Genomic DNA, 115,343 nt, shown 5'->3' on the forward strand with positions numbered 1-115,343 from the left:
CGTATCGGCGTTCCTTCGAATCCAAAGGCATCCCGAATACGATTTTCTAAAAATCTCTCATATGAGAAATGCATTAACTCTGGATCATTAACGAATACAACGAAAGTAGGCGGCTTGATTGCCACTTGTGTCGCATAGTAAATTTTCAAACGGTTACCATTATGTGTAGGTGTTGGATTCATGGCCACTGCATCCATAACCACTTCATTCAGGATATTTGTTTGAACGCGTATAGCATGGTTTTCGCTAGCTCGATCAATGACCGGCAACAATGTATGCGTGCGTTTCTTAGTTAGGGCAGATAGATAAATAATCGGAGCGTAATCAAGGAATTGGAAATTATCCCGGATTTTTTCTTCAAATTCCTTCATCGTCTTTTCGTCTTTCTCGATGGCATCCCATTTATTGACCACGATGATAACCGCTCTACCCGCTTCATCAGCATATCCAGCAATTTTCTTGTCCTGTTCGCGGATGCCTTCCTCCGCATTCAGAACGACCAGAACAACATCAGAGCGTTCAATTGCTCTTAAAGCACGAAGAACACTATATTTCTCTGTGCTTTCATACACTTTCCCTTTTTTCCTCATACCTGCCGTATCAATGATGACATACTCTTTGCCATTGAATTTGTACGGTGAATCAATTGCATCACGTGTCGTACCTTCGATATCACTTACGATAACACGTTCTTCCCCCAATAAAGCATTCACTAGGGATGATTTACCGACATTTGGGCGTCCAATCAGACTGAATTTGATTACGTCGTCAGCATAATCCTGGCCACCGTATTTAGGGAAATGTTTAGCGGCTTCATCCAACAGATCACCAAGCCCCAGTCCATGTGAACCTGAAATTGGGAATGGATCGCCAAAACCTAGAGCATAGAAATCATAAATTTGATCTCTCATTTCTGGGTTGTCCACTTTATTGACAGCAAGAACGACTGGCTTTTTCGATCTATAGAGGATTTTAGCAACCTCTTCATCTGCTGGAGTTACACCTTCACGTCCATTCGTCATGAAGATGATAACATCTGCTTCATCAATGGCGATTTCAGCCTGCGAACGAATTTGTTCCAGGAATGGCTCATCACCGATGTCGATTCCACCTGTATCAATGATATTAAAGTCATGAGTTAACCATTCACCTGAACTATAAATCCTGTCTCTTGTTACTCCTGGAACGTCCTCAACGATTGAAACACGTTCTCCCACTATTCTATTAAAGATTGTTGATTTACCAACGTTTGGCCGACCAACTATCGCAATTACCGGTTTTGGCATTGCTATTCACCCTTTCTGCTACTATATCTCTGTCAAAGTCACGAAATTCATGAATGCATTCTTTTAATATTTCATCTGCACTGTGATTTTCATTAATTCCTTTTTAAGGAAAAGGCTGTATGGATCATCATATAAAGGAAACTTCCATCAGTACAAGAAAATACCTATACTGTTGGCAAGTTAAACGTATCAAGTATATACAGGCATGAGTCCGCCTATCCCCTTGTTCCTAAGAGAACATATGGCAAATCCGCTGCTTGCTAAACATGATTAAAAACAGCCACGAAAAAATGAAGACAGCCAAAAAACACCTTCGGCAACAGCTTCCATTTAATATAATTAGAGCACTTTACGATTTATCTACAGACCTCTAACTATCCTATAGTACCAAATTTCTCACTAATCAACAATGATTGTATGCATAAAAGCCCATTCTCCTACAATATTCCCCGCAAAAACTCCTTATGAAAAGTATTATATTAAACAAATTTTCATCCTATCTATTGGGTAAAGTTCTCCTTCCTTTCCTCCGACAATACCCTTGCTTGTGATGATGCAAAAATATATCCACATAAGACCTCGAGCAATCGCCAAAGAGCATTGGTCGTCAATACCATGACTACATTATCATGCCATGCATAAGATAGCGCCACGTAAGTCATCGAATGGAAATGAAGGAGGCCTGAATACACAAGATCGCCCAGCGTCATTCCTAACAACAGTACCGACATGCGCGATTTCCAGTCTTTAAACAGTAAGAGAATCAAATAATTCAGGAAAATGCAAAGAAGATAGGGCGCCTTGATAAATAGCCAAATGGGATCTAGTAAAGAGAACAACTGAAAACTTGCATAGGCCAGAGTGACAATCAAACTTCCTATAACAAGCTCTATTGTTTTCAAGGGAGATCGCTTTCTTATGTATACACACAGAATAAGAAAAAGATATAGCCCACTAATATGCATAGTAAAGGAGGATACCTCAAGGGTATATCCCACAAGGACCATGATAGCTAACAGATGGAAAAGGAAATCGAATCGATAGGCAACGGTTTTAGGAATAAAAAACATGACACATACCCACACTATCCATGAAACCCAATAAAAAAATATTCCATCCATAATAGCTTCTCCCCTTTTTAAGAAACATTATGGGTTATTTATGGTAAGAATAAACATGGCGATTTTTTTGATAAGTTACTAAATGCATGCCTGACAATAAAGGAGGTGTAATCTCGTGGGCAAAGACCGCCAAGAAAAGAAATTAAGGGAAAGCAAACGTTTGGAATCGGATCGGGACCAGTCCCTCGATAAAAAAGGGGCAACCAAGCTGGAAAGTCCTGAAGATGCAAGAAATAGAAACCATTGACCACTAAAAAAAGAGCACCTCTATTGTCATGATAACAATAGATGGTGCTTCTTTTATTGTCATTTTGCATAGGAAGTGCAGTCTATCCCTCTTTGAGTCAACCAGTGATAGGTATCACCGGAGATCACGACCTTTGCCTTTCTAAGCTCGGAAATATTAATAGCACCAAGTGCCGTCATAATAATCTTAAAATCGTCATGTATGTAATTTATTTCCCTAATTAGCTGCTCTAAACCGCTTTCTTTGTGCACCTTCAAGAAATGGCCAGCTATCCCTATTCCTCTTGCTCCTAAAGCTAAGCTTTTGGCAATCTCTAAAGGATTCTGAATACCGCCTGAACCCACGACTGACAATGCGGGTGAAACATTTACCGCTTCTACTATGGAAGCAGCAGTGGGAATACCCCATTCATTAAAATATCCGAGTATTTTGGAGCGTCTTTCATTTTCAATCCTAGCAAAATTCGTTCCACCGAAACCGCCCACATCTATTATGGAAACTCCAACAGAATGCAATTGCTCTACGGTTTCCTTACTCATGCCAAACCCTACTTCTTTTATTATGAGTGGAACTCCTAAATTTTTATTGATTTCTTCTATCCTAGACAGTATACCTGCAAAATCCCTATCTCCTTCAGGCATGGTCAACTCTTGAATGGCATTGATATGAATCTGGAATGCATCAGCCTCAATCATATCGCTCGCTCGCTTTGCTTGTTCAACAGTGGCTTCACCACCAAGATTTCCAATGAGGATTCCATTAGGATTCTCTTGTCTTACCACTTTATATGAAGCTTCCTGACTTGGATCTTTAATGGCTCCCATTTGTGAACCGACTGCCATTGCCATTCCAGTTTCCCTGGCAGCAATGGCCAGTTCCCTATTGATTTTTTCAGTTTCCAGTCCACCGCCGCCGGTCATGGCATTTATGAAAATTGGCGAACTTAATGTAAGTCCGCCAATTTCCACCGTAATATCCACATTATCCAATGAAATCCCAGGTAAGCTTTGGTGAACAAACGAAACATCTTCAAACCCGGATTTACGTTGCTGGCCTGTTTTCAATGCAATGTTTATATGGTCTAATTTTCGTTGTGCTCTCTCCAAGGCTCTCTCCAATTATTATCTTATTTTAGTTTTTTTAATTGATCGCCAATCATTTCACCAAGCTGGAACCCTTTTGTTTCAGCTGGAATTTCATAATCCGACGAGTAATTAGATTGTGGATCTTCCAGTTCTTTGATGCTTAATGATAACCGTTGATCCGCTTCATTGACGTCCAAAATCTTCACTTTGACCGACTGACCCTCTTGCAGGACTTCCTGCGGTGTTGCTATATGTTTGTGAGATATCTGTGAAATATGGACCAATCCTTCCACTCCGGGAAAGATTTCAACAAAGGCACCGAAGGAAACAAGACGTTTAACTACACCTTCTTGTATCGATCCTTTTGCTGCTTTATCAGCGATATCCACCCATGGACCAGGAAGGGTGTCCTTTATGGATAAAGAAATTCTCTCGTTATCACGGTCAATCGAAAGAACCTTCACCTGTACTTTATCGCCTTCAGTCACGACATCTGACGCTTTATCGACATGTTGGTGAGACAGTTGAGAAATATGAACAAGTCCGTCTACGCCACCAATATCAACAAAAGCTCCGAAATCGGTTATTCTTTGTACAGTTCCCTCAATCACTTGGCCACTTTCAATTCCATCAAGAACACTAGCTTTCTGCTTTTCCTTTTGCTCCTGTACAACTGCCCGATGGGAAAGAATCAAACGGTTCTTATCCTTCTCTAGTTCGACAATCTTGAATGTTAAAGTTCGGTTTTTGTAATCAGAAAAGTCCTCAACAAAGTAGTCTTCTACTAAAGAAGCTGGAACAAAACCACGTACGCCTAGATCTACAACAAGTCCGCCTTTGACAACATCTTTGATTTCTGCTTCAAATACGACTCCATTTTCAAATTTTTCTTCTAGGTCATCCCACGCTTTAAGAGCATCAATTTTACGTTTTGATAGAATAAGAGCTTCTTCTTCCACTTTGATAACTTCAAGCTCTAAGATGTCTCCTTCTGAAACGGCATCAGATGCTTTTTCGACATGCAGGCTTGACAACTCACTGATAGGAATGATCCCACCGGACTTGCTGTTTTCCACATCGACAATGACCTGTTTTTCTTCTACCTTTGAAACGGTTGCTTTAACTTGATCCCCAACATTGTAATTGTTCACTTCTACTTGATTCATATCTTCTGTCATTACTAACTCCTCCTTAACCCATGACTGATCAGCAAATTCATCGGCCATATATTTTATTTAAAGTGATTGGATAAATACACTTTTTATAAAGATAAACCAGCCTCTTTTTAGGGTAAAAAGGTCAAATTACCTTTTTTATTCCTATAAAGGAATATTACCCCTAATTTATAAATTCTAACAAAATCAGTGAATTGTCAAGCGGAAAGGATTATTTATGTTCAGAAATCAATTTTCCGATATGCGCCATAACGATCTTGGTCGCTTCATCAGCTGAAATCCTTTTCTCCCGATATTCTGTAAAGTCAATTGGTGGGCCGTAAACGACCTTTAGAGGGCGCAATAATTTATATGGTCCAATTATCGCACAAGGAATTATCACAGCTTCGGATCGCAATGCGAAAAAACCGGCTCCTGCCAATCCTTCTTGCAATTCACCCGTTTTGCTTCTGGTACCTTCGGGAAATAGCCCAAGTACTTTGCCTTCTTTTAAAAGCTTCAGCCCTTTTCTAAGTGATTCCCGATCGCTATTTCCCCGCTTAACGGGAAAAGCGTTTACCCTAGGTAATATACCCTTTAATATAGGTGCATGAAACAACTCTTCCTTCGCCATGAAGTGAATATCCCTTGGAGACGTCATTCCGACGACGGGCGGGTCCAAATTATCAATGTGATTGGCACAAATCAGCACCCCTCCCTCTTTAGGTATATTTTCCTTCCCTAACGTTTTAACCCTATAAGCAGGCATTAAAACGCCTTTTACGACGTTTTTACCAAAAGTATAAAAATCCAAGGTCATCTTTTCCTTTCTTCTATCAATGACATGATACTTTCTGCCACTTCTTGGATGGAAAGCGAAGTCGTGTCAATCTCGACAGCATCCTCTGCCTTTTTCAAAGGGGAAACTTCTCTCTCGGAGTCGAGCTTGTCCCTAGTTGCAATTTCTTCTTTTAAGATCTCAATATCAGAAGGGAATCCTTTTAGTAGATTTTCCTGATGTCTTCGCTGAGCCCTTTCATCCACAGAGGCAATTAGGAATACCTTAACCTCGGCATTCGGCAGTACATGGGTACCTATATCTCTGCCGTCCATGACCACTCCGCCATTTTCACCAAACATTTGCTGCCTTCTAACCATTTCTTCCCGAATGCTTCTGTGCTTTGCCACTTCTGAGACAGACCCAGTCACTTCATTGTTTCTAATTTGAGCGGTAACATCCTCATTATCCACAAACACCAATTGTCCCGCTTCACTCGGTCTTAAAGATATATCGGTATCAATCAACATATTGAATAAAGCGTTCTCATCATTCAGGGCAACCCCGTGATTCAACGCTTTATAAGTTAATGACCGGTACATCGCACCTGTATCTACATATATGTAATTGAACTTTTCTGCAACAATTTTTGCAACCGTACTTTTTCCAGCAGCAGCTGGTCCATCGATTGCAACTGATAATTTTTTTGTCATAAATCCTCCCAAGAATCCTACGATCATGATGATAGTTTACTACCCCTTCATTTTATCACAATTAGCGAGAAAAAGATTAATAAAAGGGCGTGTCAATTGAAAATCACGTCTGTTTAAAACACCTTATCGGTATTTATCCGAGATTCCTTGCTAAAGGCGTGTTCATCTAGAAAAAGGCGGGAATCCCGCGCTTTTATTTTGATGTCCCATTAAAGGTTTCAATAATTTTAGTATAGTTATTTGTATTGACCCCTTCATACTTTGAAAGCTTTGTCAGCTCAAAGATGCGATCTTCCTTACTTAGAAGAAGTTGAAAAAAAAGCAAACAGATTAGTTGGATGATTATCACTTTAATTAAAAGCCTTTCAATTGTTTTCATGAACTGTCCCTTCCAAACTAGGTAATACAATCAGTATGGAAAGAAATCCGACTTCTCATTCACCTCAATTACATATACAGACCTTTTTTCTTCAAGTCCACTTGCTTTTCAAAAATGAACCTCATCAATGTTTGAACCTCATTTCTTGGAGGGTCTATAAATTGAATATGAAGTAACCTATTGCCATGGTCCTTCTCCGTCACCCTTATCACTTTACTTTTCAACCGCAAGTATTGAATTTCCCCTGACTTTAATGTAAGGGCCATCCATAGATATAGTTCTGAGACAGATCCGATATCCACCCCTTTTAAAAGCCTGATTGAAGCCCCACCCGCACTGATGTCCTCGGTCAGGGCTCGGAATGGGGAAAACTCATACTGTATGGGATGCAATGCGATATCCACCGTTACATCAAGACGGACATACTGTCTCCTCTGAATTTTCACAAACGTCTCTACTTCGGGTACCATTAGTTGAATCATCGGGATTTGCCCTTTCACTTTGCCCAATACCTCGGAATCAAAAATATAAACGGCTTGTTCCTCATCCGTAAAGGAAATGTTCAGTTGAGTTCCATCCACTAGAAATACAACTTTTCCCGTCTCGATATTTATGGGGTAGTCTACGTAAACGCAACCAGATTCCATTTCTACGACCATACATTTAAACTTTTCCTTTTGGGAAGAGTATTTTTGCTCTAGCGTCAGCATATCGCCTATTTTAAACATTGTGTCTACACGTCCTTCGTTATTCTTAAAAAGGATCACCACTGAAGGAATTAATGAAATTAAACCCTTAATTTATTCCACATAATCCATAAAAAGTTTATTTGTATTATGTCATGGAAATGGAAAAAGGAAAAGTACCTAGGCACTTTTCCCTATATTTATTTTAGATATTAGTGTGGATGTTATATTAGATTAACTTTTCATAAACAGGTTCTGCATTTTTCAATTTTTCTACCTTTTCTTCCCTGCCGTTGTCAGCATTAATGAAAATTCGGTAGGTATCTTCCTTAATCGTTCCAAGAAACTCGTAACAAAGTACCTCTTCACCTATGTCATTTATAATTAATGCCTTTCCCTGCTCCATGATTTTGACGTTCGGATTAATTTTTTCTTTCGCTTCTTTTTCTGTAATTGTGGCGTCACCAATATCCCTAATCTTATTTGCTTTTAAATATTCTTCTGCAGAAAATCCGATGATGGATCCATCGTCCAAAGCCACTTTTACCTTGACCGAGTCTGGGTAAACCCTTATTCCATTGACAGAAGAGACAAAATTAAACAGACCTATGTGACCATATTGCACACTTTCAAACAACTCAAGCGATCTAAAGTCATGTTTCTTAAGAAAAGCGGATGCTTTACCGTAAGCTTGATTTAAATCAATATTCGTTTTTTGCACCTCCCGATTATTGATATACCAGATGGGATAACCACCCTTTTTGGTCATATCCATATTCACCTCGGTATCCTTTTCCTTATCCAGGATACTTATGCTATAAAATCCATAATCAGAGCCTTTTCCGTTTTCTTCAACATTTACTTTTACATTTTCACTTTGATTATTTGAATACGCTCGCGCGGCCGTGACAGCCTCTTTTTTCGTCAATGCTTTCCCGTTTAAATTTTGATAATTTTTGTCCTTCTGCTCTGCAGAGATATATGTTGGATTCATTTCATTCGTTTCACCATATCCTGCGACTTTTTTCTCTACCGTTTTAAACCCATCAATGATTGTATTATCATTATTCTCTTTACCCGTCGCTAGCGCTAACTCGACATCCATCCATCTTAAATTATTTTTAAGTACAAGATATTGCACTTTTCTTAACTCACCTTGAATATCTCCAGCTTGAGTATACAAAGAATTTAAATTCGCGTATTCTTTATCGCTCAGCGGTTGCTTTTCCAAATCACGAACCGCCGTTCGGTAACTGAAGTCTGCGATTTTCGATAAAAATTCTTCTGTCTTATTAAAAGGAAGTAAGGTCAGTGGCAGCTGCCCAACATCACTCTGTGCCTCAGAAGTGATTCGCCAAACGTCGGTAAGGGCTGGACTTAAAGAATGTTGTGAATTCATGGCGAGCGTACTCCCAATTTTGTCATGTAATAGGTCCACCTGATAGCTTAAATCATGAAAGGCCCGCTGATACGTGTTTTCGGCATTAATTAATACAGCATTTTTTTCTTTATGTTCTTGGTATCCCCAAAAGGCAGTTCCTCCAACGACTAAAACAAGCAGGACAATTACTATATTCCTAACCATAATTCATCACCTCTTTACTTACAGAAAATATGCTTTCCGATTTTTTTAATTTGTGGTCTGGACCAAATCCACTTGCTTGTTGCTGTTTCAGGATTGAAATAATATTCCGCATTACCGCTTGGGTCCCAACCGTTAATCGCATCCAAGACCGCTTCTTTCGCCCTTTCGTTCGGAGTCAACCAGATTTGCCCATCCGCAACTGCCGTGAACGCACGAGGCTCAAAAATCACGCCTGAAACGGTATTTGGGAACGAAGCGCTCTCCACCCTATTGAGGATCACTGCGGCCACTGCAACCTGCCCTGTATATGGTTCGCCTCTGGATTCCCCATATACGGCATTTGCCATCAGTTGGATATCATTCTGTGAATATCCTCCTGGAAGGTTCGCAGATGTAGCGGTACCTGTAGACTTATTATCCGATGTAGAGTCATTCGCCTTACTTGTAGAGGCATTCTCTTTATCTTTAACTTTTACTTGCTTATCAATGTCGACTCCCCCGTAATAGGTAAACTCATTTCCTTTATTGATCTGGTCATGGACAAATTCCTTATTGAAATTAGATGCATCTGAAAGTTTCTTTTTTGTCGTTGACCCTGCAAGACCGTCGATTGGCAGGCCGAAGTCTTCTTGGAAATTACGAAGTGCCCAGTAAGTTCCCCAGCCATATGCCCCATCGATTTTCCCTTGATAATAACCAATGTTTTGTAAGCGTGCCTGTAATTCAATTACATCATCGCCAACAGCGCCCCTTTGAATAACTTGACTCGAAAAGGCATTTGTTCTTGTTTCCGGGAAAATTCCGAAACAAATCGTTATGCATGAAAGTAGCAAGAGCCATTTCCACGTTGACGAAATTCCTTTCATCAAAAACACTCCTCTTTACTTGAATTAACGTTATTCTATTTTCTTCTTAACCCGCGCTTTTATTCCAAGGCAATAAAAAACGGAGTGGGCAAATTATGCCAACACTCCGAAATAAGAAATAATATTATTTACTTAGATAATGATTTTGAGAAATCTTTTCTGCATGAAACTTTGACAATAAGCGGGCTTTTTTCACTTTTTTCATTCCCAGCCACCATAGGTAAACCATAAAGGGCATGATTAAATGTACCCAGAACTTCTGGGAAATTAAAATATAATCATAGATGCCATGTAACAAAATCGGGATAATCAATGCCAGGAATACGTACAACCTATTATTATCAGCGGAAAATTTTGCTTTACCCAAATAATACCCCATGATTACGCCGAACAAGGCATGACTCGATACCGGCAGGATCGCTCTACTGAAAGCATGCTCCACACCATTCGCTAGCAGGTACAAAATGTTTTCCATTGTTGCGAAGCCAAGGGAAACTCCTGCCCCATAAACGATCCCATCATATGGTTCATCAAAGGCAATATGCTGATAAATGACGTAGATAAGTATGAACCACTTAAAAAATTCTTCAAGCAAAGCTGCCCATAAAAATGCATTGGCGAGATTAGTATCTAAAATGTGTTCCGTTTCGAGCACATATTGTATAAACATAATTGGTAGAACAAGGAATACACCGAATAGAAAAGTTTTGATGACCACCGAAATGGGTTCGGTATCATATTGATCTTTCAAATAAAAGTAGCTGAGTAACGCCAACCCTGGCGCAATAGCCGCTGACAAAATGACCAGCATGGCCGACCTCTTTTCTTTTCCTTAATCGTACCATGGAATGGAGAAAAATAAAATCCTGTAATTAGTCTTCCTGTTTTTTTACTTGGTCAATATTTAAAGTGCTTTCCGTCTATAGCTGCTTCACTCGCCAGAATGATTGCTAATTTAATACGCGCTTTTTTACTGTCATAATCCGCGCCTAGAATCACTCCTCTATGCTTTAAGTCTGCAGCACTACCTACATAGTCATATGCGGGGTATACCTTCCCCTCCTCGGCAGCTGTAGTCATGACGATGGTAACCCCTTTATCGATTGCATCTTGGATGGCAGGCACCATGTGCGGGGTTACTTGACCTCTACCAACCCCCTCAAGTACGATTCCTTTGGCATCATGTTCGACAGAAGCCTTAATATAAATACCATCCGCGCCGGTGTGGCATTTGATGATATCAACTCTCGGTATATTACGTTGAATCTCAAAACTCTCCCTGTATAATGGTTTTTGATAGATGCTAACGACTTCGTTATCAATAATCCCCAAGTACCCATACCCATAGGATTCGAATCCTTGTAAATTGGAAGCATGTACTTTCTTAACATACTTTGCCGAATATATCCTTTCGTTAAAAACTACGACTACCCCTACATTTTCAAGAAGAGGGCTCGCAGCAGTTAAGATAGAGTTTCTTAAATTGGAATACACATCTGTTCCAACTTCTTGCGGAGACCGTTGCGAACCTGTCACCACAATCGGGCGATTGTCATTAATTGTGAGATCCAAGAAGAAAGCCGTTTCCTCTAATGTATCCGTACCATGGGTCACAACTATTCCAGCCACATCCGGATCTTTCAATTCTTCTTGAATTGCTTGTTTAAGTTCATCCATTCTATTTAAATCCATGGACATGCTCGGTATTTGAAAAAGATCAACCAGTTTAACTTCAATTTCCTTTGGTAGCTCGCAAAGGGATGCCAACTCTTTTCCACTCAAAGCGCCTGATGATAACATGCCGCCCGTGGTTTCTTTACTTGCAATCGTTCCACCTGTCGTGATTAATGATATTTTCTGCATTGTTACCCAGCTCCTTATTTACATATCCTTTGAAGCTAAATGTTGAGCAATTAATCCGCCGTGGAACCTGCCATTTTCAATGAAAATTTCATTGGCATTATTTCCCGCTGCCAGGACACCCGCGATATAAAGGCCTTCAACATTTGTCTCCATCGTCTTCTCATCATAAGTAGGTCTTCCTGTTTCTTGATCAATCGAAATGCCCATTGCTGCTAAAAATGAATGATCGGGGTGGTAACCCGTCATGGCAAATACAAAATCGTTTTTAATTACCTTTTGCACGTCACCAACATGATAAGCCACACTATCTTCAGTGATCTTATCTACAGTGGCATTAAATTCCATCACGACTTTACCATTACGGACCAATGACTCGAACTCAGGAAGAATCCATGGTTTAATACTTGTAGAAAATTCGGATCCTCTATAAAGGACTGTAACCCTTGCCCCGGCCTTAACCAATTCCAGTGCTGCATCCACACTTGAGTTTTTACCACCAATGACAGTAACGTCACAGTTAAAGTAAGGATGTCCCTCCTTGAAATAATGGAACACTTTAGGAAGCTCTTCGCCCGGAATGCACATATAATTAGGATGATCATAATAACCTGTAGCTACGATGACACGTGACGCCGTATAATTACCTTTAGATGTTTTAACGAAAAAGCGTCCGTCATCCTGTTTTCTCACTTCTTCAACCTTCTCGAACTTATGTACCCGTAATTCTTTTCTCCTGACAACTTCCCTATAGTAGGCCAGTGCCTGATTTCGCACGGGTTTCCGATTTTCGGTAATGAATGCCGTATCCCCTATTTCTAACTTTTCACTGGAACTGAAAAAGGTCTGATGGGTAGGATATCGATAAATGGAATCGACTACGTTTCCTTTTTCTATAACAAGGGCCTGAATTCCCTCTTCTTTTAGAGCAATAGCAGCTGACAGTCCACATGGGCCCCCACCGATTATAATTACTTCTTCTTCATTCATTTTACACGCACTGCCTTTCCAACAATAATATTAAGTTATATTCTTCTCCTATTAAAAAATCCTATCATTAAATGATAGGATTTTTTACATATCTTTTCAATGATAATGCTCGTACGCTCTAGCAATACAAGTTAATCATACATCATTAAATTATTAAATCCATCCACGGAAGCGAGATGCTTCTGCCATTTTCCTAACACCGACCATATATGCTGCCAATCTCATGTCAACACGTCTGGATTGGGAAAGATCATAAATGTTATTGAATGATTTCACTAGTATTTTTTCGAGCTTTTCGTCAACTTCTTCTTCAGACCAATAATATCCCTGATTGTTTTGGACCCATTCGAAGTAAGATACGGTAACGCCCCCAGCCGAAGCCAAGACATCAGGAACCAATAAGATTCCACGATCCGTTAGAATTTGCGTAGCTTCTATAGTAGTCGGGCCATTGGCTGCTTCAACCACGATGGAAGCTTTAATGTTTGAAGCATTCTCTTCCGTGATTTGGTTTTCAATGGCGGCTGGAACCAAAATATCGCAATCCAATTCTAGAAGTTCTTGATTAGTGATTGTCGTTTTGAACAGTTTTGTAACCGTACCGAAACTGTCTCGACGGTCAAGTAAATAATCAATATCCAAACCATCTGGGTCATGAAGTGCACCATAGGCATCGGATATACCGATCACTTTAGCACCGGCATCATGCATGAATTTCGCTAAGAAACTACCTGCATTCCCAAATCCTTGTATGACGACTCGTGCCCCTTTAATATCAATGCCGCGTTTCTTAGCCGCTTCATTAATGCAGATGGTCACACCTTTAGCTGTTGCAGATTCACGTCCATGAGATCCACCTAGTACAAGAGGTTTACCAGTAATGAAACCAGGCGAGTTGTATTCATCTATACGGCTATATTCGTCCATCATCCACGCCATGATTTGTGAATTAGTAAATACATCTGGTGCAGGAATATCCTTTGTGGGTCCTACGATTTGGCTGATTGCACGGACATAACCCCGGCTAAGTCTCTCCAATTCCCGGAAGGACATATTACGTGGATCACATACAATTCCACCCTTCCCACCACCATAAGGAAGATCAACAATGCCACATTTCAAGCTCATCCAAATGGACAGTGCTTTTACTTCACGTTCCGTCACATTCGGATGAAAACGAATGCCACCTTTTGTAGGACCAACAGAATCATTATGCTGTGCCCTATATCCTGTGAAAATTTTGACGGAACCATCATCCATACGAATTGGCATTTTCACCGTCAATAATCGTAAAGGCTCTTTTAAAAGCTCAAATACTTCTTCAGGATACCCCAGTTTGTCCAGTGCTTTATGTATTACTGTCTGGGTAGACTTTAGCACGTCATGTTTTTCTTCCTCATTCACATGGCTATTCCCTTTTGCCGATTCCATTATAGTACCCCCTATATAATCTAGATCCATTATTATTAGTGATAAGTGCTCTTCAGTGCTAGTATACACCTTCGCAATATTAAAGCAAAGAGTAAAAATGGGAATTTAAAAGTTAGAAATATTCAAAAAATGAAAACGGTAACATTTACGTTTATATACTTGATACTTCCCCTAATCTTAGAGGTTAAACCGAAAAGGAACGAGGTTATCCAGGCAAACCGTTTTCGGCTATATTTGAAGTGTCTGCCCTGTCTCCTCTTTTCTACTAAATGAAATGCGTGATTAAAACATGTATGGCTTCCTTTTCAATTAGGCGGGTTCCGTATTCATTTATGCGGGATAATGTCAGCGTCGAAGCATGGCCATATTCGGCTGCAAGGGAGATGACCGTTTCATAAGTTGCATCCCTAACACCCTCAATCAATAAATAGTATTTTCCTTCATAAAAATAAAGGGCACTATTGAGCATCCCTTGGAGGGTCAGACGATGACACAACTGAATTACATCTTCAAAATCGTGGAAAACATAAAGAATATGGGGAGATTCATCAACTTTAACCTGCAAATCCAGAAATTCTTCTTCCTCAGTAAATAATTCTTCTTCATCCTTCGTTACTATAATGATCAACCCTTGAGCAGGTAGGGAAAATATTTCAATGGCAATCGAACCACTCATTTTAAAACTGAGCTCTTCACAAGCTTCTTCCACCATATCTTGAAACAATTTGTGCACTTTCAAGGAATTCCCTAAGATGTCTTCTTTTGTGATGCCTCTATCAATTAAATCATCGAGGGTCAAAAAAATCTTAATCTTATTGTTCGTTAATCGTTCCAGTTTCATAAAAAAATGCCCCCTGGTTTCCATCTTCATACATCATATGAAGACTTGGTCTCAAGGTGCATATCCATTATTTATGAGGAAAACATTAAAATTTCAACCACTTATTCCAATCCGATTGGAGACCGCCAATGAATACATGCTTGAATTTATTACGGTCATCGTCAGAAAGATGATTCAGCGCTTCTCCCCCAAGACCTATTTTCAGGTCAGGGAACTCCTGCCATAGCTCATCTATCAACTTTAAAGTTCCCGGGAGATTCTCAGAAAGCGAACATGACATAAAGAGGTAAGATGGTTTGATTATATTCAATACAGTAAAGAGGTCTTCATCAGCTATCGATTCACCTAAATAAACCGTTTCATACCCTTTTCTTTTTAAGAAGATTGTGAAAATCAGCAAACCGAATTCATGCTTTTCCCCTGGCGCACAAACAGTTAGTGCTTTTGGCAATAAACCACTTGTCGGGATAGTATGCATAATCGAACTGATTCTAGCTTTGATAATGGATGAAGCAAAATGTTCATGGGCTGAAGTAATTTCACCATTTTCCCATTTATTGCCTATTTGAACCAAGATACCTCCAAGTACTTCAACTACCGTTTGCTCGATACTGTACATACTGAATGCCTGACTAATAATCAGCTGGGCCTTATTTTCATTGAAGCTTAACAGTGCATCAAGGAGTTCATTCGCTAATTTGAGCGTTTGTTCATTATTTTGCTTGGTTTCGTGGACATCTTCCGCTATCCTTTCAGATCCTTCAAGCAACGAAACGGCTTGACTAATCGTGAACCCTTGGTCTGTTTTATTGATTAACCACTTTAGGATTTGCAGATGCTTTTCCGTATACAATCTGTGACCTGAATCATTCCTGATAGGTTCAATAAAGTGATAACGTCTTTCCCACGCCCGTAAAGTACCTGGCTGGATACCTAGCAGTTTAGAAACTGCCTTAATATTATATTTACCTTCTTGCATAAGTTTACAAGGCCTCCAATAACAGAACATCATTGATGAAATTATAGTGGATTAATTCCACTCTGTAAAATTCAAATATGCTCATTGAGTTAACGGCCTAATAGATTTTCTCCAAAACCTCTCCATATTCTGTAGATTTCCCTTTTTTCAATGTGAACAGATGGGTTTCCGGCTTTGCCTCAAGCCTTAATGGCACAGTACTTGTCCCATATCCATTACTAGTTATGTACATGCATTCCGTTTCGTTCCTTATGCCTCCCAAACGATATGGGCCAAATCCAAATATGCGTATCTGCCCACCATGGGTATGCCCCGAAAGAACGAGACTGATACGATTTTCTGACTTTAGTTGTTCTTTAACAAGTGGATTGTGACTGATCAAAATCCGAAAATGCTCATCCCCGCAGTCCGAAAGAGCAAGGTCGAGTCTGTCTCTTTCAACTGAAATATCATCTATGCCTAAGAGAGCAACCTTTTCTCCTGACTCCGACTCAAAAGAAACGGAAGTGTTATCCAATATCTTGACCCCGAGATTCAGAAGTGAGGCATCCAATTCATGAAAGTCCCCTTCGTAATCATTATTCCCCCATACAAAATATATAGGACCAATCTCTTTCAGTTTCAAGATATTTTTTTCTACCCGCTCTAAAGGGACTCCACTTTCCCTGATATCCCCTCCAATAATGACTAAATCCGCTTTACCAACGACATCTTCGATTAAACGATCCGATATGATTCTCCGATGTAGATCGGAAATAAAAAAAATCCGAATTTCCCCAAATCCTTCCGGAAAGTTGCTGAAATATAAATCCTGGATAAGTAGCCTATCTTGTTTAGCTGTACTCCACATGTAAAAAACCATCACACATATAAGCAGTACCAAACCCAAAAACACATAAACCAAAAACATCTTTCATTAAACCTTCTTTCTTTTCAATTACCGAAATCCTTCCGAAACTTACTCATAAAACCATAATACCCGCTATTCAATATTCCTAACTAGGAGTTTATTTATTTTCATGAAATAAGTTAATATCATAGTTCTTCTTCATCATGTCAAATACCTTGTGCCGATTTTTCCATTCATCCTCTTTTTCCCACAACTGTTTGCTTTTGTTGATAATTTCACATCGAAGCAATTGAAATTCCTTTTCTGCTTTATCCATTTTCTTTTTGATCATCATCATATAACCATAGATTCCGGTCGTCGCAGCCAAAAATAAAAAATGGCTAAAATGGTCAACAAAGACACTGAACATCTTAAAGAACGAATAGGAATAAGGAACAACTATATATAAATAAAGATATATCAAGAAAAGAGCAGCGATAATCATTGTTGCCCATAAACTATGAAGATGCTTCTTTTTGAGCGTCTCGAATTTTTTTTTGCGGACCACAACATTCTGTAACATTTGTTTTGCCGCCTGATCGGTTTTATCATCCAATAAAATGATTGCCGGTTCCATTTATCTTCCCCCTCTTTCCTAATCCTTCAAATCATGATATGAGGTTGTCTTGGAAAAAATGATAATGGGGGCGGACCTTTACTATAAATAACCCAACCTTAGGAAAAAAAGCACCCTGTCGATCTTAAGAGACAGAGTGCTTTTGCTTTTACTTTTTCAGTGGTATCTTCAAGACTTGTCCCTTCGAAATCTCATTGCCATTCAGCCCGTTCCATTTCTGAATTAGCGCAATGCCTTCCTGCGATTTGTAGTAGTTCATCGCAATCCTGAACAATGTCTCTTCTGCCTGAACCGTATGGTAAACAACTTTATATCCGTCAGCCTCCGATTTGGTAGCTGCGGCATCCCCAGAAGCTACTTTATTATCTGCTTCTTGTTTGGCTTTCGCTTCCGCTTCTGCTTTAGCCTTTGCTTCTGCCTCTTGTTTGGCTTTCGCTTCCGCTTCTGCTTTAGCCTTTGCTTCCGCTTCTTGTTTGGCTTTTACTTCCGCCTCTGCTTTAGCCTTTGCTTCCGCTTCTTGTTTGGCTTTTTTCTTTGCTCTTTCTTCTGCAGCCTTATCTTCCTCTTGCTTTTTTTCTTTAAGCTTAGCAGTATCTTTTTCTTCTTTTTCCTTAATATCCCCGGCCGTTGCCGTTGTCGGCACAGCCTCTTCTATAGTTTCTTCGTCATCACTAAAATTCACCACTTCACTACTTTTGGTATCCTTTTCAGGCCTATCCTGAAGGTATGTATAAAGACTATAAAATCCTATAGGAAGCAAAATGAAAAATAGCGATAATAATTTAATCATTGGGAACTTTATCTTCACTTTGCTTTTTTTCTTTTTACTCTGATGAACCTCACTTCTTTTTGGTAAAGATGACTTCACCTTATGACGATCGGATCGCGTACGAAGTTCTCCAGCTTGATCGTTTTCATTCTCTTTTACACGACTCATCTAAGTCACCACCCTCTTCACATACTGCCAGCTTTACATACTTATGTCTTATTAATATACCGAGGATAAAATCTATTAAAAAATGGGCTGTGATCGTCACTAAAATATTTTGGGTCCATTCAAACAAAAATCCGATGAGAAAGCTTAAAAGCGTCACATTCAAAAATAAAAACCAATTAAATAAGTAACGATAATGAACCGCCGCAAAGATAATGCTCGTCCACAATAAGCCTATATGTGTCTGCATAACACCACGAAATAATAATTCCTCGCTAACCGCTACTAACAAAGAGACGATAAAGATCATGGGATATGGTAGGCTACTGAAAATGCGTTCATTGACTCCACCATCATCCTGATAGGAAACAGGGGTCACTTTCATCATGACCACATCAAAAATGACCACTAAGATTCCAGCAGGGACACCTATCAACAAAATATCCATATCTTTAATGTCAAATAAAGAACGAAAGGTAGAAAAATCTTCAAATAAGATAATACCTAAAAAAAAGCCAATCGTTAAGAGAATAATTTGGGTCAGGAACAAATTATATAGTAACTGTTTGTCTGTCAGCTGTTTAATTAATTGCGCCTGCTTATTTTTCATGCCCATTATCCTTATCCAATAAGATAAAAGCTAATTCCTGTTTCCATGTAGAATATGAATTACCCTGCTGTTCCTTTACTGCCGGCCATACATCCAAGATATTTTTTGCATCTATTCCACAACGATCGCAACATACGTCATTCCCTTTTCGCTGCTCTTCTTCAAAATAATGCAAAATGCCCAAACGCCTACATATTTTAGTATGAATCCAATTCAAAAAAACGTTCAGCTTTGCCTGATTTTGCATCTTTCTTGTATGACAATAGTCTTTCATCCTTGTTCTATGCAATGGTGAGTCATCATCCGTCAGAAATTGTGTAAAAAAACGGAATTGAATATCATTCAAAGAAAAGCTCTGAAGAAGATGCTCTTTTTCAGAAAGACTTAAATCAGCCATACTTCTATTCGCTTCATTTAAATACGAACAAACGGCCTCAATTTGATGGTCAGTTGGTAGCTGTTGTTCCATCAAATGCAACGGAAGTCCTTCATCCCCTTCGCTATATAGTAAAATGGCTACACTTTGTTTTTGGTCACGGCCTGCCCTCCCTATTTCTTGAAGGTATGATTCCATTGTGGATGGCATATGAAAATGGATGACAAATCTAACATCAGCTTTATTGACTCCCATTCCAAACGCACTCGTTGCACAAATGATTTTTAACTGGCCCAAGATGAATTGCTGCTGAATGAGCATTCTTTGCTCCTGTTCCATACCTCCATGATAATAATTGACACTACCGACTCCATTTTCCTGTAAAAAACCCGAGACCGCTTCAGCCACTTTTTTCGAAGAAAAATAAATAATTCCACTACCTGGGAATTCCCTGACAAGCGAGAGGACACGGGCAAGCTTTTCTTCGTAGCTATATATATTTTCCACAAGTATCGCGATATTTTCCCGATCAACGGATGAAACGATTTCCTTATGTTGGGATATATTCAATTTGCTGATAATATCTTCCCGTACTTCTTTTGTTGCTGTTGCCGTCAAGGCAAGCGTTAATGGGTTATTTAACTTACGCCTCACTTCTCCCAAGTTCAAGTAATCCGGCCTGAAATCATATCCCCATTGAGAAATGCAATGCGCCTCGTCAATGACAAATAAGCCTATGTCAATTTTCCTTAAAGACTGGATTACACTTTCTAGCCCAAGCATTTCGGGAGACAGAAAAATAAACCGATACGTTTGCAATCGTTCAAATGCCTGTTTTTTTTGATACGCGGTCAAAAAAGAATTGAGGGTCAGAACACTTTTTTCTCCTCTCATCTTAAGCTGATCCGCCTGATCCTGCATCAGGGATAATAACGGCGAAACAATTATAGCCGTCTTATTGATAAGGTAAGCAGGGAGTTGATAACATAATGATTTACCAGACCCTGTGGGAAGCATTGCCAATGTGTGGGTCCCTTCTAGCAAGGATTCGATTACCTCATACTGTCCAGGACGAAAATTGTCAAATCCAAATTTATCTTTCAGGACTGTATTCAAGTTCATCCTCTATCACCTATTTTCGCAAGTACAAGCCTTATTTGAAAAAAACTAATTTGCTCATTATCGACAGCTTCCTTGATTACCTTGAGTTTTCTCGTATTCAACCGTTTAATGACCGTAATGATTTTGTCTTCATCCTCTATTGGAACATAGTCATTTATCGAAAAACTTTTGTCCGATAGCACGATTTCTACGAGATGATCCTCAATCGTATTTCCTTTTAAACGACGAATCTCTGCAATTTCCTGTAGCGTTTTCCCTGCCTGAATATATTGCAGAGTCGTATGTGTCGATTGTGTTAGATGAGGATGCCCACCATTTTTCCAATCATGGATTAGAGAAGCCAACAGAGGGTAATCGCGTACTGTTGATATCTCTGCGAGCATTTGATGCAATGAATCGAGAAAAACGTAGTGCACAAACCACTCATCAATTTCTTTCCTTTTTCCAATCTGCTCAAACGTAAGTCCGATTCGATTGACTCCCGTAATTTTCAAAACAAAAATGTCACGGTTCAACTCACTTTGCATCTCTAAGAGGGTGACCAATTCATCAAAAAGATGCTGAGCAAGTAACTCTCGATTTTGTTGGTTGGCATATAAAAAACCCTTTACGAATTCCTGTACTCGTTGATTCTGTTGTATCGGATAAAAAGGCCTTTCATTGTGGACAATATGGGATATAGTTTGGATAAGAAGATTGAGTCTTCTCCAAAAATCCGGGGTGATGTTTTGGTATTTCCACCCATTTAGTGATAAAGGAAGAGGCCACTTTTTGAAATAAGAGGCCAACGCCCCTCCTCCTTTTTCACTAATCAAATACACATCGTTTTTTTCCGTTGGTTCGATTAGTTTCAGTTCAAGAAACAATTTTATGTTTTGAGATAACTCCTCCCGGGTAAAACGAGGCATAGTCCCAAATATGTTCGTCAGCCCAAATAAGTGCGCATCCTGAATAGTCTGGGACGATTTTTTACCCTGAAGCATATGATAAATTGCGTAGATGGAACGCTCACCTTGGAACTTTTGTATCGCATATAAAATGATTGCTTGAAGATAATTGTTCATGAAACTCACATCCTTGTTCCATTTATCCAATTATATTGTAACAAAAATCTGCAAATACCGCCTTTTTTTATGTCATATATGCAATGATATTTGTGAATAAACAACTAAATACGTACTCGTTATAAAGAAATTTTCCCAATAATTTGTGTTGACTTTTCATATACTTCCGTATTATCGTTACATTTTCTATTGATAAGTTCGGCTTTCGGTCTTACAATAAGAAAGAGATGTTAATCTATAATAAAAAAGGTTTTGAGTTGTAAATCAACTTAGGAGGGGTTTTATTCATGGCTAAATTTACTATTGTTGATAAAGAAACATGTATCGCTTGTGGAGCCTGTGGAGCTGCAGCACCAGATATCTATGATTATGATGATGAAGGAATTGCTTTTGTTACGCTAGATGATAACGAAGGAATCGTTGAAATCCCCGATGTTCTTATAGATGACATGATGGATGCATTTGAAGGATGCCCCACAGACTCTATCAAAGTCGCAGACGAATCATTCGAGGGCGACGCTTTAAAATTCGAATAAGTATAAAAGCCATTTTCATTTTGAGAATGGCTTTTTTTATGTATTTTTTAAAACTTCTCCCCATACATTAAAGAGGCAGAAACAACCCAGTTATCATCTGGTTGTTTCTGCCTCTTTTTATATATTAAGCATGTTTATATAATACTTGTTTTATTGATCCATGTTTGGAGTTTAACAAATAATAGCATGAAAACGGAAGTAATGAGCACCCCTTTAATGATGTTAAAAGGGAGTATTGCCGCAGTTATGAATTGTCTTGACTCTGGTGCGGTCATGGCATCCCATCCCATAAAGAAAGTATATGCCGGTAAAAAGACATAATAGTTCAAGACACTCATAATTAGCGCCATGGAAACTGTTCCGGCTAGCAAGGCAAATGTCATTCCTTTTTTCGAACTTATTTTTTTATATACATAATATGTTGGCAGTATGAATAATACCCCCGCTATAAAGTTAGAGATATGTCCAACCGGTACACCAGTATCGCTTCCAGTCATGACCATATCCAATAAATTTTTCAGGAATTCAACTAAAACTCCTGCAAGCGGTCCGAAAATCAATGCCGCCATCAGTGCTGGGATGTCACTAAAATCAATGTTCAGAAAAGGCGGAAATCCCGGAAATGGAAAATTCAAAAGCATTAGTAGGTAGGAAAGACTTCCTAACATTGCAAGTGTGACCATCTTTTTAACTTTGTTCGATTTCATAGTTCTCTCTCCTTCTTTTTCTTGATCTACCTTGAAAAAGAGGTTAGGGATCCTTCATAAATGTTGATGTTCAATAAAAAACCCCTTAATTCCGACAGAATTAAAGGGATAAATTAAAGGTTTCATCAAACAAACGTTCAGCACTTGACTGTTTGAACGCATTCAGGAACCTCCATCTTCTCCCATCCAGACTATACTGTCGGCTTTGGAATCTCACCAAATCCTGCCCTAAGGCTCGCGGGCTTAGAAGAATTTTCTTCATCACCGCCGGTGGGGAGTTACACCCCGCCCCGAAGATAGACCTATAAAATTAATTTACAATTTTCATTATAAATGATTTTTCTTTTTTTGAATAGTATTTTCATCGCAACTATGAATTTACACTGATAAAATATTACACTTTTATTCATTTTAAACAAAATATGTATTTATAATCATGACGTTTTACTCTGTCTAAAATAATTTTTATTTTTAGAAAATTTCGGCTCAAACCCTTTGCCCTTGCGGTTTTGGACAAGAGAATTTCAAAGCAACTTTAATTAAAGCGCTTACATATAGGTATGCTAAATTGACAGTTTTCCCATTTCAATTGTAAAATTAACTGAAATTTAAGAGAATTTTACCTAGGAAGGTGTTTACACGTGTATCAGATTTTAGTAGCAGATGCCATTAAACCAGAAGGACTCGGACCGCTTTCAGAGGCATCCAATATTCTTCTTATTCAGAAGACTGTAGAAGAAGCAGCAAACGAACTTGATCAGATTGATGCAATACTGGTTAGAAGTGCAACAAAGGTTACAGAAGATTTAATGAACCGCATGCCAAAACTAAAGATCATTGCTCGCGCAGGTGTCGGCGTTGATAACATTGACATTCCTGCCGCAACAAAACGCGGAATCGTTGTTGTGAATGCTCCTGACGGAAATACAATTTCAACAGCTGAACATACATTTGCCATGATGGCTTCCTTGATGCGCCATATTCCGCAAGCTTATGCTTCCCTGAAAAATGGAGAATGGAAACGCTCTTCTTATACAGGAACGGAACTTCGTGGGAAAACTTTAGGCATAATTGGTTTCGGACGAATTGGTGGAGAAATTGCCAAACGCGCAAAAGTTTTTGGAATGGAAGTCATAGTTTATGACCCATTCTTAACAGCCGATCGTGCAAAAAAAATGTCCGTAACTTCCCTGACTTTAGATGAATTGCTCCCTAAAGCGGATATAATCACTGTACATACACCTCTAACGGACGAAACTAGAGGGTTAATCAATAAAGAAAAGTTACTCACCTGTAAAAAAGGCGTGTACGTATTGAACTGTGCACGTGGCGGAATCCTAGATGAAGATGATTTATATGAAATGATTGTCGAGGGACATGTAGCTGGAGCCGCGTTGGATGTATTTGTTGAAGAACCACCGCTTGGCCATAAATTACTTGAACTTGATAACGTCATCGCTACTCCTCATTTAGGAGCTTCGACTAAAGAAGCCCAATTGAATGTTGCCGTTCAAGTCGCCCAAGAAGTATTAACCTATTTTGAAGGTAATCCTGTATCAAGTTCAATTAACCTTCCAGCCATTTCTAAAGAGGTATTCGAAAAGGTTCAGCCATTCTATCAACTAGTCCAACAAATGGGCTCCATTGCCTCACAATGCATGAAAGAAGGCATTCAGGAGATTTCCGTAACTTATGCAGGTGAATCGTTGGACTTCGACACCGCTATTCTAACAAAAAGCCTAATAGCAGGCTTCTTCAAATCAAGAGTAGATGCTTCAGTTAATGAGGTGAATGCGCTATTGGTTGCTAAAGAGCGTGGCATTACCATTGGCGAAAAGGTTTCTACTGACTCTCTAGGTTATTCTAACCTGATCAGTCTAAAAGTAAAAGGAGACACCCGCGAATTAACCATTAGTGGTACTCATATCGAGAACTATGGTTCCCGGATTGTCAATCTGAATGGTTTCAAAATTGATTTCCATCCAGAAGCTAATTTACTTTATATCCAACACACTGATAAACCTGGAGTAATCGGTAACGTCGGTAAAATTCTTGGTGATCATGCAGTAAATATCGCGACTATGCAAGTTGGTCGTAAAGAAGCTGGCGGGGAAGCTATCATGGTATTGAGTTTCGATAAACCATTAGAAGATAATATGAAGCAATTCTTAGAGGAAACACAAGAAATTACTTTCATGGCCCGAATAGCTTTATAATTTCCACTTAAGGATGCCCCACTAGCGGGCATCCTTTTTTGTTGAACGACCCTCATCTGCCTCTCACATCGCAAGCATGCACTTGACCTTTAATTAACTAAGTTAGGAGCAACGGGTACTGTAATCTCTTCCGATAAATTCAGAGAACCTACCATTTCTACAGGGGAGTTTTCAAACTTCACCTTTGCATAGCCAAAGTCTTTAGCTGTAAATAGAATGACTTCCAAACCTTGAAGCGACTCTGAATCATTCTTCAAGCGGCCTTCTTGTGCCAGTTCTACAGTTACTAAACCCCCATCATATCTTAGGTTCTCCCACTTCAAACTCTCCGGTAGAGCAGAAGAAATCCCTTCTATGCCAGGTTCCTCCTTTGCCGCTTGTAGGGCCTCTTCCATGTTCTGATAATCGATATTGCTAGGCACAAGGAAACTTGAAGATGATTTATCCGTGTGATAAAGAAAGAATGTGCGATTCTTGTGCCGGGGAATTTCTTCTTCTATTACTGTTCCGGCATGAGCAAAACTGGCACCAGATTTTCCGTCCGTTGTAAATGTCACTTTATCAATATTTAGATAGGATAAGGTTTCTTCCATGGTTCTAAGAAACACGATATCCTCATCCAGCAGATTACTGCCTGCCCTTAATTCGATATTTGCTGTGTTGTTGGTGGGAACATGGGATACCTTAATATCTAGAGGGAAATAATCGGACAGGCCATATTTTTTCTCATTAATGGTCGACATCTTTTTTACCACCTGATCCAAGGCTTCCGTTTCTTCGATAGTATCGACTACAAAAGATAGAGGTACGATAAAATTCTGTTGGTGATCAGGCACGCCTAGAGTTATTGTCGACTTCCCCTGCAAATCTTCTGAGTAAATCGCACGAATGGGTGTTTTTTCTTTTTCCACTTGTTGAGATTTACTTTTCAATTCATTTTTTTCTATTGGTTCGCCCTCAATATCTTCCTTTACATCCTGCTTTTCATTTGATTCAATATCATGCTTTTCTTGCTTATCCAAAATGATCTTACTTTCTGAAATGGCCAATTTTCCATTGCCGTGGCTATTAACCTCCTGCTCTTGAGATTCATCTTTTCCAATCATCAGTGAAGATCCAATGATCATCATTAAGAATAAGGAGGCAATGCCCACAATACGAGGAATCCAAAGTTTTTTACGGTTTCTTCTTTGCTTACCTTCTATCCTCGAAAACACTTCTTTCTTCGAGCGTTTATCTTTTACCTCCGGAAGTTGGCGAAGCAAGTCCTCAATTTCTCTTTCTTTCCAACGGGATTTCTTCAAAGGAATTCCTCCCCTCTTCTGATGAATCATCCATCATTTTTTTAATCGCTTTTAAAGCGCGGTGTTGCGTTGTTTTTACCTTACTTTCACTCCAATTCAGTACATCCGCGGTTTCTGAAATGGACATGCCTTGTATGTACCGTAAAATAATGACTGCTTTTTGATTAACAGTACATCGATTCAAGCAACGATATATCTCTCTGACATTATCATTCATAATGGCCACTTCTTCGGGAATCGGCTGATTATCTTTAATCATCTGACCATCCCAATCAATAGTGGGAATGATTTTATTCTTCCATCCTTTTTGTTTCCGAAAATAATCAATGGTCACATTTCTCGCAATGGAATACATCCAGGTTTTTTCACTACTATTGCCTTCAAAACGATTATAGGCCTTCATTATCCTGATATAAACTTCTTGAACCAGGTCCTCTGCCGTTTCACGGTCTTTGGTCATATAATAAATGAATTGATAAATTTCCTGGTGATATTTTTCATAAAGATCGTGGAAAATGGAATTCATTATTTCTCCACATCCGTTCATAATTATAGTCGATATTTTCATATGAAAGTTACATACTTATTTTATACTAATTACCCAATTTACTCCATATACTGCCCGCAAATAAAATATGGGCATCGGCAATTAGGAGAATCCAATTGCCTTTGCCCACTCTGTTTCTCATGTATCAAGATTATTTGCCAAGCAATCTGACATTTATTCAGCATTTTCCAATATTCGAGGTAGAATAAAGCTGAATGTTGTTCCCTTTTCTGGTAAACTGTTCACCGAAATATATCCATCATGTGCGTCAATGATATTTTTAACAATGGCCAGACCTAGGCCCGTACCAGACCGTCCACGGGTACGTGCTTTATCCGCTTTATAAAATCTCTCGAATACGAATGGTAAGTCTTCTTCCGGAATACCTGAACCAGAGTCCTTCACATCTATAATCAAGCCTCTGCGATCACTCATTTTTTGAATGACATCGATTTTTCCGCCTGCAGGAGTATGACGGATTGCATTATCAATTAAATTCGTCAATACCTGCTCAATTCTATCAGGGTCAAAATTCCAGTTGATCCCATCGTCTTGAAGATGCGTCGTAATCGTGATCCCTTTATCTCTAGCCAGTCCATAGAACTTACTTGTAATCCTCTTTAAATAGGGGGAGACGGAAACCAGGTCATAAGTAAGGTTCATTTTCCCTGATTCCAATCTGGCTAGATCCAATAAATCATTAACTAAACGTCCCATCCTCAACGATTCATCATAAATGATCTGAGCCATTTCCATTTTTTCAGCTTCACTGCCTGCTATATCATCTACAATGGCTTCACTATACCCTTGTAGCATCGATATCGGGGTCCTTAACTCATGGGACACATTGGCAATGAAGTCCGTCCTTAGTTTATCCATGCGACGTTCATCACTCATATCACGGATGATGGCGACAGCACCGCGGATATTATCTGCAGTTGAATATAAAGGACTAACAATCAGTCCCCAATTTCTACCCTGTAAAGTAATTTCTCCAACTTGTTCCTTATCATAGGACTCTGATTCGTCAAATAGATTCATGAGTACTGATGGGACATTCATATTGTCTTCCCGATTGTATCCTTTTTCAAAGTACCATGCTTGCAAGAACCGGTCAGCTGGAGGATTCGTCTCAAGGATAGTACCATCTTTATTAAAGGTAATAACCCCGTCTGCCATACTGCTGAGAATGCTTGCAAGGTGTTCCTTTTCTTGACTGAGGGCATTCATGTTGAATTTCAGCTGTTTTCTCATCTGATTAAATGCAATGGCCAACTCACCTATTTCATCCTGGGTGAGGATGGGAACCTTGGTATCAAATTTACCACGAGCTATGGCCAAGGCAGCTTCCCTCATTTTTACTAGTGGAGCATTGATTCTCGTAGATAAAAAGAAAGCGAAAATCGTTGTCAATATTATAGCGATCCCTGCAGCTAAGAGGATGAACTGCGTTGTGGATTTCGTTGTTTCTTCCATCGATTCCAATGACTGAATCAAGAAAACCTCATCCTGCTGACCATTTAATTCAAGAGGAACCCCCACTACAATTGCTGACAATGTATCTTCATCTGTCCCCTCAGTCGAAAGCATCATCTCTTTTTTTACAGTTTTTCTCTCTGTAAATACCTTTAATAATTCGGGATCATCTTTAATGAATTCAGGCGTTATCTTAAACCCATTCTCATCAACAGATGAAAAGACCATTTTATTGTCATTCAAGATGATTACTTTCGTTTCATCACCTATCAATTCAGAAGCTATTTGGAGTACTTCGTCTCCAGTGCCCCCATGTTCATTCGTGACCGTAATGATTTGCTGTGCCATTTTGGTTAAATCATTTTCGACATTCTCTATCTGAAAATTATCAAAGAATTCAACCAGAAGTACAGTCAAAACAATCAGAACAAAGGATACCAGCAAAAGAATCGTTGCCCAAAGCTTACCAACAACACTGCCCCATAGCATCAGTCGTTAATAACTTCGAACTTGTAACCCACGCCCCAAACAGTGACAATCATTTTGGCAGCATTTTCGGATATACGGTTTAACTTTTCACGCAAGCGTTTGACATGCGTGTCCACAGTTCGAAGGTCTCCAAAGAATTCATAATGCCACACTTCTTTTAGCAACTGCTCACGATCAAAAACTTTATCGGGGGATTTCGCCAAGAAATATAATAATTCATATTCTTTTGGCGTGAGAGATACTTCCTTGCCATCCGCGAGCACACGATGGGCATCATTATCAATCGTTAGGTGGGAAAATACGATTACATCTTTTGCTGATGCTTCGGTTTGCATGTAATTTGCATTGGAAGAACGGCGCAGTAACGCCTTGACCCTTAATACAACCTCACGTGGACTGAAGGGTTTGACAATATAATCATCTGTCCCCACTTCGAATCCCTGGACTCTATTCACTTCTTCACCTTTAGCGGTAAGCATGATGATAGGTGTCGTTTTTTTCTCTCTCAACTCCCGACAGACTTCAATACCATCTTTGCCAGGCATCATAATATCCAATAAGATTAAATCATAATCATTTTCTAGAGCTTTCACTAAAGCCTCATCACCATTTTCAGCTTCATCAATTATGTATTCTTCTCTTTCTAAATACATTTTTAGCAAGCGGCGGATTCTTTCTTCATCATCCACCACAAGAATTTTAATAGTATTATACATTTCGTAACCAGCCTCCTATCATTTATTTTACAAAATGAAAGCTTTAATGCCTAATATTATTTCTTAACAAATCCCGATAAACAGCCAATTCTATAGGCTCTTCCTTAACTTTTCACTATATTGTCACAATAATTACCACAAGCTATCTAAAAGCCCTCTAGGATTTATTTCCCTAGCAATAACGCTTTAATCATAAAAAAGGGATCGTTTGGTAGGAATATCGATAAAATTAACGACATTACTATCAAAAGACCCCCTTCATCTAATGATAAGGTTCCCTTAATTAGGCATATGAATGCAAACCAGCGATAACCAAATTCACAAATATCAAATTGAATATCATGATGGCAAAACCAATGACCGCAAGCCAGGCTGATTTTTCTCCCTGCCATCCCTTAGACATACGCAGATGTAAAAAGGCTGCATAAAACAACCAGGTGATAAGGGCCCATACTTCCTTCGGGTCCCATCCCCAGAATCGTGTCCAAGCAATCTGGGCCCAAATCATGGCAAAAATAAGTGCCCCGAGTGTGAAGACCGGAAATCCAATTAGAACGGAACGGTAACTGATTTCATCCAGCAAGTTCAAATTAACATTTTTAACAAGCGGTTTTATTAGAGCAGCGACTCTTTTCCGAGAAATCAACCTTATCAAGCCATACAGGACCAGTCCTGCACCAATCGACCATATGACTGTGTTCAGTTTTTTCGCATTGATTATTGCAGGCATCTCCACCAATGGTTGGAATTGTCCCTTTTCAAGCATAACCCCTTCATGAGGACCAACCAAGGCAGGAAGTGTATATTCCTGTTTGGCTGCCATATCTTTTTTATCAACCCAATCAAAACTAGCTTTATAATCCATCATGGAGAAAGTGGAGGATACTATTACAAGTGCAAGTGTACTGACTAACGTATACATGATGATTTCAAGAAAAAATGTCCGTTTACTTGCTTTTGTCTGTTCCACCGATTTAACCAGATAAATGATAGCGGCGATAAAGCTAATGGCAAGAATGGACTGCCCTGCCGCTGCAGTTGTTACATGGATATGTAGCCAATCACTCTGCAAGGCTGGTATGAGCGGCGATATTTCCGTCGGAAACAGACTTGCATACGCAATGATCAATAATGCAATGGGGAGGGCAAATAACCCAAGGACGGGCGTTTTATAAAGAAAGTAAATCAAGATGAATGCCCCTACCATCATCATGCCGAAAAATGTTGTAAATTCAAACAGGTTACTAACAGGTGCATGGCCCGCAGCAATCCATCTTGTAATAAAATAACCCACCTGCGCTGCAAATCCTAAAATGGTCAAGGTGATTCCTAATTTTGCCCAGTTATTTTGTTTTTTCTCCTCTGCTCCTTTTTTATCCTTTATCGAGCCTCCAAAAATAAAGGTCGCAATTAGATATAAAAAGAAGGCCGCATATAATAAATTACCGCTCAAATCAGCCATTTAAAACTTCCCCCTTATTAGAAGATTTCTCCTCTTCTAGTAAATCTGTTGGTTCACAAAGTGGTGTTGATTCAATCGCATTTTTTATATCTTTCTTAATGCCATGCCAGTTTTTATTGGTATGGCCGGCTATCAAAATCTCACTCTCATTTCTTTTAATCCATATACGGCGATGATTCCAATACGAACCTTGGATAACACCTATCATGAAGATAATTCCCCCGGTGAAAAGAATCCACAATGTAAGATCTTTCCTGACAGTCAAAGCTGTAACGTCTTTCGTTTCAACTCCAGCAAAAGCCAGTTTATATGTATTTTCTCCTAATGGTTCCACCGTTTCTTTTATAGCTACGAAACTCACTTCACCATCTGGTTTATCTGGGGTCTTCATATTAAAGATAAATGCCGGATTATTCGGAACCTTTGATATCGTCGTCGGTTCTCCTTTTTCATCAAATTCGAAATCGGGGAAATAACTCATTAACTCGACAGAATACCCTTTATTCAATTCATACATCTTCTGCGGATTATTCAAATCCACCGTGATATTTCCAAATTTCTCATCTGTCTCTTTATTGATAAGATTAAAAGACATGGTACTAAGCTCGTCCAATTTATAATCCACCTGATAATAAGCAAAGTGATCGTGTTTCAAGGGTTCATTCACTTTTATTTTAAAATCCTTAACTTTATCAAGTTCTGCTTTTTCACCTGGCAACGCTTCATTTTGACGCTCGAACAATGTCACATCTGCTTCATAAGTCTTAGCTATCGTACCAGTTTTATCAATGGCGGCACTGAATTGCTCGTCTTCTTCATTCTCTTTATCATAGACTTCCAGTGTGAATTCATTATTCTTAAGATAATACTCACCATTTGTACCAGGAATCTCTTTTGTCTCGCCTTCCCTTAGCCAAAGCACTTTATCAATATACATTCCAGGTACTGAGCGTAGTAAAGCCCCAATTAAAAAAATGATAAGTCCGATATGGTTGACGTAAGGGCCCCAACGTGAAAAACGGCTTTTTTCTGCAAGAATGTTCCCATTTTCCTCACGTATATGATAGCGCTGCTTTTTCAACCGCTCTTTTACTTCTTCCAAATCTACTCCCTGGCCATCAAGCTTCGTCACTCCCGATACCCTTTGTCGCTTCATGAAACCATCATGGCGAGTAATTCCTTGTTTCTTTAAAGACCGATATAATGGGAAAAAGCGGTCGATACTTGCAATCAGAAGGGATATGCCCAACATCGCTATAATGATTAGATACCACCATGAACTGTATAAATTATGAAATCCGAATTCATAATACAACTTCCCTAACGTTCCATACTCCGATTGGTAATGTTCGGCGGGTGTTACAGAAGAAGGGATATACATTTCCTGTGGAAATATTGTTCCGATTGCAGAAGCAACCAAGGCCAGGACTATAAGGGTAACCCCAACCTTAACGGAAGAGAAGAAATTCCAGACTTTATCAATGATCGTTTTGTTATAAGTCTGTGAACGTCTGGCACTTCCCTCATAGCGCATATCAATTAATTTTTTATCTTCTTTATCCAGGATACTCCCGCAAACTTCACAAATTTTTGTACCATATGGATTTACATGGCCACAATCGCATTTTACTTCTTTCATGTCAAAAACTCCCCAGTATTATGGTTTAATTCTCTCCATATGCTTTTGGATGCTCTCTTCTGTCAAGGCTCCGGTAATGATATCTATCACCTTTCCTTCTTTATCTATCAAGAAGGTTACCGGTAAAATATCAACGCGATACGCATTCTCCACTTCCCTGCCTTTATCAATCATGATTGGGAAGGTAAGATTATGTTTTGCAGCATAATTATTGACCGAATATTCAGATTCCCCGACATTGACTGCTAATATCTCAACACCCTGGTCCTTGTATGTTTGATATTGACTTTCCATATAAGGCATTTCGTATTCACAAGGCTTACAATATGTACCCCAAAAGTTCAGGAAAACACCCTTTCCTTTATAATCCGACAACTTATGTTCTTTGCCTGCCATGTCAGTCAAAACAAAATTAGGAGCTTCCTTTCCTTTTTGAAGACTGTCATTCTTATCTTTAGTGAAGTTCGTATAAAGGGCAAACACTAAAGCTGCACCTAATAACAGTAGAATGATGGTCCTGCTCACTAGGCGTCGCTTTTTTCTATCCATAGAAATCCTCCTAAGGCAGCTCTATATTTCACCATACCAATATAACATGTAACACGATGACCATATTTTGAAGATTCGTCGACACCTTTTTCGTATCATGAAAGAAAAGGAATTTACAGGCTGTTTTCCACCACCCCATTCAACCGCTTGGATGAATGGGGTAACGGTTTCAACCTGTTAATAAAGAGAAAAAACGTATTACATTCTCCGCTGTTTAGGGTCAGTCGATGCCATCGTCCGCATTAATTTAACTTCATGGGGAGTTAACTCTCTTGAATCTCCCGCAGTCAGCCCATCTAATGTTAAGAAACCATATTGCTCCCGTTTTAATTTAATTACAGGATGGCCTATCGCTTCAAACATCCGACGGACCTGGCGGTTTCTCCCTTCATGGATAGTGATTTCTATAATGGCCGTTTCCTTTTTCTTATCAGTCGTCAGTACTCTGGTCTTAGCTGGAGCTGTTTTTCCATCTTCAAGCATGATTCCTTTTTCTAATTTCCTTAGGCTCTCACGTAAAGGAATGCCCTTCACTTTAGCTACATACACTTTGTCGACTTCATGTTTTGGATGCATGAGTGTATTCGCAAAATCCCCGTCATTCGTTAAAACCAATAAACCGGAAGTATCATAATCGAGACGACCTACAGGATAAATCCGTTCTTGGACGAATGGGAAGTAATCCGTTACGACTTTTCTATTTTTATCATCCGAAACAGCTGAAATGACTCCGCGTGGTTTGTAGAATACGAAATATACAGGTGGTTCTTTCTCGAGTGGGATTTCATTGACCTGTACTTTGTCATTAGGACCTACCTTCACACCTAATTCTTTCACTACTTTACCGTTCACTTTTACCTTGCCTTCTAATATTAGCTCTTCGGCCTTACGACGCGATGCTAATCCTGCATGTGCTATTACCTTTTGTAATCTTTCCATCTATCTTCACCTCATAGTATAATCATTCGTTTGTTATTGTCTGTACATACACAATCATACAATTATTACATATAGCGAGGCAAAAACAAAAGGTTTTTCGTGAATATGGCCGTTTCTTTTATTATTTCATCCATTTAGGATCTGTTATATAGGCTGGTTTCCATAATGAGTGTAACATAGCTTAATTTTCCATGGCAAAAAAATGTATCCTTTTCTTAAAATCGTAAAATATAGGATATCAATAAAAAAAGGAAATGGATACATCCATTTCCTCGGCTTACTTTGTACCAAAAACAAGCGTGACCACAACCACTGCTGCTATAACCCCGACTAAATCCGCCAATAAGCCAACCTTGAGTGCATCACCCATTTTTTTAATTCCCACTGCTCCGAAATATACAGTCAACACATACAGGGTCGTATCTGTACTTCCCTGGATCGTAGCCGCCAAGCGACCAACAAAGGAATCCGGACCATATACGGAAATCAAGTCACTCGTCATCCCTAATGCAGCCGTTCCCGATATAGGACGGATGATCGCCAGGGGGAAAACCTCAGCCGGGAAGTGAAGAAAGGACAGAATCGGTTTTAATGCCTGTACGAAGGAATCAAGAGCCCCTGAGGCTCTAAACACCGATATGGCGACGAGCATTCCCACCAAGAAAGGGATAAGGGAGAAAGACATACTGATTCCTTCCTTCCCCCCCTCTACGAAGGTCTCATAGGTGGGAACCTTCTTATACGTACCGTATAATAAAATCGAGAGAATCAAAAGTGGTATCAACCAAATCGAAATGGCGGTCATCCATTGTAGCATTCCTATTCCCTCCCATTCCGCTTTCTCCTGTAATAAAAGTATCGATCTATCGCTATTCCCCCTACCGCCGAAATGGCTGTAGCCACGATAGTTGGAAACACTATGTCAGTCGGGGAGACGGCATCGTAATTCATCCTTATAGCAATGACGGTCGTTGGGATCAATGTCACACTTGAAGTATTCACCGCTAAAAAGGTAACCATCGAACGGCTTACGGTCGCTTTATTACCATTTAATTTCTTTAACTGCTCCATGGCTTTAATCCCTAATGGTGTCGCTGCATTTCCCAATCCAAACGTATTCGCCATCATATTGGATAAAATATAGCCCATTGCAGGATGATTGGGAGGGACTTCAGGGAATAACCATTTCATTAAAGGCTTGAACAAAACGGATAGTTTTTCGAGCAGCCCCGATTCTTCCGCGATTTTCATTAACCCCAGCCAAAAAACCAGAATGCTCATCAAGCCTATCGAAAGGGTGACAGCTTCCTTGGCACTAACAAAAAGTGCTTCATTCACCTGATTCATGGTCCCATTAATCATGGCGAATACTATACCGATTACCGTCATTCCAACCCAGATATAATTAACCATTTCTATCTATTCCCAATACTGCTTCGAATAGAGCAGCCCACGAGGATTGAAAAGATTGCTGGTTGAAACTTTCTACAGTTTCACCATAAAAGATGGAACGCGAACCGACCTGTTTTCCATCCAGATAGATATAAGCCTTGCCCACTACTTCCGGAATATTTCGTTTATCTTCCCAACTCTTCTTCGGCTTCAGAAATTTCATTTTAACCTTTATTGAATTCCTTTCGTCCTTAGTAAGAGGATAGGAAAAATCATTTTTGAAATAAACATGCCCTCTATACGTTTTATTCTTTATGTCCTTTATGGCGCCTTCAGGAAGAATTTCAGTCAAACTGTAATTCTTGAAAGCAGATTCATACATATTGATGTGGTCATTCCAATCATCCGGCCCATTCAACGTGACAGCGATAAGATTATGATTATTTTTAGTCGCTGTAGTGACCAATGTCCGCTTTGCAAGTTTAGTATAGCCCGTTTTCCCGCCGGTACAATACTCATATAATTGCGTGAGTAGCCGATTCTTATTTTTCCATACATAATCCCAATTCTCGGTCGAGTTAGGGGCCCGATGTACTTTAGTGCCAGCTATCTTGGCATATGTCTTGTTTTGCATAGCATAACGGGTGAGTAAAGCCATATCATATGCCGTTGAATAATGATTCTTGGTATTATCCAATCCATGAGGGTTCGTAAAGTGGGAGTTCTTCATACCGATTTCTTCCGCTTTTTGATTCATCATCCAAATGAAACCATCAAGGCTCCCTCCCACCTTTTCGCTGATCGCAACAGCCGCGTCATTCCCCGAACGTAACATCAAGCCATAAACCAAATCTTCAAGCTTGATCTTTTCACCTTCTTTCAAATAAAGGGAAGACCCTTCAGTACCAAAAGCATTACTACTGATTGTTACGGTCTCATCCATTTCTCCCGATTCGATAGCTAAGATAGCAGTCATGATTTTCGTGATACTTGCAATTCGGTTCTTTTCGTGAGCATTCACTTCATAAATGACCCTTCCACTTTCTTCGTCCATTAAAATGGCACTATGGGCACTGACGGCTACGTTGGCTTGAACGCTCTGTAATGGTGCTAGAAAAGAAAACATGAGAATGACCATACACAATTTGGGTATTTCTTTATATAGAAAACGCATGAGTGCCCTCCCGTTTCTTTACTTGTTTTTGTACAAGTTTATGCAAATGGACAAGGGTTATGATTAAATAATCGAAGGTCTTTAAAGATAATAGGAAGGTTACAAGCATAATTCAATTAGGTTAAGGTACAAAAAAACGAAAAAAAACCGATGAACAGACATGTTATGTCCATCCATCGGTTTTTCATCTATTAAACTAATAAAGCAGCAATTTCATCGATCTTCTTCGCTCCGAACACTACTTCCTCATCATTGATGATCATAGCCGGAACACTCATAACTTTATACTTTTTCTTAATGTCTTGGAAATTACTGATGTCGACCATCTCAGCTTCCACATTAGGATTTTCAATGGCGATTCGTTGTGCTCCAACTACAACGTCAGGGCAGAAGTGGCACGCTAAAGATACCATGACTTTAATATTTGTCTTCTTGCTAATTGATTTGATTGAATCCCGAACAGCAGCATCCATCGCTTGACCCGGACCAGCAAGATTGTAGATAGCTAAAATGAAGGAGTTCAGTTCATGTCCGCCTGGTACACCGTGATATTTGACCCCACTGTATTCCCCATTCGAATTTAACAGGGAGACTACAGGGAATTTATCGGCATTCACTTTTTCTTCCATATCTTTATTTTCACCTTTATTATATAGCTCAAGATGAAGCTTGTCCCCTAATTCTGCAACATCTAATAAGAAGTCACGTAATTCTACCGATTTGGGTAGGCTTTCATCCACGATTGATACTAAGGTCACGTCATTCTCCATCTTATCGAAGATTCCTTTTAGTTGGCCTCTTAACGTATCGCTCAGTAAGGAGCTCTTACCTGCTGGTGCAGCAGCTTTTTTCTTTTCCTCTTTCTTTTCTTCCACTACCGGCTCATCTTTAATGCCTAAGCGGTCTTTTTCTTCTGCAACATATTTACCCGCATCCGTAGCGGCTATCGCTCCATCAGATACTGCTGTAATGATCTGACGCAAGGACTTCGGTCTCAAGTCACCTGCTGCGTAAACACCCTTTACATTTGTGTTCATATCATCGTCAGTTAGGATATAGCCAGCACGGTCCATTTCAATATGGCCTTGAAAAATGGCCGTTTGAGGTTGATAACCAATGAACACGAAAATGCCAAATGTACTGTCTTCTTCCTTTGCTTCATATTCCCACTCTTCTTTTGTTACGTTATTGATGAAGCGGGCACGTTGAATCATGCCGTCGCCATAAGCACCAAGAATCTCTGTATTGAATTTGACCTCGATTTTCTCATTGGCCATTACTTTATCAACAATGGAAGGGGCACATGAGAAGGCTGATTCGCGGGCGATAATGGTTACTTTTGTTGCAAAGCGAGTAAGGAAAATGGCTTCTTCAGCCGCTGCATATCCTGCTCCAATGACGAAAACTTCTAACCCTTCAAAGAACTCTCCATCACAGGTTGAACAATACGCTACGCCTCGGCCAGTGAATTCTTCTTCTCCTGGAAACCCAAGTTTTCTTGGGGTGGCGCCCGTTGCAATGATTACAGCGCGTGCATGATAGTCCCCACTAAGCGTTTTTACGATTTTTATTTCCCCAGATAAATCTACGCCGGTTACATCTGATTTAGCGAACTCCACACCAAAATCTTCGTTTTGAAGTTTCATTTCCTCCACTAGCTTTGGACCTGAGATGTTGCGAATACCAGGATAGTTAGCTATTTCTGAAGTGGTGGCTGCTTGCCCACCGCCAGATCCTTTTTCAAGGATGATCGTTTTTAATTTTGCTCGACCTGCATAAACTCCCGCAGAAAGACCTGCTGGCCCTCCCCCGATAATCAATAAATCATATATTTTTTCCATAGTTGATCTCCTTGCTGTTTAAAAAATTTTATTTTTAAAGGACAAAAGGCACTTATTGAAGTAAGTGCCTTTTGTCAATCATAGCTGTTTTATATATCAACTAGTTGATATATGTATAGGGAAATATCCTAAAATTAAAGTTTTCCTACTAGGTCAAAGCTTGGCTCTAATGTATCTTCACCTGGAGTCCATTTAGCAGGGCAAACTTTATCTCCATGTTCTGCTACGAATTGTGCAGCTTGAACTTTTCTAATAAGTTCTTCAGCATTACGGCCGATTCCCATGTCATTCACTTCATATGATTTGATTTGGCCTTCTGGATTTACGATGAAAGTACCACGTAAAGCTACGCCATCTTCTTCGACTAATACTCCAAATTGACGAGATAGAGCTAGTGCTGGATCTGCTAGCATTGGGTATTCGATTTTACCGATTGTATCAGTAGCATCTGCCCATCCTTTATGGCTGAAATGAGAATCAGTTGAAACCGAGTAAACTTCACAACCGATTTCTTTGAATGTTTCATAGTTATCTTGAAGATCAGCTAATTCTGTTGGACATACGAATGAAAAGTCAGCTGGATAGAAGAAGAATACAGCCCATTTTCCTTTTACATCTTCTAGTGTCACTTCTTTGAACTCTCCTGATTGGTATGCTTGAACTTTAAAATCTTCAACTTGTTTATTAATTAATGACATATTATTATTCCTCCAGAAAAAATATTTTTTGCTTCCTGTTTATAATAATTATTATTTAGTAACTAGTCAATAAATATAACTTAATAATTGTCATGTTCACATTTTCGACACAACTTTATACTAATATACATAAAAACAAGTTATAATCCCTATGAATGGTCTATTTAACATACCCACATTACTATATCAAGAACTAATATGAAAAATATAAAATTATTTTAGAAGAAATATCACGGCCTAATTCTAATAACAATAATTTACAATTGAGAATATTCACCTGAAGTATTCACTCCCTTTCGGTCCCTGATTTCCTCTTCCTGTCATTTTTCCATACTTTTCATACCCCCGAAAATAATCTAAACGAAAAAGATGGAACCACTATGGCCCCATCCATCCCTTCCTATCTTTTCGCGAGAACTCATTTACTATTCATTGTTGTTTCCAAATCAGTTTTTTTGCTTTATTGAACCGTAATGTGGTTTGCGGCCAATTTATGACATTCCACCATTTTTTTACATAGGCTGCCCTATTGTTCTTATATTGAAGATAATAAGCATGTTCCCAGACATCCAGAACAAGGACAGGGATGGTATCCCATTGTGTCAAAATCATATGTCGCTCAGATTGAAGGATCTCTAACCTACGTGATCGGGGAACCCAGACCAAAATGGCCCAGCCAACGCCTTCCACCTGTTTGGCCGCTTCGCTGAAGTGACTTTTAAAAGCCTCGAAACTTCCAAAGTCTCTCTCAATCTGTTTAAGGAGATCTCCCTTCGGCTGACCTCCACCTCCGGGCATCATGCCTTCCCAAAATAATGTATGCAGATAATGTCCGGAACCATGGAATGCCGCCTCTCTTTCCCAATGTTTCAAAAGTGAAAAATCATTGGATTCTCTTGCCTTTTTCATCATTAACTCCGCTTTATTCAAACCATCCACATATGTTTGGTGATGCTTATCATGATGCAAGCGCATAATTTCTGCCGAAATTATTGGTTCAAGTGCATCGTATGAATATGGCAAGGGGGGAAGCGTATGTTTCCCGATACCTACAGATCCCTCTGTTTCGTTCTGAGATTGGAACCCATTTGCCCTTTCTTTGATTTCTCTATAAATCCTGTTTATTTCTTCTTCAATCTTTTGTAGTTCTTCATTATCTATATCTCCGGTTTCCAATGTCTTTGTCCATCGTGAAAGCTGTTCCATATTTGCTATCATTCGTCGGTCCTTAATATCAATACTCTCCATGTACCCCATCATTTGTTCGATCCATTCACTGACATCCATCACATACTGTCTTATATCCAATAAGCACACCCTCCAAAAATCTCAAATAAGACATCAACCCATTTTATGCTCCAAATAAAAGAAAAGACCATTAACAAAAAAACAGCAAGGCTATTAGGCCCTGCTGTTTCCTTATCGAGATTGCAACATCTTAGTTCGATAATCGGTTTCGTAAAACTCCAATTCTTCACGCATGTTCTGGAATCCACTCTCTACGGTCTTAAGAATGGTGATGATACTATCCGGTACCGTTTGATGGAACTTGATGGAGTTTTTCCCTGTATAAGCTGAACGACTGTCTTCAAACCATCGGTCCGATTTTGGTGAAAAGTACTCTTCGATACATTGATGATACACTCTATAAAGCGTCTTTTCCGCAGCAGCTTTATTAAAAACCTCATTTTTAAGAACGATTTGACATGCTTCCAAACCCTCTTCACAACTTACAAGCATTCTTCTTAAACTAGAGAGAATTCCTTTATAATAGCTTTCTTCACCATTTTTTTCCTGTTGCAACTTAGAATAAGTCGTTTCATTCAGAAACTCCTCTAGCTGAGCCACTGTCGTTTCTAAAAAGCTTTTTACATCCTCAAGCTGTGATTTTACCAATGTATTCCCCAACCGTGAACCCTCCTCATAATGATTATGATTGATAAAAGTCTAAATATGTTTTAATATCATATGGTTTAGCTTGTTCAATAGATCTAAACACTTCCTCTAGTTTTGGAAAGTTTATATTTAGAAAGTAACTTGCTAACTCTTTTTCTGAATTTATATATATTCGCTTTCGGCTGGATAAACTTGGTTCTTTGATGAGACAAATCAAAGCGATAATATCAGCCATATAGATATCTCTAGTCAGGCTTTTGAAAACGGGATTTTGAGAATATGGAGTCCAACGGGCGATCATCTCATCGAAGTAACGAAGATACAATACATTCAATACCTTTTCTTCACCGGCCTGTATGTATTTGACAGTGGAACGGTTAAAGAAGTCCTCGGGAGAATTTGATTTTTCTTTTTCAAGCGCATACCCATTGCACGCTACAATGCGCACCTGCAACCCCTCCAAACATCCATTTTTTTCTATATTATCACAAAATCATGAGGATTTGTTATTCGATTGTTTTTTGGAAGTTCTCGAAAAACAGATCAGCTTCTCCGTTTTCGAAGCTTTCTTCCGTATTATCGGCAAGTGGCGGCAACTCGTTTATGGATTTTAGTCCGAAGTAATCTAAAAACTCTTTCGTTGTGCCGTATAAATAAGCGCGACCAGACCCTTCAGCTCTACCGACCTCTTTAATTAAAACTTTCGTAACAAGCGTATGAATCGGACGGTCTGTTTTCACTCCGCGTATCTCATCTATTTCCGCTCTCGTAATCGGCTGTTTATAGGCGATTATGGCCAACGTTTCCAAAGCTGCCTGTGTCAACCCTTGTGAACTGGATGTTTCCACAAGTTTCTTTAAATAATCGGAGTGTTCTTTCTTAGTTGCCAGCTGGAACACACCGGCTATTTCAATAATTTGAATCCCCCGTGTATCCGTGAGATAGTCTTCCTTTAAACTTTCAATGATGTCCGTTGCTTGATATTCTGTGATTTCAAGGACTGAGGCAATTTGCTTGATGGAAAGACCTTCATCTCCGGATGCAAACAAAAGGGCCTCGAGTATCCCTTTCCAATTAATAACTTCCAACTGGTTCTACACCTTCCTTAGCTACAATCATGATTTCCGAAAAATTATCTTCTTGTTCAACTTTAATTTCATTTAATTTCATCAGTTCCAATACCGCTAAAAATGTAATCACTATATGCTCCTTGACTGGCTCTGGAAACAAATCAAAAAAGCTCTTCTTACCTTTAAACGTTTGGAGGTCTGCCATGATTTCTTCCATGCGTTTTTCAATGGAAATCTCTTGTTTCGTCACTTTTGTATAAAGGGGCTTTTGAATCTTTTGCCGGCGAAGCAACTTTTGCAAGGCACCCAACATATCGTAAAGGCTAACATTTAACTCCTGCAATTCACTTTCCGTTTCTTTTACATATTCAGACAGATCACTTGGCGGTTTAGTGAATATCAAGTTCCGTTCTTCTTCCAGTTCTTTGAATTCTTCTGCTGCAGATTTATACTTTTTATATTCCAATAGTTTCTCTACAAGTTCGTCACGAGGATCTTCTTCGAATAATTCCCCATCTTCATCCATCAATAGCTCATCTTCATGCTTAGGCAGCAACATTTTACTTTTGATGGCGAGTAAAGTAGCGGCCATGACTAAATATTCGCTCGCAATATCTAATTCAAGATGCTGCATCGTATGGATATAGCCTAAATATTGCTCTGTGATATCAGCCATAGGGATATCATAAATATCTATTTCTAGACGGTTTATCAAATGAAGGAGTAAATCCATCGGTCCTTCGAATGCATCAATTTTAATATTATAACCCATCAAAATACCCCATTTAAATCTAATTGGCCTTTAATTGGCCTATTTCTTCATTAATCAAGTATAGAGGATTACCGGCCCTTTATCCATTACAAATAAAGCTCTGCTTGATTTAAAGTTTTTTCATGCGGATTTTTTAAATTGGGTCGTTGCCCAATCATATTTATAAAATGAACATAGTCTAAGAATGTAAGATAAGCAGAATAAAGGAGGTACTTATATGGGTGGCAATGCAGGAGGTTTTGGTGGCGGATTTGCGTTTATCGTAGTATTATTCATTTTATTAGTTATCGTCGGTGCTTCTTGGTTATAATTGAAAACTGACGACACAAGCTGATTGCATAGCAATCAGCTTTCCTTATTTTTCTGGACATTTTTTTATGGTACTATGGTATTTATACTTAAAAAGCGGTAATCGTCTAAAAAAGCTTTCTTAACCTAAGGGAAAATAAGGCACAAGGAGGGGTTATTATTGCATTTACCTGAAGACTATCTCTCTTTCCTCATCCATTTTCACGGAACTCGAGATTACTTTGAGTGTCACGAAATACTTGAAGAGTATTGGAAAGAAACAGCTCCTAAAGAACGTGATTCACATTGGGTCGGCCTGATTCAAATCGCCGTTGCCCTATACCATGATCGCAGGGGCAATAATGCAGGGGCTACAAGAACTCTTGCAAAGGCCATATCCAACCTTCATTTAAAAAAAGCCGAGCTGCGACAATTGGGTCTTGATCCCGAAGCCCTGCTCGATTTGCTTCAACAGACACATGAACGAATGTTGCTTAAAAAACCCTATAGAAGCATTAACCTTCCCATTAATGACCCGGAACTACTTGCACATTGCCAAACCTTATGCAAACAGAAAGGATACACGTGGTGCATGGACAGTGATTGTACGAATGTAGGGTTGGTCGATAAACATTTAACACGCGATCGTTCTGACGTTATCTTGGAAAGGGCCAAACAACTTTCCTTAAGGAAATCAAAAATAGAGGACCGCTCATGAGAGCATCCTCTATTTTTGATTAGATAAGTTTTTCAACACTTTTCAATAAAACTTTCCGTATGCTCGTTTGCCTTTAATTCTTTGTCAGGGTATTGTTCCTTCACTGACCTAACCATTTCTTTGCCTATCCCTTGCTTACGGAAAGAAGGATTTACAGATATATGTTGAATCTCGATGAAATTGGAACTTGTCTCTATTCCAATCAAGCCGACGATTTCTTCATCTTTCCATAAGAACAACTGCAAATTTTCATCTGTTTCATAATTCTTCATGGTATTCCGAAGCACTTTTATCTCTTTTTCATTTGGCATGAAAGATAATAACCCCATGGCAAACTTTTCATAACTTTTCTTATACTTAATCAACATAATATCCCTCGTTACTAAATAACGTTTTTTATTATTTACCTGTTTATCTAGTTTTTACACTTTGATGATTACTCTCACTTATGACATTTACATCATACATAAAAACTTTATTCGTTTCAACATCACTTTCAGCACTTGAATTATAGATTCCCTAGTGCTACGCGATAAATGTCCAGTAGATAATTCCCCATATCAAAGCCACAACAAGCATCATAAGTAAAAGTGTTTTATTACTCCTTCTCATCCCATACTCCCTTTATTTTTATGAATAACTATTTAAATATCGAATTCATTCTACTATAACTTAGCACATTTTGACAAATCCCCTTGCAATCTCGCTCTGTTTTTACTACATTGATAAAGGATATAATGGTTTCATGGCCTGTATCTTCATTACGAATGATGGAAGATCGTTCAGCTACTTTAATAGGGACTAATTTTTGGTGAAAAAAATTAATAAAAACTGTATCTTTTTTTCGCTTCGATTCGTCCAATCTAATGTAACCCTATCAGTAGGTTATAATCTATTAAGAACAGAGGAAAAGTTAAGGAGGAAAATCATGAAAAGTCCAAAAAAATGGGTCATTGTGACCATTTTATTATGTCTGTTATTGCCTTATAAGGCCTTTGCGGATGCCGCAGTTGGCGATATGATCGTTACACTAGGAGAAAATTTGTCTAAAGAACAAAAAAGCATGCTCCTTTCAGAAATGAAAGCACCTGACGATGTGGAGGTCCTGACAGTCACCAATGCGGAAGAACATGAATATTTGGGAGATTATATAGCTAGCAGATTAATAGGTACAAAAGCTATATCCTCTTCTGCCATTACACTTGAGGAAAAAGGCACAGGCCTAAAATTGGAATCCAAGAACATTAATTGGGTAACTGATGAAATGTATATCAATGCCCTTGCGACTGCTGGGGTTAAAGATGCTACCGTTTATGTCACAGCACCTATTCCAGTTTCCGGTACAGCTGCCTTAACAGGTGTCATTAAAGCCTATGAATTATCTTCTGATAAAGCAATCTCCGAAGATGTAAAACAGGCTGCCAATGAAGAAATGGTCACCACTGCTGAATTGGGAGATGAAATCGGTACGGAAGAGGCTTCTGCACTCGTAACGAAAATCAAAGAGAAAATGGCAGACAACCCTCCTGCCACTACAGAGGATGTTCGTAAGATCGTAGAATCCGCTGCAAATGATCTTGGCCTAGTCTTAAATGAAGGGCAAATTCAAAGCCTGATCGATCTATTCAATAAATTAAAAGAATTGAATATTGATTGGAACGCCGTTGGTGACCAATTGACAGAAGCTAAAGATAAATTGTCCAACTTCCTTGAATCTGAAGAAGGACAATCATTTCTAGATAAATTAAAGGATGTCTTCAATAGTCTAATAGATGCTATCAAATCTTTTTTTAGCTGATTCACAATAAAATGGCGGTACCTAGAAGTACCACCGGTAAATAAATAGCAAAAGGCAGAAACGTTCATCACGTTTCTGCCTTTTACTATTTTAAAAAAGGAGTTACATCCTCTTTTTGATTATTCTTTATTCAAACCAACCGCTTCGTGAAAAGCTAAATCATGACGGATAAGATCATCGAAGGTTTCACGCCTGATGACTAAACGCGCTTCCCCGTTTTCAACGAAAACCACCGCCGGTCTCGGAATCCGGTTATAATTGTTAGACATGGAATACCCATATGCCCCTGTACAGAAAACAGCTAAAATATCTCCTCGTCCAGCTTTTGGCAAGGGTAAATCCCAAATCAGCATATCGCCGCTTTCACAACATTTCCCGGCAATAGCAACCGTCTCCTCCACTGGATCAAGTGGGCGATTGGCTAGTACCGCATCGTACTTCGCTTCGTATAAGGCTGGACGAATATTATCGCTCATGCCCCCATCGACAGCTAGGTATTTGCGGACGTCCGGCACTTCCTTTTCTGAACCCACTTTATATAAGGTGATACCTGCATCTCCGACCAAGGAGCGACCAGGTTCAATCCAAATCTCCGGCATTTCTAAATCAGACTGGGCAATCTGTATTTGCACTTCCCTCACGATTTCTTCTACATATTGAGATGCTGGAAGCGGATCGTCTTCTTCTGTATAACGGATTCCGAAGCCTCCGCCTAAATTTAGCACCTTTGGCTGAAAACCAATTGCTTTATGCCACTCTCTTAGCTTGCCAATGATTTTTTGGGCGGCCAAAAGAAAGCCAGTGGTTTGAAAGATTTGGGAACCTATATGGCAGTGCAACCCGAGCACTTCAAGCCACTTGCTTTTTAACGCCTGTTTAAGGGCGCCTTCCGCCTGACCATTAATTAGATCGAAACCAAATTTCGAATCTTCCTGCCCTGTTAAAATATAATCATGTGTATGCGCTTCAATGCCAGGTGTCACACGTAAAAGAATTCTGACCTTTTCTTCTCGGTTTGAACAGATTTCTTCAAGTAGTGTCAATTCAGAAAAGTTGTCCACCACAATACACCCTATTTGGTAATCTAGTGCCATATGTAACTCTTCGACACTTTTATTATTCCCATGGAAATGGATACGTTCGGTTGGGAAATTAGCCTTGATGGCTGTATATAATTCCCCCGCTGAGACCACGTCGAGTGACAAGCCCTCCTGTTCGGCCAATTGAATCATGGCAATGGATGAAAATGCTTTACTTGCGTACGCCACCTGAGCCGGTATTCCCAATTCTTCAAATGTCCGCTTAAATCCTCTTGCCCGTTCGCGTATTAACTCTACATCATAGACATATAACGGCGTACCATATTTTTCTGTTAACTTAACAGTATCCACTCCGCCAATTTGTAGATGTCCACGGTCATTTACATGACTAGTCCCAAACAAATGCATAATAGTCTCACCTTCCTGATTCAAACTTACGGTTAAATGAAGTGAGGGATCGTAAGAGGTTCCTCGATAAGGATGATATCCCTTTAAATCTCCTCATCCAAATTCCTCGTTTACTATTCTTATTTACCTGTTTCTACACGTTCCCATTAAATATAATTGCGTAGTTCGAAATCAGATTGGTTTAACTCCAAAGAGCCCAAACTCTTTGTGAAGCCACTTTACTGCTTTATTCGAATAAAATTAAATTAACACAACTTTTCGACAACATCAACCTTAAGATTTCCTAGGCTGCCTGTATTTGTCCTGTGGATGGACGATACTCGGCCGTTCTCTGGAACCTGGAAAAGGTCTTCTTAATATAATATGTGACAAGGCTCTTGGTTGAAACGGGATTAACGGCCATAAATAGGGTGTATTCAATGCTTTTATGCTCGTTAATAAAATGATATATAGCGTTATTCCTATGATTAACCCAGGCAGCTTGAACAAGGCAACCAAAACGATCAAAGCTAATCGAGACAGTTTATTGGCAACCCCTAATTCCAAACTTGGGGTGACAAATGTCCCAATGGTCGCAACCGATGCATAAAGAACGACCTCCGGCACAAATAACCCTACATCAATAGCAATCTGTCCGATCAAGACCGCAGCAATTAATCCCATTGCAGTTGAAAGTGGGGTCGGGGTATGGATGGCGGCCATCCGTAAAAATTCGATCCCGATATCCGAAATGAAAATTTGGACAACAATCGGAATATGCGTTTTTTCATTTGGCCCGATAAATTCCAGTTTATCCGGAAGGAAGTCAGGCTCTAAACAAAACAACAACCACAATGGAAGCAAAAATAACGAAGCGGCTATCCCGAGAAATCTGGTCCACCGTACCATTGTTCCAACAGCGGGGGATTGTCTGTACTCTTCTGCATGCTGCATATGATGGAAGAGGGGAGCAGGGGTGATGATGACACTAGGTGAGGTATCCACATAGACTAGTACATGGCCTTCCAGTAAGTGTGTTGCGGCTACATCAGCACGCTCTGTATATCGGACAAGAGGATATGGATTATATCCTTGCTTAACGATAAATTCTTCTACCGTTTTATCCGCCATCGTTAGCCCATCTATTTTTATATCTTCTAATTTCGTACGAACGGTTTCAATTAAACCCGGGTCCGCTATATCTTTAATATACCCTATCGCAATATCCGTTTTAGAGCGTTCGCCGACCTTCATGATTTCGAAACGTAATCTCTCATCCCTGATTCTCCGTCTAGTGATGGCTGTATTTACAATGATATTTTCTACAAATCCATCCCTAGAACCACGGACAACTTTTTCTGTATCGGGTTCTTCAGGCTGTCGTCCAGGGTAACTCCTGACATCGACAACCAACCCTATATCGTATCCATCCATCACAATGACGATTAAACCGGAAAGGACTTGGTCAACCAACTCATCCATCGTACGTATTTCTTCCACAGATTGGTGAACGAGTAAATTTTTCATGAAATCAAATACTTTTGTCGTTTTTATTTCAGTATTTTGAGAATGGACCATCGAGTTAAGAAGTTCAATGATGAATTCCGTATCCGTAAGTCCATTCACATAATAAAGGTGAACTTCTTTTCTTAAAACTTTTATTTTCCTTACGCCTAAATCAAAACTGACACCCAGACCGACCCTCTTTTCCATGAAAGTATCGACTTCCACCACGTTAGTCGGAATGGGCTTCATATTTTGTTTATCCTCTGATGCCATCAAGACCGCTCCTTTCCAATATAATTTGCACAGCAAGTTTTGTGATTGGTGCTCCTTTTTTAAAGTCGTCCTGGTGTGACATTTTTCCAATGTCTCCAATGCCTACAACGATCGGAGCTTTTAACTCATCAATGCAATACACCGTATCCCCGGTTATCTTCCCTATCTCAAATTCCTGGGCTCCGAATTTGTCCACCCCATTTTCCGTCAACTGCCCATCCCTATCGATACAGACATCCACCTTAGTCCACTCTTCCCTTCTACTTTTCGAAGCAACAGCTATGATGCCCAGGACATGGATGTCAGGATGGCTTGCAACCACCTTCATCGCCGTTTCACCGAATCCCTCACCCATGAAGCCACTATCATCGAACATGACCAACACGGGGTCATTCTTCGCTTTCTTTATAAGGTCTACCAGCTCCAAACCTGTATAACGGGACGGATTCCCTTGTGACATTGAAATGCAGCGCCCTCCGATTTCTCTTGCAACTAGCTCAACAGCACGATTTGCATATACATCTCCATCTGTTATCAATATCACTTTTCGTTTGGTCACCATCAGGAGCCTTCCTTTCATCAGGTATGCGTATGGTCGTTCTTATAAATCGACAAAATAAATCCATTGAAATAAGGATCCAACTATTTTACCTAACACTAGTGCCATTAACAGATAAATGATTTTATCTTGTATGCCTACTCGTTTGGACAAGATCGGGAAAACATTCAACACCTCAGTCAGTGCAGCTGCAAGCATTCCATTAAAAATACCGTCCGCAAGTCCGATTGGAATTAATAAGAAAGAAGGAAGAGCAAAGGTCGTCCCCTGTAGGCCAAACCATGTTCCTCCGACCACTCCTGAAATTATGGCCACTTCATAATACCGAACCATTTTTAACGTTTTTGTCAGCTGTGTCAGCCTTGGTATGACACCAAGTACAGTCAGAAAAGCTACAAAACCAGCACCTGTAGCGACACCGCCGGCTAGCCCAACAAAAATCCCGAAAATGATATTACCTGTCATCGAGATGACGCACGCTCTCATTATTCTCATTCATAATGACGTACCGATCTAAATCCTGCTGGTAATTGAACATTTCAACCTCGAGTGGGCTAGGTTCTTCATTAAAGCGTTTTTTAAAGAAGTGATTAAAAAACAAAATCATTCCAATCCCAATACCGAAACTATAGGGTATTTGGATCAACAAAGGCTTTTCATCAACCCTTCCTGTTATTAGCGTAAAGAGTTTTTGATGAACTTCTCCCATACTTACATCCACATGGAAATTCATGATAGTAATACCCCCTCCAATGAACATAAGCAACCAGATAACGGCGAAAGTAACGAAAGACATTTTCTTTTTGGGATAAATGACTTCGATGATTGTCTGGGAGGGACCAAATGTCTCCACTTCGATATGTGGATCGATTGCCTGTATGGCCATGATGAGTTGGGCCAAATCGATGATAATGATATTCTTATCTTCACTATTCACCGTTAATAAAAGGGCCCCTTCAATACTAGAAACCAATTCTTCAGGACCAATAATTTTTGCAATATCTTTTATTCTTACCTTTTGGTTTACATTTACATGCACCCGGTTCCTCATTCTGGTGTAAATGACTGCCATCACTTTTCACATCCCGACCTTTTATTTCCTTATAATAGTAGTATGGATTGGAAACAGAGTGAAAATGCAGAAAGAAAATGATGTCCAAATATTACTAATTCAAAGAAATGAAATAAAAAAAAGACATGCCGGATATCAGCATGTCTTTTTGTAAAATATTTATAAATTAATGAGTTGGGAAGAAGATCATTTGAATCAAGAAAACCACGCCAAAAATATAAATGAGCGGGTGAACGGATTTACCTTTTCCACTGAAGAATTTCATCAAAGGATAGGTAATGAACCCCATTGCAATCCCTGTCGATATGCTTGAAGTAAGCGGCATCGTTAATATGATTGCAAATGCCGGAAAAGCTTCATCAAATGTTTTCCAATCCACTTTCGCAAGACCTTCCATCATCAAGCAACCTACAATTATCAATACAGGTGCCGTGATGGCAGAAACGGAGGAAATGGCCGCTATTAATGGAGAAAAGAAAATGGAAAGAGCGAATAAGATGGCAACGACCGTGGCAGTTAAGCCCGTACGTCCTCCAGCTGCTACTCCAGTACTCGATTCAACATAAGCGGTTGATGGGCTTGTTCCAAACAACGAGCCAACCGTCGTGGCAATAGCGTCTCCCAAGAAGGCCTTTTTAGCACGAGGGATCTTTCCATCCTTCGTTAATCCCGCTTGTTCCGTCACTCCAATTAATGTACCTGTCGTGTCAAATATCGTTACAAGTAAAAAGGCAAATACGACTGTATATAAAGAATTGCTAAATACTCCAGCAATATCAATATCGAAAAAGACCGGTGAAGGTGGTGTTGATAGAATTCCATCAAATTTCAGCATCCCCATAAAGTAACCAATGATTGCTGTAACAATCATGCCAATGAAGATAGCTCCTTTAACATTCCGAGACATCAAGATTAGAGTGAATAATAAACCTATAAGGGCCAAAACGGTGCCTGGTTGGTGTAAATCCCCGAGTGAAACCATGGTTCCTTCATTCGGTACGACAATCCCCGCATTTTTCAAACCCATAAATGCGATGAATAGACCAATACCAGATGTGATTCCAAATTTCAACGAATTTGGGATGGCATCAATAATCATTTTGCGCAAGCTCGTAACACTTACCAGAATAAATAATAGACCTGCTATGAAAACTGTACCAAAAACTGTTTGATAAGAAAGACCGTGTGCACCTACCACACTGGCAAAATAAGCATTCAGCCCCATACCTGGTGCAACGGCAATCGGATACTTCGCTAATAATCCCATAATTAAGGTACCTAGGACTGCAGAAATGACGGTCGCCATAAAGACCTGTTCAAATGGTATTCCTATTGAAGATAATAAAGCAGGATTGACAATAATAATATAAACCATGGTGAAGAATGTCGTAACACCTGCCATAATTTCAGTGCGAACATTCGTCCCATTTGCTTTTAAGGAAAAAAACTTTTCTAAAAACATATTTTTCTGACCTCCATATATTAAGGAAACACCATTCAATCGCTTGCACAAAGGTGACCTTGCATTAATACTTCATCTTTCAAATTTCAACGAGATAAAAACCTTATGAAAATAGTTTTAAATCCGAATGAAACCAGCGACCTTTACTATAATATTCGTTTTTAACTTCAAATTCAACTAAAAAATTCGTTTTTTCTTCTTTTTTCACAAATATATATTTCCTTTTCAACATTCCTACCAAATGTTGTGTGGCACACTTCCCCTTCACTTCCTTACTATTTCCAAAATCCCACTTTTTCTCCCAGCAAATGAAAGACCACATGAATCAACGATTCATGTGGTCTTTCATTTGCTGAAGGATTTTTTTCTCCAACCGTGATACTTGAACTTGTGATATTCCTAGCCTAACGGCGACCTCCGACTGAGTCTGGTCTTTATAATATCTCAAAAAAACAATTAACCTTTCCCGTTCATTCAATTCTTGGATGGCTTCTTTTAAAGCGATTTGGTCGAACCACGATGAATCATTATGGTCGGCAATCTGGTCGAGAAGAGTAATTGGGTCTCCATCATTTTCATAAACCGTTTCATGAATGGAAGAAGGACTACGGCTAGCTTCTTGGGCCATGATAATTTCTTCAGGTGATAATTCAAGATGTTCTGCCAATTCATTGACAGTCGGAACACGACCGTGCGTTTTTGAAAGTTCTTCTCTGGCCCGACGGATTTTATTCGCCATTTCCTTTAAAGAACGGCTTACTTTCACAGTACCATCATCACGGATAAACCGTTGAATTTCACCAATGATCATGGGGACAGCATACGTCGAGAATTTCACTTCAAACGTTAAGTCAAATTTATCAACTGATTTTAATAACCCGATGCAGCCAATCTGATACAAATCATCCGGTTCATAGCCACGATTGAGGAACCTTTGGACAACGGACCATACAAGCCTTAGATTGCTGTTGACAATTAAGTTCCTTGCATCCTGGTCCCCACTCTGACTGAGTTTAATCAACCTACGCAATTCCTCATCTTTTAAATGGGTCTGGCCTTTCTTGCTCTTCTCGTATTTAACCTCCACATCCATATGCAAGTCTCCCTTAATTGCACAAAGCTCTGCTTGTAGTTAAGTGCTTTTTTAATCGAATGATCGTTCCTTCGCCCTTATGCGAAATGATATGGATCTCATCCATGAAGTTCTCCATGATCGTAAATCCCATGCCGGATCGTTCAAGTTCGGGTTTCGTCGTGAATAGTGGCTGCTTAGCCTCTTCAACATCCTCAATGCCCAATCCTTCATCACGAATTGTCACTTCGACCGTATCTCCTTCGATGACTACAGAAATGTAGACCCACCCTTCCGGATCGTTTTCATATCCATGAATGATTGAATTCGTGACCGCTTCAGAAACGACCGTCTTAATCTCTGTCAATTCATCCATCGTGGGATCTAATTGAGCAATGAATGCCGCAACCGTCACCCTTGCGAATGATTCATTTTGGCTAAGTGCTGAAAATTTCGTTTCCATTTTATTTTTCATGTTAGGCAACCCCCAGTCTTTGCAAAGCGTTTTGTTCGGATAGTTCTAGTTTAACAATTTTAAACAAACCTGACATCTCAAATAACCGCTTTACTGCTGGAGAAATTGCACAGACAACCATCTCACCATTTTTCTGATGTACCTGTTTATACCGACCGATAATTACGCCCAATCCAGAACTGTCCATGAAATGCAGTTCATCCAAGTTAAGGATGATATGTTGGATATCATGCTTTTGAATGGCCGCCTCTGCCTGTTTTCTTAACTTTTCTGCTGTATGATGATCTAAATCACCTTTGAGACGAATGCATAATATTCTACTCTTCGCCTCCATATCAATCGTAAGACTCACTATATACAGCCTCCTTCACTGTCTTATAATGAGTCAAATTCTCTGTTTAATCTTCAGATTCCTTCTTCCTGGCAAAACTAGTGGCCATTCGCCTAAACTAGTATATTTACACGCCTTTCCGACAAGTTAATCATTTCGTTTGTGTAAACATGCCGAATGCCCGTTTATACAGTTGCCACCAACTGGCTTTTTCAACAGTTTCCTTTGAAACAATCGGTGATTCGACATATACTTTTCCGTCTTTAATCAATTGGAGCGTTCCTATTTGATCTCCTTTTTGAATGGGAGCCTTTAGGTTTTTATCGAGAATAACCTTTTTCGTAAAGTCTTTTGCCGCACCGCTCTTGGCCGTCAAAACAGATATTGGTTCACTTGTTACCCCTACTGCCATCTTTTTGCTGCCCTTGCTTACTTTCGATTCGCCCAAGACCTCTCCTCGTTTGTAAATCGGATAGGTAATAAATTGTGAAAAGGCATAATCAAGCATTTTCGTTACCTGGGCATTTCTTTCCTTCGGAGAAGCCGCACCGAACACCACAGCAATAACACGCATATTCCCTTTTTTCGCCGTAGCTGTCAGACAATACTTGGCTTCATTCGTAAACCCTGTTTTTAATCCATCGACTCCCGGGTAAAATTTCACTAGTCGATTCGTGTTCACAAGCCAGAATTTTTTATCTGTATTTTCACGGAGGTAGTCCTCGTATGTACCCGTGAATCTTGTAATCATGTCGTATTTCAATAATTCCTTTGCCATGATGGACATATCATGTGCCGAGCTGTAATGGTCCTTAACTGGTAAGCCTGTTGCATTTTGAAATTTCGTGTTCTTTAATCCCAGGTCTTCTGCTTTCTTATTCATCCGTTTGACGAATTCTTCTTCGGATCCAGCAAGATGCTCTGCCATAGCGACCGATGCATCATTTGCAGAACCGATCGAGATCCCTTTAAGCATTTGTTCAGTTGTCATTTCTTCTCCTAATTCAAGAAAGATTTGAGAACCTCCCATCGATGCAGCGTACTCACTCGTCCTGATTTTATCCTTCATGTTGAGTTCACCTTTATCGATGGCTTCCATGATTAAGAGCATCGTCATGATCTTCGTCATACTAGCAGGCGAAAGACGTTCATCTGCATTTTTATCATACAAAACTGTACCTGTATCCCGTTCAATTAAAATAGCTGATTTTGCATTTTCCGCTAAGTTGACACCTTTTTTTTCTGATGCTTGAGTATGCGGGATGCTAAAGCCAGTTGCTAGTAACACGATTAAAAATAGAGAAAGAATCCGCTTCATCTCCATAGCCTCCAATCTTTATATATTCCATTTTTTCCATATAAGCCATTTTTATACAAATAAGTTGGTGGAATTATTATTTAAAAAGGGAGAGGACAGTTTTAATGAGGAATATACAAAAACAGAGGACCTTGTTGCCTGAATAAAATTATGCTGAATAAAAAAGGTCACTCTTTTAAAAAGAGTGACCTGCTTGGCGAATCATTATTCCATGATTTCTTTATAGATCAACGTTGGTTTTTCAACTTTTTCCTTGGAAATTGTAATGTTTTCGTATAATTTCTCTTTTACTTTTGAAACATCTTCAAAGTTACTGTAAATGGTTACAAGTGATTCACCTTTAGCCACGGTTTCACCGATTTTCTTACGAAGCATAAGACCTACAGCCAAATCAATTTCCGATTCTTTAGTAGCACGTCCAGCACCTAATAACATGGCAGCCGTACCGATTTCATCAGCAACGATTTCCGATACATATCCGTCTTCTTTAGCTTCAAGCTCAAAAGTGTATGCAGCCTGTGGAAGTTTTTCTGGCTGTTCTACAACTGAGCCATCTCCTCCCTGTGCCTCCAAGAAGATTTTGAATGATCGAAGCGCTGAACCATCCTTGATTGCATTTTCAAGCAGGGTTCTGGCTTCTTCAAGGGAGCCCGCTTTTTTAGCAAGGTACACCATATGACTTCCTAGCGTTAAAGATAGTTCCGTTAAATCTTCCGGACCTTCCCCTTTAAGCGTATCAATCGCTTCTTTAACTTCAAGAGCGTTCCCGATTGCGTAACCAAGAGGTTGGCTCATGTCTGAAATGACTGCCATCGTATTACGGCCGACATTATTTCCTATGCTCACCATTGCATGTGCCAGTTTCTCGGAATCTTCAAGTGTCTTCATGAATGCACCTGCACCCGTTTTTACATCAAGAACAATCGCATCCGCACCAGCAGCTATTTTCTTACTCATGATGGAACCAGCAATCAACCCGATGCTATTGACGGTAGCCGTTACATCACGTAATGCATAAAGCTTTTTATCTGCTGGAGTTAAGTTACCACTTTGACCAATAACGGCTATCTTGTTTTTATTGACAAGTTCAATGAACTCATCATTTTCAATTTCCACATGAAACCCTTTAACGGATTCCAATTTATCGATGGTTCCACCTGTATGGCCAAGGCCGCGCCCTGACATTTTTGCCACTGGAACGCCTACAGCTGCCACTAATGGTCCAAGAACAAGTGTGGTCGTATCACCAACGCCACCTGTAGAGTGCTTATCGACCTTAATTCCCTCTATCATCGATAAATCTATTTGATCACCGGATTCTACCATGGCCATCGTTAAATCAGCACGCTCCTGCTCGTTCAGCTCCTGAAAATAGATTGCCATTGCCCATGCGCTCATTTGATAATCAGGAATCGTTCCATTTGTAAAGCCTTCCACAATAAACTGAATCTCTTCAGTGGAAAGTGTCTTTCCATCACGTTTTTTTGCGATTAAGTCAACCATTCTCATAAGTCATTCCCCATTCTTTAAATACAGCCTTAGTTTCGACTGTACTTGTATTATTTTAAATCCGATTTATAAATCTTTAACAATCGACTTAACAAACTCCAGAAAACTGCTTTTTACTTTTTCTGTCGTTTCAATAACTTCCACGTGTGACAGGGGCTGGTCCAAAATACCAGAAGCCATGTTTGTAAGGCAAGATATCCCGAGTACTTTCATCCCACAATGTCTAGCAACGATAACTTCCGGAACAGTGGACATGCCCACTGCATCCCCACCAAGAACTCTTGCCATCCTTACTTCTGCCGGAGTTTCATAGGTAGGACCAGAATTCCCAATATAGACGCCTTCCTTTACATCCAAGCCCAGCGTAGAAGCGATCGTCTTAGCTTTTGCCCGCAATTCTTTATTATAAGCTTCTGACATATCAGGGAAACGAGGACCAAAGCGGTCTTCATTCGCACCAATCAATGGGTTAGTTCCCATTAAATTGATATGGTCCGTAATGATCATCAGATCTCCCGGTGCATAGCTTTCATTCACACTTCCAGCAGCATTGGTTACGATTAATGTTTCAACACCAAGCAGTTTCATCACACGTACCGGGAAAGTGACTTTCTCCATTGAGTATCCTTCATAAAAATGGAAACGACCTTGCATGGCTACAACCTGTTTGCCACTCAGGTTTCCGATGACAAGCTGACCTGCATGTCCTTCTACAGTCGAGACGGGAAATTCCGGGATTTCATGATAAGGGATAATTATCGGGTTTTCAATTTCATCTGCCAATACCCCAAGACCAGATCCAAGAATCAAGCCTATATCTGGAGTCCCATCCACTTTGTTCTTTATAAATTCAGCAGCTGTTTCAATGCTATTAAACATATTTACCCTCCCTTATTTCACGTCGCCTAAAATATTTTTCCCATATGTAGGCATCTTTATATCAAAGTTAGCGGCAACTGTTGCACCAATATCAGCAAAAGTATCTCTTACTGGTAACTCCGTGCCTTTTGTGAAACGTTTTGAGTAAACTAATAATGGAACATACTCACGAGTGTGGTCTGTACCTTCATGAATCGGATCATTCCCGTGGTCGGCCGTGATGATCAACAAGTCATCTTCTGTCAGCTTCTCTATCACTTCAGGCATTCTAGCATCGAACTCTTCCAAAGCCTTTCCGTAGCCTTCCGGATCACGACGGTGACCATATAAGGCATCAAAGTCCACTAGATTCAAGAAGCTTAATCCCTTAAAGTCTTGATCGATGGTTTGGATTAATTTATCCATTCCGTCCATATTGGAGACTGTACGTAATGATTCGGTGACTCCTTCACCATCAAAGATATCCGAGATTTTTCCAATTGCCAAAACATCCAACCCAGCATCTTTCATTTCATCCATTACCGTTCTGTTAAATGGCTTCAATGCATAATCATGACGGTTAGGTGTTCTTTTGAAACTTCCTGGCTCTCCAATGAAAGGTCTTGCAATAACGCGTCCAACCTTATATTCATCAGCCATCGTCAACTCTCGTGCAATTTCACAAATTTTATATAACTCGTCTAATGGGACTACGTCCTCATGAGCGGCAATCTGTAAAACAGAATCAGCGGATGTATACACAATTAAAGCTCCCGTTTTCATGTGATCTTCGCCAAGTCTTTCAATGATTTCCGTTCCGCTTGCAGGTATATTCCCTATGATTGAACGTCCCGTCTTCGCTTGAAGTTCATTGATTAATAACTCAGGGAAACCGTTCGGAAATACTTGAAATGGTGTAGTGATATTAAGACCCATTATTTCCCAATGGCCGGTCATCGTATCTTTTCCTGTTGACGCTTCTTTCATTTTTGTATAGTAAGCAATCGGTTGCTCTGTTTTTGCGATACCTTTAATATCCCGGATGTTGCCTAAACCCATTTTAGAAAGAGTCGGCATGTTCAATCCATTCATTCTCTCAGCTATATGGCCAAGTGTATCGGCTCCTTTATCACCGAATAAATCTGCATCCGGTGCTTCGCCAATCCCAACTGAGTCCATTACAACTACAAAAATGCGTTTAAATGCTGAATTTTTTTCCATGCTAATTCCCTCCAGTAAATAGTATTATACCCTTTTATATTCCCCGTATATTGTCCATTTAACCTACAATAACCGAAACGTCAGAAGTCTGACCTCTTTATTGTAAACGATACCAATCGTTTTAGACAATTGTTATGTACCTTAATCTTTATATAGGAAAACAGACTCATAATTTCAAAAAAGATTTTTATAGTTCCAGCTTATCATGGTCCAATAAATTGGGCCACCTATTCCTGATGGCTGTTTCACCATTACTTGTGCAGGAGGCCTTTCCTCCTACACTTTCAATCTACTAATTTCCTAAGCTCTTGGATGAAATTTAGAATAAACATCTTTTATCCGAACATTCGTAATATGTGTGTAGATTTGAGTCGTCGAAATATCCGCATGCCCCAACATCTCCTGAACGGCCCGTAAATCTGCTCCATTCATCAAAAGATGGGTGGCAAAAGAATGCCTTAGTGTATGCGGTGTAATTTCCTTCTCGATTCTCGCCTCTTTCACGAGTTTTTTCAAGATCTTCCAAAATCCCTGTCTCGTCAACCTGTTTCCATGGTGATTCAAAAAAAGTGAATCCGTCCGATGCTTTGGACTGGCAAATTTACCACGGGCACTATCTAAGTAATTCCCGATGGCCCCCAGTGCTGTTTGTCCGATAGGGATGATTCTTTCTTTATCCCCTTTTCCGATACAACGGACAAACCCCATCGTCGCATGTACATCGCTCACATCCATTGAGATCAATTCACTGACACGCATTCCTGTCGCATACATCAGTTCAAGCATCGCTTTGTCACGTAATCCATATTCGTTCATTACCTTTGGGGCTTCCAATAAGGCTTCCACCTCTTCCATGCTTAACACCTTTGGAAGGCTTCTTTCAGGTTTGGGTGTTTCTATATGTAGAGCTGGATCCTGGTCAGTCACCTTTTCACGAAGGAGAAATTGATGGAAGGATCGGATTGAAGCAATATGGCGGGCAATGGTTTTCGACGATTTCCCTTGGTCTTTCAAATGAGCAAGAAAGTGTAAGATGTTTGCCCGACGTGAGTCATTCCAATCGGTAATCATTTCTACATTCATTAAATAGGCCCAATATGATTTCAAGTCACGTTCATACGAGACGAGTGTGTTTTTGGCAAGACCCTTTTCAATGGTCAAAAAATGAATGAAATCCTTAATTTGATTCTCCATATTCATTACTCCCCGTTTAAATAAAACAACATTAAGCGTTCAAACCATGCATCATCACCTGTATCAACAGCTTTTGATACTTTGACAGCTGTGCCTTTTGGTTCATCGTACCGATGATAACTATGATATTCCTGATTTAACCATACCATTCCTATGTAAAAAAGAACAGTGAAGCTAACGAAGAGTATCATCACTTTAGCTGTATGTAAAACTAGCTTCAATGACGTTTTCATGCTTTCCCCTCCCTATCCGAGCACTTTGTATCAATCTATGCCCATCGGGACAAGTTTTATACATCTTTCGGTAAAGAAGAGGAAAAAAAGTTCTATCTATTTCTAACCCAGGTTAAACAGGCAAACTATTTTCTTTTAAAACCAGAAAACCTTCTCCAGGTAGGGGAGAAGGTCCGACTTTATTCATCTTTATCTTCGACTTTGTCATGACATCGATGACAAATGCCATGAAAGGTTAATCTATGGTCTTTTATCTTGAAGTTCCAGTCACGCTCGACAATGGCTTCCACGTCTTCAAGTAAGTCTTGTTGGATCTCATCTACCGCTCCACATTCCACACAAACCAGATGATGATGGAAATGCGCTGCGCCTTCTTGTCTTAAATCATAACGGGAAACTCCGTCTCCAAAGTTAATTTTATCTACTATTTTCAATTCAGTCAGCAACTCTAGCGTACGGTATACCGTTGCTAATCCAATTTCCGGCGACTTTTCTTTGACAAGGAGGTAAACGTCTTCTGCGCTTAAATGATCCTCTTCGTGCTCAAGTAAAACGCGGACGGTCGCTTCTCGCTGAGGCGTTAATTTGTAGCTGGACGAGTGCAACTGCTTTTTTATTCTATCAATTCTATTTTCTATTTCCATACCAATATTCCCTCCCGCGCCGCTATCTTATACATTATATCAAATGAGGGAAAACTGTCAAAATAGATTTCCTTATTAATAGCAAAAAAATCATGATGAATGCGTAGCTATCCTTCATTACCCCAAGAAGCTTACGACATTTTTCATTAAGGAAGGGGATAAATATGCTTCAAATGCAGCTGCTGCAATTAAAAATACCCCAGCCAAGATCAAGGAAAAAACATAGCGGGAAATAATCGGCTTTAAAGGCTCCCGAACCTGTTTAAGAAAAATGCGGCTGATCATCTTCATGGATAGCGATACGGCCAGAACCGTGATCACGATAAAGATCGGGACAATGAATATATTTTGCGGTAGGATTGCCACAAATGATAATAGGAATCCACTCCACCCCATTTGATTGACTAAAAATCCGACCGTAAATCCCACAACCATACCTTTTACAAATAACAGTACTAATATCACTGGCAAACCGATAACCGAAACCCCAAGAATCCAGATGACCCCAATATATTTAAGGTTATGCATAAGACTTTGACTGAACATATCGTGTGAAGAAGCAAATTCCCCTTTGGAAACTTGTCCGAAGAATTGTGATAAATAGTAGAACAAATCTTCCTTTTGAGTAAAGCTCAAACTGTTTACGAGAACAGCACCAAAAATGACACCCATTAAAAAGAGTACAGTGATAAAAACGTATAATGAGGAATGTTCGTTAACATGTTTCCTTACAGCATTTTGTATGGCAGATCTATTTTTCATCTTTTATCTATCCTCCCAACTCCACTTACTAGAATCTATGTTTTTTCTGTTTTATTTATGACAAGGATTCAAGCGTAATTTACAGAGTCGTAGAACATTTTTCACAAAAGACGTGTTATAATTTTCCATAAAGTTGTTTGGAGGGGTACTATGAAAGCTATACTAATGGATTTTCCAGAAAAAATTGAAACTTCTCGCTTATATTTAAGACCTTGCCTACCGGGAGATGGACTTGACGTTTATGAAGCCATAGTCCGTTCACGAAACGAGTTGAAGAGATGGCTTCCATTTGCCCAGCAAGAACCATCAATAGAAGCTTCAGAAAAGAATGTCCTGAAAGCATATGCTGATTTTATCTTAAAAGAAGATATTAGACTCCATATTTATAGGAAAGAAGACGGTCAATTCATAGGCTCCACTGGCCTCCATCGAATTAACTGGGACATCCCCAAGTTTGAAATCGGTTATTGGATCGATACGGAATACAGGAACAAAGGATATATAACTGAAGTGGTAGAAAGGTTAACAAGATTCGCCTTTAATCATTATGGGGCCAAGAGAATTGAAATCCGTTGTGATCCCAATAATCTTACCAGCAAACGGATTCCTGAAAAGCTTGGATTTACCCTGGAAGGGATTTTACATAATGATGCTTTAAGCGCCGACGGCAAGACATTACGAGACACTTGCATTTATGCAAAAATAATAAACTAAAAAGAGCCCTGGCAGCATCAGTTTTCCCTGTCAGGACTCTCTCCATTAGCTTTAAAAAGCAAAACTCCTCTTTCGCTTTCCATACTTTACGTTCCAATTAACTCTCTTTCTATGAAGCTTTATTAAAAGGATTTAAAGAATCCCTAAAATAGTTTCAGGGATTCTTTGTATTTCAATCTTCAATCATTATTGCTTGGAAAGGCAAATGTCGACCCCGTATTGGCGGACGATGTCAACCATCGTTCTGAGACAGTTTTTGTTTTTGTAAAGAAACGGGCTTGGTCTGGTCCGAACATATGACCTTCACCGAATCTAGACCCTTTAAATCCAGCAAAATTATGGTAGCCGACAGGGATTGGAATCGGGACATTAACTCCTACCATTCCAACGTCAATTTCCGTTGTGAATTTCCGAGCTGCCGCTCCATCATTGGTGAAAATGGTGACACCATTCCCTAACTCATGTTCGTTGATCAGCTTAATCGCTTCTTCTAGTGAAGCGACCCGAACAACATTACGGGCGGGTCCGAACACTTCCTGTTCATATATATCCATTCCTGGCTTTACATGGTCAATTAATGTCGGGCCGACAAAGAAACCTCTGGATTCTTTCACGATGTCTAATTCCCGTCCATCACACACTACCGTTGCACCTTCTTCAATGCTCTTGTCAATCGCCGCAATTACCGACTCTTTTGATTGTTGGGATATAACAGGTCCGAAGTCAACTTCCCGGTCTGTGTAAGAGCCCACTTTCAATGCGCCGATTTTTTCTTTTAAAATCTTTATTAAACGATCCCCTGTTTCTTCTCCAACAGGCATGAGCGTTGAAATGGCCATGCAACGCTGGGATGCAGCTCCATATGCAGCTCCAATAAAAGAGTTTGCCACTTGTTCTAAATCCGCATCAGGCATGACAACCATATTGTTCTTCCCGCCACCAAGAGCCGTCACACGCTTACCATGTTTCGCTCCCGTCTCATAAATATATTGAGCCACCGGCGTAGAGCCCACGAAGGAGATTGCCTCCACTTCTGGATTTCTCAATAATTCATTGACAGCGTCCTTATCACCATTGATAACGGTCCAAATACCGTCCGGCAATCCTGCTTTCTTCCATAATTCACTCACGAATAAAGCTGTCATTGGAACTCGCTCCGAAGCTTTCAGAATGACTGCATTGCCTACAGCAATTGCCATGCTCGTCTGGGCCAGTGGCACCATGATCGGGAAGTTGAATGGAGAAATGGCTGCTACGACGCCAAGTGGGTACTTCGCCGAATAGACATTGATCTGTCCACCGACGTTGACGGAATATTCCCCTTTCACTAAATGGGGCGCTCCAATGGCAAGGTCCACAGATTCTATTCCACGGGTAATCTCGCCCTTTGCATCTTCTGCCGTTTTACCGCTTTCTGTACAAATCAGATCAATTAGGGCATCTGTATGTTCCGTAAGCAAGTTACGAAACTTGATCACTATATCCGCACGCCTTGCTACGGACATGTCACGCCAAGCGGGAAATGCAGCTTTGGCTTTATCAATGGCTCCCTTTACTTCTTCAATCGAAGCTAACGGTACTTTCGCAATGACTTCTCCACTTGAAGGATTGAATACATCCGAAAATCTCCCGTTTTGCCCTGCAACCATTTGACCGCCTATAAAATGAGATAATTCTTTTACTTTTATTGTTTCAGTCATTATAACTCCTCCTAATTGTTCGAGATTTTACTATATAGTAGGGGTGAAGCATTTCCTTTATGTAATCCGTCACCCACAAACTCACAAAATACTCAGATAATTAAACTCGGAATTTCAGTCGCGAGTTTACGCCAGCATATTGCGCCTATATTCGTGTCACTTCCTTATTATGATTTATTTCCTATTCCTATTGTGTAACTTCCTGGCTTTTTAGTCATTATACAAAGTGTTAAATGAATCCCTTTTCTATTTCACAAAAAGACTAATTGCTACGAAGTGATATCTATAACAAGCACAAAAGGCACTTCCATCTAGAAATGCCTTTTGAAAAGTTTATATCGGGAAAGCCTGTGTTATCACATCTTAACTTTCCCATATTTGCCGCCTCCTCCTGCATCAAAACCCAATATCCCTTTTCTTGCGGAATCTATAAAGTGGGCTAATTTCAATGGAACGACCTCTGAAAGCTGTTCGAGAGTCACCTCATGAAGGATATTCATCTCTGTTCCGAAGGCCCCCAATAGTCTGTCCATGGACTTCGGGCCAAGGCCCGGAATGAAATCAAGCGGAACCTGATGAATATACTGCGGACGGGACCTCTTTTCCTCCCCTTTTCCAGAAACGGATAATTCGGCAATACGTGTGGAAACTCCCTTAATGATCTTCTTGCCTCCGCATTCACTGCATGCCTCAGCATTTATGGCCATTTTATGAAGGCAACTTCCGCAAACGGTTTGATAATATTTACCCAATAAGGGATTCAATCCATAATTGGCTGTCACTTTACGACCTTCTTCTTCCTTAAGCGCTTTTTCCAACTCTGTAAAACTCGGTTCTTGAAGCAATAGCATTTGATATTCACGGGCTATCTTTCCAAGGGAGTGGGCATCGGAATTCGTCAGGAAGGTATACGATTTCAATTCTTTTATGTCCTCCACCAAATAGGTATCCGAGCTTAAACCAAGTTCGATGGCATCAATGAGCTTCGGATCGAACACTTCCGCCAGGCTTTCCTTTACGCCTTTACCGTACAAGCTTTTAAAGGGGGTGAAAACATGCGCAGGGATGAACAGCCCTCCAAGGGATTTGACGATTTCTTGCAACTTTCGCCCGTCACAATAAATCCTCTGGGAACTCAACGTAATATTTTTCACATAATTACTCATCCATGATGAAAACCTCTTCAGCACTTCCATATTTGGAAAATAGGCAAGAACATGAATCGGTCCATGGCAATTGTGGTCATATATTTCAATTTCCGACCCTGGGATGATGGTGAGGTTCCGATAATGAAGTCCGCCACCCTCCATTTCCGTAATTTCCCCATTGTGAATTCCAGCTTCTATCTCTTCAATAACCTCAGGAGAATGGCAGTCTATAACCCCTATCATATCGAGTCCTTTTCGTTCGCTTGCCACTTCGATTATGTTGCTGAAGGTCAACGTTTTAGCTCCGGTGATCTTAACCGCCTTCCCACTTCTCGTCCTGCCGATATGAATATGGAAATCAGCATAGTATTCTTTCATTTATTCATTCAACGCCTTTTTCAACTGCAAATATTGTACGGCGTAGGCCGTTTTGGCATCTTGGATCTTCCCTTCATCCAGATAGTTTTGAGCTTCCTTCAATGTCAGCTCGATCACCTCGACAAACTCATCTTCATCCAATGGTGCCGCATCTTTTTTCTTTTTCAAATTGTGGGCCAAATAGAGATGGACTAGCTCATCCGCAAAGCCTGGAGACGTATAAAAAGAGATGATATGCTCCATTCTTTCACATTCATAGCCCGTCTCTTCCTCAAGTTCACGTTCTGCCGACCGAACGGGTTCCTCCCCTTTTTCAAGCTTACCTGCTGGAATTTCAACCAGGCTTCTCTCCAACGCTTTACGGTACTGTTCGACCATGATGATCTTATCTTCAGCTGTAAGAGCGATGATTGCGACTGCCCCGGGATGCTTGATGATTTCTCGTTTACTCGTTTTCCCATCAGGAAGCTCGACATCATCCACTTGTAAATTGATTACTTTACCCGTGAATATCTTTTTGCTTGATAATGTTTTCTCTTCGAATTTTTTCAACTTGTCCACTCCTCTGTTCTAATTACAGCATGATTCTTCATACATTTTACCATACTAGGGATGGAGGGCGATTTGATGAAAATTCATGTGTTCGAAAATGGCATTGTTTTCTCCGGAAAGAGTTGGGAGATTGTTCAAAAACTCAAAAGTCTACAAAGTGACTATGTTTATGTCAATGACTGGATTGCAGATATCCATCGACAAGAACCTCACCCCTTAAAAAGGATCAAGTGAAATCTTTGAGTGAAAATGATTCCTCCTTTACAATGAAGATATAAAGGAGAGGATAACATGAAAAAACGCAGATTAGGAAATTCGGATTTGCTTGTATCCGAAATTGGACTTGGATGCATGTCTTTAGGAACCGATCAAAAAAAGGCAGCCGAAATTGTGAAGGCTGCTTTACATGAAGGCATCAATTACTTCGACACCGCTGACTTATATGATTTTGGAGTGAACGAGGAAATTGTGGGAGAAAGCCTAAAGCCAGTTCGCGATCAAGTGTACATAGCAACGAAAGTCGGAAACCGCTGGACGGAAAATAAAGAAGGCTGGAGCTGGGATCCATCTGGTGACTATATCAAGACGGCCGTAAAAGATAGTCTAAAGAGACTAGGCACCGACTATATTGACCTCTATCAGCTGCATGGCGGTACGATTGAAGATAATTTGGAGGAAACGATTGAAGCCTTTGAGGACTTAAAAAAAGAAGGTTTGATTCGGTACTATGGAATATCATCGATTCGGCCCAATGTAATAAAGGCATTTGTCGAGAATTCAGATATTGATTCCGTGATGATGCAGTACAGCCTTCTGGACCGCCGTCCGGAAGAGTGGATGCCACTTTTGGAAAATAAGCAGGTCAGCATCATTGCTCGGGGGCCTCTCGCCAAAGGGCTGCTAAGTGAAAAAATGCTTAACAAGGCTAGTGAGGACGGCTACCTCGATTATAGCTATCAAGCACTCCAGGACTTACTTCCACAATTAAAAGAGAAGATTTCCGGCAAGAAGCTGAATGCTGTGGCTCTGCAATATGTATTATCGAACCAATGCGTTGCATCTGCCGTAGCCGGGGCGAGCACGGTGCAACAGCTTCGCGAAAACTGTCAGGCTGCCAACAGCCCTTCTCTTTCAAAAGATGAACTTGATCTGTTGAAGCAACTCACCAAAGCAAGCAAATATGCAAACCACCGGGAATAAATCTAACCTGAACACCCTTTAAAGACTAGCAATCATTTCTCTGCAAAGCTATCCTTTCCGTACACCTACGGTTGGATAGCTTTTTTTTATTCCGGGAGTCATACCCTACACTTTTAAATAACTCAGCTGCAAAAGTGTAGGGTGAGTTCTTTCTAAGATCTTTTCTGTTGCTATTTCTTAATTGATAGTATACAATTCAATTGTGCACAATCTAAATGAAAAGATTGGGGAGATAAACAATGACAAAAACACTATTTACGACGTCTGTAACGGTTGATGGAGGAAGAGAAGGAACGGCCATTTCAGCTGATGGAAACTTTACGGTTGATATTGCAATGCCCGGAACGCCAAGGGCTAAACAGATGCCTGAAGCTTCTAATCCTGAACAGCTTTTTGCAGCAGGATATGCGGCTTGTTTTGATAGTGCTTTACAATCGGTTGGAAAGATTGAAGGTGCTACATTTACTTCAAACGTCACAGCCAATGTCAGTTTATTGATGGGTGATATGCATCAATACAGCTTGGCTGTAACATTAGTCGTAAAGGGATCAGGAATCGATAAAAATTCATTTGAAACTTTCGTTCATAAAGCTCACCAAATGTGCCCTTATTCAAAAGCAATCAACGGAAATGTGGATGTTGCCATTGAAATTGAAGTAGAATAAAGCAATTTCACAAAAAAACGCTTGGGTTTGAAGTGAACCCAGGCGTTTTTCTATTCCTTCAAAGTGCTTGCAAGGTTTTTAATAGTTGAAGCAGCGACGCTTTCAAATCCTCAACCACTTGCTTATCTTCACCGGACATATCCGAAATGCGTTCAGGAATGAAACAGGCTTCTTCCCTTAAATCAAGTCCCTTTCGAGTCAGCTGAATCATGACAGACCTTTCATCTTTAGTGGACCGTTCACGAACAATGAGCCCATTCTGCTCCATCCGTTTCAACATGGGAGTGAGCGTTCCTGAATCAAGTGCAAGTAACTCCCCTAATTTCTTCACTGTAAGCGTGTCTTGCTCCCATAGTAAAAGCAGAACGAGATATTGAGGATACGTTACGTTAAGTTTGGTAAGTAGTGGTTTATACTTCTTGGTCATTTCCCTCGAATTTGCATATAGAAGGAAGCATAGTTGATTTTCCAGTACAGATTCTATTCTTTTTTCCATTTCATCACCAACTAATAGTAGTCCATTCGATAAGCGGGTACCTATCAAACTTACTTTTAATATAATCGTTATGCTTTATAAAATAAAGCGATTCGGCCATCCAAACAGAATTACGAAGGAATTTAATTTGTTCCATGTCATTTTCTTCATACAAAAACATCCCCGTTATAAGTACATGGGTACCAACGAAGATGCTTTCCATTTATAGTTTTTTTGGTCGGGTCATAATAAACATCCCGATTTCTTTAAAATCATTTATAGTTTTTCCAGTTAAGATCACTTTCACCCAACAGCTCTTCGAATGATTTATTTTTCTCACGCTGTTTTCTTTCTTGACGTTTCTTTTCTTCTTCTGCTGCTCTCTTCTCTTGTTCCGCATCGTTTAATTCTTTTTGTTTTTGGCGAAGCTGCGACATGATATCTTGATTGAGCATATCACCAAGTTTCAATGATGACGATGCTTCTTTTTCTTGCTTTTTACTTTGATTTTGATTGCGCGGCTGTTTCTTTTTCATCCTTAAAACCCCCTGACATTATACATTATTATACCATGACTCCGGTTTTACCCGTGACGATTTCTTAACAGTATTTTCTTATTTTTCAACATGGTAAAATAAACTAAAAACAAGGAGGTTCACCATGAAAAAATGGGGTCTCGCAATTGCCGGCATCTTGACGTATATGGTCGGCATCGGTATTTATTTTTCTAATCGGCTCATGTACATGAAGAAGAAGGAAGATGATTTCATCAAAGATCGTGAAGTCTTGGCTAAACGGTTCATTCAAGAGGATTTTGATACCCTGCCTAAAAGCGAAATCTGGGTACCTTCTCCATCTGGGTATTCCTTGAAATGCATGTTTATTGAACCACATCCTACGAATAAGTGGATCATTATTGCTCACGGCGTGACAGAAAATAAAACGAACTCGATCAAGTACATGAACATTTTCCTTAAGCGTGGATTCAATGCGGTCATCTACGATCACCGTCGTCATGGAGACTCCGGTGGGAAAACAAGCAGCTATGGACATTATGAAAAATTCGACTTGAAAGCCGTGATTGACGAGTTAAAAAAACGTAAAGGTTCAGATCTTTTCTTCGGCATTCATGGTGAATCCATGGGGGCTGTGACCCTTCTTCTATATGCGGGCATGCTTGAAGATGGAGCAGATTTTTATATTGCCGATTGTCCATTTTCCAATTTTGAAAAGCAAATTCAACATCAAATCGGCATGGAAATCCCTTTTCCAACCTGGTCCATCTTTCCACTTGGGCGCATGTTCATCAAACTTCGTGATGGATATTGGACGAACGAAGTATCACCGATAGATTTCATTAGTACTATCGAAAAACCAGTGCTGTTCATTCACAGTGAACCTGATACTTTCATTCCCGCCTCCATGACACTTGAATTATATGAAGCAAAAAAAGGACCAAAACAACTTTACCTCGCAAAAAACGGGGCTCACGCACAATCATATAATGCTAATCCCAAGGAATATGAGGAACGGATCGACCAATTTCTCGAACAGCTTGTATTGAAATAGACAAAGGGAGAATCCCACGACTATCGGGATTCTCCCTTTGCTTTTTTTAGAGTTTATTAAAGTAACTCATCCTTGGATTCAAGATTTGATTCGGGCTTTTTAGCTGAAAGCAGTTTGCTTCGACCACAAAGTCTATTGTCATGATATCATCGAGAAAAATCATTTTAGATTTTTCGACATAAAGGGGAACTCCATTGGTCTCCACTTTTTGATTATCCTCCTCAAGCTCGTCAACGAGCCAAAGAGCTGTCACGCCACTTACTACGCAACCACAGCCATCTGTATCATATTTCAACTGTAAATGTCCTTCTTTTCCCTGTATTTTATCGGAAAGTTTTTCGGCTGCTCTATCTGTCCATTCAATGTACATCTCATTTCCCCCTATTCGTTCCATTCCCCCATTATAAACGATGAAAGGACCCCTGTCCTTTTCCCGCACTCTTGTGCATCCATGGGGATAATCCCACCATTCTTATTCCATCAATCTTACATCCGCTATATGGGAAAGTTGAATATAATGTGGTTGCTGAAAATGGTCAATAATATGAAGTCTTTGCAAGCATTCATCATAATAATGAATGCTTCCGATTAAAAGCTGGTATCGGGTTCTGTCATAATAGGCAATCATGACCTCTCTACCTTCTTCCATCGCTTCCCCCATCACAGCATTCATTTCTTCAAACTGCTGTTCATCGAGAATGCGTCTTGCTTCATGGCTATCCTCCGCCACCCAATCCCGCAACATCTTCACATGTTCCGGTAGCATCATGGATGTCCATTTGATACGCCCCCGATCATGAATCATTCTTTTTCCTCCTCTGACGACTTTGTCAAGCCTTATGCCCGCCAAGCAATCCGCTTCTATAAACGGCCGTCCCGGCTTTCGTATACGAAACCGCGCGCAACAGTGATTTTGAACCATATTTATGTCGAATGCGGTCAACGGTATAACTCAATTCCCGCTTTTTCCACCGTGAAGCATCAAATAAAGTCAGCTGCATCTCATTATCATCCACAATATTCGAGAGTGTGACCGAAACGCTACGAACCGTTTTTTGCTTATGATAGTTTTCATAAAAAAGTTCAAGACAGACTTTATACAATTCCATTGTGATATTTGTCGGTTCCTCAATCGAACGGGAGCGATGAAACCCACCGCCAAACTCATCCTTACTATAACCAATGCTCAGACTGATCGTCCGTCCAGCCTTCCTATGGGTACGAGCCCTTCTTCCGACTTCCTCACAAATTTCTACCATAACCTGCTTGATCTCGTGTTCTTCCTTGTAATCACGGAGTAAAATCTGACTTTTACCAAAGCTGACCTGCCCCTCGATGATCGGCGCCCCGAGATCTGACAAATCGATTCCCCAGGCATGATGATAAAGCTGATTGCCCATAATCCCGAACTTCGCTTCAAGCAATTGAAGGTCATAATTGGCAAGTTGCCCGACAGTGAATATTCCCATGCCATGAAGGGTCTTTTCCACCCTCCTTCCTATCCCCCACATTTCACGAAGCGGAGAAATCGGCCAAAGCTTAGCTGGTACGTCTTCATATGTCCACTCAGCTATTCCTGTATGTTTGGCCTCGAGATCAAGAGAAAGCTTCGCCATCAGCATGTTCGGCCCAATCCCGATTGCACTTGGAATCTGTAATTCCCTTTCAATGTCATCTTTTATTTTCCTGGCAATATTCCAGGCATCCCCCCATAAAGAAGCCGCTCCATCAACTTTCAAAAAACTTTCGTCCACACTGTATACATGAATCGCTTCTTTTGGAACATAGCGGTGAAACAAGCGCGTAATCTCCGTCGAAACTCTCAAATAAGTGGCCATTTTGGGTTCAACGACTAGAATGCGTCGATCTTTCGGTATCTCAAACTTCCGGGAACCGGTTTTTATACCGAATTCCTTCTTTAGCTTTGGAGAAGCCGCAAGCACAATGCTCCCCTCCCTATTCTTATCACCCACCACTGCCAAATAACATTCGAGCGGGTCCAATCCATGCATGACCGCTGAGCAGCTAGCATAAAAACTTTTCATATCAATACACATAATTGATTGTTTCGGCATCATGCTATAATCCATTTTTTCTTCACCCTATACAGAATATATGTTCGTGTTTATATTATATCCCTCATTCTAAACGAATAAACGTTCGCATTCAATGGAAGTTTCATGACAAATTTCCACCTATTTATGGGAACTTTTTAAATACCCATAAATACCCTTTAATTTAAAAGTAATCCATTATATCCAACTAGTTTTTATAAATATAATTAGTTGGTATCTTGCCTAAAAGGGGAACCGAGTCTTTTAACCCTTTTACTATTTAAGAAAAACGATTTCGCTGATTTTCACTAAGTATTACTACTTATTTTTTGTAATGAAAATGTAATCAAAAACTGGTTTGATTGTCACAATGGTATTGTAGGATAATATTGTTAAAGAAAAATAGAGAGATAGAGAGAGGAAATGAGATACATGAAGAAATGGATTGCCTCAGCTGCTGTTGCTTCTGCATTAATGCTGACGCCACTTCAGGCGTTTGCAAATATTGGAGATCAAACCCTCAGACCCGGAATGACACATAGTGATGTCAAACAACTACAGACCCTATTAAAAACTAAAGGTTATTTCACATATACTGGTTCATCGACTACTTACTACGGAACCTATTCAACAACTGCCGTAAAAAACTTTCAAAAAGCTAAAGGATTGACTGCCGATGGGATTGCAGGAAGAAATACCTTCAATGCGCTCGGTGTTTATAATGTCAATAATACAAGCATGATTAATTATGCAAAAACATTGATAGGCTCGCCATACAAATGGGCTGGCACGACACCAGCAGGATTTGACTGTTCGGGGTTCATCTATTATGTATTCCAAAAATCACAAGGAATTACCCTACCACGGACAACATCCCAGCTTTACGGGAATACCGGATTGAAAGTATCAACGCCATCAAAAGGCGATCTTGTATTCTTTGATACTTCTTCTGGAAAGACGGGTGTTTCCCATGCTGGAATCTACATTGGAAACAATCAGTTCATTCATGCTTCCTCTTCTAAAGGAATTACCATCACCGATATGAATAACTCCTATTGGGCGCCAAAATACCTGGGTGCAAAAACTTTATAAAAAAAACATGAGGTTAAAACAAAGCAGGGCAGAATCTATTTGATTCTGCCCCCTTATTATTTTAGATATAAGATTTCTTCAGTAGAATCGTCTACGGTCACAGTAAATGATGCGTCCAAGTTGGAGCGATTCATCATTTCAATATTGTATACATGCTCGGAAGGGAAATGAATGATTTCAAGAACCATGAAACGCTGACTAGGAGCTTTAGTCACATGCTCAAGTGCAGCAGTTACGGCCTTTTGCTCTTCTAGACTCTCTTCATCCTTTAAAATCCGTATCAATTCTGCATCCGCTTTCGAAGGAAATGATTCTTCGACCTCTCCACCGTACCATGGTTTAACTTTCATCCCGATTGCCAAGTCTGAATAACTGAGCTTTGCCCCATGTTCATCTTGTATATACGTATGATTTTTCACCTTGTAATACGTCCCTTTTATCAGAATCCGCTTATCATCTAAATCTGTAATGAATCCTTCTTCTCCCTTGCCAATGGACTTATGGGGTTGCTCTTCAGAGAAGGATTGACAGCTTCCCAGAATGAAAAAAAGGAATAAAAAGATAAAAGACTTTCCCATAACGAGCTTCATACAAAATCCCTCCTATAAAACAGACGAATTCACCAATGAAATGGTTACATAAGATGGAAAGATAATCCAAATAAATTCAAAAAAAGGGAATGTCAGATGACACTCCCTTAATTTCTTATTAAAATAGTAATCTTCACTTATATTTAGAAGTATCTATTTTTTAAAAAATGCTTTTTTCCCAACGGTCTCAGTGATTCTTGGAAACAAGGTATAAAACTTACTCACCATATTCATCCAGGCGGGCAGATTGACTTCCCGTTTATTAGTTAGCATGGCAGCAACGATTTTGGCTGCTACATCCTCAGGCTTAAGCATGAATTTCTTAATGCCCTTCATATATGTCCCGGATTCATCCGCTATAGTAAAAAAGTTGGTTTCGATTGGCCCAGGATTAACGGTGGTCACATGAATGTTGTCTTCCATCAATTCAAGCCGGAGAGCATTCGAATAACCAAGCACCGCGAATTTAGTGGCTGAATAAAGTGTGGACTTAGGTGTTGCAATTTTCCCTGCCTGTGACGCAATATTAATGATGTGGCCCGCTTGTTTGCGCTTCATATGTGGAAGCACAAACTTCGTACAGGCCATCAAGCCGATTACATTGACAGCAAACATCCCTTTACTCTCTTCTAAATCCGTATCAAGGACTTCTTTAAACGTACCGTGCCCGGCATTATTGACCAACACATCCACGGTGCCGACCTGGTCGTGGATGTCAACGAAGACCCTTTCCACTTGTTCTGTATCGGAAACATCCAACTTCCATACAAAAACATCGACCCCGTATTGGCTGGTCAGGCTCTCCTTCAGAGTCTGCAATTTATCCAGGCTCCTTGCCAAAAGAACGAGTCTTGCCCCAAGTCGGGCAGATTGAATCGCAATTTCCTTTCCAATTCCTCCCGAAGCCCCGGTAATGACAATGACTTTCCCGCTTAATTTACTCAATAGATTATCCCCTTAGAAACTGTCGTCGCACTTGAATATAAAATGACACCCGATTGCATTTCCAATTCGATTTCACCCAAATCCTCCAGATAATCCAACTGACCGACCGTTTCCGAGAGTGTCAAGTCGACTTCCTGACGATAAACTTTTGGGAAGAGACGCTGACACACTTCAAATCCCGTTAAAGGTTTTTCTTGGAGCATGCTTTTCACCTGCATGGCCCGATTATGCTGTCGCTCAAATCTATATCGAATCAAATCGGACACTTTCTCTCCATCAATTTCTCCCCCATGTCCTGAATAAACCTTAGAAATCGGAAAGTCTAATAGTTTTTGAAGGGAGGCATTGTATTGAAGCAATGGCCGTTGACGAACGCCACCCACAATCAAGGGTGGCTCCATTAATGGATTAGGCGAAATTCTTGCAAGTAAGTGGTCTCCTGCAATCATTAAGCCGTCACTCTCCCGATAAAAGGAAACATGGCTTTGCGCATGACCAGGAGTCTCGATCACTCGCCATCCTGGAAGGCCCGGAAGTTCGTCACCCTCAGCCAAATGTGCTTGCATGTTCCTTTTACTAAGGAATTGGATTTCTTCTTTGTCATGGGTCAATCTATGTTTCAATTCTTCAGCCACGCCCAATTTCCCTGCAAAGTCTAGAAAGAAAGAATTATGGGTGTCAAGGAACTCATCGCTTAGAGTCAGCCACCGCTGATTGTTTTTATGACCATACACCGGGACTTTCTTATCGAAGAAATCGAGTGCACCAGCATGGTCTGGATGATGATGCGTCAAGATTATTTGTTCAATATCAGATAGTTGCAGCCCTAATTCCCCAAGTCCAGCATTCAGTGCCTCTTTTGATTGTACGGTTTTAACCCCCGTATCAATTAAAGTTAAGGCATCTCCTTTAACTATGTAAACATTTACATCGCCCACTGCAAACGGCGTCGGCAGAGAAAGCTTTGCGATATCCCCATTCCAATTCACCATGTCTATTTCCACCTTAATATTATATTTAAATAAGCTTATATATCCGTAAAATTTGGTATTTCCTTATTTTATTAGAAAACTGTGTATGTAATCACTATTTTACATATAATCCTGAACATTGTCATTATTTTCACATAATTAACGACTATATTTTAAGGCTCAGCATATATTACTATTGACAGAGTACTCATGCATCCTTCATAATCACAAGTAATTAAAGACGGCACGGCTATGATTGAGGCCAAGTAAATAATGGATGGCGTAAAGAGAGTGAAGTTCTTAAATGTGCTGAAAAGCTTCACCGTCCTCTCTATTATTGAACCTACCTTATGAGCCTTCAGTAAAACTGACGTTCATCCCACGTTAGCGGATTCAAGTGCAACTTCCTTTTTATTTTGTAGGAGTTGAACAAAGGTGGTACCACGGAAGCCAGACCTTTCGTCCTTTATTGGATGAGGGGTCTTTTTTATTTTATTTGGGAAAACTGACCGTTACTAGTATGCATTAAAGGAGTGAGTGAAATGAAAAAAATAGCTTTTATCGGGGCTGGATCAATGGCCGAAGCAATCATTTCCGGTTTGGTCACTCAGCAAGTAATAAACCCGGCTGACATTTTTGTGACCAACAAAAAAAATGATGAACGATTCACTTATCTAACAGAACAATATGGGATTACCCCAACACGGTCTCTTCCGCAACTACTAGAGAATGCAAACATAGTAGTACTTGCAGTAAAGCCAAAAGATATTTTAACCACGATACAATCCATAAAGGAATACATCCGGGAAGATATGCTGTTCATTTCCGTTGTGGCAGGGGTCCATACGGCAAGCCTTGAAGGGATTGCAGCCAAACCGGTCGCCATCGTAAGGGCTATGCCTAATACATCGGCAGCCGTTGGAAAGTCAGCCACTGCCCTATCGGCCAATGCACATACAACTGAATCGCAATTGCAGACGGCCATCACACTTTTCGAAACGGTGGGCTCAGTTGCCATTGTCGAAGAAACACAGCTTGATGCCGTAACGGGCTTATCCGGAAGCGGTCCCGCTTATATTTATTATTTGGTCGAGGCTCTGGAAAGATCCGCGGAATCCATTGGCCTTGATGCCGTAACAGCAAAGCAATTAATCCTTCAGACTTTAACCGGTGCAGCTGAGATGCTGCAGAAATCGCCAAAAACACCAGCGGTACTGCGAAAAGAAGTCACTTCACCGGGAGGGACAACGGAAGCTGGCCTGAAAGCACTTCAAGCCCATCATGTACAAGAAGCATTTATCTCCTGTGTTCAAGAAGCCACCGAACAATCCAAGCGGATGGGAAATCAAATCAGTAAAGAGCTGGCTAAATATGTAGTTCCCCAATAACAACAAGTAAACAGGCTGTTGATTCCCAACTGGGAGTTAACAGCCTATTGTGTCTAAATGGCCATGACTAAGATAATGAAGAGAAGCTGTCATCCATCCTTCAAGATTAACCCATATTTCAAATCGAATATTTCTAAAATCCCCTTCCCGCTTATCCAGCTTACTTGGCAAATATGTTTTTCCCTCCGAAATGATTGAATTACGTCGGGAAGAACACCCACTGGAAATACGACGGTACCGGTAAATAAAATCGACATGGCAGCAAAAACAGGTAGGAAATCCACTATCTTTGGCGAATCAGTACTTGTTTTGTCAACGGCAAAGGAATCGCTTCTTTTATCTAGAATTCTACAACCAAAAGGAGGGGAATCTAGATGAATACAAGTGCAGTTGCCAAGTTATTGAACGTTTCTCATAGTACCATTCAACGCTGGGTTACCCAATTGAACATGGAAGTAGAACGGAATCAGCTAGGTCATTACCAGTTTTCGGAGGAAGATATTGACTTATTGAGGAAAATCCAAGACCAGCTGAACGAGGGAGTGGTCTTACAAAAGGTGAGCATTTCAGAAAAGAAGACCAGAAAGGCCACTGTTAAACAACCTATTGAGTCGGAAAAAGGACAAGATCACCTAAACGAAAGAGTCTCCAGGCTCGAAAAAAGTCTGAAAACAAAAGCGGATGACGTTGTTTCCTATCAACTATTACAGCATAGAAGTGAAATGGAAGACATGCATAAGCTCGTCACTAAACTTGAAGCCCGTATTGAAGCATTAGAAGCGGCCACCATTCCACCAGCAGATTTTTATCTCGCTACCGAAGAAGCTGCCGCCGCTAAAAAAACAAAGAAAAAGTCCTTCATGAGAAACTTTTTTGGAACCAAAAAAGATGACAATTCTCCTTGGAGCACAGCTGATAGCGATTAAGCAGGAGGACCTTGAATTCTCTCCGAACGTCCACTGTCCTCTGCAGTCAACCCGTTCTCTTGGCCTTCCGTAAGGCGAGACTCAGTCACTCGATAGTAAACCCTTCCGATTCCGCCGAAAAAAGAGGCCTCGGTCCAAGGTCATTCACCTTGAGCGCTAGGCCTCTTTCACTTTATATCAACACCGCACGGTCATTTAGCATTTTTTCACCCTTGATACGCTGGAATTCATTCAAGAGCTTATCAACAGTCAGTGCCTGTTTTCTCGGGCCTCTTGCCTCGAAAATGATTTGGCCTTTATCCATCATGATTAAAGAATCACCAAGATCGATGGCCTGCTGCATATTGTGAGTCACCATCAATGTAGTTAACCGGTTCTTTTCAACAATTTCCTTCGTCAGGCTTGTAACAAGCTCTGCCCTGGATGGATCGAGAGCAGCTGTATGTTCATCGAGAAGCAGGATTTTCGGATCGGTGAAGGTCGCCATCAATAACGATAATGCCTGACGCTCCCCTCCCGATAATAACCCCACTTTTGCATTCATCCGATTTTCCAATCCTAAATGGAGTGTACTCAGGCTATCGTTAAAAAGCTCTTTCCGTCTTTTCGTTACCCCAAAGCCAAGACCCCTTCGATTCGTCCTGCCATACGCGATGGCCATATTTTCTTCAATGGTCATGTGCGGGGCCGTTCCGAGCATGGGGTCCTGGAAAACCCGCCCAATCATTTTCGCCCGCTTATGTTCTTCAATCGATGATACATTTTGGCCATCAATGATGACATCACCAGCATCGGGAAGGGTCTTACCGGAAATCATATTCATCAACGTGGACTTCCCAGCACCATTACTGCCAATGACCGTTACAAATTCACCCTTTGACAGCTGTAAATCCAGATTGCCAAGGGCAAGCTTTTCATCCGGAGTCCCTTCATTGAAGACCTTATAAATCTGATTTAGCTGCAGCAAATTCCTCTTCCCCCTTTGTAGGCTCGATACGGTGCAGTTGCAATTCTTTGAGTCTTTTTTTCTTACGACCTTTTTCTTTTTGTTTTTCGGAAATTTGCGGGATGACTAAGGCACCGATTACAATAAGCGCAGTGATTAATTTCACATCACCCGTATCAAGGAATTTTACACGTAGCGCCAATGTAACGACGATACGATATATGATGGCTCCCCCAATGACAGCTAGCGTGGCGCGTACAATCGTTTTTGCGCCAAATAACGCTTCCCCGATGATGACGGAGGCCAGACCGATTACGATGATCCCGATTCCCATCCCAATATCGCTAAAACCATTGTACTGGGCAACTAAAGCACCAGAGAAAGCAACTAGGGCATTCCCGATGGCAAGGCCTAATATCTTCATATTCCCTGTATGAGCCGAAAAACTCTTGACCATCGCTTCATTGTCACCAGTTGCCCGAAGCGCAAGGCCTACATCCGTTTTTAAAAAGGCGGACATCCCCAGTTGAATCATTACTACTACAATAAACATGACAATGAGAATGCCCCATGTTTTTGGCAAACTTTCACCAAGGCCAATGATTGAAAAAATCCCATTAAACATTTGATCCAAACCAGTATGAGACCATGCTTCTGAGATGTTCGTGATAATCGTCGTTTGAGAAAGCAAGGGAATGTTCGAAGCCCCCATGATCCTTAAGTTAATGGAAAAGAGCGCAATCATCATTAAAATACCGGCAAGAAGCGGATTTATCTTCCCTTTTGTATGCAGCAGCCCTGTCATCGTCCCTGCCACAAATCCGGCAAGCATGGCGCAAAACGTGGCCATAATCGGCGAGAAACCATTGACGATCATAATAGCGGCGACAGAAGCTCCTGTCACGAAGCTACCTTCGACCGTCATGTCCGGGAAATCGAGAATTCTGAATGTCAAATAGACTCCAAGTGCCATGATCGCATAGATCATTCCAGATTCAAAAGAGTTAAATATGGCTGTTGGCATTTTTATCTTCCTTCCCTGGAATAACGCAAAAGCTTATTTAACAAACTCAGCATTTGCTTTCCATTCTTCTTTTATTTCAACACCCATTTCCTTTGCAGCTGTTTCATTAATCACCAATTTTAATTTTTGAGGATATTGAACCGCGATATCACCCGGTTTTTTATCATCTTTTAATATTTCTACCGCTTTCTGGCCTGCTTCGTAGCCAATATCATAGTAACTGAAGCCATATGCTGCGAAACCGCCTGCATTCACGGAATCAAGTTCCCCGACAAATAAGGGGATATCCTGGTCATTCGCTACCGAAATCACCGATTCTAACGCTGAAACTACTGTATTATCCGTAATGATATAGAAAGCATCCGCTTTTCCAATCAACGATTCCGTTGCCTGCTTAACTTCGGCTGAAGTCGAGACGGATGCTTCCACGACTTTCAAGCCCGCTTTTTTTGCCTCCGCTTTCACATTTTTAATTTGAACGACTGAATTTTGTTCGCCCGTATTGTAAACCGTCCCTATTGTTTTCGCTCCAAGCTCTTCTGCCAGGAACTTCATGGAATTTTTGATGGCATCCGGATGAGAATCGGTCGTACCTGTCACATTTCCACCTGGTTTCTCCATGGACGTAACAAGTTCCGCAGCTACTGGATCAGTTACAGAAGTGAAGACGATTGGAATATCTTTAGTCGCATTCAATGAACTTAAAGCGCTTGGCGTCGAGTTAGCAAAAATCAAATCCACTTTATCCCCGACAAAGTTATTCGCTATCGTCTGGCTGTTGTTTTGATCGCCCTGAGCAATTTGGAGATCATATTTTGCTTTAATGTCACTATCCTTCAAAGCAGCCTGAAACCCTTCATATGCTTGATCCAAAGAATCATGCTGAACGATTTGTGTCACTCCGACTTTGAAAGCATCCTTATCACTTTCGTTTTTTGCCGAGTCTTTCTCGTTTTCATTTCCACACCCTGCAAGTAAAATTCCAGTAATCAAGGTCAAGGCTGCCGTTGAATATAATCTCTTTTTCATAATGTTCCTCCGCTTTTCTCTTTTTTTAAAATTCTGTCTCTCTAACGAAGTCAACTTTTCCGCTTTTATGTACTAAATTATAATCGTTTACTGCCACTATTCCAATGTATTTTTTAAATTTTTAGAATTTTACGATTACTCTTATGAAGTAATAAAAAAGCTACTGTATAAAGTTGTATAAACTTTATACAGTAGCTTGCTCTTCTTAATTATCGACGACCTGGTTTACGATAGTGGTAACCGTTGACCGATCGATTTTTTCTTTTCCTTCTTTTAACGCCTTCAAAGTAGCTTTAGCCAATTCCAAAGGAATTTTACAGAAATGGACAATATCCTTTGTCTCGATGTCTTCAATGTACCTATCCGCCAATTCAAGATTATATTCTGTATGGCTCAGCATCTCTTTGAAGCCCCATCCATTCGGATAAAAATTCACGCCGCGTTCTGCATCTTCTTCACGGTTCCGTAGGATGTTGACCGTTTGAAGGCCCTGTCCAAATGCAATGGCAAGATTGCGATCCGTATCTGTTCCATCATACCATTTCCAAATATCAGAGAGCATCACCCCAACTAAACCAGCGACATAATAGGTATACTCATCAAGCTCTTCCTTATCATGTATTTGCCAATTCTTCGAAACCCACTTCGCCATGCCTTCAGCCATTTCCTTGGTAGACTCAAGGACCTTACCAAGCACACCTGGAGGACAATAATCCATCCAATCTCCAAGTTGCAAGGTCACTTCCGGAAGCACATCCTTATATGGTTCAAAAACAGCCTGGATGTCCTCTTTACGATAATCGGTTTTCAATAGGCTGCTAACAGCCTGCAATAGGGCGATTTTATCTTCGGCACCTAGATTCGGGTGGTCTTCAATTTCATCAATGGCCCGCATGCAAAGATATGCCGAACCAATGGCTTCCTGTAATCCTGATGGCAAGTAACTAATAGGGATAAAAAAAGTACGACTTGTTTTCAAAAGAAAATCCATCGCCTTGTTATGTAAATTATTTTGTTCAGTCATTTTTTCACCCTCCTTATATCCAATAAGCAATTGAACTATTATACCAAATAATCGTAATGATTTCCCTATTCTTGTACATATAAAGGGATTTTAATCGACAATAAATCTTCTGCCATGGTTGTATTCGAAAGGATTGCACTGCTTTCCTCTTTTAACCGTTCTGCATCCTCAAGAGTATAGCGTGAGGAGATATGTGTTAAAACAAGGTGCTTAACCCCCGCTTTTTTGGCAGTTTCAGCCGCTTGTATAGTAGTTGAATGGAAATAGGCCGTTGCCAATTCCGTTTCTTCCGCAGAAAAGGTTGCTTCATGGATGAGATAATCAGCTGAGTCGGCAAGGACGAGGGCATTGTCGCAAACCCTAGTATCACCAAGTATCGTAATAATTCTGCCCTTCTGTGGTGCACTAAGATAGTCTTTCCCATTAATGGTCCGGCCATCTTCAAGACGGACCGATTCCCCATTTTTCAATGCTTTATAAAGGGGACCCGGTGGCACTCCTTGTTTACGCAACTGGTCAACCAGTAAACTCCCCTGCCGATCTTTTTCCACGATTCGGTAACCGACACTATAAATGCCATGATCAAGTTCCAGGGCCGTCACGGTAAACTGGTCATCTTCGAATATGACGCCTTCCTCAATTTCAATGATTTCCAATGGATATTTCAAATGAGTGGCACTCACTTGTAAACTCGTCGTGATATAAGCATCAATGCCTTTTGGGCCGTACACCGTCAATTTTTCGACTCCACCCTGAAAAGACCTGCTGCTTAAAAGACCAGGAAGACCAAAGATGTGGTCACCATGCAAATGCGTTATGAAAATCTTTTCAATTTTACGTGGTTTAACCGCCGTTTTTAAAATTTGATGCTGTGTCGCTTCCCCGCAATCAAAAAGCCATACTTTTCCCCGTTCTTCTAATAATTGAAGGGCGATTGCCGTCACATTACGCGCCTTTGCCGGAACACCAGCACCCGTTCCTAAAAAAACAAAATCCACATTCCTACCTCCGTTGCAAAAACTTTATACCTTACTATAGCATAACAGAGGCCCTGATTCATTTTTCAACTTTTAAAATTCAGTCTCTTTGAAGATTTTAATGAAATTACGAAAAAATGCGCAAATAGATTGCTTTGAGGGAAAGCTAACCGTAAAATTAAGAATTAGTACATATCCAACTTTAAGACAGAAATTACAGAAAGTTGAGGTTCTAACATGACAGAAAATAAACCTACAGCATTAATCATGATTTTTGGCGCTACCGGAGATTTAGCGAAACGAAAGCTGTTTCCTTCGATATATCGACTATTCCAAAAGGAAAAAATCAATAAATTCGCAGTGGTGGGTGTCGCCAGAAGGCCATTAACCAATACTGAGTTTCAAGCAAGTGTAAAAGACTCCATCCTGACATTTGGACATGAGGAGGAAAAGGTCGATGAATTCGTTTCCCATTTCCACTATCATTCACATGATGTAACTAGTTCAGAGTCCTATTTACAATTAAAGCAGGTTGCTGATAATTTAGACGACCAGTATGATCTGGAAGGCAATCGTATCTTTTATTTAGCGATGGCACCGGAGTTTTTCGGAACCATTGCCGAACAGGTAAAAGCCCAAGGCTTGACCGATACCAAGGGTTACAAACGCCTTGTCATCGAAAAGCCATTTGGGCACAGTTTTGAAACAGCACAAATCTTGAATGAGCAAATACGTACCGCATTTGCTGAAGATGAAATTTATCGAATCGACCATTACCTGGGCAAAGAAATGGTACAAAACATTGAAGTCATCCGTTTTTCCAATGCCTTATTCGAACCACTATGGAATAACCGTTATATTTCCAACATCCAAGTTACTTCAAGTGAAACACTTGGTGTCGAGGAACGTGGGCGTTATTATGAAACGAGTGGCGCCTTACGGGACATGGTCCAAAACCATTTATTGCAAATGGTCGCCCTGCTTGCCATGGAACCTCCGATTGCCTTGACTACAGAAGAAGTCCGCAGCGAAAAGGTCCGAGCATTACGGTCACTCCGACAAATGAAAGTGGACGAAGTCAAAGAATATTTCGTCCGTGGTCAATATGGCTCAGGTACGGTAGGGGAACAAACACTCCCTGCTTATCGTGATGAATTGAATGTCGATCCTGAATCTAATACAGAAACCTATGTTGCGGGTAAATTGATGATTGATAACTTCCGCTGGGCGGGTGTTCCTTTTTATATCCGTACTGGTAAAAGAATGGATGTAAAATCAACGAAGATCGTTGTTCAATTTAAAGACATTCCAATGAATCTCTATTACAAAACCGAAGAAACCTTGCAACCAAACCTTCTTGTCATCCATATCCAACCTGAAGAGGGTATTTCCCTTTACTTAAATGTGAAGAAATCGGGAACGACGATGAATACGAAGCCAGTGAAGTTGACGGTTTCCAACAAAGGAATCGAACATATCAATTCACCTGAAGCTTACGAAAAGCTTTTATTTGATAGCATGCGTGGAGATGCCACAAACTTTACACATTGGGATGAGGTCGCACTTTCTTGGAAATTTGTCGATACCATTTCGAATGCCTGGGAAAATACGAAAGAAGCCTCTTTCCCCAATTATGAAGCGGGTTCGACAGGACCAAAAGCATCCGATGAGCTTTTAGCAGAAGATGGACATGTTTGGTGGCAAATCGAAAAAGAAAAAAGAAATAATCAGTAAACTAATAAGAGGATGCAGTGAACCTGCATCCTCTTCTCTATTTTATGAGGCACTCTTTTTGATGATTTTCTCTCGAATGGCATGGATAAAATCCTTCGATTCTGAATCTGTTCCATGATTAAGCCAAAAAGTCACACTTGATTCAATAACCACAAAAAATAAAACAAGGGCTACGATCATCCAGATGAAGTGCATCAATTCAACCACTCCTTTTCTTGCTTCACTATACGCTCATCATCCCATACATTTTATACAGGTACATAAACTGTTAAAGATGGTTGCTATAAATCTTACTACTTTCGGCATAAAAAAGAAATATACAAAGTACCCATTTTTTCATTGAGTTCAGTTTATTATTTCATCTCTCCTTTTTCCATATAGCCGAATGATACCGTCCAGCTGTGGTAACAATATAAATGGTGTTCTTTATCTGAATACCACTACTAACCGATGCGGAGGGATTTACGATGGATGTTCGTGAAGGATTAATTCCAACAGCGTTAGGAACTGCCGTAACTGCTGCAGGTTATGCCATGAAGCAGAACCGTGGCTCAAACAAGATGGTCGCTAATACGGTTTTTGGTTTCGGATTGGCACATGTTGTATTAGGGGTCATTGACCTTGTTGAGCATCGACGTTAGTAGAAGAAGGGAGCACACTTGTGCTTCCTTCTTTTTAAGTTGTCGAATAAAAAAACTGGCTAAAATAGAATGTCTATTCCAGCCAGTTTTTTTGATTATTTGTCCATCCATTCAGTGTGGAAGGTACCTTCTTTATCGATCCGTTCATACGTATGTGCTCCAAAGTAATCGCGTTGAGCTTGAATTAAATTGGCCGGAAGCGTTTCTGTACGGTAGCTATCGAAATAAGCGAGTGCAGAAGACAAGCAAGGAACTGGAATGCCGTTCAACACAGCGGTAGAGACCACTTCACGCAAAGCTCCTTGATAATTTTCGGCAATTTCTTGGAAATAAGGATCTAGAAGCAAGTTGTTCAAGTTTGCCTCGCGATCATATGCATCTTTGATTTTTTGCAGGAACTGAGCACGGATGATGCAGCCCCCACGGAAAATCATCGCGATGTCCCCATATTGAAGGTTCCAGTTATTCTCTTCAGATGCAGCCTTCATTTGAGCGAAGCCTTGTGCATACGAACAAATTTTACTCATATAAAGCGCTTTGCGAATGCTTTCAATCAAAGCCTTTTTATCACCGGTAAATTTAGCTTCCGGACCGCTGAGGACCTTGCTTGCTTCTACCCGCTCTTCTTTTATGGCTGAAATGTATCGTGCAAAAACGGATTCCGTTATGATTGGAAGTGGTACACCAAGATCCAGTGCACTTTGGCTCGTCCATTTACCTGTACCTTTTTGGCCAGCTTTATCTAAAATGACATCGACCATGGGCTTACCTGTCTCTTCATCATAGCGTTTGAAAATATCAGCAGTGATTTCAATAAGATAGCTATCCAACTCTCCCTTATTCCATTCAGTGAACACCTCATGAAATTCTTCAGCGGACAGACCCAGAAGATTTTTCAAAAGGAAATAAGATTCCGAAATCAGCTGCATATCACCATACTCAATTCCATTATGCACCATCTTCACATAATGTCCGGCACCACCTGGTCCGATATATGTACAACATGCATCCCCATCAACCTTGGCAGAAATATCCTTCAAGATTGGAGCTACCAAATCATATGCTTCCTTCTGCCCGCTTGGCATGATGGAAGGACCAGTCAGGGCTCCTTCTTCCCCTCCTGAGACACCAGTTCCAATGAAATGAATACCAAGTTCACTCAATTCCTCATTGCGGCGCTGCGTGTCCTTATAGAACGTATTCCCGCCATCAATGACGATGTCCCCTTTTTCAAGAAGCGGCTTAAGTTGATCAATGGTTGCATCCGTAGCGGCACCCGCTTTTACCATCAATAGAATTTTTCTTGGTGTTTGAAGCGAATTCACGAATTCTTCAAGCGTATATGCCGGTACTACATTTTTGCCTTTCGCTTCTTCCATCATTTCGTCCGTCTTTGCAGCGGAACGATTATACACGGAAATTGAATACCCTCTGCTTTCGATATTAAATGCAAGGTTCTTACCCATTACAGCAAGTCCGATAACGCCAATTTCTTGTTTTGTCATGATTACCTTCCCTTCATTTGGATGTATGTCACCTTAGTCCATTTTTACTTTTGGTTCGCTCAAAAAAGTCTTTGCTAAAACTGGTATTCGTACCAATTGACCGTTCTTTCAAAGTAAGGCCCTTTTTAATAATATTTTCTCCATACTTATTTTGCAAGTGTTCCATCACTTCGTATAAAGGTTCTTTGTCAGCATCCTCTTCAAAGGAAAAGATATCGAGTTGTTTGAATGCAGATTCTTTTTCAATGACATCATAAGCCGTTACACCTAACAGGCGAATGGCCTCTCCATTCCAATTCTTCAAAAACAGCTCAGTAGCCCAATCCGAAATATCCGTTTTTTCAAAAAATGGATTGGAAACCATCTTACTTCTTGTAATGGTCCTCCAATCTTTATAACGGATGGTCACTCCAATCTTCTGACCTAGCAAACGTTTATTCTTCAAACGTACTGCAACTTTTTCCGAAAGCTTCTCCAATACCCCGACCAGCTCTCTTTGATTGGTAGTATCCTTAGGCAGGGTTGTCGAGTTCCCAATGCTTTTATGGTCAAAAATGGCCTCTGGATCAACAAGTCGCGAATCCATTCCGTTAGCCCGTTCCTTCAAACGGATGCCATTTATCCCTAGCAACTGTTTTAACTGGGTTTCGTTGGCCTTGGCAAGGTCTCCAATTGTCTGGATACCGATTGTCTGGAGTTTTTCTGCCGTTTTACCCCCAATCCCATGCATCTCCACCACCTGTAAGGGCCAGAGAACCTTGGGAACATCTCTTTTCCTTAGAACCGTGATCCCCATCGGCTTTTTCATATCCGATGCTGTTTTAGCCAAAAATTTATTTGGGGCGATGCCAATGCTACAAGGAAGATCCATTGTATTATATATACGCTCTTGAATACTTTTGGCAATTTCCAAAGGTGAACCCCATTCTGCACACTCACTGATATCCAGATACCCTTCATCGATGGAAACAGGTTCAACTATTTCCGTATACTGCCGCAATACTTCAAATATGGCGAGGGAAGCCTTTCGATATCGCTCAAAATTCGGCTTTTTAATGATTAATTGAGGGCATAGTTTTTTGGCCTGCCAAATGGGCATGGTCGTTTTAACACCATATTTTCTAGCTTCATAACTACAGGTAACGATGATTCCCCTTCTTTCTTCAACATTACCGGCAATTGCTAATGGCTTCCCTTTCAATGATTCATCATAGGACATTTCCACAGATGCATAGAAACTATTCATGTCTACATGGAGAATGACCTTTCCATTTTTAGGATACATATCCTTCATGTGACTGTCACATCCTTGTTGGTACAAATCTCAGGAAATCGGGTCCATATAAACTAAATCTTCTTCATTAAGATACCCCAATCTAACCTTGATAACCATTGAAGTAGTGCTTCATTCTAAGAAAAACAGTCATCATATTACTGATGACTGTACATATATTCCTGTATCCCTTTTATGTCCACTAAAGATGAACGAGTTTTTTTGGATCATTATTAATGTGACAAGTGACTTCCAATATTCGCTACACCCTGCATATATTCGGTTTTTTGGTGGCTAACACGCCAATTTACGATATTCTCGGGAAACTACTTCATCCATCTTCGCGTAATTATTCTGCCGAAACTTCCTGAATGATACTGATGACCATTTCAGCCAACTTTGTCAATTCTTCCACTGGAATTCTTTCATTCGTTGTATGAATGTCTTCATAGCCGACTGCTAGATTAACCGTAGGAATGCCAAATCCAGCAATTACATTTGCATCACTACCGCCGCCGCTTTTCACCAATTCGCATGGACGGCCAATTTTCTCTGCCGCTTTTCTTGCAACTTCGACCACATGGTCACCTGCTCCATATTTAAAGCCTGGATACATGACATTGACTTTCACTTCGGCCCGTCCGCCCATTTCGATGGCAGCAGTCTCGAAAGCTTCTTTCATTCTTGCTACTTGTTTTTCCATTTTTTCAGGAACCAATGATCTTGCTTCTGATAAAATTTCAACATGATCACAAACGATATTCGTTTGTTGTCCACCTTGGAAACGTCCGATATTGGCTGTCGTTTCATCATCAATGCGGCCTAAAGGCATTCTTGAAATGGCTTTGGCAGCAATCGTAATGGCAGAAACCCCTTTTTCAGGAGCTACGCCAGCATGGGCGGTCTTGCCTAAAATGGTTGCAGCTACCTTGGCTTGAGTAGGGGCAGCAACGACGATATTCCCAACTTTACCATCACTGTCAAGAGCAAAGCCGTATTTTGCCGTTACAAGAGAACGATCTAGAGCTTTTGCTCCTACTAACCCTGATTCTTCACCAACGGTAATGATGAACTCAATTGTTCCGTGCTCAATATTCTGCTCCTTAATCACTTTCAACGTTTCTAACATAACAGATAAACCTGCTTTGTCATCTGCCCCTAGAATCGTCGTTCCATCTGACACTATGTATCCATCTTTAATAGACGGTTTGATACCGTTACCTGGTACGACCGTATCCATATGTGATGTGAAATAAATGGTATCTACGCCAGGTTTCGTGCCTTTCAGCGTACAAATTAAATTACCAGCCCCATGACCCGTAACAGACATTGTATCATCTTCAAAAACATCCACGCCAAGTGCCGTGAATTTTTCTTTTAAAACTTTAGCTATCGCTGCTTCATTTTTAGTTTCTGAATCAATTTGCACCAATTCAAAGAATTCACTAACTAACCGTTCTTCATTAATCATCATTTAAACCTCCATAAAAGTAATCCTTTATAAGTATATCTCTAAAGCCGTTACCCGGCAAATAATCCGATAGGAAGATCTCCTTTCAATAAAAACATAAAAAAGCAAAAAAAGGAGCCTGGTTTCAGGCTCCCCTCATACTGGTACTTACAACGGAATATTCCCGTGTTTTTTCCATGGACGGGTTTCTTTTTTATTACGTAGCATTTCAAGCGATTGGATGATTTTAATTCTTGTTTCACGAGGGTCAATAACATCATCGACCATTCCAAGACTTGCCGCTACATATGGATTTGCAAACTTTTCACGATATTCCTCAATTTTCTCTGCACGTGTGGCTTCAGGATTCTCACTATTTTTAATTTCACGGGCAAATATGATGTTTGCAGCTCCAGCTGATCCCATCACCGCAATTTCAGCATTTGGCCAAGCAAACGTAAGGTCTGCCCCGATGGATTTACTATTGAGGGCCACATAAGCACCACCATAGGCTTTACGGAGAATGATCGTTAATTTTGGCACAGTTGCTTCTGAATAGGCATATAAAAGTTTCGCACCATGGCGGATGATCCCACCATGTTCTTGTTTAACACCAGGGAAAAATCCAGAAACATCTTCAAAAGTGATCAATGGTATATTGAATGAATCACAGAATCGTATGAACCTGGCAGCTTTATCAGATGAATCAATATCGAGTCCACCAGCCAACACTTTAGGCTGGTTACAAATAAGCCCCACTGATTTCCCTTTAATGCGTGCTAGACCAACCACGATATTCTTCGCAAACCCTGCTTGCACTTCCATAAATGAATCCTCGTCGACAATTTGATTGACCACTTTTCGGACATCGTATGGACGAATGCCTTCATATGGGACAACGTCCGTTAGATCTGGACGATAGTCGTCTTCATCTGTCGCTTCCAGAGCCGGTGGCTTTTCTTGGTTGTTTTGCGGGAGATAGCTTAAAAGACGTTTAACATCAGCTAAAACCTCTTCCTCCGAAGCACCCATGAAATGAGCATTACCACTGACCGTGTTATGTACCTTCGCTCCACCTAATCCTTCAGATGAAATTTTTTCCCCTGTCACCGTTTCGATAACTTTCGGTCCTGTAATGAACATCTGGCTTGTTTTCTCAACCATGAAAACAAAATCCGTAATGGCTGGTGAATAAACCGCGCCACCTGCACATGGACCCAATATGACAGAAATCTGAGGGATCACACCAGAATATATCGAATTACGATAGAAAATTTGACCGTATCCATCAAGGGAGACAACCCCTTCCTGAATCCGAGCTCCGCCAGAATCGTTCAACCCGATGAAGGGAGCACCATTTTCCGCAGCCAAATCCATAACATTGGCAATTTTCAGAGCATGCATTTCTCCGAGCGCCCCACCAAACACGGTAAAGTCTTGAGAGAACAGGTAAATGTCACGACCATTGACTTTCCCATAACCAGTTACTACTCCTTCTCCCGGTCCTTCTGCTTTTTCCATGCCAAAATTGGTGTTCCGGTGTTTGATAAAGGGATTCAGCTCAACGAAGGTACCCTCATCCACTAGAAGTTCGATTCTTTCCCTCGCCGTTAGTTTTCCTTTTTCGTGTTGCTTTTCAATTCTATCTTCCCCGCCGCCCATTTCTACCTTTCGGCGTCGATCGTACAAGTCATTGATAGTTTCATAGATATCAGTCATTTTTGCTCCTCCTTTAATTCAGTTCTTTCACATAGCTCATATAGGACACCCGACGTCGATTTAGGATGGATAAAAGCGACATCTGCGTGATGTGCCCCTTTTCTTGAAGTCTCATCAATCATACGAAGACCGGATTCTTTTATTTCCTGGATTCGATCCTCTATTCGCTCTACACCCAAAGCCACATGGTGAATCCCTTCACCCCGTTTTTCAATGAATTTAGCGACGGCGCTATCAGGAGATAACGCTTCCAATAACTCTAAACGAGTATTCCCTGCTAGGATAAATGCCACTTTAACGCCTTGGCTCTCAACCGTTTCTATTCCTTCAAGCTCCAATTTCAATGTTTCAGTGTAAAGCGGCAAGGCTTCCTCTATTGATTTAACCGCAATCCCAATATGATCAATATTCTTAATCATTTTACTATTCCCCCATACTATGTACTATTTTCACTCTATTGAATTTTCTATCAATTCATTATGTAACTATACCATTCTTTTGAATAATGAGAATATTGCACTTTTGCTTGTTTCTCCTATATGTTCAAGTTAAAATGAAAATAATCATACTGTTTGAGGAGAGAACATAATGAAAAATAAAAAAGTAAGAAAAGTTGTTGTCTATCTCATGCTTATCTCGATGTTATTGACGACCTTACTATCAGGCATCGCATTTTTATTGTAATAGGCTGCAGGAGGGGAGCTAAAAGCTTCCCTCTTTCTTATTTGATAGCCCCTATATTTCTGGCTAACGTGTTGAAACTTTCATTTGATAGAGTTATTAGAACCTTTGTCCCAATCGGAACCTTGTCATATAACCGCTCTACATCCGGTTTATGCATCCTCACACAACCATTGGAAATGTATTTCCCGATTGAGGATGGTTGATTGGTTCCATGTATCCCATAAATCCTGCCATCTGTATTCCTGGCATCAAAACCAATCCATCTTGACCCAAGCGGATTTCTGGGATCTCCACCAGGGATATTCTTTTTTCGATAGTAAGGATTAACCGCTTTTACCTTGACGGTAAATAACCCTTCAGGCGTCAATTCCTGACTCTTGCCTGTTCCGACTGGAAGTATCTCTTGTACCACGTTGTCGTCAATGAAAGCCAGTTTATTATTCGCTTTATTGATAATAATGAATGGCTCTCCGTGATTTACGGTTTGAGCAAGGGCCTGAGATGGTACAGCTGACAAGACAAGCAATAACAATAAAGAAAGGATTCGTTTCATTTCTATCAGTTCCTTTACTTTTTTGCTTAGTTTAAGCCAACGGCCTCTTTTTCATTCGATTATGACTCTCCTTAGGGAATCCCTTGAAAGAATGCTTAAGCAATAAATAGCGTTCCATTTCCTTCATAAGCTGCAATAAAGCTGCACGTGATTCAAACTCTTCCCGGGTTTGAGGAAGTTCCATCCCCTTAAAAAACTCTTCCATTTCCTCAAGTTTCCTCAAGTAAAGGATCGCCGTATTTTGAGGATGAACATTTTCAGCCAAATCCTCTATAAAGTCTGCCAATATACCGCTTTGCTTCACTCTTAAAGGAATATTTGTGACCAAAGGGAGAATCCTCTCAATAATTTCGAATTGCTTTTCCCTCATTTTGAAATAATGATAATGGAGATCTTCTTCCCGAAGAAAATGATTCTCCACATCCCTAAAGGCAAGACTTTTGGCTTCATTAAGAAGATTTGCTGTTTTTGTAATTTCCTTTCCATCCCATGTATGGTCATTATCCCGTAAATAGCGGACAACTGCCATTAAGATAGCACTAAAATTCATCTCAATTCTATCCTGGTAAGCAATTAATTTTTTTTCCACACTAGGCATGTATAGATTCATGATAAGTGCCACACCCACTCCAACGACAATCAAAATCGTTTCATTGACGAGCAGTGCAATAGTAATCTTTCCAGAGCCATAGAGATGTAGGATGATGACACTGCTTGTAACTATTCCCTGGCTAACATTCAAGGCAACTGTAGTCGGGATGAAGATGAGAAGGATTAGCCCGATTACAAGGGGATGGAAAGCTATACCCTGAAACAGTAAAGTAGAATAAAGCATTGCGATCATACAAGCCAAAAATCGATGCCAGGAGGCAAATACCGATTTCCTTTTTGTAACCTGTATACACAAAATCGTTATGATGCCAGCAGAAGAGAAATTATTCAAACCCAGCAATTGTGCAATAATAATTGCGATGGATGCCCCCATAGCAGTTTTAATCGTTCTATACCCGATTTTGAACATTGTTATGTATCACCTTGCTTCTTTCACTTCTATTATAATACTATCAGCTATTCAGATAATTTTACAGTCCTTTATGAAGGAAAATTCTAAATTATTAATAATTCATTATACCTATGATACATTATTTGGGTAAAATAAAAAAGGTAACTAAAGTTACCTTTTTTCACTACATGTTCATTTTTTTCATTTTAAAGCACTTTTTGAAGAAAATCTTTGGCACGCTGGCTTTTCGGGTTGGAAAAGAACTCATCCGGAGCACCTTCCTCAACAAGCAAGCCGCCATCCAAGAATAGAACCCGATCGGCCACTTCTTTAGCAAATCCCATTTCATGCGTAACAATTAACATTGTCATCCCGGTATGGGCCAGTGACTTCATAACGTCCAATACTTCTTTTACCATTTCCGGGTCTAATGCGGAAGTCGGCTCGTCAAACAGCATGACTTCCGGATTCATGGCCAATGCACGTGCTATGGCAACCCTTTGTTTTTGCCCGCCGGAAAGACGATTTGGATACGTTGTTTCCTTATCAGCCAATCCAACTTTATTCAAAAGCTCTCTTGCCTGTTTCACAGCGTCTGCTTTGGATAACTTTTTCACCTTCATAGGCGCATATGTCAGGTTCTCAAGCACTGTCTTGTGTGGGAATAAATGGAAATGTTGAAATACCATCCCGACATTCTCACGGACTTTCATAATATTAGTCTTTTTATCCGTAATATTTTGATCTTTGAACCAAATCTGTCCATCAGTAGGTGTTTCAAGCATATTGATACACCGGAGAAAAGTCGACTTTCCTGATCCGGAGGGACCGATTATCGCTAGGACTTCACCCTGTCCAATTTCTGTACTGATTCCTTTTAGAACGTTAAGTTTGCCATAACTCTTTTGAAGCTGATCTATTTTAATCACTGCGTCTCATTCTCCTTTCGATCACTTTACCTAAGATAGTGAGAATCATGACCATCACATAATAAATGAGACCGGCAAATAATATCGGCTCGAAGAATTTATAGGTCTCACCACCGACAATATAAGAACGGCGCATAATATCGCCTAAACCGATGATGGTTACCACGGCGGATTCCTTCGTTAAGGAAATGATTTCATTCACTAAAGAAGGGAGAATGTTCTTGATGGCCTGTGGCAAGATGATATTCAACATCATACTTGAATAAGGAACCCCAAGGGCAAGCGCGGCTTCCCGTTGCCCTTTATCGACCGCTAATATACCACCCCTGATGATTTCCGAGATATACGCGGCAGAGTTTAAGCCGAAAGCCAAGAAAGCAGCCTGAAACGCTTCGATTTGAATCCCTAAAATTTGTGGGGAACCAAAATAAATAAGCATTAATTGTAAAACTAATGGTGTACCGCGGAAAATCGATGTATAAAAGTCAGCAATCCAATTTAACGGCTTAATTCTGCTGATTTTCAGTATGGATAAGATGATCCCCAAAACAAAACCGATTACAGCCGCAACCGCCACAACTTTTAGTGTAGTCGGTATTCCCTCCATGATATATGGAAGGGAAGGCATAATCCTTTCAAAATCCAGATTCACTCCATTCATCCTCTCTTATAAAGACCTATAAAGGCCTTCCTTATTCACTTTATACTCAATAAAGCGTGGAAAAACGCTCAGAAGGCGTATTTTATCACTTCTGAACGTTTTCCCTTTTCTCTGTATTATTTAGTTTCACTGCCACCGAACCATTTTAGAATTAATTTTTCCATTTCACCATTTTCCAACATTTCGTTCAGTTCAGCATTGAAATCTTCCGTTAAATCACTGCCCTTTTGGAATGCAATAGCGGAACCAGCGTCTTCTTCCCCAGTTTCCATCTCATATCCTACTAAATCCGGATTGTCTTTCAAATATCCTTTAGCAACTGTATCTTCAATAATCACGGCATCAAAACGTTTCGCAACCATTTCCTGGATGATTTCAGGAATACGATTCCGTTTTTCAATCTTCATCCCGATATTTTCATTTTTATTCAAGTCATTTGCCAATGTCTCTTGAATGGAAGCAAGCTGTACGCCTACCGTTTTCCCTTTTAAATCATCTACCGTTTTTATCTTGCTGCCATCTGTCGTAATGATCATGTTTTTCGCTGTATAATAAATATCACTAAAATCAACGGATTTCTCACGTTTCGGTGTTGGAGTCATTCCAGAGATAACAAAATCCACCGATTTATTTTCAAGTGATGGAACAAGACTGTTAAAATCAATATCCTTCACCTGGATTTCATATCCTAATTTCTTACCGATCGCTTTAGCGATATCTACGTCAAATCCTTTGATTTCATCGCTTTTGGATGTTTCAACATATTCAAACGGTGGATAATCCGCAGATGTTCCCATTACTAGCACTTTTTTATCTTTATTACCTGATGTATTCTCTTCTTTTTTCTCTGAGGTTCCACATGCTGCTAAAATACCTACTAATAAAACAGAAGTAAGCAACAATGCTACCCGCTTTTTCAATTTCATCATTATTCCTCCAAGTAGTTTTTGATTCTTGTATGAGCCAATGGCCAAATTACGATAAACTTAAACTCGTATGCGAACTAATATTCATGCACTCTTGTGTATTTTAACACATTCTTATAATTATTCAATAAGCTTAATGAAAAATTTATTTTTTAGAATATTATTTTAACCAAATTCTAATATAATACTCTACCTACTACAAAATACACCTGGTTAACCAACCAATTTCTTCCGATTCCAACTGATTCCAAGCAAATTCACCAATAAAAAAACCGCCAAACTCGGCGGTTTTCCTAAAAGATACTAGTAAGCTTAATGCATAAGCAAAGTCTTACACTTCTTCACAATATTCATCGAAGTAAGCTTGCAATTTTTCCACTACAGACATTGGATGATGACCCTCGATTTCATGACGCTCAATCATCGTGATGATTTTTCCATCTTTCAGAAGAGCGAATGATGGTGATGATGGTGGATATCCTTCGAAATAATCACGGGCCTTCTCAGTCGCTTCCTTATCTTGACCTGCAAAAACAGTTACAAGCTGATTAGGACGTTTATCGTTATGAATCGCATGGGCTGCAGCTGGTCTAGCAATTCCCCCAGCACAACCACAAACGGAATTGACCATAACTAGCGTCGTACCCTTTTGGGCCAATACATCTTCTACTTCCTCAGCAGTCGTCAGTTCTGTATATCCAGCAGTCTTAATCTCATCGCGAGCTTGTTTGACCACGTCATTCATTAAAAAATTGAAATCCATATTCATAGTATAGTGCTCCTTCCAGCTTTTTCTCTTCACCACTATCATAACAATTGACGAAGCCCGATTCAATCAATTTAACTGGCCATGATTAAAAACATCAAGATTCCAATTGGTGATAAGAAAGGGAGAGCTATATCCGTTCGTTATCTGTGGGACCGCATTCATTCGAACTTAAGGATTCAGAGAACGATTGAAATGCTTGTTGTACGGCTTTAGTGACCGTTTTATTACCGGACATCACTTCATTTTCAAGCTTGGGCAGTAAGCCTTTGACAGTATCATTTTTATAGAACATGGTTTTAAGCTGATGGTCTATTAATGAATACAACCACTCTTTGGATTGCATTCTTCTCCGTTCCTGAAAAACACCCGATAACTTTGTTGTCTGCGAAAAGTCCTGTAATACGTCCCAAATTTCAGGAATCCCTTTTCCTGTAACAGAAGAACATGTATATGCTTTTCCAGCCCACCCTTTAGTGGCAGGCTGAAGGAAATGGAGAATACGACTGTATTCCGACCTTGTCCTGTTCGCAAGCGGAATGTTTTCACCGTCTGCTTTATTGACCACTATACCATCAACAAGTTCCATGATTCCTTTTTTCATGCCCTGCAATTCATCTCCGGCTCCTGTTAGGACAAGCAACATGAAAAAGTCGACCATACTTCGGACAATCGCTTCACTCTGCCCTACACCCACCGTTTCAATCAAAATCACATCAAAACCGGCCGCCTCACAAAGTAACATCGTTTCCCTCGTTTTCCTATGCACCCCACCCAAAGTTCCTTCTGATGGGGAAGGTCGGATAAAAGCTTGAGGATTCCGTGCCAGTTCCTCCATCCTCGTCTTATCCCCAAGGATGCTCCCTCCATTAATCGAGGAACTTGGATCGACAGCGAGTACCGCAACCTTATATCCTTTATTACATAAAAACGTTCCAAAGGTTTCGATGAATGTACTTTTACCAGCCCCAGGGACACCTGAAATGCCGATGCGGAGCGAAGCACCTGTGTGTGGGAGAATTGAGTGCAAAAGTTCTTGTGCCAACTCGAAATGATGTTCGGCATTGCTTTCCACTAATGTGATCCCTTTAGCAAGCTTTGCTCTCTCCCCTGTCAAGATTCCATCTTTCAATTGCGGTATCGAGATTCTCTCATTTTTCTTTTTGATAAATCTACTTTTTGATGCTCTATTATGACCAGCATCCAATTCCACACCTGGCTTTAACGAAGAAGCAAAACCATCCTGATTGTTAGGATCGACCCATTCCGGCTTCTTATCTTCACTCATTACTGTGCCACTTCCTCATATCCTAGGCGATGGTATATTTCTTGTAGCACTTTTTTAGCTGCCTGTGGGATGACCGTGCCAGGTCCAAAAATCGCTGATGCGCCGTTTTGCATTAAATAATCATAATCTTGTGCTGGGATGACTCCACCGACAATGACGATAATGTCTTCCCGGCCCAATTTCTTCAACTCGGCCATCAATTGCGGCAATAGTGTTTTGTGGCCGGCAGCGAGCGAGCTCATCCCAACAACATGCACATCATTTTCCACAGCCTGAAGAGCGGTTTCCTCCGGTGTTTGGAATAGTGGCCCGATGTCAACATCGTAGCCTAAATCAGCAAACCCCGTACCAACCACTTTCGATCCCCGATCATGGCCGTCCTGCCCCATCTTAGCCATCAATAAACGAGGGCGTCTGCCTTCATTTTCAAGAAATTCGTCAGTCATGGCAATTACTTCTTCAATTTCCGCTTCTTTCGAATAAGCTGAGCTATAAACACCACTAATAGAACGGATGGTGGCCTTATGACGACCAGCCACTTCTTCAATTGCATCGGAAATTTCCCCAAGTGAAGCGCGGACTCGAGTTGCCTGTACTGCCAATTCAAGCAAGTTACCTTCACCAGTTCGTGCCGCTTGCGTCAATGCCTGAAGAGCTTCATCGACTTTCGACTGATCTCTTTTTTCTTTAAGGATGCTTAAACGCTTAAGTTGACTTTCGCGGACGGCGGTATTATCTATCTCCAAGATTTCAATCGCATCTTCTTTTTTCAGGCGATATTTGTTGACACCCACGATTGTTTCATCTTGAGAATCGATTTTAGCTTGACGTTTTGCTGCCGCTTCTTCAATCCTCATTTTCGGAAGACCGGTTTCAATCGCCTTTGCCATGCCCCCAAGACCTTCAATTTCTTCGATATGAGCCCAAGCCCTTTCAATCAGTTCATTTGTTAGCGATTCGACATAATAAGAACCTGCCCATGGATCGATGACCTTTGTAATGCCAGTCTCCTCTTGAAGATAAAGCTGGGTATTCCGGGCAATACGTGCTGAGAAATCGGTTGGAAGGGCAATGGCCTCATCCAATGCGTTCGTATGCAAAGATTGGGTATGGCCCAAGGCAGCTGCATGCGCCTCGATCAGTGTTCGTGCTACATTATTGAAAGGATCTTGCTCTGAAAGGCTCCACCCCGATGTTTGGGAGTGTGTTCGTAAAGCCATCGCTTTCTTATTCTTCGGTTCAAACTGTTTCATTAGTTTTGACCATATGAACCGTCCCGCTCTCATTTTTGCCACTTCCATGAAATAGTTCATTCCAACAGCCCAGAAGAACGACAAACGAGGGGCAAATTTATCAATATCGATACCGGCTTTCATTCCTGTCCTTGCATATTCCAGGCCATCCGCCAACGTATAAGCAAGCTCGATATCCGCAGGTGCTCCAGCTTCTTGTAGGTGATAACCGGAAATGGATATAGAATTGAACTTTGGCATATATTTTGAAGTATATTCAAATATATCAGCAATAATTTTCATCGACATCTCGGGTGGATAGATATACGTATTCCTAACCATGTATTCCTTTAAGATATCATTTTGAATGGTACCAGAAAGCTTATCCTGGGTGACTCCCTGCTCCTCGGCTGTAACGATATAAAAAGCAAGAATAGGTAAAACCGCTCCATTCATTGTCATGGATACCGACATTTGATCGAGTGGTATTCCATCAAATAGGATCTTCATATCCAAAATCGAGTCTATCGCCACACCCGCTTTTCCTACATCCCCAACAACACGAGGATGATCCGAATCATAGCCGCGATGTGTTGCCAAATCGAAGGCCACCGAGAGACCCTTTTGACCCATCGCTAAATTCCTGCGGTAAAATGCGTTGGATTCCTCTGCAGTTGAGAACCCTGCATATTGTCGTACTGTCCATGGCCGGTTCACATACATGGATGGATAGGGTCCCCTTGTATATGGAGCAATTCCCGGTACACTTTCCATGTGCTCCAAATTCTGACTATCTTCTTTCATATATAATGGTTTAACCTTGATTTGTTCATTCGTTTCGAATAAAAGTTCCTCGATGTTTTGTCCAACTGCTGCTTCTGCCTCTTGTTTCCATAATTCAACTGTTCCTTTACGCTCAGACTTAGCAGGATTTATGGTAGAGAAATTTGGTTTTTTCATTGTTCATTCACCCCTAGCTCTTGTAGTAGTTCTGTCAAGACCGCCACAACATTCGTTTTAACATGGATAAAGTCGTCCGCTCCAGACTCCAATAAAACGGTCTCCAATTCTGCCGATTGCTTTCCAGCGACATATAGCTTGATGTGTGGGTATTGCTGTTTAATCTCTTTTATGATGGATTTCGCCTTATCCGAGTAATCAAGATCACTTCCACATACACAGTATATGGAAAGCTTAGTTTCAGCTATATAATCCACCGCTTCCTTACTATCATGGCATCCTTCACTTTCCATCGTTTCAATTCCACCGGCTGCAACAAAGCCTTTTATAAAATCAGCACGAGGCTTATAAGATTTAAGTTCATTCAAGTTAATAAGGCCGATTGTCGGTGCTTTCCCGCCATTTTGTTTACACTCTTCACTTCGTAATCTTAACTGTTCAAATTGGGATGATATACGATCTAACTTGATTGGTGTAATATCTACTGGCCCCTGAACCACCATATATGATCTCTGTGTTTCAGTTGTAGGAACTTTGATTTTATCGGTAGGGTTCGGATAAACGTTGGTACCAATAATACTTTCTTTCCGTAGTGCCGCATTCTGGACCCTTTCCTCGTAGACTTTTGCTATGTCTGCTTGTAAAGCCCCTTGCATAATGGCATCAAGTACCCCGCCTGCCTCGTCAATCTCAAGGAACTTCACCCATGCTTTATCAGCCAATTCATCCGTCAATTGCTCGACATACCAAGATCCGCCGGCAGGATCGACCACCGTTGTGATATTCGTTTCCTCTTTAAGGATTAAATGCGTGTTGCGTGCTATTCTTTCCGAAAATTCATTACACTCACCTGAAGCATGATTAAATGGATGGATCTGCAAGTACTGAATCCCTCCAATTGCTGCAGCAAATGCTTGATTCGTGGTCCGCAGAATATTCACATGTTGATCATAGAGCGTTTCTGTCAACTCGGATGTAACTGCATGTATAACCATTTTAAAATACTCGGCATCCTCTTCAAAAGCTTCCGCTAGACCAGCCCAAAGTCTTCTAGCCGCCCGTATCTTCGCAATCGACATAAAGTAATTGGAATCCACTGCAAAGGAAAACACGATCTTTCCGACAATATCCCGTACGGAAATCCCTTGTTTTTGCCCTTCCCATATATATTGGACAGCAACTGCCAATCCATAGGCAAGCTCTTGAATTGCATTGGCTCCTCCATTATGAAAACTAGCCGTGTTAACAAGAATTGACTTTAAGTCCGGACCAATCTGTTGATAATCTTGGATTGTTTTTGCCCATTCTGCAAAATATGTTTCTGTATCTTCAGGAACTTGACCACCGACTAACCATTCTGCAATCGGATCTTCTGCAAGCACACCCTTAATTTGCGCATTTTGTTGATTTGCAACAGCTTTGAATTGAGGGAATAGTTCCTTTTGCTTTCCCTTCAGGTCAATGAAAACGGGAAGTTCATTTAATGATAGGCCATTAAAAAGTTTTGAAACCCTCGCACCCTCCGCAAGAAGATGAGCTGGGTAGACGATAATATTCTGACCGCGCTCTAGTGCGGCGTGCATCTTTTCATTTGCCTCGTCAGCCGTGATACCGCTTACAGGCTGTACGACAAACCATGGCTGCTCGTAATAACCGGTCGGAGCAATTCCACGTGTAAAGGGAGCAAATCCGGGAAGCTCTGTTTGTTCTCCATCTGAAACAGATTCCTCTGTATAGAGGGGATTTAAAGTAATGCCTTCATATGTATTCGTTTTTAATTTTTCGACACTTCTGCCTTTTAAACTAGTTTCTGCCGCTTCCTTCCACTCTTCTAATGAAGGTTTTGGAAAGGATATGTTTTTTACATCTTTCAATTCCATTTTAATCGCTCCCTTATATTTTGCTTTCCTACTGGTTCAATCGTCAATACGTAGACCGAACGCTCAGTCAATTACATAAGAAAAACACTCTCCCATCAATTTATATATATTCTATCATAATATTCTTATAATTTTAGCTAATATCAAAACCTGTTAAAAAAACCATATGATAGAAGATGGAGAATAATTATGAGAAGAGCCTCTATAAAATAATAGCAAAAATAAAAATATTGTCGACTATTTTCTAAATACTCTTATATTTCTATTCATAAACAGTTAAAGAGGCACAGAGAAAAGGAAGCACCTTTATGGTTACCTCCTTCTTTCTCCCTATTAATAAACAGATGTATTATCCGAGGTTATTTTTTCAATAATTTCTTTTACTCGCGCTAAGAATCTGCCGCATACAAGACCGTCCAATACCCGATGATCTAGTGATAAACATAGGTTGACCATATCACGGACCGCTATCATGTCATTGATGACGACAGGTCTTTTTACAATGGTCTCCACTTGTAGAATCGCTGCCTGGGGATGATTTATAATTCCCATGGACTGGACCGAACCAAATGAACCAGTATTATTGACAGTGAAAGTGCCGCCTTGCATATCCTCGACTCTTAACTTTCCTGCTTTCACCTTTGATGCCAGGTCATTGATTTCCCTAGCAATCCCTTTGATCGACTTTTCATCTGCATTTTTTATGACCGGAACAAATAAAGCATCTTCCGTTGCGACCGCGATTGAAATATTAATTTCTTTTCTTTGAATGATTTTATCGCCTGCCCACATTGAATTGATCTGAGGAAATTCGGTTAGAGCCTGCGCAATCGCTTTAACAAAGAATGCAAAGTAGGTTAAGTTATACCCTTCTTTTTGTTTGAAATCCGATTTAAGTGAATCCCTAAGTTTAACCATATTCGTCGCATCAACTTCAACCATTGTCCATCCATGTGGAATCTCATGCTTACTTTTCGACATATTCGAAGCAATCGCTTTCCTTACCCCAGTTACGGGTATTTCTCTATCTCCAGTCATGCTAGGAACGACAGTTTCTTTCTCATTTGATGGCAATGATTGGGGCAGATGTTCTTTTGGCTCGGAAGCAGTTCTTACTTCAGCTACCGATTGAGGGAGGTTTCCGGACTCAATGAGTTTCAATAAGTCTTTACGCGTTATCCTTCCTTCATTCCCCGTCCCATTCACTTGAGAGAGATCGATATCATGTTCCTGGGAGAGCTTTAGTACAGCGGGAGAAAACCGGACTTTATTCGGAGTCGGAGTTTCCACGTTAGGCTTCATGCTATTAACTGCATCATCATTTTTCTCTGCTGGGTCTTCTTTTTCCTCTTCCTTGGGCTTGGTTGATTCGACCTCAATGGAACATATAACTTCCCCCACAGCCAGCGTTTGATTCTCATCCGCCTTTAACTCCTTAACAATCCCCGTAAAAGAAGAAGGAACTTCAGCGTTTACTTTATCCGTCATCACTTCAGCTAGTGGATCATACTTCGTCACGTGATCTCCTGGCTGAACAAGCCATTTACTTATGGTCCCTTCTGTCACGCTTTCACCAAGCTGGGGCATTTTCATTTGTTCTATCGCCATCATTTAATCCTCCTTCTTTTCTATTAAAATTCAGCCAGTTCTCTCATCGTCTTCTCCACTTTATCAGGGGTAACCATAAAATATTTTTCCATTGTAGGTGCATAAGGCATTGCAGGGATGTCCGGACCAGCCAGTCGCTTGATTGGGGCATCCAAATCGAATAGGCAATGCTCGGCAATGATGGCTGCAACCTCACTCATGATGCTACCCTCTTTATTATCTTCTGTAACCAATAAGACCTTACCCGTTTTGGAAGCCGCTTCTATGATGGCTTCCTTATCCAACGGATATACGGTGCGCAAATCTAAAATATGCGCTGAAATACCATCCATTGCTAGTTTTTCTGCCGCTTGGAGAGCAAAGTGAACACAAAGCCCATAGGTTATGACCGTAATGTCCTCTCCCTCTCTTTTCACATCAGCTTTACCGATTGGCAGTACATAATCATCATTCGGAACTTCGCCTTTAATCAAACGGTACGCACGCTTATGTTCAAAGAAAAGTACCGGATCCTCGTCGCGAATGGCAGCTTTAAGCAAGCCTTTTACATCATATGGGGTGGAAGGCATCACAATTTTCAATCCTGGTTGGTTCGCGAACATAGCTTCCACGGATTGGGAATGATATAACGCTCCGTGAACTCCGCCACCATACGGAGCACGGATGACCATTGGGCAGTTCCAATCATTATTGGAACGATAACGGATCTTTGCCGCTTCGGAAACAATTTGATTTACAGCGGGCATGATAAAATCCGCAAATTGGATTTCGGCAATAGGTCGTAGTCCATACATGGCTGCCCCAATTCCTACACCAGCAATCGCTGACTCTGCAAGGGGCGTATCGATGACCCTTGATTCACCGAATTGCTCATATAGACCATTTGTCGCCTTAAAGACTCCGCCCTTTTTCCCGACATCCTCCCCCAAAACGAATACTCGCGAATCTCTTTCCATCTCTTCGCGCATTGCCATTGTCACCGCATCTATATAAGAAATTACCGACATCCTTTTCCCCCCTTACTTTTGTTCGTAAACATGATCCATAGCGCTTTCAGCTTTCGGATATGGAGCATGTTCGGCGTAATCTGTAGCTTCGTTCACTATTTTCATCACTTCATCATTAAGTTGTTTTTCAAGGGTTTCATCCATGATACCCGCTTCCTTTAAATACGCTCCAAAAGTCATGATGGAATCTTTTGTTTTCGCTTCAGCCACTTCTTCAGCTTCACGATAACTGCGGTCATCGTCATCACTTGAATGGGGAGTCAGCCTATATGAAACGGTTTCAACTAAAGTGGGGCCTTCTCCTCTACGAGCGCGATCAGCCGCTTCTTTAACCGCTTTATATACCTCCAACGGATCATTGCCATCCACCGTGATTCCAGGCATGCCGTATCCAATTGCCCGGTCCGATACCTTTTCACAGGAAAGCTGTTTGGATATAGGAACGGATATGGCGTATTGGTTGTTTTCACACATAAAGATGACTGGAAGCTTATGGACGCCTGCAAAGTTGGCCCCTTCATGAAAATCACCTTGATTGGATGAACCTTCCCCAAACGTGACGAATGTCACCAAATCCTTTCCTTCCATTTTCCCTGCAAGGGCAATTCCCACTGCATGTGGTACCTGTGTAGTTACCGGAGAAGAACCCGTAACGATCCGGTTTTTCTTTTGTCCAAAGTGACCTGGCATTTGCCTTCCCCCGGAATTGGGATCCTCGGCTTTGGCAAATCCTGATAGCATCAATTCTTTCGCCGTCATTCCAAATGACAAGACGACTCCGACGTCCCGATAATAAGGCAATACGTAATCCTTTTGCCGATCCAAGGCAAATGCAGCTCCAACCTGTGCAGCTTCTTGCCCTTGGCAGGAAATCACAAAAGGAATTTTCCCTGAACGGTTCAACAGCCACATCCGCTCATCCATCCTACGTGACAGCAGCATGGTCCGATACATATCTAATACAGTTTCATCATTCAAGCCCAATTGTTCATGAAGTGTTTCCACCATTATCAAAAAACCTCCTCCTTTTTTATGAGTGAATGGCAAGGCCATCCACTGCGAGAGCTGCCTCTCCGATTGCTTCCGAAAGACTCGGATGGGGGTGAATCGTCTTTGCCACTTCCCAAGGGGTGGCATCCAGTACCTTTGCCAGGCCAGCTTCGGAAATCATATCCGTAACATGCGGACCAATCATGTGGACACCCAGAATATCATTCGTTCTTTTATCCGAGATGATTTTGACAAATCCATCCGATTCCCCATAAACAAGGGCTTTACCGACAGCCCGGAATGGAAACTTTCCAATTTTCAATTCATATCCATCTTTTTTGGCCTGTTCCTCTGTCATGCCGACGCTTGCTGCTTCTGGACTGGAGTAGATGCATTTCGATATAAGCGAATAGTCGATCTTTTCCGGTTTTTTTCCTGCCATGTGTTCAACTGCCGTCAATCCCTCATGTGAAGCAACATGGGCCAACTGCAAACCGCCGATGCAATCTCCAATCGCGTACATATGCGTCTCTTTCGTTTGGAAAAATTCATTGGTGACAATATATCCATTTTCAATGACGATATCCGTATTATCCAAACCAATCGATTCAAGATTAGCCATTCTTCCAACGGAAACCAATAGTTTATCTGCCTCGAACTCCTCGAGTTTTCCGTTGATTTCTGCAGTGATGGACACTGATTTATCTTTTTTCAGCGTCTCTGGCAACACCTTAGCGCCTGTATGAAAAGTAATGCCTTTTTTCTTCAATAAGCGAAGCATTTCATCCGAAATTTCATGATCTTCTGTGGGAATGATTTTATCTGCATATTCTAGTACCGTTACTTCCACGCCAAAGTCATTTAACATCGAGGCCCATTCAATACCTATCACGCCTCCACCAACTATAATGATTGATTTTGGCAAGCTGTCTAGCTGAAGTGCTTCATCGGAAGAAAGGACAAGATCCCCATCAATCGATAAACCTGGTAATGATTTTGGGCGTGAACCGGTAGCAATGATGATATTTTGTGGAATCAGCATTTCATTTTCACTACCATTATTCATTTCCACGGAAATTGTTCCTGGCATTGGTGAAAAGATGGAAGGTCCAAGTATTCGGCCTATTCCTTCGTAAACGTGGATCTTACCTTGCTTCATCAAGTGCTGGACCCCTCTATAAAGCTGGTCGACCACCTTGTTTTTCCGTTCCTGGACTTTGCTGAAATCCACATTCACGTTTTCTGTGAAAATACCGAATTCCTCACTTTTGATAGCCGTTTGGTAAACCTCTGCACTTCTTAGCAAAGCTTTGGAAGGAATACAGCCTTTATGTAAACATGTCCCGCCTACCTTTTCTTTTTCAACGACTGCCGTTTTTAAACCAAGCTGTGCCGCCCTTATTGCTGCAACATACCCTCCGGTTCCTCCGCCAAGAATGACAAGATCATATTCTTCAGCCATGTTCATTCCTCCTTGTTGGAAATTCCCATGTCCATCCTGATAACACAGGAATCCAAGTTGTTTTTTAACTCATCTACGTCGGTTCAAGATATGTTTCTCGTCTCGTAAAAATTGACTTCTGGAATTTCTCATTCTTTCAATCCGCTCTTCTGCCATTCTATCAGCTGCTTTATAGGTCGGGATTTTATCCCGTTTTGCTATTTCAATGACTCTTTCAATGCTATCATAAACACCTTCAACTTTTTTCAAGGCTCTTTCCCGATTGTACCCTTTCAGTTCATCCGCAACATTAATGACACCGCCCGCATTAATGACATAATCAGGTGCATAAATGATTCCTTTTTCATGTATTTGGTCCCCATGAATCGGTTCCTTTAACTGGTTATTGGCCGCGCCTGCAATCACCTTTGCCTTGATTTTACCGATTGTTCCATCATTTATGACAGCCCCTAATGCACAAGGTGCATAAATATCACAGTCCACTCCATAAATCTCATCCGGGTTTACAGCTTTGGCACCAAATGTTTCAACAGCACGATTTACACTCTCTTTATTAATATCAGTGACAATCAGTCTCGCTCCTTCTTCATTCAGGTGACGGCATAGATTATAAGCTACATTCCCTACCCCCTGAACGGCAATCACCTTTCCTTCCAAGGAATCACTTCCGAATGCTTCCTTTGCCGCTGCTTTCATGCCCCGGTACACACCATAAGCGGTGACCGGCGAAGGGTTCCCTGATGAACCGAACTCAGGTGAAATGCCTGTGACATAATCTGTTTCTTCATGAATAAGGTCCATATCTTCCACTGTGGTTCCGACATCTTCGGCAGTAATATAGCGGCCATTCAATCCCTGGATATACCTACCGAATGCCCTAAACATTTCTTCATTTTTGTCTTTACGTGGATCTCCGATAATCACGGTTTTTCCACCACCTAGATTCAAGCCTGCTGCCGCGTTTTTATAAGTCATTCCTTTTGAAAGTCTTAGCGCATCTTCTATGGCTTCTTCTTCTGAAGCATATGTCCACATGCGAGTACCACCAAGGGCTGGGCCAAGTGTCGTATCATGTATCGCGATGATCGCTTTTAAACCTGATTGTTTATCTTGACAAAATAATAGCTGCTCATAGTCATATCGTTCTAAATAGTTGAAAATTTCCATAATGGAATCCCCCTCAGATGTTTTCAAAATTGCCAAAAAAGAGAGGCCCATCCTTTATCCTCATTCTTTTCTGACATATAAAGGTTAAAGTCAAATTGTTAATTAGTGTTCTCTTGCCTATATGATAGTGCGCATTTCGCGATTTGTTACCCAAAAAATCCATATTCCATTCAATAACATGCAAATTACATGCCAACAAAATAAATATGGTGGATATATTCCTGTGAAAAGGGAGTGGGAATTGATGTAAAACGTGGAAGCAGAAGAGAAATCCAATCCTATAAGTTTTTTAATTAAATACATTCCATCTGCTTATCGAAGAATAATAAACGCCAAGAACGTGCATTTTTTTGCACACTATGCAATTATTTGCATGCATTTTTTTTCACACTCCCATTTTCTCCATTTTGTAATATAAACTTCTGACTGAAATGCCAAGCGCCTTTGCTGTAAGGGTTTTGTTCCCCTTATACGTATATATCGCCTCTTGAATAACCTTCGCTTCATACCTGTCCATTATTTCCATGAGCGTTTCTCCCGATACGTACGCTTCATTTCTTAATGATTTCTCTTGTATTAAAGGAATGTTATCTTCAATAAAGTCCGGAATGTGTTGGACATCCATGATGGTCTCGGTTAACTTCATGAAGATAATTGCTCTACCCAGGATATTTTCCAGTTCCCGAACATTACCTGGCCAATTATACATTTGCATTTTATGAATTGCTTCATCTGTAATTCCTTCGATGCTTCGCCCGTATTCCTGGTTGATCTTGTGAATCAAATGTTCTGCCAGTTCTTTTATATCTCCCTTTCGCTTCCGCAATGGGGCGATGAAAATGGGCATCCGGTTCAAACGGAAATAAAGATCTTCACGGAATGTCCCTTTTACTATGGCTTGTTCAAGGTTAATGTTGGTTGCAGCGATCACCCTGACATTAATAGGTATGGGATTGGTACCACCCACCCTTATCAGTTCTTGTTCCTGGAGAACCCGAAGTAATTTAGCCTGGATACTCGCCGGCAACTCACCGATTTCATCCAAAAATATACTTCCATGGTTGGCCTCCTCAAACAGTCCGGTTTTTCCACCTCTTCTTGCTCCCGTAAAAGCACCCTCTTCATACCCGAATAGCTCACTTTCCAACAAAGATTCCGAAATTGCTGCGCAATTAACACGGACGAATTTATTGAACTTTCGATCACTTTCATTATGGATAGCATGGGCAAACAGTTCCTTGCCTGTTCCTGATTCACCTCTTAATAGAACGGTAGCAGGGGTTCTCGCAGACAATTTAGCCTGATCGATAGGTAACTTCATCTCTTCCGAAGTGCCAATGATATCATCAAAAGAATATTTTGCCTGAAGAGTACGGATGATTTGCCTTGCACGGTTCAATTCATGAGTTAACGATTGAATTTCAGAAACGTCATGAATGACTCCAACGCTTCCTTTCAATACTCCTTCAACAATGATTGGTGCAACATTCACAATTACTTCCTTATGTTTAGGACCAACACGCATGTTAACTCCGCGAACAGGCTTTCTAGTCTTAAGGACCTTCATATGCATGCTTTCCCCTTCATAAATATCAATGGCAGCCGGTTTGCCAATTACTTGATTTTTCGTCAATCCTGTTATCCTAGAGTAGGCTGGATTGATCAATAAACCATATCCCCGTTCGTCCACCACCGAAATTGCTTCATCACTAGACTGAATGATGGCCTCAAGCATGGTCTGAATCTCTTTTAAATCCGTTATTTGTTCAGCTAGTTTTACCGCTTCCGCTTCCGTTCTTTTCTTAAACAGCGAGAATGCGCCTATCATTTCATTTTCGTGACTTACCAAGGGAATCCTGGACGTAATGAAATCCATACCCGATTTACTGATGGATATATGTTGGTTTTCTTCTCGTTCCCTCGTCTCCATCACCCTTAATAACCCACTGGAAGGAACAAGATCGAGGATATGTCGGCCAATTACCGTTTCCCGTTTTGTATTGGTTATTCGTTCAGCATTATGATTGAATAAGGTGACATAGCCGTCCTTATTGATCACTAACATGCCCTCACTCGCTGCATTCAATATCAAGTCCATTATGGAGGATGAATTTTCCAACTTATTAATCAGATGATTCTTCTCTTCGATGAGATTAACAAGAATATGGGCTACACTACCAGGAACCAGGATTGTTTGCTGTCCTGTCTTCTTTTTTATCTCCTTAAAAACAGCAGGGTCACCGGTTGTATCAATAATGATATCCAATTCCCTATCCATCGCACTTTCCCAATTTGATACTGTACAAATTTTTCGTGCCTTTGCAGCCAGGATCCCTTCAGCAGCCTCATTCGTATCAGCCATACAATCAATGAAAAGGGTTTTGCTTTCCAGTAGGAGCTCCAATACAGCACTGCCCCCTTTTCCTCCACCAACGATCATCACCTTTTGCATGACTTCCTCCTTCTGCGATAGTAAGTTCCCGCCTATGATATCTTTGATTTTACCATATTGATTCCAAAATGACCGTTCACACATTCCAATGATTTTCTCAATTACCCATACTTGACAAAAATATATTATCCTTTATCATTTTTTATATGGAATTTCTGGAAGGGACTTGACACATGAAACGTTTAATCGCTTTTTCCATCCTTTTTATCCCGGGAGCATTTGCCGCGTACGGAATTAAGATAATGCGGGATATGGTATTCGGCATTCTCCAACCTCCCTATCCCATGCTTTGGATCCAATTTTTAATTGGACTGCTGATAACGATAGGAGGGATAGCCTTTATCGCAGGGTTTATTCTTCACCGGGATCGTAAAAAAGACAAAGTTCAAAGTAGATTTAACAAATTTTAAACACGTCGAACAAGGGGGCATGAATCACATGGCCCCCTGTTTTTTTTACTTTTCATAATTTGCCCTTACTATTTTTGCTTTTTCCGGAAAATCAGTGATGATGGCACTGCAACCCAATTTGAATAACCGCTTCATATCTTCTTCTTTATTAACGGTATAGGGCCGAACCAGGATCCCATCGTCCATGGAAGATTGAATGATCGAGTCTGGGGCTGATCGGATACTAGGATGTATCGCACTTCCACCAATCGCACGTGCATATACCCAAGGCATATACATAAATTCCCGGTACAATGGTGCGGTTTCTATTTCTGGTGCCAACTGATGGCAAAAAACCAGACTATAATGATTAAAGGAAGAAATAATGATTCGTTCTTCCATCTCATACGCCCGGATGAGCCTAATGACCTTTGCTTCTAGTCCCGGATACATAAAAAAGGTGTTCTTCAACTCAATAATGCAAAAGAGATGGGTATGGTACAACCACTTCAACAGTCCATCAAGCGTAGGAATTCGCTCTTCACACCCTTTACCCGCATAGGATGAAGCCGCATTCAAGGTTTGCAACTCTTTTAATGTCCTGTCTTTCACAAAGCCAGAGACACCTGTGGTTCGATCAAGCTTTTCGTCGTGAATAACGACTACTTCGCCATCCTTTGAAAGCTGCACATCCATTTCAATTCCCTCCGCTCCAACACGAGCAGCCTCTCGGAAAGCCACCATCGTATTTTCAGGATGGGTTCCTGCCGATCCTCGGTGTGCGAAAATTAACGTCATAAAAACTGCCCCCCACAAAAATTTCAGTAGATCTTCAATTTTATGAAAAGGCGCAGTCGGATATTAATTTAAGATTAATCAAAATGCAAATAATTATTTTCCGCATAGAACGTTCCTTTTGTTAAGTCGTTCAATTTTTTCTCCATGCTTTTAATTTGCAGTCGAGTATCAGGAAATGCCATTTGCCCGATGGTAATTTCCCCATCCCCCTTGGATTCAAGTGTATCCATCAATGATTTACGTTTTTCATCGATTTGAAAAATCTCACCATTCAAGCGTTCAAGCTGTTCTTTGGTATGTTCATATTGATAATTTTGCGAAACATTCAATTGTCCGACGAACATTTCATAGACCTCCAGCTTTTCCTTCATTAATTCCAGCTCTTGAACCTTTGCCTTATAACGGAGTAAAGTTTCATTCAATTCCTCTTTTAAATTCATACGATTAAAGCCCTGTACATTTACGATAGTCTTCCGTTCCATTCTATTCCCGATGACGGCAGCCCTGACTTTTCCATGAGCTTCAATAACGCCCCCAATCAATTTTCCTTTCTTTTCATCTGTATAGATATTTTTTGCTTTCAGAAAACTTCCAAGCGAATAATATCCGATATGTATGCTTTCCCCTGCATGTAAATGGCTTTCATTAGCATGCTTTACGTAAATATTTCTACCTGCAGAGATTTCGGAAACCCCTTTTCCAAAAATACCACCTTTAATGAATACATCCCCCTTTTTCGAATAAATTCCTTTTACATTACTTATCCCCAGCTCACTTAAAATGGATATATCCTTGGTTGCGGTTACCGAAAAATTGTCAAGAACCGATCCTTTTATGGTAACGCTTCCTTCGAATTCGATATTACCTGTTTCGATTCCGACATCCCCCTCAATAACAAGGTGATTTCCTACACTGATTTTCCCGCCTTTGAACTCCACCACTCCATCTGTCATGGCCCTGAGAACGATTTTACCCTCACTTTCAATTGCCTCCACAGTTTTTTGGTCATATTGAAGCTTTTTATTTTTCCCCTTCTGTGCGAGAACAAAGTCCCCTGTAATGGACCTTCCCATCGTCCCTTCTGTAGGAGGGGTCTTTTCACCAAGCCACTCTCCCTTTTTTACTTCATCAAGGAAATTCATATCGTAATAATCGGCCTTTCCATCCTCCCGTATCGCAGGCTTTCTATCCGACCTTTTGTAATAGGTGACCACAGCATCCGTTCCATGAACCGGCTCAATGCCTTTAGCCACAACAATTGATTCTTTCACTTGTAACTGATTTTGCATGACATGCATTAAGATTCCTTCTGAAATATTCTCACGTTGTAGATCCTGTAAAATCATCCCCACTATTTCTGACTGGTGATTCATCAAATAATCCGCAGAACAATTAATCTTTACACTTGCTGTCAGCTTGTCTTCCGCTATCTTCCACTCCAAGAGTGGTTTTTGTTTACCCACTTTGATTTTTTCCCCGCTAGCCTGTATAAGTGCATCCTTTAAATCTTTAAAATTATCCAGTGAGATTTGTGGATATTTATTCAGGATTGGATTCATTTGCAGAATGGAAAAACCTTTTTGATAAACGGTCATATATACTATTTCTTCTTCCATTTCCAAGATGAAATATTGATTTTCTTCATAAATCACAAACTTTCCTCCTCGTGCCTACGAATATATACCTATAATTATAAGCCATAATCTCATTAAAAAATCTAAAAACATACATATTTTACTAAGTAATTTGATATTTGCAAAAATTCATCCTATATAAATCCCTATATCCAAACAAAAACGCCTTTTATTTATTGGATTCTTCAGGAATAATCCAATAAATAAAAGGCGTTTAATATAAAAAACTCATGGACTTACTCATACTTGCCTAAAAAAAGACAACTACACCTTATCAACTTAAAAGCGCCACGAGTTCTACTATATTTTATTTAGCGGCTCTAGCCTCTTTATGGTCAGTTGTTCATTAAAAACAATCCGTATCCCCTAACCCTGTCAAGAAGCTTTGTGTTCAAGACGTAGCTTATCTGCGACCATCGCAATGAATTCGGAATTCGTAGGTTTCGCCTTTGTCATGCTGACGGTATAACCAAATAAAGACGAAATCGATTCGATATTCCCACGACTCCATGCCACTTCTATGGCATGACGGATGGCACGTTCAACCCGGCTAGCCGTTGTATTATATTTTTTCGCGATATCCGGATACAGCACTTTTGTTATGGATCCCAATAACTCAATATCATTATAAACCATTGAAATGGCTTCCCTTAAATATAGATATCCCTTAATGTGTGCCGGCACTCCAATTTCGTGGATAATGCTTGTGATACTTGCATCAAGGTTTTTCGGTTTTGACTCATTTTGAGGACGGTAACTAAACTGACTATGGTTCTTTAGAACTGACTGTCCTTTGTTGCTCACTTGACGTATATGGTTGGACAAGTTCTCCATATCGAAAGGTTTCAGGATGAAATATGAAGCGCCTAAGTCCACAGCCTTCTTCGTAACATCTTCTTGACCGAATGCAGTAAGCATAATTACATTAGGCATGTTTCCCCGTTTAACTTCACGAAGTTTTTCCAATACCCCTAATCCGTCTAAATGAGGCATAATAATGTCAAGAATCAAAATATCCGGATCAACGCTTTCTAGCATCCCCATGCAATCTTGACCATTATGTGCAACACCGATTACTTCCATGTCATCTTGTGCAGAAATGTATTCTTCCAGAAGACCAACCAGCTCTCTATTATCATCTACCACGCATACCTTGATTTTTTTCACTCTTGATTTCCTCCTCAACTACAATGGTCTTTTTTCTATATGACTAAATTCTATTGTAATTGAACTTTTCGACAATGGAAACTAAATTCCTTTTATTTTCGAAAAAATAAAAGGAATTCAATATTATTCTCCGGATATCTCTTGTTTTCGACTTCGTTTGCTACCTGAAGAACTGCTTTGTCGAAAAATCTTCATTTATTTTCATTTTATCACATTTCTTTCAAAAAACCTCTTTTCCAAGATAAATCATTTTAGTTGCCATTGATATTGAACCAAGTAAAAAAAGGTATCCAGTTGGATACCTTCGATGGTTAGCTTGCTTTCTCATAATCCTCTTTGTCATATATATTGATACCGGCTTCGTTTAACATCCATTCAATAT

Annotated in this window: 118 protein-coding genes and 1 riboswitch (2 of these 119 only partly in view); of the genes, 18 read left to right on the plus strand and 100 right to left on the minus strand. The window is 40.4% G+C overall.

Annotated features, from left to right (window positions below; genetic code table 11):
• A protein-coding gene (der, locus tag ACIQXH_RS01110) for a ribosome biogenesis GTPase Der (RefSeq protein ID WP_402869186.1) crosses the window boundary here: on the minus strand, nt 1–1,286 show its 5' portion. 25 nt of this gene lie to the left of the window's left edge; the window shows 1,286 of its 1,311 coding nt (coding positions 1–1,286); its start codon is at nt 1,284–1,286; the stop codon falls past the left edge of the window.
• 500 nt (nt 1,287–1,786) lie between these two features.
• Nucleotides 1,787–2,407, minus strand: coding sequence for a YphA family membrane protein (locus ACIQXH_RS20430; RefSeq protein ID WP_427650631.1), 621 nt, complete (start codon nt 2,405–2,407; stop codon nt 1,787–1,789).
• Nucleotides 2,408–2,522: 115 nt separating this feature from the next.
• Here ACIQXH_RS20430 and ACIQXH_RS01120 point away from each other — a divergent pair, with 115 nt between their 5' ends.
• Nucleotides 2,523–2,654: a YpzI family protein gene (locus tag ACIQXH_RS01120; protein ID WP_402869190.1), complete on the plus strand. Its 132-nt coding sequence runs from the start codon at nt 2,523–2,525 to the stop codon at nt 2,652–2,654.
• Between the two features lie 59 nt (nt 2,655–2,713).
• Here the strand turns inward: ACIQXH_RS01120 and fni are convergent, their stop codons facing one another.
• From fni to ACIQXH_RS01220, 20 genes are all read right to left on the minus strand, one after another.
• Nucleotides 2,714–3,760, minus strand: coding sequence for a type 2 isopentenyl-diphosphate Delta-isomerase (fni, locus tag ACIQXH_RS01125; protein WP_402869192.1), 1,047 nt, complete (start codon nt 3,758–3,760; stop codon nt 2,714–2,716).
• Between the two features lie 20 nt (nt 3,761–3,780).
• Nucleotides 3,781–4,917, minus strand: coding sequence for a 30S ribosomal protein S1 (rpsA, locus tag ACIQXH_RS01130; RefSeq protein WP_402869194.1), 1,137 nt, complete (start codon nt 4,915–4,917; stop codon nt 3,781–3,783).
• A 208-nt stretch (nt 4,918–5,125) separates the two neighbouring features.
• On the minus strand, nt 5,126–5,707 hold the full coding sequence (locus ACIQXH_RS01135; RefSeq protein ID WP_402869196.1) for a lysophospholipid acyltransferase family protein: 582 nt from the start codon (nt 5,705–5,707) through the stop codon (nt 5,126–5,128).
• Nucleotides 5,708–5,709: 2 nt separating this feature from the next.
• Nucleotides 5,710–6,384, minus strand: coding sequence for a (d)CMP kinase (gene cmk / locus ACIQXH_RS01140; RefSeq protein WP_402869198.1), 675 nt, complete (start codon nt 6,382–6,384; stop codon nt 5,710–5,712).
• A gap of 193 nt (nt 6,385–6,577) precedes the next feature.
• Nucleotides 6,578–6,763, minus strand: coding sequence for a YpfB family protein (locus ACIQXH_RS01145; protein WP_402869200.1), 186 nt, complete (start codon nt 6,761–6,763; stop codon nt 6,578–6,580).
• Nucleotides 6,764–6,831: 68 nt separating this feature from the next.
• Nucleotides 6,832–7,491 (minus strand): flagellar brake protein, encoded by a 660-nt coding sequence (locus tag ACIQXH_RS01150; protein WP_402869203.1) that lies wholly within the window; start codon nt 7,489–7,491, stop codon nt 6,832–6,834.
• A gap of 187 nt (nt 7,492–7,678) precedes the next feature.
• Complete coding sequence (ypeB, locus tag ACIQXH_RS01155; protein WP_402869205.1) at nt 7,679–9,034, minus strand: germination protein YpeB; 1,356 nt, start codon at nt 9,032–9,034, stop codon at nt 7,679–7,681.
• 14 nt (nt 9,035–9,048) lie between these two features.
• On the minus strand, nt 9,049–9,903 hold the full coding sequence (sleB, locus tag ACIQXH_RS01160) for a spore cortex-lytic enzyme (RefSeq protein ID WP_402869207.1): 855 nt from the start codon (nt 9,901–9,903) through the stop codon (nt 9,049–9,051).
• Between the two features lie 121 nt (nt 9,904–10,024).
• Nucleotides 10,025–10,711, minus strand: a complete 687-nt coding sequence (gene prsW / locus ACIQXH_RS01165; protein ID WP_402869209.1) for a glutamic-type intramembrane protease PrsW — start codon at nt 10,709–10,711, stop codon at nt 10,025–10,027.
• A gap of 86 nt (nt 10,712–10,797) precedes the next feature.
• Nucleotides 10,798–11,763 (minus strand): asparaginase, encoded by a 966-nt coding sequence (locus tag ACIQXH_RS01170; RefSeq protein ID WP_402869211.1) that lies wholly within the window; start codon nt 11,761–11,763, stop codon nt 10,798–10,800.
• A gap of 18 nt (nt 11,764–11,781) precedes the next feature.
• Nucleotides 11,782–12,750, minus strand: coding sequence for a YpdA family putative bacillithiol disulfide reductase (locus tag ACIQXH_RS01175; protein WP_402869214.1), 969 nt, complete (start codon nt 12,748–12,750; stop codon nt 11,782–11,784).
• Between the two features lie 153 nt (nt 12,751–12,903).
• On the minus strand, nt 12,904–14,181 hold the full coding sequence (locus tag ACIQXH_RS01180) for a Glu/Leu/Phe/Val family dehydrogenase (protein WP_402869216.1): 1,278 nt from the start codon (nt 14,179–14,181) through the stop codon (nt 12,904–12,906).
• 265 nt (nt 14,182–14,446) lie between these two features.
• The gene (locus tag ACIQXH_RS01185) at nt 14,447–15,022 is read right to left on the minus strand and encodes a genetic competence negative regulator (protein ID WP_402869218.1); all 576 of its coding nucleotides are present in this window, start codon (nt 15,020–15,022) and stop codon (nt 14,447–14,449) included.
• 85 nt (nt 15,023–15,107) lie between these two features.
• Entirely contained in the window at nt 15,108–16,001 is an 894-nt protein-coding gene (locus ACIQXH_RS01190; protein ID WP_402869220.1) for a MerR family transcriptional regulator, read from the minus strand.
• Nucleotides 16,002–16,098: 97 nt separating this feature from the next.
• Complete coding sequence (locus ACIQXH_RS01195; protein ID WP_402869221.1) at nt 16,099–16,905, minus strand: metallophosphoesterase; 807 nt, start codon at nt 16,903–16,905, stop codon at nt 16,099–16,101.
• A 103-nt stretch (nt 16,906–17,008) separates the two neighbouring features.
• A complete protein-coding gene (locus tag ACIQXH_RS01200) occupies nt 17,009–17,467 on the minus strand; it encodes a DUF2663 family protein (RefSeq protein WP_402869222.1) in 459 nt (152 codons plus the stop codon).
• 148 nt (nt 17,468–17,615) lie between these two features.
• Nucleotides 17,616–18,404, minus strand: a complete 789-nt coding sequence (locus ACIQXH_RS01205; protein ID WP_402986111.1) for a LysM peptidoglycan-binding domain-containing protein — start codon at nt 18,402–18,404, stop codon at nt 17,616–17,618.
• Entirely contained in the window at nt 18,382–19,011 is a 630-nt protein-coding gene (locus tag ACIQXH_RS01210) for a CPBP family intramembrane glutamic endopeptidase (RefSeq protein ID WP_402869226.1), read from the minus strand. The genes ACIQXH_RS01205 and ACIQXH_RS01210 overlap by 23 nt, the downstream gene beginning before the upstream one ends.
• Complete coding sequence (locus ACIQXH_RS01215) at nt 19,001–20,509, minus strand: RecQ family ATP-dependent DNA helicase (protein WP_403079372.1); 1,509 nt, start codon at nt 20,507–20,509, stop codon at nt 19,001–19,003. The genes ACIQXH_RS01210 and ACIQXH_RS01215 overlap by 11 nt, the downstream gene beginning before the upstream one ends.
• Nucleotides 20,506–21,573 (minus strand): YpbB family protein, encoded by a 1,068-nt coding sequence (locus ACIQXH_RS01220; RefSeq protein ID WP_402869230.1) that lies wholly within the window; start codon nt 21,571–21,573, stop codon nt 20,506–20,508. Before ACIQXH_RS01220 ends, ACIQXH_RS01215 begins: the two co-directional genes overlap by 4 nt.
• 287 nt (nt 21,574–21,860) lie before the next feature.
• On the opposite strand from ACIQXH_RS01220, the gene ACIQXH_RS01225 reads away from it, so the two are divergent.
• Nucleotides 21,861–22,109: a ferredoxin gene (locus ACIQXH_RS01225; protein WP_402869232.1), complete on the plus strand. Its 249-nt coding sequence runs from the start codon at nt 21,861–21,863 to the stop codon at nt 22,107–22,109.
• Between the two features lie 134 nt (nt 22,110–22,243).
• Here the strand turns inward: ACIQXH_RS01225 and ACIQXH_RS01230 are convergent, their stop codons facing one another.
• On the minus strand, nt 22,244–22,816 hold the full coding sequence (locus ACIQXH_RS01230; RefSeq protein WP_402869233.1) for an ECF transporter S component: 573 nt from the start codon (nt 22,814–22,816) through the stop codon (nt 22,244–22,246).
• Nucleotides 22,817–22,986: 170 nt separating this feature from the next.
• A riboswitch (FMN riboswitch) is annotated at nt 22,987–23,118 on the minus strand.
• 339 nt (nt 23,119–23,457) lie between these two features.
• On the opposite strand from ACIQXH_RS01230, the gene serA reads away from it, so the two are divergent.
• Entirely contained in the window at nt 23,458–25,032 is a 1,575-nt protein-coding gene (gene serA / locus ACIQXH_RS01235; protein WP_402869235.1) for a phosphoglycerate dehydrogenase, read from the plus strand.
• An 89-nt stretch (nt 25,033–25,121) separates the two neighbouring features.
• Here the strand turns inward: serA and ACIQXH_RS01240 are convergent, their stop codons facing one another.
• The 18 genes from ACIQXH_RS01240 to ACIQXH_RS01325 form a co-directional block, all read right to left on the minus strand.
• On the minus strand, nt 25,122–26,336 hold the full coding sequence (locus tag ACIQXH_RS01240; RefSeq protein ID WP_402869237.1) for a hypothetical protein: 1,215 nt from the start codon (nt 26,334–26,336) through the stop codon (nt 25,122–25,124).
• A complete protein-coding gene (gene sigX / locus ACIQXH_RS01245; protein ID WP_402869238.1) occupies nt 26,302–26,883 on the minus strand; it encodes an RNA polymerase sigma factor SigX in 582 nt (193 codons plus the stop codon). Before sigX ends, ACIQXH_RS01240 begins: the two co-directional genes overlap by 35 nt.
• A 174-nt stretch (nt 26,884–27,057) precedes the next feature.
• Nucleotides 27,058–28,851 (minus strand): ATP-binding protein, encoded by a 1,794-nt coding sequence (locus tag ACIQXH_RS01250; RefSeq protein WP_402869876.1) that lies wholly within the window; start codon nt 28,849–28,851, stop codon nt 27,058–27,060.
• On the minus strand, nt 28,848–29,564 hold the full coding sequence (locus ACIQXH_RS01255; RefSeq protein WP_402869240.1) for a response regulator: 717 nt from the start codon (nt 29,562–29,564) through the stop codon (nt 28,848–28,850). Before ACIQXH_RS01255 ends, ACIQXH_RS01250 begins: the two co-directional genes overlap by 4 nt.
• 283 nt (nt 29,565–29,847) lie before the next feature.
• Nucleotides 29,848–31,026, minus strand: coding sequence for a c-type cytochrome biogenesis protein CcsB (ccsB, locus tag ACIQXH_RS01260; RefSeq protein WP_402869241.1), 1,179 nt, complete (start codon nt 31,024–31,026; stop codon nt 29,848–29,850).
• Complete coding sequence (gene resB / locus ACIQXH_RS01265; protein WP_402869242.1) at nt 31,019–32,665, minus strand: cytochrome c biogenesis protein ResB; 1,647 nt, start codon at nt 32,663–32,665, stop codon at nt 31,019–31,021. Before resB ends, ccsB begins: the two co-directional genes overlap by 8 nt.
• Nucleotides 32,666–32,683: 18 nt before the next feature.
• The gene (gene resA / locus ACIQXH_RS01270; RefSeq protein WP_402869244.1) at nt 32,684–33,214 is read right to left on the minus strand and encodes a thiol-disulfide oxidoreductase ResA; all 531 of its coding nucleotides are present in this window, start codon (nt 33,212–33,214) and stop codon (nt 32,684–32,686) included.
• Nucleotides 33,215–33,412: 198 nt separating this feature from the next.
• Nucleotides 33,413–34,153, minus strand: a complete 741-nt coding sequence (locus tag ACIQXH_RS01275; protein ID WP_402869246.1) for a pseudouridine synthase — start codon at nt 34,151–34,153, stop codon at nt 33,413–33,415.
• A 277-nt stretch (nt 34,154–34,430) separates the two neighbouring features.
• On the minus strand, nt 34,431–34,970 hold the full coding sequence (locus ACIQXH_RS01280) for a spore maturation protein (protein WP_402869247.1): 540 nt from the start codon (nt 34,968–34,970) through the stop codon (nt 34,431–34,433).
• Between the two features lie 2 nt (nt 34,971–34,972).
• Nucleotides 34,973–35,566 (minus strand): nucleoside recognition domain-containing protein, encoded by a 594-nt coding sequence (locus ACIQXH_RS01285; protein WP_402869248.1) that lies wholly within the window; start codon nt 35,564–35,566, stop codon nt 34,973–34,975.
• Nucleotides 35,559–36,719, minus strand: coding sequence for a D-alanyl-D-alanine carboxypeptidase family protein (locus ACIQXH_RS01290; RefSeq protein ID WP_402869250.1), 1,161 nt, complete (start codon nt 36,717–36,719; stop codon nt 35,559–35,561). The genes ACIQXH_RS01285 and ACIQXH_RS01290 overlap by 8 nt, the downstream gene beginning before the upstream one ends.
• Before the next feature lie 191 nt (nt 36,720–36,910).
• Complete coding sequence (locus tag ACIQXH_RS01295; protein ID WP_402869252.1) at nt 36,911–38,560, minus strand: FAD-dependent oxidoreductase; 1,650 nt, start codon at nt 38,558–38,560, stop codon at nt 36,911–36,913.
• Between the two features lie 134 nt (nt 38,561–38,694).
• A complete protein-coding gene (ahpC, locus tag ACIQXH_RS01300; RefSeq protein WP_402869253.1) occupies nt 38,695–39,258 on the minus strand; it encodes an alkyl hydroperoxide reductase subunit C in 564 nt (187 codons plus the stop codon).
• Nucleotides 39,259–39,687: 429 nt separating this feature from the next.
• Nucleotides 39,688–40,566, minus strand: a complete 879-nt coding sequence (locus tag ACIQXH_RS01305) for a superoxide dismutase (protein WP_402869255.1) — start codon at nt 40,564–40,566, stop codon at nt 39,688–39,690.
• A 111-nt stretch (nt 40,567–40,677) separates the two neighbouring features.
• Nucleotides 40,678–41,166, minus strand: a complete 489-nt coding sequence (locus ACIQXH_RS01310) for a YpuI family protein (protein ID WP_402869256.1) — start codon at nt 41,164–41,166, stop codon at nt 40,678–40,680.
• A 22-nt stretch (nt 41,167–41,188) separates the two neighbouring features.
• Complete coding sequence (locus ACIQXH_RS01315; protein ID WP_402869258.1) at nt 41,189–41,602, minus strand: hypothetical protein; 414 nt, start codon at nt 41,600–41,602, stop codon at nt 41,189–41,191.
• Nucleotides 41,603–41,660: 58 nt separating this feature from the next.
• A complete protein-coding gene (scpB, locus tag ACIQXH_RS01320; RefSeq protein ID WP_402869259.1) occupies nt 41,661–42,242 on the minus strand; it encodes an SMC-Scp complex subunit ScpB in 582 nt (193 codons plus the stop codon).
• Nucleotides 42,229–42,996: a segregation/condensation protein A gene (locus tag ACIQXH_RS01325; RefSeq protein WP_402869261.1), complete on the minus strand. Its 768-nt coding sequence runs from the start codon at nt 42,994–42,996 to the stop codon at nt 42,229–42,231. Before ACIQXH_RS01325 ends, scpB begins: the two co-directional genes overlap by 14 nt.
• A 217-nt stretch (nt 42,997–43,213) precedes the next feature.
• Here ACIQXH_RS01325 and ACIQXH_RS01330 point away from each other — a divergent pair, with 217 nt between their 5' ends.
• Nucleotides 43,214–43,306 (plus strand): YjcZ family sporulation protein, encoded by a 93-nt coding sequence (locus tag ACIQXH_RS01330; RefSeq protein ID WP_402869262.1) that lies wholly within the window; start codon nt 43,214–43,216, stop codon nt 43,304–43,306.
• Between the two features lie 159 nt (nt 43,307–43,465).
• Nucleotides 43,466–44,002, plus strand: coding sequence for a DUF309 domain-containing protein (locus ACIQXH_RS01335; RefSeq protein ID WP_402869264.1), 537 nt, complete (start codon nt 43,466–43,468; stop codon nt 44,000–44,002).
• Nucleotides 44,003–44,034: 32 nt separating this feature from the next.
• Here ACIQXH_RS01335 and ACIQXH_RS01340 read toward each other — a convergent pair whose 3' ends face one another.
• The gene (locus tag ACIQXH_RS01340; RefSeq protein WP_402869266.1) at nt 44,035–44,370 is read right to left on the minus strand and encodes a GNAT family N-acetyltransferase; all 336 of its coding nucleotides are present in this window, start codon (nt 44,368–44,370) and stop codon (nt 44,035–44,037) included.
• 560 nt (nt 44,371–44,930) lie between these two features.
• Here ACIQXH_RS01340 and ACIQXH_RS01345 point away from each other — a divergent pair.
• The gene (locus ACIQXH_RS01345; RefSeq protein ID WP_402869268.1) at nt 44,931–45,800 is read left to right on the plus strand and encodes a DUF1002 domain-containing protein; all 870 of its coding nucleotides are present in this window, start codon (nt 44,931–44,933) and stop codon (nt 45,798–45,800) included.
• Between the two features lie 119 nt (nt 45,801–45,919).
• Here the strand turns inward: ACIQXH_RS01345 and lysA are convergent, their stop codons facing one another.
• From lysA to spoIIM, 17 genes are all read right to left on the minus strand, one after another.
• The gene (gene lysA, locus ACIQXH_RS01350) at nt 45,920–47,248 is read right to left on the minus strand and encodes a diaminopimelate decarboxylase (RefSeq protein ID WP_402869269.1); all 1,329 of its coding nucleotides are present in this window, start codon (nt 47,246–47,248) and stop codon (nt 45,920–45,922) included.
• 273 nt (nt 47,249–47,521) lie between these two features.
• Complete coding sequence (locus ACIQXH_RS01355) at nt 47,522–49,006, minus strand: spore germination protein (RefSeq protein WP_402869271.1); 1,485 nt, start codon at nt 49,004–49,006, stop codon at nt 47,522–47,524.
• Nucleotides 48,990–49,568, minus strand: coding sequence for a stage V sporulation protein SpoVABEA (gene spoVAEA, locus ACIQXH_RS01360; protein WP_402869273.1), 579 nt, complete (start codon nt 49,566–49,568; stop codon nt 48,990–48,992). The genes ACIQXH_RS01355 and spoVAEA overlap by 17 nt, the downstream gene beginning before the upstream one ends.
• A gap of 39 nt (nt 49,569–49,607) precedes the next feature.
• Entirely contained in the window at nt 49,608–50,030 is a 423-nt protein-coding gene (locus tag ACIQXH_RS01365; protein WP_402869275.1) for a stage V sporulation protein AB, read from the minus strand.
• A complete protein-coding gene (locus tag ACIQXH_RS01370; protein ID WP_402869277.1) occupies nt 50,020–50,637 on the minus strand; it encodes a stage V sporulation protein AA in 618 nt (205 codons plus the stop codon). Before ACIQXH_RS01370 ends, ACIQXH_RS01365 begins: the two co-directional genes overlap by 11 nt.
• 166 nt (nt 50,638–50,803) lie before the next feature.
• Nucleotides 50,804–52,099, minus strand: coding sequence for an NCS2 family permease (locus ACIQXH_RS01375; protein WP_402869279.1), 1,296 nt, complete (start codon nt 52,097–52,099; stop codon nt 50,804–50,806).
• Between the two features lie 325 nt (nt 52,100–52,424).
• Nucleotides 52,425–53,192 (minus strand): RNA polymerase sporulation sigma factor SigF, encoded by a 768-nt coding sequence (gene sigF, locus ACIQXH_RS01380; protein ID WP_402869281.1) that lies wholly within the window; start codon nt 53,190–53,192, stop codon nt 52,425–52,427.
• Nucleotides 53,193–53,205: 13 nt separating this feature from the next.
• Nucleotides 53,206–53,646: an anti-sigma F factor gene (gene spoIIAB, locus ACIQXH_RS01385; protein ID WP_402869282.1), complete on the minus strand. Its 441-nt coding sequence runs from the start codon at nt 53,644–53,646 to the stop codon at nt 53,206–53,208.
• A gap of 1 nt (nt 53,647) precedes the next feature.
• Entirely contained in the window at nt 53,648–53,998 is a 351-nt protein-coding gene (spoIIAA, locus tag ACIQXH_RS01390) for an anti-sigma F factor antagonist (RefSeq protein ID WP_402869284.1), read from the minus strand.
• Nucleotides 53,999–54,128: 130 nt separating this feature from the next.
• Nucleotides 54,129–55,295: a D-alanyl-D-alanine carboxypeptidase family protein gene (locus ACIQXH_RS01395; protein WP_402869286.1), complete on the minus strand. Its 1,167-nt coding sequence runs from the start codon at nt 55,293–55,295 to the stop codon at nt 54,129–54,131.
• A 204-nt stretch (nt 55,296–55,499) separates the two neighbouring features.
• Nucleotides 55,500–56,804 carry a pyrimidine-nucleoside phosphorylase gene (locus ACIQXH_RS01400; RefSeq protein WP_402869288.1) on the minus strand — a complete coding sequence of 435 codons (1,305 nt, stop codon included), beginning with the start codon at nt 56,802–56,804 and terminating at the stop codon, nt 55,500–55,502.
• Nucleotides 56,805–56,870: 66 nt separating this feature from the next.
• Entirely contained in the window at nt 56,871–57,683 is an 813-nt protein-coding gene (locus ACIQXH_RS01405) for a purine-nucleoside phosphorylase (RefSeq protein ID WP_402956632.1), read from the minus strand.
• A gap of 12 nt (nt 57,684–57,695) precedes the next feature.
• Entirely contained in the window at nt 57,696–58,883 is a 1,188-nt protein-coding gene (deoB, locus tag ACIQXH_RS01410) for a phosphopentomutase (RefSeq protein WP_402956630.1), read from the minus strand.
• A gap of 300 nt (nt 58,884–59,183) precedes the next feature.
• A complete protein-coding gene (gene xerD, locus ACIQXH_RS01415) occupies nt 59,184–60,077 on the minus strand; it encodes a site-specific tyrosine recombinase XerD (protein WP_402869293.1) in 894 nt (297 codons plus the stop codon).
• 5 nt (nt 60,078–60,082) lie between these two features.
• Nucleotides 60,083–60,310 (minus strand): YqzK family protein, encoded by a 228-nt coding sequence (locus ACIQXH_RS01420; RefSeq protein ID WP_402869295.1) that lies wholly within the window; start codon nt 60,308–60,310, stop codon nt 60,083–60,085.
• Nucleotides 60,311–60,489: 179 nt separating this feature from the next.
• Entirely contained in the window at nt 60,490–60,948 is a 459-nt protein-coding gene (gene fur, locus ACIQXH_RS01425; protein WP_402869878.1) for a ferric iron uptake transcriptional regulator, read from the minus strand.
• A 123-nt stretch (nt 60,949–61,071) separates the two neighbouring features.
• On the minus strand, nt 61,072–61,716 hold the full coding sequence (gene spoIIM, locus ACIQXH_RS01430; RefSeq protein ID WP_402869297.1) for a stage II sporulation protein M: 645 nt from the start codon (nt 61,714–61,716) through the stop codon (nt 61,072–61,074).
• 150 nt (nt 61,717–61,866) lie between these two features.
• On the opposite strand from spoIIM, the gene ACIQXH_RS01435 reads away from it, so the two are divergent.
• Complete coding sequence (locus ACIQXH_RS01435; RefSeq protein WP_402956626.1) at nt 61,867–62,430, plus strand: GNAT family N-acetyltransferase; 564 nt, start codon at nt 61,867–61,869, stop codon at nt 62,428–62,430.
• Nucleotides 62,431–62,609: 179 nt separating this feature from the next.
• Here the strand turns inward: ACIQXH_RS01435 and ACIQXH_RS01440 are convergent, their stop codons facing one another.
• From ACIQXH_RS01440 to ACIQXH_RS01450, 3 genes are all read right to left on the minus strand, one after another.
• Entirely contained in the window at nt 62,610–64,130 is a 1,521-nt protein-coding gene (locus tag ACIQXH_RS01440; protein ID WP_402956623.1) for a CoA-acylating methylmalonate-semialdehyde dehydrogenase, read from the minus strand.
• A 356-nt stretch (nt 64,131–64,486) separates the two neighbouring features.
• Nucleotides 64,487–65,656, minus strand: a complete 1,170-nt coding sequence (locus ACIQXH_RS01445) for an endonuclease Q family protein (RefSeq protein WP_402956621.1) — start codon at nt 65,654–65,656, stop codon at nt 64,487–64,489.
• Nucleotides 65,657–66,208 (minus strand): NUDIX hydrolase, encoded by a 552-nt coding sequence (locus tag ACIQXH_RS01450; RefSeq protein WP_402869305.1) that lies wholly within the window; start codon nt 66,206–66,208, stop codon nt 65,657–65,659. It lies immediately after the preceding gene.
• 75 nt (nt 66,209–66,283) lie between these two features.
• Here ACIQXH_RS01450 and mciZ point away from each other — a divergent pair, with 75 nt between their 5' ends.
• The 3 genes from mciZ to ACIQXH_RS01465 all read left to right on the plus strand — a co-directional run bounded on the left by mciZ (nt 66,284) and on the right by ACIQXH_RS01465 (nt 68,073).
• A complete protein-coding gene (gene mciZ / locus ACIQXH_RS01455) occupies nt 66,284–66,442 on the plus strand; it encodes a Z-ring formation inhibitor MciZ (RefSeq protein WP_402869307.1) in 159 nt (52 codons plus the stop codon).
• 57 nt (nt 66,443–66,499) lie between these two features.
• A complete protein-coding gene (locus ACIQXH_RS01460) occupies nt 66,500–67,408 on the plus strand; it encodes an aldo/keto reductase (protein WP_403121876.1) in 909 nt (302 codons plus the stop codon).
• Between the two features lie 239 nt (nt 67,409–67,647).
• The gene (locus tag ACIQXH_RS01465) at nt 67,648–68,073 is read left to right on the plus strand and encodes an Ohr family peroxiredoxin (RefSeq protein ID WP_402869311.1); all 426 of its coding nucleotides are present in this window, start codon (nt 67,648–67,650) and stop codon (nt 68,071–68,073) included.
• 58 nt (nt 68,074–68,131) lie between these two features.
• On the opposite strand, the gene ACIQXH_RS01470 is transcribed toward ACIQXH_RS01465, so the two are convergent.
• Together ACIQXH_RS01470 and ACIQXH_RS01475 are read right to left on the minus strand one after the other, a co-directional pair.
• Nucleotides 68,132–68,569 (minus strand): MarR family winged helix-turn-helix transcriptional regulator, encoded by a 438-nt coding sequence (locus tag ACIQXH_RS01470; RefSeq protein WP_402869313.1) that lies wholly within the window; start codon nt 68,567–68,569, stop codon nt 68,132–68,134.
• A 251-nt stretch (nt 68,570–68,820) separates the two neighbouring features.
• Nucleotides 68,821–69,084 carry a YqkE family protein gene (locus tag ACIQXH_RS01475; RefSeq protein ID WP_402869318.1) on the minus strand — a complete coding sequence of 88 codons (264 nt, stop codon included), beginning with the start codon at nt 69,082–69,084 and terminating at the stop codon, nt 68,821–68,823.
• 124 nt (nt 69,085–69,208) lie between these two features.
• Between ACIQXH_RS01475 and ACIQXH_RS01480 the strand changes: the two genes are divergently transcribed.
• A complete protein-coding gene (locus ACIQXH_RS01480) occupies nt 69,209–70,117 on the plus strand; it encodes an alpha/beta hydrolase (protein ID WP_402986135.1) in 909 nt (302 codons plus the stop codon).
• A gap of 46 nt (nt 70,118–70,163) precedes the next feature.
• On the opposite strand, the gene ACIQXH_RS01485 is transcribed toward ACIQXH_RS01480, so the two are convergent.
• The 3 genes from ACIQXH_RS01485 to ACIQXH_RS01495 form a co-directional block, all read right to left on the minus strand.
• On the minus strand, nt 70,164–70,487 hold the full coding sequence (locus ACIQXH_RS01485; RefSeq protein WP_402956617.1) for an iron-sulfur cluster biosynthesis family protein: 324 nt from the start codon (nt 70,485–70,487) through the stop codon (nt 70,164–70,166).
• Between the two features lie 102 nt (nt 70,488–70,589).
• Nucleotides 70,590–70,922 (minus strand): YolD-like family protein, encoded by a 333-nt coding sequence (locus tag ACIQXH_RS01490; protein WP_402956615.1) that lies wholly within the window; start codon nt 70,920–70,922, stop codon nt 70,590–70,592.
• A 25-nt stretch (nt 70,923–70,947) separates the two neighbouring features.
• Nucleotides 70,948–72,207: a Y-family DNA polymerase gene (locus ACIQXH_RS01495; RefSeq protein ID WP_403079355.1), complete on the minus strand. Its 1,260-nt coding sequence runs from the start codon at nt 72,205–72,207 to the stop codon at nt 70,948–70,950.
• Nucleotides 72,208–72,603: 396 nt separating this feature from the next.
• Here ACIQXH_RS01495 and ACIQXH_RS01500 point away from each other — a divergent pair, with 396 nt between their 5' ends.
• On the plus strand, nt 72,604–73,263 hold the full coding sequence (locus tag ACIQXH_RS01500; RefSeq protein ID WP_403079353.1) for an NlpC/P60 family protein: 660 nt from the start codon (nt 72,604–72,606) through the stop codon (nt 73,261–73,263).
• A 56-nt stretch (nt 73,264–73,319) separates the two neighbouring features.
• On the opposite strand, the gene ACIQXH_RS01505 is transcribed toward ACIQXH_RS01500, so the two are convergent.
• The 3 genes from ACIQXH_RS01505 to ACIQXH_RS01515 all read right to left on the minus strand — a co-directional run bounded on the left by ACIQXH_RS01505 (nt 73,320) and on the right by ACIQXH_RS01515 (nt 75,790).
• Nucleotides 73,320–73,853, minus strand: a complete 534-nt coding sequence (locus ACIQXH_RS01505) for a DUF3221 domain-containing protein (protein WP_402869330.1) — start codon at nt 73,851–73,853, stop codon at nt 73,320–73,322.
• A 153-nt stretch (nt 73,854–74,006) separates the two neighbouring features.
• Nucleotides 74,007–74,798: an SDR family NAD(P)-dependent oxidoreductase gene (locus tag ACIQXH_RS01510; RefSeq protein ID WP_402869331.1), complete on the minus strand. Its 792-nt coding sequence runs from the start codon at nt 74,796–74,798 to the stop codon at nt 74,007–74,009.
• Nucleotides 74,795–75,790 (minus strand): MBL fold metallo-hydrolase, encoded by a 996-nt coding sequence (locus tag ACIQXH_RS01515; protein WP_402869333.1) that lies wholly within the window; start codon nt 75,788–75,790, stop codon nt 74,795–74,797. Before ACIQXH_RS01515 ends, ACIQXH_RS01510 begins: the two co-directional genes overlap by 4 nt.
• A 521-nt stretch (nt 75,791–76,311) precedes the next feature.
• On the opposite strand from ACIQXH_RS01515, the gene proC reads away from it, so the two are divergent.
• Both proC and ACIQXH_RS01525 read left to right on the plus strand, forming a co-directional pair.
• Complete coding sequence (gene proC / locus ACIQXH_RS01520) at nt 76,312–77,157, plus strand: pyrroline-5-carboxylate reductase (RefSeq protein ID WP_403121878.1); 846 nt, start codon at nt 76,312–76,314, stop codon at nt 77,155–77,157.
• 374 nt (nt 77,158–77,531) lie between these two features.
• The gene (locus tag ACIQXH_RS01525; RefSeq protein WP_402956605.1) at nt 77,532–78,083 is read left to right on the plus strand and encodes a MerR family transcriptional regulator; all 552 of its coding nucleotides are present in this window, start codon (nt 77,532–77,534) and stop codon (nt 78,081–78,083) included.
• 172 nt (nt 78,084–78,255) lie between these two features.
• On the opposite strand, the gene ACIQXH_RS01530 is transcribed toward ACIQXH_RS01525, so the two are convergent.
• The 5 genes from ACIQXH_RS01530 to rnz form a co-directional block, all read right to left on the minus strand.
• Nucleotides 78,256–79,050, minus strand: coding sequence for an ABC transporter ATP-binding protein (locus ACIQXH_RS01530; protein ID WP_402869338.1), 795 nt, complete (start codon nt 79,048–79,050; stop codon nt 78,256–78,258).
• Nucleotides 79,025–80,053 (minus strand): ABC transporter permease, encoded by a 1,029-nt coding sequence (locus ACIQXH_RS01535; RefSeq protein WP_402956603.1) that lies wholly within the window; start codon nt 80,051–80,053, stop codon nt 79,025–79,027. The genes ACIQXH_RS01530 and ACIQXH_RS01535 overlap by 26 nt, the downstream gene beginning before the upstream one ends.
• A gap of 33 nt (nt 80,054–80,086) precedes the next feature.
• Nucleotides 80,087–81,082 carry an ABC transporter substrate-binding protein gene (locus ACIQXH_RS01540; protein ID WP_402869342.1) on the minus strand — a complete coding sequence of 332 codons (996 nt, stop codon included), beginning with the start codon at nt 81,080–81,082 and terminating at the stop codon, nt 80,087–80,089.
• Between the two features lie 205 nt (nt 81,083–81,287).
• Complete coding sequence (locus tag ACIQXH_RS01545; protein ID WP_402869344.1) at nt 81,288–82,106, minus strand: squalene/phytoene synthase family protein; 819 nt, start codon at nt 82,104–82,106, stop codon at nt 81,288–81,290.
• Nucleotides 82,107–82,171: 65 nt separating this feature from the next.
• Entirely contained in the window at nt 82,172–83,104 is a 933-nt protein-coding gene (gene rnz / locus ACIQXH_RS01550; RefSeq protein ID WP_402869346.1) for a ribonuclease Z, read from the minus strand.
• Between the two features lie 216 nt (nt 83,105–83,320).
• On the opposite strand from rnz, the gene zwf reads away from it, so the two are divergent.
• Nucleotides 83,321–84,817, plus strand: a complete 1,497-nt coding sequence (gene zwf / locus ACIQXH_RS01555; protein ID WP_403121880.1) for a glucose-6-phosphate dehydrogenase — start codon at nt 83,321–83,323, stop codon at nt 84,815–84,817.
• A gap of 42 nt (nt 84,818–84,859) precedes the next feature.
• On the opposite strand, the gene ACIQXH_RS01560 is transcribed toward zwf, so the two are convergent.
• Entirely contained in the window at nt 84,860–85,015 is a 156-nt protein-coding gene (locus tag ACIQXH_RS01560) for a hypothetical protein (protein ID WP_402986157.1), read from the minus strand.
• 269 nt (nt 85,016–85,284) lie between these two features.
• Between ACIQXH_RS01560 and ACIQXH_RS01565 the strand changes: the two genes are divergently transcribed.
• A complete protein-coding gene (locus tag ACIQXH_RS01565; protein WP_402956599.1) occupies nt 85,285–85,458 on the plus strand; it encodes an asparagine synthase in 174 nt (57 codons plus the stop codon).
• Between the two features lie 95 nt (nt 85,459–85,553).
• On the opposite strand, the gene gndA is transcribed toward ACIQXH_RS01565, so the two are convergent.
• The 5 genes from gndA to mce form a co-directional block, all read right to left on the minus strand.
• Nucleotides 85,554–86,963 carry an NADP-dependent phosphogluconate dehydrogenase gene (gndA, locus tag ACIQXH_RS01570; RefSeq protein ID WP_403121882.1) on the minus strand — a complete coding sequence of 470 codons (1,410 nt, stop codon included), beginning with the start codon at nt 86,961–86,963 and terminating at the stop codon, nt 85,554–85,556.
• A gap of 28 nt (nt 86,964–86,991) precedes the next feature.
• Complete coding sequence (locus ACIQXH_RS01575; RefSeq protein ID WP_403121884.1) at nt 86,992–88,257, minus strand: DNA polymerase IV; 1,266 nt, start codon at nt 88,255–88,257, stop codon at nt 86,992–86,994.
• Nucleotides 88,258–88,585: 328 nt separating this feature from the next.
• Entirely contained in the window at nt 88,586–89,707 is a 1,122-nt protein-coding gene (locus tag ACIQXH_RS01580; RefSeq protein ID WP_402956969.1) for a tripeptidase T, read from the minus strand.
• A gap of 147 nt (nt 89,708–89,854) precedes the next feature.
• Nucleotides 89,855–91,405 carry an acyl-CoA carboxylase subunit beta gene (locus tag ACIQXH_RS01585; RefSeq protein ID WP_402869359.1) on the minus strand — a complete coding sequence of 517 codons (1,551 nt, stop codon included), beginning with the start codon at nt 91,403–91,405 and terminating at the stop codon, nt 89,855–89,857.
• A complete protein-coding gene (gene mce / locus ACIQXH_RS01590) occupies nt 91,402–91,824 on the minus strand; it encodes a methylmalonyl-CoA epimerase (protein ID WP_402869361.1) in 423 nt (140 codons plus the stop codon). Before mce ends, ACIQXH_RS01585 begins: the two co-directional genes overlap by 4 nt.
• Nucleotides 91,825–91,993: 169 nt before the next feature.
• On the opposite strand from mce, the gene prli42 reads away from it, so the two are divergent.
• Nucleotides 91,994–92,089 (plus strand): stressosome-associated protein Prli42, encoded by a 96-nt coding sequence (prli42, locus tag ACIQXH_RS01595; RefSeq protein ID WP_402869363.1) that lies wholly within the window; start codon nt 91,994–91,996, stop codon nt 92,087–92,089.
• 37 nt (nt 92,090–92,126) lie between these two features.
• Here prli42 and ACIQXH_RS01600 read toward each other — a convergent pair whose 3' ends face one another.
• The 15 genes from ACIQXH_RS01600 to ACIQXH_RS01670 all read right to left on the minus strand — a co-directional run bounded on the left by ACIQXH_RS01600 (nt 92,127) and on the right by ACIQXH_RS01670 (nt 110,973).
• The gene (locus tag ACIQXH_RS01600; RefSeq protein ID WP_402869365.1) at nt 92,127–92,642 is read right to left on the minus strand and encodes a L,D-transpeptidase; all 516 of its coding nucleotides are present in this window, start codon (nt 92,640–92,642) and stop codon (nt 92,127–92,129) included.
• Between the two features lie 31 nt (nt 92,643–92,673).
• Nucleotides 92,674–93,663, minus strand: coding sequence for an aromatic acid exporter family protein (locus ACIQXH_RS01605; protein WP_402986171.1), 990 nt, complete (start codon nt 93,661–93,663; stop codon nt 92,674–92,676).
• A gap of 188 nt (nt 93,664–93,851) precedes the next feature.
• Nucleotides 93,852–94,574 (minus strand): amino acid ABC transporter ATP-binding protein, encoded by a 723-nt coding sequence (locus ACIQXH_RS01610; protein ID WP_402956592.1) that lies wholly within the window; start codon nt 94,572–94,574, stop codon nt 93,852–93,854.
• Nucleotides 94,567–95,226, minus strand: coding sequence for an amino acid ABC transporter permease (locus ACIQXH_RS01615; protein WP_402869370.1), 660 nt, complete (start codon nt 95,224–95,226; stop codon nt 94,567–94,569). The genes ACIQXH_RS01610 and ACIQXH_RS01615 overlap by 8 nt, the downstream gene beginning before the upstream one ends.
• Before the next feature lie 125 nt (nt 95,227–95,351).
• Nucleotides 95,352–96,155, minus strand: coding sequence for a transporter substrate-binding domain-containing protein (locus ACIQXH_RS01620; protein WP_402956967.1), 804 nt, complete (start codon nt 96,153–96,155; stop codon nt 95,352–95,354).
• A 337-nt stretch (nt 96,156–96,492) separates the two neighbouring features.
• A complete protein-coding gene (locus tag ACIQXH_RS01625; protein ID WP_402869372.1) occupies nt 96,493–96,930 on the minus strand; it encodes a BrxA/BrxB family bacilliredoxin in 438 nt (145 codons plus the stop codon).
• 127 nt (nt 96,931–97,057) lie between these two features.
• Nucleotides 97,058–98,215, minus strand: coding sequence for a methylmalonyl Co-A mutase-associated GTPase MeaB (gene meaB / locus ACIQXH_RS01630; RefSeq protein ID WP_403121886.1), 1,158 nt, complete (start codon nt 98,213–98,215; stop codon nt 97,058–97,060).
• Nucleotides 98,215–100,407 (minus strand): methylmalonyl-CoA mutase, encoded by a 2,193-nt coding sequence (gene scpA / locus ACIQXH_RS01635; protein ID WP_403121888.1) that lies wholly within the window; start codon nt 100,405–100,407, stop codon nt 98,215–98,217. The genes meaB and scpA overlap by 1 nt, the downstream gene beginning before the upstream one ends.
• Entirely contained in the window at nt 100,404–102,287 is a 1,884-nt protein-coding gene (locus ACIQXH_RS01640; protein WP_403121890.1) for a methylmalonyl-CoA mutase family protein, read from the minus strand. Before ACIQXH_RS01640 ends, scpA begins: the two co-directional genes overlap by 4 nt.
• A 333-nt stretch (nt 102,288–102,620) precedes the next feature.
• Complete coding sequence (locus tag ACIQXH_RS01645) at nt 102,621–103,895, minus strand: dihydrolipoamide acetyltransferase family protein (RefSeq protein WP_403121892.1); 1,275 nt, start codon at nt 103,893–103,895, stop codon at nt 102,621–102,623.
• A gap of 23 nt (nt 103,896–103,918) precedes the next feature.
• A complete protein-coding gene (locus ACIQXH_RS01650; RefSeq protein WP_402869381.1) occupies nt 103,919–104,902 on the minus strand; it encodes an alpha-ketoacid dehydrogenase subunit beta in 984 nt (327 codons plus the stop codon).
• Nucleotides 104,903–104,914: 12 nt separating this feature from the next.
• Nucleotides 104,915–105,910 (minus strand): thiamine pyrophosphate-dependent dehydrogenase E1 component subunit alpha, encoded by a 996-nt coding sequence (locus ACIQXH_RS01655; RefSeq protein WP_403122602.1) that lies wholly within the window; start codon nt 105,908–105,910, stop codon nt 104,915–104,917.
• 22 nt (nt 105,911–105,932) lie between these two features.
• A complete protein-coding gene (gene lpdA / locus ACIQXH_RS01660; protein WP_402869383.1) occupies nt 105,933–107,354 on the minus strand; it encodes a dihydrolipoyl dehydrogenase in 1,422 nt (473 codons plus the stop codon).
• 69 nt (nt 107,355–107,423) lie between these two features.
• Nucleotides 107,424–108,521, minus strand: a complete 1,098-nt coding sequence (gene bcd / locus ACIQXH_RS01665; RefSeq protein WP_402869385.1) for a branched-chain amino acid dehydrogenase — start codon at nt 108,519–108,521, stop codon at nt 107,424–107,426.
• A 385-nt stretch (nt 108,522–108,906) separates the two neighbouring features.
• A complete protein-coding gene (locus tag ACIQXH_RS01670) occupies nt 108,907–110,973 on the minus strand; it encodes a sigma 54-interacting transcriptional regulator (RefSeq protein ID WP_402869387.1) in 2,067 nt (688 codons plus the stop codon).
• 173 nt (nt 110,974–111,146) lie between these two features.
• On the opposite strand from ACIQXH_RS01670, the gene ACIQXH_RS01675 reads away from it, so the two are divergent.
• On the plus strand, nt 111,147–111,383 hold the full coding sequence (locus tag ACIQXH_RS01675; protein WP_402869389.1) for a DUF2627 domain-containing protein: 237 nt from the start codon (nt 111,147–111,149) through the stop codon (nt 111,381–111,383).
• Nucleotides 111,384–111,428: 45 nt separating this feature from the next.
• Here the strand turns inward: ACIQXH_RS01675 and ACIQXH_RS01680 are convergent, their stop codons facing one another.
• The 4 genes from ACIQXH_RS01680 to spoIVB form a co-directional block, all read right to left on the minus strand.
• On the minus strand, nt 111,429–112,160 hold the full coding sequence (locus tag ACIQXH_RS01680; protein ID WP_402869390.1) for a glycerophosphodiester phosphodiesterase: 732 nt from the start codon (nt 112,158–112,160) through the stop codon (nt 111,429–111,431).
• Between the two features lie 74 nt (nt 112,161–112,234).
• Complete coding sequence (locus tag ACIQXH_RS01685) at nt 112,235–113,812, minus strand: flagellar assembly protein A (protein ID WP_402869391.1); 1,578 nt, start codon at nt 113,810–113,812, stop codon at nt 112,235–112,237.
• Nucleotides 113,813–114,169: 357 nt separating this feature from the next.
• Nucleotides 114,170–114,961, minus strand: a complete 792-nt coding sequence (spo0A, locus tag ACIQXH_RS01690) for a sporulation transcription factor Spo0A (RefSeq protein WP_402869392.1) — start codon at nt 114,959–114,961, stop codon at nt 114,170–114,172.
• 311 nt (nt 114,962–115,272) lie between these two features.
• On the minus strand, nt 115,273–115,343 hold the 3' end of the coding sequence (spoIVB, locus tag ACIQXH_RS01695) for a SpoIVB peptidase (RefSeq protein ID WP_402869393.1). Its footprint extends 1,231 nt past the window's final position; only the last 71 of its 1,302 coding nucleotides appear in the window; its start codon lies off the right edge, out of view — the gene reads right to left on this strand; it ends in the stop codon at nt 115,273–115,275.

The sequence above is a fragment of the Peribacillus sp. NPDC097225 genome, assembly GCF_044761955.1.
Classification (GTDB): Bacteria; Bacillota; Bacilli; order Bacillales; family DSM-1321; genus Peribacillus.

Coding starts and splice junctions, on each gene's coding strand:
- ACIQXH_RS20430 (WP_427650631.1), bottom strand. CDS start 2,407: ATGGATGGAATATTTTTTTATTGGGTTTCATGGATAGTGTGGGTATGT.
- rpsA (WP_402869194.1), bottom strand. CDS start 4,917: ATGACAGAAGATATGAATCAAGTAGAAGTGAACAATTACAATGTTGGG.
- cmk (WP_402869198.1), bottom strand. CDS start 6,384: ATGACAAAAAAATTATCAGTTGCAATCGATGGACCAGCTGCTGCTGGA.
- ACIQXH_RS01145 (WP_402869200.1), bottom strand. CDS start 6,763: ATGAAAACAATTGAAAGGCTTTTAATTAAAGTGATAATCATCCAACTA.
- ACIQXH_RS01150 (WP_402869203.1), bottom strand. CDS start 7,491: ATGTTTAAAATAGGCGATATGCTGACGCTAGAGCAAAAATACTCTTCC.
- ypeB (WP_402869205.1), bottom strand. CDS start 9,034: ATGGTTAGGAATATAGTAATTGTCCTGCTTGTTTTAGTCGTTGGAGGA.
- prsW (WP_402869209.1), bottom strand. CDS start 10,711: ATGCTGGTCATTTTGTCAGCGGCTATTGCGCCAGGGTTGGCGTTACTC.
- ACIQXH_RS01170 (WP_402869211.1), bottom strand. CDS start 11,763: ATGCAGAAAATATCATTAATCACGACAGGTGGAACGATTGCAAGTAAA.
- ACIQXH_RS01175 (WP_402869214.1), bottom strand. CDS start 12,750: ATGAATGAAGAAGAAGTAATTATAATCGGTGGGGGCCCATGTGGACTG.
- ACIQXH_RS01180 (WP_402869216.1), bottom strand. CDS start 14,181: ATGGAATCGGCAAAAGGGAATAGCCATGTGAATGAGGAAGAAAAACAT.
- ACIQXH_RS01185 (WP_402869218.1), bottom strand. CDS start 15,022: ATGAAACTGGAACGATTAACGAACAATAAGATTAAGATTTTTTTGACC.
- ACIQXH_RS01190 (WP_402869220.1), bottom strand. CDS start 16,001: ATGCAAGAAGGTAAATATAATATTAAGGCAGTTTCTAAACTGCTAGGT.
- ACIQXH_RS01200 (WP_402869222.1), bottom strand. CDS start 17,467: ATGGAACCGGCAATCATTTTATTGGATGATAAAACCGATCAGGCGGCA.
- ACIQXH_RS01205 (WP_402986111.1), bottom strand. CDS start 18,404: ATGAGTCGTGTAAAAGAGAATGAAAACGATCAAGCTGGAGAACTTCGT.
- ACIQXH_RS01210 (WP_402869226.1), bottom strand. CDS start 19,011: ATGAAAAATAAGCAGGCGCAATTAATTAAACAGCTGACAGACAAACAG.
- ACIQXH_RS01215 (WP_403079372.1), bottom strand. CDS start 20,509: ATGAACTTGAATACAGTCCTGAAAGATAAATTTGGATTTGACAATTTT.
- ACIQXH_RS01220 (WP_402869230.1), bottom strand. CDS start 21,573: ATGAACAATTATCTTCAAGCAATCATTTTATATGCGATACAAAAGTTC.
- ACIQXH_RS01225 (WP_402869232.1), top strand. CDS start 21,861: ATGGCTAAATTTACTATTGTTGATAAAGAAACATGTATCGCTTGTGGA.
- ACIQXH_RS01230 (WP_402869233.1), bottom strand. CDS start 22,816: ATGAAATCGAACAAAGTTAAAAAGATGGTCACACTTGCAATGTTAGGA.
- sigX (WP_402869238.1), bottom strand. CDS start 26,883: ATGAACGGATGTGGAGAAATAATGAATTCCATTTTCCACGATCTTTAT.
- ACIQXH_RS01255 (WP_402869240.1), bottom strand. CDS start 29,564: ATGTATAATACTATTAAAATTCTTGTGGTGGATGATGAAGAAAGAATC.
- ccsB (WP_402869241.1), bottom strand. CDS start 31,026: ATGGCTGATTTGAGCGGTAATTTATTATATGCGGCCTTCTTTTTATAT.
- resB (WP_402869242.1), bottom strand. CDS start 32,665: ATGAAAGAAGTAAAATGCGATTGTGGCCATGTAAATCCATATGGTACA.
- resA (WP_402869244.1), bottom strand. CDS start 33,214: ATGGATAGAAAAAAGCGACGCCTAGTGAGCAGGACCATCATTCTACTG.
- ACIQXH_RS01275 (WP_402869246.1), bottom strand. CDS start 34,153: ATGGAAAGATTACAAAAGGTAATAGCACATGCAGGATTAGCATCGCGT.
- ACIQXH_RS01280 (WP_402869247.1), bottom strand. CDS start 34,970: ATGCTACAATGGATGACCGCCATTTCGATTTGGTTGATACCACTTTTG.
- ACIQXH_RS01285 (WP_402869248.1), bottom strand. CDS start 35,566: ATGGTTAATTATATCTGGGTTGGAATGACGGTAATCGGTATAGTATTC.
- ACIQXH_RS01290 (WP_402869250.1), bottom strand. CDS start 36,719: ATGCGTTTTCTATATAAAGAAATACCCAAATTGTGTATGGTCATTCTC.
- ACIQXH_RS01295 (WP_402869252.1), bottom strand. CDS start 38,560: ATGGAAAAAATATATGATTTATTGATTATCGGGGGAGGGCCAGCAGGT.
- ahpC (WP_402869253.1), bottom strand. CDS start 39,258: ATGTCATTAATTAATAAACAAGTTGAAGATTTTAAAGTTCAAGCATAC.
- ACIQXH_RS01325 (WP_402869261.1), bottom strand. CDS start 42,996: ATGGGTTATAATATTAAAATTGATGCATTCGAAGGACCGATGGATTTA.
- ACIQXH_RS01330 (WP_402869262.1), top strand. CDS start 43,214: ATGGGTGGCAATGCAGGAGGTTTTGGTGGCGGATTTGCGTTTATCGTA.
- ACIQXH_RS01340 (WP_402869266.1), bottom strand. CDS start 44,370: ATGTTGATTAAGTATAAGAAAAGTTATGAAAAGTTTGCCATGGGGTTA.
- ACIQXH_RS01345 (WP_402869268.1), top strand. CDS start 44,931: ATGAAAAGTCCAAAAAAATGGGTCATTGTGACCATTTTATTATGTCTG.
- lysA (WP_402869269.1), bottom strand. CDS start 47,248: ATGCATTTGTTTGGGACTAGTCATGTAAATGACCGTGGACATCTACAA.
- ACIQXH_RS01355 (WP_402869271.1), bottom strand. CDS start 49,006: ATGGCATCAGAGGATAAACAAAATATGAAGCCCATTCCGACTAACGTG.
- spoVAEA (WP_402869273.1), bottom strand. CDS start 49,568: ATGGTGACCAAACGAAAAGTGATATTGATAACAGATGGAGATGTATAT.
- ACIQXH_RS01365 (WP_402869275.1), bottom strand. CDS start 50,030: ATGACAGGTAATATCATTTTCGGGATTTTTGTTGGGCTAGCCGGCGGT.
- ACIQXH_RS01370 (WP_402869277.1), bottom strand. CDS start 50,637: ATGGCAGTCATTTACACCAGAATGAGGAACCGGGTGCATGTAAATGTA.
- ACIQXH_RS01375 (WP_402869279.1), bottom strand. CDS start 52,099: ATGTTTTTAGAAAAGTTTTTTTCCTTAAAAGCAAATGGGACGAATGTT.
- sigF (WP_402869281.1), bottom strand. CDS start 53,192: ATGGATGTGGAGGTTAAATACGAGAAGAGCAAGAAAGGCCAGACCCAT.
- spoIIAB (WP_402869282.1), bottom strand. CDS start 53,646: ATGAAAAATAAAATGGAAACGAAATTTTCAGCACTTAGCCAAAATGAA.
- ACIQXH_RS01395 (WP_402869286.1), bottom strand. CDS start 55,295: ATGAAGCGGATTCTTTCTCTATTTTTAATCGTGTTACTAGCAACTGGC.
- ACIQXH_RS01400 (WP_402869288.1), bottom strand. CDS start 56,804: ATGAGAATGGTTGACTTAATCGCAAAAAAACGTGATGGAAAGACACTT.
- ACIQXH_RS01405 (WP_402956632.1), bottom strand. CDS start 57,683: ATGTTTAATAGCATTGAAACAGCTGCTGAATTTATAAAGAACAAAGTG.
- deoB (WP_402956630.1), bottom strand. CDS start 58,883: ATGGAAAAAAATTCAGCATTTAAACGCATTTTTGTAGTTGTAATGGAC.
- xerD (WP_402869293.1), bottom strand. CDS start 60,077: ATGGAGAATCAAATTAAGGATTTCATTCATTTTTTGACCATTGAAAAG.
- ACIQXH_RS01420 (WP_402869295.1), bottom strand. CDS start 60,310: ATGAAAACGTCATTGAAGCTAGTTTTACATACAGCTAAAGTGATGATA.
- spoIIM (WP_402869297.1), bottom strand. CDS start 61,716: ATGAAAAATAGATCTGCCATACAAAATGCTGTAAGGAAACATGTTAAC.
- ACIQXH_RS01435 (WP_402956626.1), top strand. CDS start 61,867: ATGAAAGCTATACTAATGGATTTTCCAGAAAAAATTGAAACTTCTCGC.
- ACIQXH_RS01440 (WP_402956623.1), bottom strand. CDS start 64,130: ATGACTGAAACAATAAAAGTAAAAGAATTATCTCATTTTATAGGCGGT.
- ACIQXH_RS01445 (WP_402956621.1), bottom strand. CDS start 65,656: ATGAAAGAATACTATGCTGATTTCCATATTCATATCGGCAGGACGAGA.
- mciZ (WP_402869307.1), top strand. CDS start 66,284: ATGAAAATTCATGTGTTCGAAAATGGCATTGTTTTCTCCGGAAAGAGT.
- ACIQXH_RS01460 (WP_403121876.1), top strand. CDS start 66,500: ATGAAAAAACGCAGATTAGGAAATTCGGATTTGCTTGTATCCGAAATT.
- ACIQXH_RS01465 (WP_402869311.1), top strand. CDS start 67,648: ATGACAAAAACACTATTTACGACGTCTGTAACGGTTGATGGAGGAAGA.
- ACIQXH_RS01470 (WP_402869313.1), bottom strand. CDS start 68,569: ATGGAAAAAAGAATAGAATCTGTACTGGAAAATCAACTATGCTTCCTT.
- ACIQXH_RS01475 (WP_402869318.1), bottom strand. CDS start 69,084: ATGAAAAAGAAACAGCCGCGCAATCAAAATCAAAGTAAAAAGCAAGAA.
- ACIQXH_RS01480 (WP_402986135.1), top strand. CDS start 69,209: ATGAAAAAATGGGGTCTCGCAATTGCCGGCATCTTGACGTATATGGTC.
- ACIQXH_RS01485 (WP_402956617.1), bottom strand. CDS start 70,487: ATGTACATTGAATGGACAGATAGAGCAGCCGAAAAACTTTCCGATAAA.
- ACIQXH_RS01490 (WP_402956615.1), bottom strand. CDS start 70,922: ATGATTCATGATCGGGGGCGTATCAAATGGACATCCATGATGCTACCG.
- ACIQXH_RS01495 (WP_403079355.1), bottom strand. CDS start 72,207: ATGGATTATAGCATGATGCCGAAACAATCAATTATGTGTATTGATATG.
- ACIQXH_RS01500 (WP_403079353.1), top strand. CDS start 72,604: ATGAAGAAATGGATTGCCTCAGCTGCTGTTGCTTCTGCATTAATGCTG.
- ACIQXH_RS01505 (WP_402869330.1), bottom strand. CDS start 73,853: ATGAAGCTCGTTATGGGAAAGTCTTTTATCTTTTTATTCCTTTTTTTC.
- ACIQXH_RS01515 (WP_402869333.1), bottom strand. CDS start 75,790: ATGGTGAATTGGAATGGGGATATCGCAAAGCTTTCTCTGCCGACGCCG.
- proC (WP_403121878.1), top strand. CDS start 76,312: ATGAAAAAAATAGCTTTTATCGGGGCTGGATCAATGGCCGAAGCAATC.
- ACIQXH_RS01525 (WP_402956605.1), top strand. CDS start 77,532: ATGAATACAAGTGCAGTTGCCAAGTTATTGAACGTTTCTCATAGTACC.
- ACIQXH_RS01535 (WP_402956603.1), bottom strand. CDS start 80,053: ATGCCAACAGCCATATTTAACTCTTTTGAATCTGGAATGATCTATGCG.
- ACIQXH_RS01540 (WP_402869342.1), bottom strand. CDS start 81,082: ATGAAAAAGAGATTATATTCAACGGCAGCCTTGACCTTGATTACTGGA.
- ACIQXH_RS01545 (WP_402869344.1), bottom strand. CDS start 82,106: ATGACTGAACAAAATAATTTACATAACAAGGCGATGGATTTTCTTTTG.
- zwf (WP_403121880.1), top strand. CDS start 83,321: ATGACAGAAAATAAACCTACAGCATTAATCATGATTTTTGGCGCTACC.
- ACIQXH_RS01565 (WP_402956599.1), top strand. CDS start 85,285: ATGGATGTTCGTGAAGGATTAATTCCAACAGCGTTAGGAACTGCCGTA.
- gndA (WP_403121882.1), bottom strand. CDS start 86,963: ATGACAAAACAAGAAATTGGCGTTATCGGACTTGCTGTAATGGGTAAG.
- ACIQXH_RS01575 (WP_403121884.1), bottom strand. CDS start 88,257: ATGAAGGATATGTATCCTAAAAATGGAAAGGTCATTCTCCATGTAGAC.
- ACIQXH_RS01580 (WP_402956969.1), bottom strand. CDS start 89,707: ATGATTAATGAAGAACGGTTAGTTAGTGAATTCTTTGAATTGGTGCAA.
- ACIQXH_RS01585 (WP_402869359.1), bottom strand. CDS start 91,405: ATGACTGATATCTATGAAACTATCAATGACTTGTACGATCGACGCCGA.
- mce (WP_402869361.1), bottom strand. CDS start 91,824: ATGATTAAGAATATTGATCATATTGGGATTGCGGTTAAATCAATAGAG.
- prli42 (WP_402869363.1), top strand. CDS start 91,994: ATGAAAAATAAAAAAGTAAGAAAAGTTGTTGTCTATCTCATGCTTATC.
- ACIQXH_RS01600 (WP_402869365.1), bottom strand. CDS start 92,642: ATGAAACGAATCCTTTCTTTATTGTTATTGCTTGTCTTGTCAGCTGTA.
- ACIQXH_RS01605 (WP_402986171.1), bottom strand. CDS start 93,663: ATGTTCAAAATCGGGTATAGAACGATTAAAACTGCTATGGGGGCATCC.
- ACIQXH_RS01625 (WP_402869372.1), bottom strand. CDS start 96,930: ATGAATATGGATTTCAATTTTTTAATGAATGACGTGGTCAAACAAGCT.
- meaB (WP_403121886.1), bottom strand. CDS start 98,215: ATGAGTGAAGATAAGAAGCCGGAATGGGTCGATCCTAACAATCAGGAT.
- scpA (WP_403121888.1), bottom strand. CDS start 100,407: ATGAAAAAACCAAATTTCTCTACCATAAATCCTGCTAAGTCTGAGCGT.
- ACIQXH_RS01640 (WP_403121890.1), bottom strand. CDS start 102,287: ATGGAATTGAAAGATGTAAAAAACATATCCTTTCCAAAACCTTCATTA.
- ACIQXH_RS01645 (WP_403121892.1), bottom strand. CDS start 103,895: ATGGCGATAGAACAAATGAAAATGCCCCAGCTTGGTGAAAGCGTGACA.
- ACIQXH_RS01650 (WP_402869381.1), bottom strand. CDS start 104,902: ATGTCGGTAATTTCTTATATAGATGCGGTGACAATGGCAATGCGCGAA.
- ACIQXH_RS01655 (WP_403122602.1), bottom strand. CDS start 105,910: ATGGTGGAAACACTTCATGAACAATTGGGCTTGAATGATGAAACTGTA.
- lpdA (WP_402869383.1), bottom strand. CDS start 107,354: ATGGCTGAAGAATATGATCTTGTCATTCTTGGCGGAGGAACCGGAGGG.
- bcd (WP_402869385.1), bottom strand. CDS start 108,521: ATGGAAATTTTCAACTATTTAGAACGATATGACTATGAGCAGCTATTA.
- ACIQXH_RS01670 (WP_402869387.1), bottom strand. CDS start 110,973: ATGCAAAAGGTGATGATCGTTGGTGGAGGAAAAGGGGGCAGTGCTGTA.
- ACIQXH_RS01675 (WP_402869389.1), top strand. CDS start 111,147: ATGAAACGTTTAATCGCTTTTTCCATCCTTTTTATCCCGGGAGCATTT.
- ACIQXH_RS01680 (WP_402869390.1), bottom strand. CDS start 112,160: ATGACGTTAATTTTCGCACACCGAGGATCGGCAGGAACCCATCCTGAA.